At 64.9% G+C, this 113,301-nt stretch carries 111 protein-coding genes and 1 tRNA gene (2 of these 112 running past the window's edge); 42 read left to right on the forward strand and 70 right to left on the reverse strand.

Annotated features, from left to right (window positions below):
• Positions 1 to 267, reverse strand: the 5' end (the start) of a protein-coding gene (locus tag F562_RS0111410) for an XRE family transcriptional regulator (RefSeq protein ID WP_018157094.1). It extends 2,175 nt beyond the left edge of the window; only the first 267 of its 2,442 coding nucleotides appear in the window; its start codon is at positions 265 to 267; the stop codon falls past the left edge of the window.
• Between the two features lie 179 nt (positions 268 to 446).
• Here F562_RS0111410 and disA point away from each other — a divergent pair, with 179 nt between their 5' ends.
• Together disA and F562_RS0111420 are read left to right on the forward strand one after the other, a co-directional pair.
• Positions 447 to 1,502 carry a DNA integrity scanning diadenylate cyclase DisA gene (disA, locus tag F562_RS0111415; protein ID WP_018157095.1) on the forward strand — a complete coding sequence of 352 codons (1,056 nt, stop codon included), beginning with the start codon at positions 447 to 449 and terminating at the stop codon, positions 1,500 to 1,502.
• Entirely contained in the window at positions 1,499 to 2,386 is an 888-nt protein-coding gene (locus F562_RS0111420; protein ID WP_018157096.1) for an HhH-GPD family protein, read from the forward strand. The genes disA and F562_RS0111420 overlap by 4 nt, the downstream gene beginning before the upstream one ends.
• Here F562_RS0111420 and F562_RS0111425 read toward each other — a convergent pair.
• A complete protein-coding gene (locus tag F562_RS0111425; RefSeq protein ID WP_018157097.1) occupies positions 2,383 to 2,919 on the reverse strand; it encodes a gluconokinase in 537 nt (178 codons plus the stop codon). The two genes, F562_RS0111420 and F562_RS0111425, sit on opposite strands and share 4 nt — an antisense overlap.
• 63 nt (positions 2,920 to 2,982) lie before the next feature.
• On the opposite strand from F562_RS0111425, the gene F562_RS0111430 reads away from it, so the two are divergent.
• From F562_RS0111430 to F562_RS0111440, 3 genes are read left to right on the forward strand one after another with little or no spacing between them, the layout of a single operon-like run.
• On the forward strand, positions 2,983 to 3,789 hold the full coding sequence (locus F562_RS0111430; RefSeq protein ID WP_018157098.1) for an ABC transporter permease: 807 nt from the start codon (positions 2,983 to 2,985) through the stop codon (positions 3,787 to 3,789).
• Positions 3,782 to 4,582: an ABC transporter permease gene (locus tag F562_RS0111435; protein ID WP_018157099.1), complete on the forward strand. Its 801-nt coding sequence runs from the start codon at positions 3,782 to 3,784 to the stop codon at positions 4,580 to 4,582. The genes F562_RS0111430 and F562_RS0111435 overlap by 8 nt, the downstream gene beginning before the upstream one ends.
• Positions 4,579 to 5,526 carry an ABC transporter ATP-binding protein gene (locus tag F562_RS0111440; RefSeq protein ID WP_018157100.1) on the forward strand — a complete coding sequence of 316 codons (948 nt, stop codon included), beginning with the start codon at positions 4,579 to 4,581 and terminating at the stop codon, positions 5,524 to 5,526. Before F562_RS0111435 ends, F562_RS0111440 begins: the two co-directional genes overlap by 4 nt.
• A gap of 69 nt (positions 5,527 to 5,595) precedes the next feature.
• On the opposite strand, the gene F562_RS0111445 is transcribed toward F562_RS0111440, so the two are convergent.
• The 5 genes from F562_RS0111445 to F562_RS18910 all read right to left on the reverse strand — a co-directional run bounded on the left by F562_RS0111445 (position 5,596) and on the right by F562_RS18910 (position 11,631).
• On the reverse strand, positions 5,596 to 6,801 hold the full coding sequence (locus F562_RS0111445; RefSeq protein ID WP_018157101.1) for a glycerate kinase: 1,206 nt from the start codon (positions 6,799 to 6,801) through the stop codon (positions 5,596 to 5,598).
• Between the two features lie 46 nt (positions 6,802 to 6,847).
• Positions 6,848 to 8,242: an SLC13 family permease gene (locus tag F562_RS0111450; protein WP_018157102.1), complete on the reverse strand. Its 1,395-nt coding sequence runs from the start codon at positions 8,240 to 8,242 to the stop codon at positions 6,848 to 6,850.
• A gap of 95 nt (positions 8,243 to 8,337) precedes the next feature.
• A complete protein-coding gene (locus F562_RS0111455) occupies positions 8,338 to 9,003 on the reverse strand; it encodes a response regulator transcription factor (RefSeq protein ID WP_018157103.1) in 666 nt (221 codons plus the stop codon).
• Entirely contained in the window at positions 9,000 to 10,640 is a 1,641-nt protein-coding gene (locus F562_RS18905; RefSeq protein ID WP_211206450.1) for a sensor histidine kinase, read from the reverse strand. Before F562_RS18905 ends, F562_RS0111455 begins: the two co-directional genes overlap by 4 nt.
• Before the next feature lie 460 nt (positions 10,641 to 11,100).
• On the reverse strand, positions 11,101 to 11,631 hold the full coding sequence (locus tag F562_RS18910) for a flavoprotein (protein ID WP_018157105.1): 531 nt from the start codon (positions 11,629 to 11,631) through the stop codon (positions 11,101 to 11,103).
• Positions 11,632 to 11,928: 297 nt separating this feature from the next.
• Here F562_RS18910 and F562_RS20935 point away from each other — a divergent pair, with 297 nt between their 5' ends.
• Entirely contained in the window at positions 11,929 to 12,102 is a 174-nt protein-coding gene (locus tag F562_RS20935; protein ID WP_018157106.1) for a hypothetical protein, read from the forward strand.
• 106 nt (positions 12,103 to 12,208) lie between these two features.
• On the opposite strand, the gene F562_RS0111475 is transcribed toward F562_RS20935, so the two are convergent.
• Genes F562_RS0111475 through F562_RS0111505 form a run of 7 tightly spaced genes read right to left on the reverse strand, consistent with a single transcriptional unit; the run spans position 12,209 to position 22,941 of the window.
• Complete coding sequence (locus F562_RS0111475; RefSeq protein WP_018157107.1) at positions 12,209 to 15,160, reverse strand: ATP-binding cassette domain-containing protein; 2,952 nt, start codon at positions 15,158 to 15,160, stop codon at positions 12,209 to 12,211.
• Complete coding sequence (locus F562_RS0111480) at positions 15,160 to 17,403, reverse strand: NHLP family bacteriocin export ABC transporter peptidase/permease/ATPase subunit (RefSeq protein ID WP_083915531.1); 2,244 nt, start codon at positions 17,401 to 17,403, stop codon at positions 15,160 to 15,162. Before F562_RS0111480 ends, F562_RS0111475 begins: the two co-directional genes overlap by 1 nt.
• A gap of 3 nt (positions 17,404 to 17,406) precedes the next feature.
• On the reverse strand, positions 17,407 to 18,204 hold the full coding sequence (locus F562_RS0111485; RefSeq protein WP_018157109.1) for a biotin/lipoyl-containing protein: 798 nt from the start codon (positions 18,202 to 18,204) through the stop codon (positions 17,407 to 17,409).
• Entirely contained in the window at positions 18,201 to 19,595 is a 1,395-nt protein-coding gene (locus F562_RS20225) for a SagB family peptide dehydrogenase (RefSeq protein WP_018157110.1), read from the reverse strand. The genes F562_RS0111485 and F562_RS20225 overlap by 4 nt, the downstream gene beginning before the upstream one ends.
• A 28-nt stretch (positions 19,596 to 19,623) precedes the next feature.
• The gene (locus F562_RS18920; RefSeq protein ID WP_018157111.1) at positions 19,624 to 21,882 is read right to left on the reverse strand and encodes a TOMM precursor leader peptide-binding protein; all 2,259 of its coding nucleotides are present in this window, start codon (positions 21,880 to 21,882) and stop codon (positions 19,624 to 19,626) included.
• 31 nt (positions 21,883 to 21,913) lie between these two features.
• Positions 21,914 to 22,099, reverse strand: a complete 186-nt coding sequence (locus F562_RS0111500; RefSeq protein ID WP_018157112.1) for a hypothetical protein — start codon at positions 22,097 to 22,099, stop codon at positions 21,914 to 21,916.
• Complete coding sequence (locus F562_RS0111505; protein WP_083915532.1) at positions 22,096 to 22,941, reverse strand: class I SAM-dependent methyltransferase; 846 nt, start codon at positions 22,939 to 22,941, stop codon at positions 22,096 to 22,098. Before F562_RS0111505 ends, F562_RS0111500 begins: the two co-directional genes overlap by 4 nt.
• A gap of 209 nt (positions 22,942 to 23,150) precedes the next feature.
• Here F562_RS0111505 and F562_RS20800 point away from each other — a divergent pair, with 209 nt between their 5' ends.
• From F562_RS20800 to F562_RS0111550, 9 genes are all read left to right on the forward strand, one after another.
• The gene (locus F562_RS20800) at positions 23,151 to 23,549 is read left to right on the forward strand and encodes a hypothetical protein (protein WP_156822630.1); all 399 of its coding nucleotides are present in this window, start codon (positions 23,151 to 23,153) and stop codon (positions 23,547 to 23,549) included.
• Positions 23,550 to 23,951: 402 nt separating this feature from the next.
• Positions 23,952 to 24,332, forward strand: a complete 381-nt coding sequence (locus tag F562_RS0111515) for a hypothetical protein (protein WP_018157115.1) — start codon at positions 23,952 to 23,954, stop codon at positions 24,330 to 24,332.
• Positions 24,333 to 24,367: 35 nt separating this feature from the next.
• Positions 24,368 to 24,715, forward strand: a complete 348-nt coding sequence (locus tag F562_RS18925) for a hypothetical protein (protein ID WP_018157116.1) — start codon at positions 24,368 to 24,370, stop codon at positions 24,713 to 24,715.
• Positions 24,716 to 24,918: 203 nt separating this feature from the next.
• A complete protein-coding gene (locus F562_RS0111525) occupies positions 24,919 to 25,857 on the forward strand; it encodes an ABC transporter ATP-binding protein (protein WP_018157117.1) in 939 nt (312 codons plus the stop codon).
• A complete protein-coding gene (locus tag F562_RS0111530; RefSeq protein WP_018157118.1) occupies positions 25,854 to 26,729 on the forward strand; it encodes an ABC transporter permease in 876 nt (291 codons plus the stop codon). Before F562_RS0111525 ends, F562_RS0111530 begins: the two co-directional genes overlap by 4 nt.
• A 9-nt stretch (positions 26,730 to 26,738) precedes the next feature.
• Positions 26,739 to 27,890, forward strand: a complete 1,152-nt coding sequence (locus F562_RS0111535) for a cytochrome P450 (RefSeq protein ID WP_018157119.1) — start codon at positions 26,739 to 26,741, stop codon at positions 27,888 to 27,890.
• On the forward strand, positions 27,887 to 29,113 hold the full coding sequence (locus F562_RS0111540) for a flavin monoamine oxidase family protein (protein WP_018157120.1): 1,227 nt from the start codon (positions 27,887 to 27,889) through the stop codon (positions 29,111 to 29,113). The genes F562_RS0111535 and F562_RS0111540 overlap by 4 nt, the downstream gene beginning before the upstream one ends.
• A complete protein-coding gene (locus F562_RS0111545; protein ID WP_018157121.1) occupies positions 29,110 to 30,072 on the forward strand; it encodes a Rieske 2Fe-2S domain-containing protein in 963 nt (320 codons plus the stop codon). Before F562_RS0111540 ends, F562_RS0111545 begins: the two co-directional genes overlap by 4 nt.
• On the forward strand, positions 30,069 to 30,821 hold the full coding sequence (locus tag F562_RS0111550) for an alpha/beta fold hydrolase (RefSeq protein WP_083915533.1): 753 nt from the start codon (positions 30,069 to 30,071) through the stop codon (positions 30,819 to 30,821). The genes F562_RS0111545 and F562_RS0111550 overlap by 4 nt, the downstream gene beginning before the upstream one ends.
• 58 nt (positions 30,822 to 30,879) lie before the next feature.
• On the opposite strand, the gene F562_RS0111555 is transcribed toward F562_RS0111550, so the two are convergent.
• The 5 genes from F562_RS0111555 to F562_RS0111580 form a co-directional block, all read right to left on the reverse strand.
• The gene (locus F562_RS0111555; RefSeq protein ID WP_026181215.1) at positions 30,880 to 33,393 is read right to left on the reverse strand and encodes a helix-turn-helix transcriptional regulator; all 2,514 of its coding nucleotides are present in this window, start codon (positions 33,391 to 33,393) and stop codon (positions 30,880 to 30,882) included.
• Between the two features lie 123 nt (positions 33,394 to 33,516).
• The gene (locus F562_RS0111560) at positions 33,517 to 34,131 is read right to left on the reverse strand and encodes a response regulator (protein ID WP_018157124.1); all 615 of its coding nucleotides are present in this window, start codon (positions 34,129 to 34,131) and stop codon (positions 33,517 to 33,519) included.
• Positions 34,124 to 35,251: a sensor histidine kinase gene (locus F562_RS0111565; protein WP_018157125.1), complete on the reverse strand. Its 1,128-nt coding sequence runs from the start codon at positions 35,249 to 35,251 to the stop codon at positions 34,124 to 34,126. Before F562_RS0111565 ends, F562_RS0111560 begins: the two co-directional genes overlap by 8 nt.
• Positions 35,248 to 36,366 (reverse strand): sensor histidine kinase, encoded by a 1,119-nt coding sequence (locus F562_RS0111570; RefSeq protein WP_156822631.1) that lies wholly within the window; start codon positions 36,364 to 36,366, stop codon positions 35,248 to 35,250. Before F562_RS0111570 ends, F562_RS0111565 begins: the two co-directional genes overlap by 4 nt.
• A 198-nt stretch (positions 36,367 to 36,564) precedes the next feature.
• Positions 36,565 to 39,033: a class III lanthionine synthetase LanKC N-terminal domain-containing protein gene (locus F562_RS0111580; protein ID WP_156822632.1), complete on the reverse strand. Its 2,469-nt coding sequence runs from the start codon at positions 39,031 to 39,033 to the stop codon at positions 36,565 to 36,567.
• Between the two features lie 269 nt (positions 39,034 to 39,302).
• On the opposite strand from F562_RS0111580, the gene F562_RS0111585 reads away from it, so the two are divergent.
• Entirely contained in the window at positions 39,303 to 40,022 is a 720-nt protein-coding gene (locus F562_RS0111585) for a CHRD domain-containing protein (RefSeq protein ID WP_018157129.1), read from the forward strand.
• Positions 40,023 to 40,158: 136 nt separating this feature from the next.
• Here F562_RS0111585 and F562_RS21190 read toward each other — a convergent pair whose 3' ends face one another.
• Complete coding sequence (locus F562_RS21190) at positions 40,159 to 40,341, reverse strand: hypothetical protein (RefSeq protein WP_018157130.1); 183 nt, start codon at positions 40,339 to 40,341, stop codon at positions 40,159 to 40,161.
• A gap of 100 nt (positions 40,342 to 40,441) precedes the next feature.
• On the opposite strand from F562_RS21190, the gene F562_RS21195 reads away from it, so the two are divergent.
• From F562_RS21195 to F562_RS18940, 3 genes are read left to right on the forward strand one after another with little or no spacing between them, the layout of a single operon-like run.
• The gene (locus tag F562_RS21195; RefSeq protein WP_018157131.1) at positions 40,442 to 40,849 is read left to right on the forward strand and encodes a class F sortase; all 408 of its coding nucleotides are present in this window, start codon (positions 40,442 to 40,444) and stop codon (positions 40,847 to 40,849) included.
• A gap of 57 nt (positions 40,850 to 40,906) precedes the next feature.
• Positions 40,907 to 41,437 (forward strand): sigma-70 family RNA polymerase sigma factor, encoded by a 531-nt coding sequence (locus F562_RS0111595; protein WP_018157132.1) that lies wholly within the window; start codon positions 40,907 to 40,909, stop codon positions 41,435 to 41,437.
• Entirely contained in the window at positions 41,434 to 42,135 is a 702-nt protein-coding gene (locus F562_RS18940; RefSeq protein ID WP_018157133.1) for an anti-sigma factor family protein, read from the forward strand. The genes F562_RS0111595 and F562_RS18940 overlap by 4 nt, the downstream gene beginning before the upstream one ends.
• Positions 42,136 to 42,145: 10 nt before the next feature.
• Here F562_RS18940 and F562_RS18945 read toward each other — a convergent pair whose 3' ends face one another.
• From F562_RS18945 to F562_RS0111630, 5 genes are all read right to left on the reverse strand, one after another.
• Positions 42,146 to 43,060, reverse strand: a complete 915-nt coding sequence (locus tag F562_RS18945; protein WP_156822633.1) for a DUF559 domain-containing protein — start codon at positions 43,058 to 43,060, stop codon at positions 42,146 to 42,148.
• 133 nt (positions 43,061 to 43,193) lie between these two features.
• On the reverse strand, positions 43,194 to 43,700 hold the full coding sequence (locus tag F562_RS0111610; RefSeq protein WP_018157135.1) for an amino-acid N-acetyltransferase: 507 nt from the start codon (positions 43,698 to 43,700) through the stop codon (positions 43,194 to 43,196).
• Complete coding sequence (locus F562_RS20605; RefSeq protein ID WP_169333383.1) at positions 43,687 to 44,883, reverse strand: LCP family protein; 1,197 nt, start codon at positions 44,881 to 44,883, stop codon at positions 43,687 to 43,689. The genes F562_RS0111610 and F562_RS20605 overlap by 14 nt, the downstream gene beginning before the upstream one ends.
• 106 nt (positions 44,884 to 44,989) lie before the next feature.
• Positions 44,990 to 47,539 carry an ATP-dependent Clp protease ATP-binding subunit gene (locus tag F562_RS0111625; RefSeq protein WP_018157138.1) on the reverse strand — a complete coding sequence of 850 codons (2,550 nt, stop codon included), beginning with the start codon at positions 47,537 to 47,539 and terminating at the stop codon, positions 44,990 to 44,992.
• Between the two features lie 199 nt (positions 47,540 to 47,738).
• Positions 47,739 to 48,188: a MarR family winged helix-turn-helix transcriptional regulator gene (locus F562_RS0111630; RefSeq protein WP_018157139.1), complete on the reverse strand. Its 450-nt coding sequence runs from the start codon at positions 48,186 to 48,188 to the stop codon at positions 47,739 to 47,741.
• Between the two features lie 107 nt (positions 48,189 to 48,295).
• Here F562_RS0111630 and F562_RS0111635 point away from each other — a divergent pair, with 107 nt between their 5' ends.
• Positions 48,296 to 49,480, forward strand: a complete 1,185-nt coding sequence (locus F562_RS0111635) for an MFS transporter (protein WP_018157140.1) — start codon at positions 48,296 to 48,298, stop codon at positions 49,478 to 49,480.
• Positions 49,481 to 49,518: 38 nt separating this feature from the next.
• On the opposite strand, the gene ku is transcribed toward F562_RS0111635, so the two are convergent.
• A complete protein-coding gene (gene ku, locus F562_RS0111640) occupies positions 49,519 to 50,316 on the reverse strand; it encodes a non-homologous end joining protein Ku (RefSeq protein WP_018157141.1) in 798 nt (265 codons plus the stop codon).
• 17 nt (positions 50,317 to 50,333) lie between these two features.
• On the opposite strand from ku, the gene ligD (F562_RS0111645) reads away from it, so the two are divergent.
• Positions 50,334 to 51,284: a non-homologous end-joining DNA ligase gene (gene ligD / locus F562_RS0111645; RefSeq protein WP_026181218.1), complete on the forward strand. Its 951-nt coding sequence runs from the start codon at positions 50,334 to 50,336 to the stop codon at positions 51,282 to 51,284.
• Positions 51,277 to 52,185, forward strand: a complete 909-nt coding sequence (ligD, locus tag F562_RS0111650; protein ID WP_018157143.1) for a non-homologous end-joining DNA ligase — start codon at positions 51,277 to 51,279, stop codon at positions 52,183 to 52,185. The genes ligD (F562_RS0111645) and ligD (F562_RS0111650) overlap by 8 nt, the downstream gene beginning before the upstream one ends.
• Here the strand turns inward: ligD (F562_RS0111650) and F562_RS0111655 are convergent.
• The 6 genes from F562_RS0111655 to F562_RS0111675 form a co-directional block, all read right to left on the reverse strand.
• Entirely contained in the window at positions 52,167 to 52,730 is a 564-nt protein-coding gene (locus tag F562_RS0111655) for a (2Fe-2S)-binding protein (protein ID WP_018157144.1), read from the reverse strand. The two genes, ligD (F562_RS0111650) and F562_RS0111655, sit on opposite strands and share 19 nt — an antisense overlap.
• Positions 52,731 to 52,825: 95 nt before the next feature.
• Positions 52,826 to 53,155, reverse strand: coding sequence for a histone-like nucleoid-structuring protein Lsr2 (locus F562_RS0111660; RefSeq protein ID WP_018157145.1), 330 nt, complete (start codon positions 53,153 to 53,155; stop codon positions 52,826 to 52,828).
• Positions 53,156 to 53,254: 99 nt separating this feature from the next.
• Positions 53,255 to 53,434 carry a hypothetical protein gene (locus tag F562_RS18950; protein ID WP_018157146.1) on the reverse strand — a complete coding sequence of 60 codons (180 nt, stop codon included), beginning with the start codon at positions 53,432 to 53,434 and terminating at the stop codon, positions 53,255 to 53,257.
• A 71-nt stretch (positions 53,435 to 53,505) separates the two neighbouring features.
• Entirely contained in the window at positions 53,506 to 54,018 is a 513-nt protein-coding gene (locus F562_RS21300; protein WP_018157147.1) for a methylated-DNA--[protein]-cysteine S-methyltransferase, read from the reverse strand.
• Positions 54,015 to 55,502, reverse strand: a complete 1,488-nt coding sequence (locus F562_RS0111670) for an AlkA N-terminal domain-containing protein (protein WP_018157148.1) — start codon at positions 55,500 to 55,502, stop codon at positions 54,015 to 54,017. Before F562_RS0111670 ends, F562_RS21300 begins: the two co-directional genes overlap by 4 nt.
• Before the next feature lie 61 nt (positions 55,503 to 55,563).
• On the reverse strand, positions 55,564 to 56,451 hold the full coding sequence (locus tag F562_RS0111675; RefSeq protein ID WP_018157149.1) for a Rossmann-like and DUF2520 domain-containing protein: 888 nt from the start codon (positions 56,449 to 56,451) through the stop codon (positions 55,564 to 55,566).
• A gap of 57 nt (positions 56,452 to 56,508) precedes the next feature.
• On the opposite strand from F562_RS0111675, the gene F562_RS0111680 reads away from it, so the two are divergent.
• Entirely contained in the window at positions 56,509 to 57,444 is a 936-nt protein-coding gene (locus F562_RS0111680) for an SAM-dependent methyltransferase (protein WP_040385836.1), read from the forward strand.
• Between the two features lies 1 nt (position 57,445).
• Here the strand turns inward: F562_RS0111680 and F562_RS0111685 are convergent, their stop codons facing one another.
• The 3 genes from F562_RS0111685 to F562_RS0111695 all read right to left on the reverse strand — a co-directional run bounded on the left by F562_RS0111685 (position 57,446) and on the right by F562_RS0111695 (position 60,029).
• Positions 57,446 to 58,435, reverse strand: a complete 990-nt coding sequence (locus F562_RS0111685) for a DUF8017 domain-containing protein (protein ID WP_156822634.1) — start codon at positions 58,433 to 58,435, stop codon at positions 57,446 to 57,448.
• A gap of 43 nt (positions 58,436 to 58,478) precedes the next feature.
• Positions 58,479 to 59,414, reverse strand: a complete 936-nt coding sequence (locus F562_RS0111690) for a DUF8017 domain-containing protein (protein WP_018157152.1) — start codon at positions 59,412 to 59,414, stop codon at positions 58,479 to 58,481.
• 66 nt (positions 59,415 to 59,480) lie between these two features.
• The gene (locus F562_RS0111695) at positions 59,481 to 60,029 is read right to left on the reverse strand and encodes a CGNR zinc finger domain-containing protein (protein WP_026181222.1); all 549 of its coding nucleotides are present in this window, start codon (positions 60,027 to 60,029) and stop codon (positions 59,481 to 59,483) included.
• Between the two features lie 41 nt (positions 60,030 to 60,070).
• On the opposite strand from F562_RS0111695, the gene F562_RS0111700 reads away from it, so the two are divergent.
• Genes F562_RS0111700 through F562_RS0111710 form a run of 3 tightly spaced genes read left to right on the forward strand, consistent with a single transcriptional unit; the run spans position 60,071 to position 63,036 of the window.
• Positions 60,071 to 61,048, forward strand: coding sequence for an EamA family transporter (locus F562_RS0111700; protein WP_018157154.1), 978 nt, complete (start codon positions 60,071 to 60,073; stop codon positions 61,046 to 61,048).
• 17 nt (positions 61,049 to 61,065) lie between these two features.
• Complete coding sequence (locus F562_RS0111705) at positions 61,066 to 62,232, forward strand: NADH-quinone oxidoreductase subunit D (RefSeq protein ID WP_018157155.1); 1,167 nt, start codon at positions 61,066 to 61,068, stop codon at positions 62,230 to 62,232.
• Between the two features lie 45 nt (positions 62,233 to 62,277).
• Positions 62,278 to 63,036 carry a hypothetical protein gene (locus F562_RS0111710; RefSeq protein ID WP_018157156.1) on the forward strand — a complete coding sequence of 253 codons (759 nt, stop codon included), beginning with the start codon at positions 62,278 to 62,280 and terminating at the stop codon, positions 63,034 to 63,036.
• Here F562_RS0111710 and F562_RS20230 read toward each other — a convergent pair.
• From F562_RS20230 to dacB, 9 genes are all read right to left on the reverse strand, one after another.
• Positions 63,033 to 63,503 carry a DUF3180 domain-containing protein gene (locus tag F562_RS20230; protein ID WP_018157157.1) on the reverse strand — a complete coding sequence of 157 codons (471 nt, stop codon included), beginning with the start codon at positions 63,501 to 63,503 and terminating at the stop codon, positions 63,033 to 63,035. The two genes, F562_RS0111710 and F562_RS20230, sit on opposite strands and share 4 nt — an antisense overlap.
• Complete coding sequence (folK, locus tag F562_RS0111720; RefSeq protein WP_018157158.1) at positions 63,500 to 64,390, reverse strand: 2-amino-4-hydroxy-6-hydroxymethyldihydropteridine diphosphokinase; 891 nt, start codon at positions 64,388 to 64,390, stop codon at positions 63,500 to 63,502. The genes F562_RS20230 and folK overlap by 4 nt, the downstream gene beginning before the upstream one ends.
• Positions 64,387 to 65,223: a dihydropteroate synthase gene (gene folP, locus F562_RS0111725; protein ID WP_018157159.1), complete on the reverse strand. Its 837-nt coding sequence runs from the start codon at positions 65,221 to 65,223 to the stop codon at positions 64,387 to 64,389. Before folP ends, folK begins: the two co-directional genes overlap by 4 nt.
• Before the next feature lie 30 nt (positions 65,224 to 65,253).
• Positions 65,254 to 65,829, reverse strand: a complete 576-nt coding sequence (folE, locus tag F562_RS0111735) for a GTP cyclohydrolase I FolE (RefSeq protein ID WP_018157160.1) — start codon at positions 65,827 to 65,829, stop codon at positions 65,254 to 65,256.
• Entirely contained in the window at positions 65,810 to 67,837 is a 2,028-nt protein-coding gene (gene ftsH / locus F562_RS0111740) for an ATP-dependent zinc metalloprotease FtsH (RefSeq protein WP_018157161.1), read from the reverse strand. Before ftsH ends, folE begins: the two co-directional genes overlap by 20 nt.
• A 194-nt stretch (positions 67,838 to 68,031) precedes the next feature.
• Positions 68,032 to 68,589: a hypoxanthine phosphoribosyltransferase gene (gene hpt / locus F562_RS0111745; protein ID WP_018157162.1), complete on the reverse strand. Its 558-nt coding sequence runs from the start codon at positions 68,587 to 68,589 to the stop codon at positions 68,032 to 68,034.
• 32 nt (positions 68,590 to 68,621) lie between these two features.
• Positions 68,622 to 69,617, reverse strand: coding sequence for a tRNA lysidine(34) synthetase TilS (tilS, locus tag F562_RS0111750; protein ID WP_018157163.1), 996 nt, complete (start codon positions 69,615 to 69,617; stop codon positions 68,622 to 68,624).
• A 4-nt stretch (positions 69,618 to 69,621) separates the two neighbouring features.
• Positions 69,622 to 70,662, reverse strand: coding sequence for a zinc-dependent metalloprotease (locus F562_RS0111755; RefSeq protein ID WP_018157164.1), 1,041 nt, complete (start codon positions 70,660 to 70,662; stop codon positions 69,622 to 69,624).
• Between the two features lie 67 nt (positions 70,663 to 70,729).
• The gene (gene dacB, locus F562_RS18960) at positions 70,730 to 72,145 is read right to left on the reverse strand and encodes a D-alanyl-D-alanine carboxypeptidase/D-alanyl-D-alanine endopeptidase (RefSeq protein WP_018157165.1); all 1,416 of its coding nucleotides are present in this window, start codon (positions 72,143 to 72,145) and stop codon (positions 70,730 to 70,732) included.
• Between the two features lie 110 nt (positions 72,146 to 72,255).
• Here dacB and F562_RS18965 point away from each other — a divergent pair, with 110 nt between their 5' ends.
• The gene (locus F562_RS18965; protein ID WP_018157166.1) at positions 72,256 to 72,849 is read left to right on the forward strand and encodes an inorganic diphosphatase; all 594 of its coding nucleotides are present in this window, start codon (positions 72,256 to 72,258) and stop codon (positions 72,847 to 72,849) included.
• Between the two features lies 1 nt (position 72,850).
• Positions 72,851 to 73,537 carry a GOLPH3/VPS74 family protein gene (locus tag F562_RS0111770; RefSeq protein WP_018157167.1) on the forward strand — a complete coding sequence of 229 codons (687 nt, stop codon included), beginning with the start codon at positions 72,851 to 72,853 and terminating at the stop codon, positions 73,535 to 73,537.
• Positions 73,538 to 73,543: 6 nt separating this feature from the next.
• Here F562_RS0111770 and F562_RS0111775 read toward each other — a convergent pair whose 3' ends face one another.
• Positions 73,544 to 74,854: an MFS transporter gene (locus F562_RS0111775; protein WP_040385324.1), complete on the reverse strand. Its 1,311-nt coding sequence runs from the start codon at positions 74,852 to 74,854 to the stop codon at positions 73,544 to 73,546.
• A 44-nt stretch (positions 74,855 to 74,898) separates the two neighbouring features.
• Between F562_RS0111775 and F562_RS0111780 the strand changes: the two genes are divergently transcribed.
• A complete protein-coding gene (locus tag F562_RS0111780; protein WP_018157169.1) occupies positions 74,899 to 75,774 on the forward strand; it encodes an alpha/beta fold hydrolase in 876 nt (291 codons plus the stop codon).
• On the opposite strand, the gene F562_RS18970 is transcribed toward F562_RS0111780, so the two are convergent.
• Positions 75,764 to 76,792 (reverse strand): serine hydrolase domain-containing protein, encoded by a 1,029-nt coding sequence (locus F562_RS18970; RefSeq protein ID WP_083915536.1) that lies wholly within the window; start codon positions 76,790 to 76,792, stop codon positions 75,764 to 75,766. The two genes, F562_RS0111780 and F562_RS18970, sit on opposite strands and share 11 nt — an antisense overlap.
• 71 nt (positions 76,793 to 76,863) lie before the next feature.
• On the opposite strand from F562_RS18970, the gene F562_RS0111790 reads away from it, so the two are divergent.
• The 4 genes from F562_RS0111790 to F562_RS0111810 all read left to right on the forward strand — a co-directional run bounded on the left by F562_RS0111790 (position 76,864) and on the right by F562_RS0111810 (position 81,109).
• Entirely contained in the window at positions 76,864 to 78,246 is a 1,383-nt protein-coding gene (locus tag F562_RS0111790; RefSeq protein WP_018157171.1) for a hypothetical protein, read from the forward strand.
• A gap of 92 nt (positions 78,247 to 78,338) precedes the next feature.
• Positions 78,339 to 78,415 (forward strand) — tRNA-Thr (locus F562_RS0111795).
• A gap of 378 nt (positions 78,416 to 78,793) precedes the next feature.
• Positions 78,794 to 79,954 (forward strand): hypothetical protein, encoded by a 1,161-nt coding sequence (locus F562_RS0111805; RefSeq protein WP_156822636.1) that lies wholly within the window; start codon positions 78,794 to 78,796, stop codon positions 79,952 to 79,954.
• Between the two features lie 231 nt (positions 79,955 to 80,185).
• Complete coding sequence (locus F562_RS0111810) at positions 80,186 to 81,109, forward strand: endonuclease/exonuclease/phosphatase family protein (RefSeq protein ID WP_018157174.1); 924 nt, start codon at positions 80,186 to 80,188, stop codon at positions 81,107 to 81,109.
• Between the two features lie 28 nt (positions 81,110 to 81,137).
• Here the strand turns inward: F562_RS0111810 and F562_RS0111815 are convergent, their stop codons facing one another.
• The 4 genes from F562_RS0111815 to F562_RS0111830 form a co-directional block, all read right to left on the reverse strand.
• Positions 81,138 to 82,682: an alpha/beta hydrolase gene (locus tag F562_RS0111815; RefSeq protein WP_018157175.1), complete on the reverse strand. Its 1,545-nt coding sequence runs from the start codon at positions 82,680 to 82,682 to the stop codon at positions 81,138 to 81,140.
• Positions 82,683 to 82,753: 71 nt separating this feature from the next.
• Complete coding sequence (locus tag F562_RS0111820; protein ID WP_018157176.1) at positions 82,754 to 83,908, reverse strand: DNA polymerase III subunit delta'; 1,155 nt, start codon at positions 83,906 to 83,908, stop codon at positions 82,754 to 82,756.
• Positions 83,905 to 84,558, reverse strand: a complete 654-nt coding sequence (gene tmk, locus F562_RS0111825) for a dTMP kinase (RefSeq protein ID WP_018157177.1) — start codon at positions 84,556 to 84,558, stop codon at positions 83,905 to 83,907. Before tmk ends, F562_RS0111820 begins: the two co-directional genes overlap by 4 nt.
• 42 nt (positions 84,559 to 84,600) lie before the next feature.
• Complete coding sequence (locus F562_RS0111830) at positions 84,601 to 85,629, reverse strand: LCP family protein (RefSeq protein ID WP_051080167.1); 1,029 nt, start codon at positions 85,627 to 85,629, stop codon at positions 84,601 to 84,603.
• A 123-nt stretch (positions 85,630 to 85,752) separates the two neighbouring features.
• Here F562_RS0111830 and F562_RS20235 point away from each other — a divergent pair, with 123 nt between their 5' ends.
• Positions 85,753 to 86,823, forward strand: a complete 1,071-nt coding sequence (locus F562_RS20235; RefSeq protein WP_018157179.1) for an ATP-binding protein — start codon at positions 85,753 to 85,755, stop codon at positions 86,821 to 86,823.
• A 5-nt stretch (positions 86,824 to 86,828) separates the two neighbouring features.
• On the opposite strand, the gene F562_RS0111840 is transcribed toward F562_RS20235, so the two are convergent.
• The 3 genes from F562_RS0111840 to F562_RS0111850 form a co-directional block, all read right to left on the reverse strand.
• Positions 86,829 to 87,986, reverse strand: a complete 1,158-nt coding sequence (locus F562_RS0111840) for a glycine-rich domain-containing protein (RefSeq protein WP_018157180.1) — start codon at positions 87,984 to 87,986, stop codon at positions 86,829 to 86,831.
• 213 nt (positions 87,987 to 88,199) lie between these two features.
• A complete protein-coding gene (locus F562_RS18985) occupies positions 88,200 to 89,021 on the reverse strand; it encodes a MerR family transcriptional regulator (protein ID WP_051080236.1) in 822 nt (273 codons plus the stop codon).
• A gap of 66 nt (positions 89,022 to 89,087) precedes the next feature.
• Positions 89,088 to 89,960, reverse strand: coding sequence for a fibronectin type III domain-containing protein (locus tag F562_RS0111850; RefSeq protein ID WP_018157182.1), 873 nt, complete (start codon positions 89,958 to 89,960; stop codon positions 89,088 to 89,090).
• 111 nt (positions 89,961 to 90,071) lie between these two features.
• Between F562_RS0111850 and F562_RS0111855 the strand changes: the two genes are divergently transcribed.
• On the forward strand, positions 90,072 to 91,433 hold the full coding sequence (locus F562_RS0111855) for a serine hydrolase domain-containing protein (RefSeq protein ID WP_018157183.1): 1,362 nt from the start codon (positions 90,072 to 90,074) through the stop codon (positions 91,431 to 91,433).
• A gap of 54 nt (positions 91,434 to 91,487) precedes the next feature.
• Here F562_RS0111855 and F562_RS0111860 read toward each other — a convergent pair whose 3' ends face one another.
• Complete coding sequence (locus tag F562_RS0111860; RefSeq protein WP_026181223.1) at positions 91,488 to 91,880, reverse strand: hypothetical protein; 393 nt, start codon at positions 91,878 to 91,880, stop codon at positions 91,488 to 91,490.
• On the opposite strand from F562_RS0111860, the gene F562_RS0111865 reads away from it, so the two are divergent.
• Positions 91,864 to 92,364, forward strand: a complete 501-nt coding sequence (locus tag F562_RS0111865) for a hypothetical protein (protein WP_156822638.1) — start codon at positions 91,864 to 91,866, stop codon at positions 92,362 to 92,364. The two genes, F562_RS0111860 and F562_RS0111865, sit on opposite strands and share 17 nt — an antisense overlap.
• A 28-nt stretch (positions 92,365 to 92,392) precedes the next feature.
• Here F562_RS0111865 and topA read toward each other — a convergent pair whose 3' ends face one another.
• From topA to F562_RS0111890, 5 genes are all read right to left on the reverse strand, one after another.
• Positions 92,393 to 95,239, reverse strand: a complete 2,847-nt coding sequence (gene topA / locus F562_RS0111870) for a type I DNA topoisomerase (RefSeq protein WP_018157186.1) — start codon at positions 95,237 to 95,239, stop codon at positions 92,393 to 92,395.
• Positions 95,240 to 95,393: 154 nt separating this feature from the next.
• Positions 95,394 to 95,903, reverse strand: a complete 510-nt coding sequence (locus tag F562_RS0111875) for a hypothetical protein (protein WP_018157187.1) — start codon at positions 95,901 to 95,903, stop codon at positions 95,394 to 95,396.
• A 17-nt stretch (positions 95,904 to 95,920) separates the two neighbouring features.
• Positions 95,921 to 97,426, reverse strand: coding sequence for a DUF7059 domain-containing protein (locus tag F562_RS0111880; RefSeq protein WP_018157188.1), 1,506 nt, complete (start codon positions 97,424 to 97,426; stop codon positions 95,921 to 95,923).
• 22 nt (positions 97,427 to 97,448) lie between these two features.
• Positions 97,449 to 98,156, reverse strand: a complete 708-nt coding sequence (locus F562_RS0111885; RefSeq protein WP_018157189.1) for an AIM24 family protein — start codon at positions 98,154 to 98,156, stop codon at positions 97,449 to 97,451.
• Positions 98,157 to 98,178: 22 nt separating this feature from the next.
• Positions 98,179 to 98,538 (reverse strand): STAS domain-containing protein, encoded by a 360-nt coding sequence (locus F562_RS0111890; RefSeq protein ID WP_281164108.1) that lies wholly within the window; start codon positions 98,536 to 98,538, stop codon positions 98,179 to 98,181.
• 69 nt (positions 98,539 to 98,607) lie between these two features.
• On the opposite strand from F562_RS0111890, the gene F562_RS0111895 reads away from it, so the two are divergent.
• Entirely contained in the window at positions 98,608 to 100,938 is a 2,331-nt protein-coding gene (locus tag F562_RS0111895) for a DEAD/DEAH box helicase (RefSeq protein WP_026181224.1), read from the forward strand.
• Here the strand turns inward: F562_RS0111895 and F562_RS0111900 are convergent.
• Genes F562_RS0111900 through F562_RS0111910 form a run of 3 tightly spaced genes read right to left on the reverse strand, consistent with a single transcriptional unit; the run spans position 100,935 to position 101,840 of the window.
• Positions 100,935 to 101,288: an Rv3654c family TadE-like protein gene (locus F562_RS0111900; protein WP_018157192.1), complete on the reverse strand. Its 354-nt coding sequence runs from the start codon at positions 101,286 to 101,288 to the stop codon at positions 100,935 to 100,937. The genes F562_RS0111895 and F562_RS0111900 overlap by 4 nt on opposite strands.
• Positions 101,275 to 101,607: a TadE family type IV pilus minor pilin gene (locus F562_RS0111905; RefSeq protein ID WP_156822639.1), complete on the reverse strand. Its 333-nt coding sequence runs from the start codon at positions 101,605 to 101,607 to the stop codon at positions 101,275 to 101,277. The genes F562_RS0111900 and F562_RS0111905 overlap by 14 nt, the downstream gene beginning before the upstream one ends.
• 38 nt (positions 101,608 to 101,645) lie before the next feature.
• On the reverse strand, positions 101,646 to 101,840 hold the full coding sequence (locus tag F562_RS0111910; protein WP_018157194.1) for a DUF4244 domain-containing protein: 195 nt from the start codon (positions 101,838 to 101,840) through the stop codon (positions 101,646 to 101,648).
• 175 nt (positions 101,841 to 102,015) lie between these two features.
• Between F562_RS0111910 and F562_RS0111915 the strand changes: the two genes are divergently transcribed.
• Together F562_RS0111915 and F562_RS0111920 are read left to right on the forward strand one after the other, a co-directional pair.
• Complete coding sequence (locus F562_RS0111915; protein ID WP_018157195.1) at positions 102,016 to 103,197, forward strand: thiolase family protein; 1,182 nt, start codon at positions 102,016 to 102,018, stop codon at positions 103,195 to 103,197.
• The gene (locus F562_RS0111920; RefSeq protein WP_018157196.1) at positions 103,194 to 103,865 is read left to right on the forward strand and encodes a 3-oxoacid CoA-transferase subunit B; all 672 of its coding nucleotides are present in this window, start codon (positions 103,194 to 103,196) and stop codon (positions 103,863 to 103,865) included. Before F562_RS0111915 ends, F562_RS0111920 begins: the two co-directional genes overlap by 4 nt.
• Here F562_RS0111920 and F562_RS18990 read toward each other — a convergent pair.
• The 5 genes from F562_RS18990 to F562_RS0111945 form a co-directional block, all read right to left on the reverse strand.
• Positions 103,854 to 104,429: a type II secretion system F family protein gene (locus F562_RS18990; RefSeq protein WP_083915537.1), complete on the reverse strand. Its 576-nt coding sequence runs from the start codon at positions 104,427 to 104,429 to the stop codon at positions 103,854 to 103,856. The genes F562_RS0111920 and F562_RS18990 overlap by 12 nt on opposite strands.
• Positions 104,426 to 105,166, reverse strand: coding sequence for a type II secretion system F family protein (locus F562_RS0111930; RefSeq protein ID WP_018157198.1), 741 nt, complete (start codon positions 105,164 to 105,166; stop codon positions 104,426 to 104,428). The genes F562_RS18990 and F562_RS0111930 overlap by 4 nt, the downstream gene beginning before the upstream one ends.
• Positions 105,160 to 106,275, reverse strand: coding sequence for a TadA family conjugal transfer-associated ATPase (locus tag F562_RS0111935; RefSeq protein ID WP_018157199.1), 1,116 nt, complete (start codon positions 106,273 to 106,275; stop codon positions 105,160 to 105,162). Before F562_RS0111935 ends, F562_RS0111930 begins: the two co-directional genes overlap by 7 nt.
• Positions 106,276 to 106,301: 26 nt before the next feature.
• A complete protein-coding gene (locus F562_RS0111940) occupies positions 106,302 to 107,027 on the reverse strand; it encodes a CpaE/TadZ family protein (RefSeq protein WP_018157200.1) in 726 nt (241 codons plus the stop codon).
• Between the two features lie 590 nt (positions 107,028 to 107,617).
• The gene (locus F562_RS0111945; RefSeq protein WP_245553643.1) at positions 107,618 to 108,484 is read right to left on the reverse strand and encodes a Fic family protein; all 867 of its coding nucleotides are present in this window, start codon (positions 108,482 to 108,484) and stop codon (positions 107,618 to 107,620) included.
• A 116-nt stretch (positions 108,485 to 108,600) separates the two neighbouring features.
• Here F562_RS0111945 and F562_RS0111950 point away from each other — a divergent pair, with 116 nt between their 5' ends.
• From F562_RS0111950 to F562_RS0111960, 3 genes are all read left to right on the forward strand, one after another.
• Positions 108,601 to 108,942 (forward strand): DUF485 domain-containing protein, encoded by a 342-nt coding sequence (locus tag F562_RS0111950; RefSeq protein WP_018157202.1) that lies wholly within the window; start codon positions 108,601 to 108,603, stop codon positions 108,940 to 108,942.
• On the forward strand, positions 108,942 to 110,591 hold the full coding sequence (locus tag F562_RS0111955) for a solute symporter family protein (RefSeq protein WP_018157203.1): 1,650 nt from the start codon (positions 108,942 to 108,944) through the stop codon (positions 110,589 to 110,591). The genes F562_RS0111950 and F562_RS0111955 overlap by 1 nt, the downstream gene beginning before the upstream one ends.
• A gap of 173 nt (positions 110,592 to 110,764) precedes the next feature.
• Positions 110,765 to 111,118, forward strand: coding sequence for a DNA cytosine methyltransferase (locus F562_RS0111960; RefSeq protein ID WP_018157204.1), 354 nt, complete (start codon positions 110,765 to 110,767; stop codon positions 111,116 to 111,118).
• 61 nt (positions 111,119 to 111,179) lie between these two features.
• On the opposite strand, the gene F562_RS0111965 is transcribed toward F562_RS0111960, so the two are convergent.
• The 3 genes in view from F562_RS0111965 to F562_RS0111975 are tightly spaced (at most 3 nt apart) and all read right to left on the reverse strand, a layout consistent with a single transcriptional unit that may run on beyond the window.
• Positions 111,180 to 111,461, reverse strand: coding sequence for a hypothetical protein (locus F562_RS0111965; RefSeq protein WP_018157205.1), 282 nt, complete (start codon positions 111,459 to 111,461; stop codon positions 111,180 to 111,182).
• A complete protein-coding gene (locus tag F562_RS0111970; RefSeq protein ID WP_018157206.1) occupies positions 111,458 to 112,333 on the reverse strand; it encodes a hypothetical protein in 876 nt (291 codons plus the stop codon). The genes F562_RS0111965 and F562_RS0111970 overlap by 4 nt, the downstream gene beginning before the upstream one ends.
• Before the next feature lie 3 nt (positions 112,334 to 112,336).
• On the reverse strand, positions 112,337 to 113,301 hold the 3' portion of the coding sequence (locus F562_RS0111975) for a hypothetical protein (protein WP_018157207.1). The gene runs 142 nt beyond the window's last position; 965 of the gene's 1,107 nt are visible here — the last part of the coding sequence; the start codon falls outside the window, past its right edge; it ends in the stop codon at positions 112,337 to 112,339.

Consider the following 113,301-nt stretch of genomic DNA (forward strand, 5'->3'; position numbering starts at 1 on the left):
TTCCCGCGTGATCTCCTCCGTGGCCGAATCCGTACTCAGTGGCTTGGTGTCGCGCGCCGCGGCGCGAAATGCGGATGCCGTTTCGCGGTCCAATTCAAGACCTTCGACGAGCAGATCAACCGTACGCGGATGCGGCCGGCGCCGCTGCCCCCGCTCCAGGGCACTAATGCCCTCCGGGCTCAGCCCAGAGGCCTCCGCCAGCGCTTCTTGGGTCATTTCCCCCTGCCGTCGCAGGCTGCGCAGCAGCGACGCGAAATCCTGACTCATGGTCGGCCCTCCTCGGTGTGGTCGTCCGTTTTTCACCCCCCGCCTTATCGTCGCTGCTTGAGCGACTTCGCGCTGCCGTTCTGACATGTGGTGGCGGGTGAAAATGTCGCGGCTAGACTCACGGCACATGCTTGCCACGACTCGGGAGGAGGCATCAGGTGGAGCCGTCACCGGACCAAATGCTCAGCGACACTCTTGCCGTGGTCGCGCCCGGCACCGAGTTGCGGGACGCCCTCGAGCGCATCCTTCGCGGACGCACGGGAGCCCTGATCGTTCTCGGACATAACAGCGTCGTGGAGCAGATGAGTACCGGCGGGTTTCCGCTCGATATCGAATTCTCGGCGACTCGGGTCCGCGAGCTGGCCAAGATGGACGGCGCCATCGTTCTAGACCGGGACGCGACTCGCATCATGCGGGCCGCCACTCAATTGCTGCCGGACTCTCAGATCGAGACGCGGGAGTCGGGCACTCGACACCGCACCGCCGAGCGAGTCGCCAAACAGACAGACTTCCCGGTCATCTCAGTGAGCCAATCGATGCGCACTATCGCGCTCTATGTGGGGGGTCTGAGGCACGTACTCGAAGGCTCGAATGCCGTACTCTCCCGGGCGAATCAGGCCCTTCAGACCTTGGAGCGCTACAACGCTCGCCTCCGCGAAGTGACCAGCACGCTGTCTGCTCTGGAAATCGAAGACCTGGTGACGGTGCGCGATGTCGCCAATGTCGTACAGCGGTTGGAGATGGTGTCGCGAATCAGCACGGAGATTGAGCAGTACCTTCTCGAACTCGGCACCGACGGGCGCCTGATGGCACTGCAGTTAGAGGAACTCGTCGGCGGCCTGGGCAACAATCGCGAACTGATCCTGCGGGACTACCTCCACTCGACCCGCGAAGGATTGTCCGTCACCGAGGCTTTGCAACGCATCAGCGCGCTGTCCTCAACTGACCTTCTCGATCAATCCGCCGGGGCTCGAGCCATGGGGTTCGCTGCCCAGGGGGATGCCATGGAGGCGCACGTCAGTCCGCTGGGCTACCGACTGCTGTCGCGGATACCTCGACTTCCTGGCGCCATCATCGACCGTTTGGTGGACCAATTCGGTTCTCTCCAAGAGCTTCTCGGGGCCGGCTATGAAGATCTCATCGGCGTGGACGGGGTCGGTGAGGCTCGCGCCAGGTCGGTGAGAGAAGGCCTATCCCGCATCGCCGAATCCAGCATTCTCGAGCGGTACGTGTGACCTCACCGCACGACCTGCACGAGCCGATCCTGCAGTGGTACTCCACGGAAGCCCGAGACCTCCCGTGGCGGCAGCCCGACTGTTCACCCTGGGGCGTCCTGGTGTCGGAGATCATGCTGCAACAAACCCCGGTCGCGCGCGTGCAGCCGGTCTGGCAGGCATGGATGGACCGCTGGCCGACACCAGAGGACCTGGCTGCGGAGCCTCCCGGCGAGGCAGTCCGATCATGGGGGCGGCTTGGATACCCGCGACGCGCATTGCGCCTGCACGCCGCTGCTCTGGCGATCTCCACACACCATGGGGGTGAGGTGCCCAGAACCGTCGAGGCCCTCCGCGCACTCCCGGGCATCGGCGAGTACACCGCCGCCGCGGTCGCCGCGTTTGCCTTCGGGGCTGAGGTCGCGGTGGTCGACACCAACGTCCGACGGGTCCAGGCCCGCTTGGTCACTGGCACACAGCACGCAGCACCCAGCCTGACGGCGGCAGAACGCAAACTTGCGGACGACCTACTCCCCGACGACGGGTCGGCTCCCGTCTGGGGCGTCGCGGTCATGGAGTTGGGTGCACTGGTGTGCACCGCACGCGGTCCCCGCTGTGAGGAGTGCCCGGTGGCCTCCCGATGCTCGTGGGTTGCCGCAGGTCGACCTGCCTACGAAGGGCCACCGCGGCGAGGCCAGGCATGGGCAGGCACGGACAGACAGGTCCGAGGACGACTCCTGCAGATGGTGCGCGAGGCCTCATCGCCGGTAGCCCACGACCGTCTCCGCGCGGGGTGGCCGGATGACATCCAGCGCGAGCGCTGCCTCGATGGGCTCGTGGCCGACGGACTCCTCGAGCCTGTGTCGCACGACGCCTTCCGGTTGCCTGGGACAGAACCGACTTAAGCCTGGTCGGTCGCTGTCCAGGAGGCCCGCAACTCCTCAACGACTTGCTCAAACACTCGATCGGGCGGACCTTCCGCCACCACGGTGATGCCAGGCTCGTCGTCTCCGAGCGGTTCCAAAGTGTCGAGCTGGCTCTGAAGGAGGGACGCTGGCATGTAGTGGCCTTCGCGTTCTTGCATGCGGGACGCCAACTCGATGGGCGACACCGCCACATGGCAGAACTGGACATGCGGGTTGCCTGCTTCGAGCACCTCACGGTAGGCCCGGCGCAGCGCCGAACAGGTCACGACGGCGGATTCGCCGGACTCGCCTTTGGCGCTGATCCAATCGGCGATGGTGCGCAGCCATGGCCATCGGTCCTCGTCGGTCAGCGGCGTACCGCTGGCCATCTTGTCCCGGTTGGCTTGCGGGTGAAAGTCATCGCCCTCGGCATAGGTCCACCCCAGCAGTTCCGCGAGGTCCTCGGCGATCGTGGTTTTGCCCGAACCCGAGACACCCATCACGATCACGCATCGCGCCGATTCCTCAATCATCTGGTCACCCTAGAGGGTCGGGGTCTTGTGCCGAGGACGTTCCAACGGTAAGTTCTCGGATTCGTGTCCCTTCGCCTGAGCCCCTACTACCGGTTGCTCATGGCGGGCATCCGGCAGCAGTCGACCTATCGACTTGCGGCACTCGGCGGGCTTGTCGCGAATGTGACGTTCGGTTTTCTCAAAGTCGCGGTGCTCTTCGCGACCGTTGATGCTGCCGGCGGCGAGTTGAATGGCTATGACATCGGCGCGATGAGCGCTTACATCTGGTTGAGCCAGGGGCTTCTTGGGTCGATCAACCTGTCCGGACGAAGCGACCTTGCCAACCGCATCAAAGAGGGCGACGTCGCGGTCGACTTCTTGCGGCCGCTCAGTGTCCAGGGCGCAGCAATCGCACAGGAGGTTGGCGGCTCGATCTGGTCTCTGGTACCGCGCGGCATTCCTAGCGTCGCCATGGGCGCGCTCACCGTGGGCATGACGATGCCCACCACAGTGTTGCCGTACGTCTTGGGTTTGCTGAGCCTCCTCCTGGGCATCACCCTCGGCGCCACGGCTGTCTACGTGGTGGCGACTTTCGGCTTCTGGCTGATCGAAACCCGCGGCGTGCAGATTCTGTACATGGTCATTTCGGGCTTCTTTGCCGGGCTCTTCGTGCCGATCGACTTGTTCCCGGACTGGCTGCGAATCCTCGCTGAGGCCACGCCTTTTCCCGCAATGATGATGTATCCCGTCGACATTCTGTCGGGGCGGGCAGACGGACCGGAGTCGTTCGTCCTGATTGCCGCGCAGGTCGGTTGGCTCGCCCTGACATGGTTTATTGGCCACCTGCTCACCCGCGCCGGACGCCACAAGTTGGAGGTGCAGGGTGGCTGACCTCGCGCCATACCGTGCCGTTCTGGCCTCGCGCATCCGCTCCCAACGGTCCTACCGGACAAACTTCCGACTCGACCTGTTGAGTTCGTTTCTCGTCGGCTTGATCGAGTTGGCTGAAGTGTGGATCCTCTTCTTCAACGTCGACAAACTTGGCGGCTTCACGTTTGCGCAGATCTTGCTGGTCTTCGGTATGGCCGACCTGTCATTCAGTATCGCGGACATGGTGTTTGGTCATTGCGACGGGATCACGACCTACATTCGAATGGGCACTCTGGATGTCTTCTACCTGCGCCCCCAGCCGCTCCTCCTTCAACTCATCAGCAGCGATATCTCGTTGCGCCGACTGACCCGGGCGGCTGTCGGCCTCGTGACCCTGGGAATTGGCCTGTCAATCAACGATATTGACTGGTCGCTCAGTTCGATCACGCTTCTGGTCATGTCGCAGATCAGTGGCATCGCCATCTTCTCGGCCTTGTTCGTGTGCGCTGCGGGGGTACAGTTCTTCCTCATCAACGGTGCCGAAATGACCAACGCCTTCGTCTATGGCGGGCGCTATGCGGCGAGCCAACCTGCGGCCGTGTGGAATCGGCCACTCAAGGTGATCTTCGGCTTCTTCTTCCCCATGGCGTTCACCGCCTACTTGCCCGCGCTGCACCTTTTGGGGCTGACCGGGCCCGAGTGGTTACCCGCCTGGCTCGCGTGGTGCACACCACTCGCGGCGCTGTGGATGTGGGTATGTGCCGGGCTGTCCTGGCGCGTAGGCGTACGGCACTATCAAGGAGGCGGCGGATGATCATCGAGACCGAAGGACTCACGAGGGACTTCCACGTCCGAGATGGGTTGAAGCGCAAGCGGGTTCGTGCCGTCGATGAGATGACATTCTCGGTCGAGGCGGGGTCCGCGGTGGGCTACATCGGCGCCAATGGCGCGGGAAAGTCGACCACGATCAAGATGTTGACCGGCATCCTGGTGCCGACCTCCGGGCAGATACGCACGTGCGGGCTCCGGCCGGTCCAGGACCGGCGCGCACTTGCTCGTGAGATTGGCGTGGTGTTCGGCCAGCGTTCCCAACTCTGGTGGGACCTACCAGTGCGCGAGTCCTTCCAGATTCTGGCGGCGATCCACGCACTGTCCACGGATCAGGAGCGCCGCCGCACCGACGAACTGATCGAGCAGCTCGAGATGGGCGACTTCCTGGCGACGCCAGTGCGTCAGCTCTCCCTCGGACAGCGGATGCGGGCGGAAGTCGCTGCGGCGCTTCTGCATTCACCCCAACTCGTGATCTTGGACGAACCGACCATCGGTCTGGACGTGCTGAGCAAGCAGCGGCTACGCGAGTTCTTAGTCGAGGAACGACGCGAGCACGGCACCACCTTGCTGCTCACCACCCACGACATGGGCGACATCGAGCGATTGTGTGAGCGGGTCCTGGTTGTCGACCATGGGCGGCTGGCCTACGACGGCACGTTGCCCGGTCTGTCAGCCACCGTTGGCGCACAGCGAGTGCTGGTGCTTGACCTGGTTGAGCCAACTGCCGACCTGACCGAGATTCCCGGAACTTCTCATGTGGCTAGTGAGGCGCACGGGCTACAGCAGCGGTTGACGTACGACCCGGAGCAGACCAACGTCGCGCAGGTCCTCACGAAAGTGTCCGAGCAGGTCGAAGTACGCGATCTGTCGATCGAGGACCCCGATATCGAAGACGTCGTACGCCGCATCTACTCCGCCACCCGCTGACCCTTACTGCGTTAGGTGCCCTTGACTGGGAAATTTCCCGGTCAAGGGCACCTAACTCGGTTAGTTCCCTTAGGCGGCGGCGATCACTGAGCCGAGCAGGACCAGGCGCATCGAGCGCTCGGTCGCCGCCGCGACCAGCTCACCCGCGCGCTCCACCGCCTGAGCGAGTTCCATCGGAATCGGGATGATGCCGACCACCGCATCGATCCCCACATCGTGTACGTCCGTCGCCCCCTCACCGATCGATCCAGCCAACGCCATCACCGGTTTGCCGTGGAGCTTGGCACGCCGCGCGATCTCGGCCGGCACCTTTCCTTTGGGTGTCTGGTAGTCGACAGCACCCTCAGCGGTGATCACCAGGTCGGCCGCGGCGATGGCCGCGTCCAATCGCGGCGTGCCGAGATCGTCCCCGAGAAACACCTCGAATCGGGAGCGCAACCGCGCGCCACACCCAGCGGCCAAAGCCGCGCCCAAGCCGCCTGAGGCTCCACTTCCCGCACCCCGAACGCCAGCAATCCGGTCAGTCCCCGAGGCCGCGCAGGCAGCCTCCAGCACGTCGGCCCACCGTTCTAGACCAGCGGACAACTGGTCCACCTGCTCAGGCGTGGCGCCCTTCTGTGGTCCAAAAACCCTTGCGACGCCTCGCGGTCCAGTCAGCACATTCGTCATATTGCAACCAACCTCCAGATGCGTCCTCGCTAGTCGCGAGTCCATCCCTGACAGATCAACCTGATCGATCGTGGCAAGGGCCGCGCCACCGGTTGGGCTGACGTCGTGACCGTCGCGGTCGAGGAGCCGAGCACCGAGCGCAACTAACATGCCGGCGCCACCGTCGCTGGTCCCGGAATCGCCGCATCCCACCAGAATCCTCTCGACCCCGTGGTCGAGTGCGGCCCGTATGAGCTCCCCAACGCCGTACGTCGTCGTCCGAGTCGGATCGCGCCGATCAGCTGGTACGAGACGAAGACCGGCCGCTGCGGCCATCTCGACCACCGCCGTGGACGTGCCGTCTCCACCGAGCAGAGCGAAGTGTGCATCGACAGCTTCCCCTACTGGTCCGGTCACCCGGACCGGAACGATCTGCCCACCCGTCGCCTTCGCGAGTGTTCGGGCCGAGCCCTCCCCACCGTCGACCATGGGCACGGCAACCACGACCGCCCCAGGTAGCGCGCGACGTACACCGGACGAGATCGCCAGAGCGACCTGTTCAGCATCAAGGCTCTCCTTGAAGCCACTCGGAGCCACAACAATGCGGTGCGGGACACGGATCGACATTTCGATCTCCTTGGTAGGGACGGTTGGTGACGAAGCCAGTCGGAGCTCAACTCACCGGCAGGCCAAGCAAGGGCCAGACGAAGAACGAGAAGATCAACACCAGCGCAGCGCTCATCGGCGCCAGCCAGAACGACAACCGGCGCAGGTCTGCGGGGGTGTATGTCGGGAGGCCCTTGACTTCGGAGAAGAGTGCGACGGGCTTGGCCGAAGACGGCAGGGTGTGGCAGAAGCCAGCAGCAGCGGTCGAGGCGAAGGCTGCCGCAGCAATGCTGACTCCAGCCCCAGGGGCCAGCGCGATGACGATGGGGATCAGGACGGCCGATCGCGCGGAGCGAGACTGCACCAGCAGATGCGCCGCGGTCGAGATCACGACCACCATGACCATGAATGGCACCGGAGAGTCGAACCATCCACTCTTGAAAGCGTTCTCAGCGATGTAGTAGGCCGCCCCGGAGTTCAGCAACGCATTGCCCAAGGCGAGGGTCGCAGCCATGAACAGCAGCAATGACCACGGGACCTCGGGGAGGGCCTTCTTTAACTTGACCACGCCATACCGCGGCGAGGTCGCCACCAGTGCACCGCCGAGGGCCACGATCGCCGGATGAATTCCGTGCAGGTCCTCGGTGCACCAGAGGGTCACGGTGACCGCCAGCAGCAGCGCTGCTCGAGACTCGCCGACCGTCAGACTCCCCGTGAGCTGGCCCGGGCGATCTTCAAGGTCGGTGATCGACAGGCGCAACCGCACCTTGCGGTCCGCGCGCGCACTGAAGAGGCGCAAGACCAACTCAGCCGCAAGGTGAGCACTGACCAAGGCCAGTGGAAGCCCGAGAAGCAGCCACCGAGTAAAACTGAAGCCGGTGCCGGTCGCGGTCTGGACCAACATCGAAGTCACCAGGTGCGCGCCCGCACCGATCAGTGATCCAACCGCCGATAGCAGGATGACCGTGGGAAAGACCAACGCCAATACCTTGACGAGCGAACGGTGTTCGGCCAGGGCTCGCGCAAGTGCCACGAAGATGGGAAGCGCCAACGCTGCCCGTCCGGACGTGCTCGGAATGGCAAAGGCAGTGACCACCAGTGTGGCCGTGACCAGGTGAACGAGCTGCCTGGGTGTGCTTGCGCCACATACCAGCCACCCGGCTACCCGTTGCGCTAAGCCGGATGCGGTGATGGCGACCGCCATGACGCATGCCGCGACCAGCAACCAGACGACGTCATCGCCCAGGGTGGCGAAGAAATCCTCGGTCTGCATCACTCCGAGGAGAACCAGGCTGGTTCCAGCGCCCAGCGCGATATAGGTGTCGTCGACCGAGGTGAAGGCCCAGGCGCATACGGCCAAAGCGAAGATGGTGAGCGTCATGCGGCCGTCCGACGTAAGGTCGCCGCGCTCACTACCCAGCGGTCTGGTCCAGAGCCAGGCGAGCAGGAGAAGCAGAGCCATAGCGCCAACCCACCAACGCGGCCTCCTCCAACTCACGCGCTGTGGCTCCGGCGGAGTAGGAGCCTTTGGCCGGAACGTGCGGTAGCCCGTGGTCGTCACTGGCGCACCAGTCGATAACCGACCCCGCGGACTGTCTCAATCCGCTCCGCTCCGATCTTGCGGCGCAGCGAACGAACAAAGACATCAACGACATTCGAGCCGGGGTCAACGTACGCCTGCCACACCTCGCCGAGAAGTTGCTCCCGGGTGAGGACCTGGTCGGGGTGCCTGAGAAGCACCTCCATCAGAGCGAACTCGCGCGCGGTCAGGTCCACTGAGCGACCATCGACTCGCAATCGGCGACTGCGCAGGTCAAGCGCCAGGCCACAGTCCTCCACCACGGAAATGGGTCGCGCGACCTCAACCTCTTGCAGCCGCAACCGAATTCGCGCTAGTAGCTCCGCAAACTGGAACGGTTTGGCCATATAATCACTAGCCCCACCCTCCAAACTAGCGACCGTGTCTTGCACACTGTCCCGCGCCGTGAGCACGATGACCGGCAAGGTGGAGCCCTCATCACGCAGGCGCTGGAGCACCTGCGATCCGTCGAGATCTGGCAGGCCAAGGTCGAGCACCAGCAGGTCAAACGAGTCCGACCGGGCGAGCAGCAACGCAGTTCGGCCGCTGTCGGTCGTCGTCGTCAGATAGCCGGCACCTCGAAGTCCCTTCTCCAGGAAGGAGCCGATCCGCTCTTCGTCTTCGGCGATCAGGATGTGCGTCATGACTGCCTCCCTGAACCCAGGAGCCGACCGATTTGGTCCACACCGCTGTTGCCGAGTTCTTCCTGTCTCTCGTCGGGAAGGGCAGGGGGCAACTCTGCGACGGGCAGGGTAATGCCGAAGGTCGCCCCCTGCCCTGGCTCACTGAACACGGTGGCCACGCCGCCGTGACCTTCGGCGATGGCGCGCACGATCGGCAGGCCGAGGCCGGCTCCGCCGCTTCGGAACTCGCCGAGATTGCGCGCCCGCGCGAAACGCTCGAAGATCAGCTGCGCGTCCTCGGGGCGCACGCCGGGTCCTTCGTCGCGTACCTCGAAATGCACTATTGGCCCCAGCTCGGCGTCTCGGGCAAAGCGCGAGGTGAGCTCGATCAGGTCACCGGGCCGGGTGTGCTCGACCGCATTCTGGGCTAGCTGGAGCACCGCTTGGGTCACTCGCTGCCGGTCGACGACCGCAGTACCGTCGGCGATGTTCGACACACTCCAGCGTCGGTCGCCGAGGGCCTGCATCTTGGAGTCGATGTCCAGGGTCAGCTCCGCCAGGTCAACAGGCTCCTGGAGACGGAGAAAGTCGGGACGGTCTGCTTTGGCCAACGCGAGCAGGTCGGTGACGATCCTGCTCATTCGTCCGAGCTCGTCAATGACGAGAGCAATGCTCGCGGCACGTTCCTGCGGGTCGTCGCCCAACGTTTCCAGGTGGCCTCGGATCACGGTGATGGGCGTCCGCAGCTCGTGGGCGGCGTCGTCGACGAACCTCTGCTCGGCGGTAAAGGCATCCTCCAGCCGGTCCAACATGCCGTTGAAGGTGACCGCAAGTTCAGCGATGTCATCGTTGCCCCGCACCGGAATTCGTCGCGTGAGGTCGCGCTCGGTGATCTCGGCCGCCGCGCGCCGCACCTGTCGCACGGGGCGCAGAATCTGCCCGGCCGCCAACCAGGCAATGATGGCCGCGAGCAGCAGAGCGCCAGCGCCGACGCCCACCATGAGCCGGGTGGTCTGCCCGACTTCAGCGACGCGCTCCTGCTCGTATGCCAGCACCACGAAGGTCCCGCGCTGGTCGCCCAGACGCATCTCGTCGCGGGCATACCGCATGGTCCCGGCATCGGTCTCGACGATGCCGCTTGTCGGACCGCGAAGTACCTCGGCGAACGCCTGCGTGTCGGTTGGCGCCCGTTGGCCCTCGACGAATCCGGCCTCCTGCAGGGTTGGGGTTCCCGGTCCCTGGACCAGGAGGGCTGGGCCGCGCTCGGGGACGCCGATGATCATCTCGCCACGGTTGGCCTGTTGTCGCCCGAGCAACACCTGGAAGAACGTGTGCACCTCGGTGAACGGCTCAGCCGTCTCTGGATTGCGCCCCTCCTCGGCGAACGAGCGGAACTCACCGATCTCTTGCTCGATGTCGGCGTTAAGGTCACGTCCGACGTCGGCGAGCAGGGCGCTGCGCACCGTCACCACCAGCGAGATCAGCGCGATGACGAGGGCGAGCATCAACCACGCCACGATGCGCCAGCGCGCACTGACCCCGGAGCCACGTCGGTCATCGTCGACAGCCGGGCGCTCAGTCATCGTCTCCGCCGTCGTCTCCATCGTCATCGTCTGTGTCGGTGTCGCCACCATCCCCGTCATCTCCACCGTCGTCATCCTGAGGCGACGCAGGGTTATTCGGTTGCGGCCGTTCCGGCGGGGCTGGCCTCTCGGCCGGAACCGGTGGCCGCTCGGTACGCACGGGTGCGGGCTGCCGTTCGGGCGCTCGAGTTGGCCTTGGGTCGAGTGAAGGCCTCGGGTCAGGTGAAGGCTTCGAGGTAGTGGTGCTCGGAGATGGTCTGGGGGCACTCTTGGGGGAATCGCTCGGCGAGCGCGAACCATCTGGTGTGGTCGTCGATGGCCCGGGGGTGACCCGCAGTGGCCCACCGGACGGAACCTGAGGCGGGCCCGGCCTGCTGGCCAAAGCCTGACTAGCCAGCGCGAGCAGCACCGGGACCAGCAGGCATACCGCCAGCACACCGAGTCGTCGCATCATCACCATGGTGGCGAGTCTGCCGGACCAACGTGAGGGCTCGGTGAGGCGTGCATGAAGGTTTCTTCATGCACGCCTCGGGGTTTAGGCAGGCAGCGATTCGATGGTGCGCAGCACGGCCTCCAGGTCTGCGCACATTGCTTGGGTGCCGTCTGCCGTCGATGCTCGCGGTGTCACGACACCAACACCCTGGTGGGCCTGAAGTGCTCGGAGAACGTGCTGCAGTTGTCGTTTCTGCGCACCGCCCGAAGGCTGCGTGGGTGCGACGACGACGGGTACGCCTGCGCAGGCGATCGTGAGCAACGACGGGGCGTCACGCTCGCCGCGCTCCATGCATGCCAGGTAGTCCAACGTCGCCGGATAGACCAGCACGGCGTCCGCCCAGTTCTGGAGATCGACGTGGTGCAGCAGCCCCGGGGAATCACATTCCCATTCGTCGTCGTCGACTAATCGGCTCGACAACTGTTGGAGCGCCGGTCGAGTGACGAAAGCCCGGGCGCTACGGGTACGGACGACGCGAACGTCAAGGTCCTGACGGCTCTGCCGTAGCCAACTGATCAGAAAAGGGGCATGGGCAGCATGGAGCGAACCGGTCACGACCAAGACGAGGTTCACCGAGGCTCTCCCTGGATGAGTTCCCGCCAGGTCGGCGAAAGGAGGCCAACCAAAGCCCACAACATCATGATCCTCCTACCGGCGCCTTTTCTATGAGAGAGCATTCCGTAATGATCGCCATATCGCCGGAGGCAGGTGTCATGTACTCACCTGACATACATCACCTGACGACACACACCGTGTCCAGATGACACGTGTCATCTCGCGAATAGTCAGCCATCACCACATCGCGATAATTGCGATGTCAGGGTGCTCGACCCATTCCCTCCACCTCGCTGTCATGCCACACTCCAGGACATGGACCGCAAGATTCTTCAGTTTATCGCGCTCGTGGTGACACTCATCTTCGGCGCGGTCGTCGCCCTCGTTGACGAAAATCGTCAAACCATCGCAATTGCCGGCGGCATGGTCGTTGCGCTCGCCTGGGTTGTTGTCGGAACCTTCGGCAAGGACACTGCCAGTCGAGATTGACAGCTCTGCTGTCTGAATTCATCTCCGAGCCACACTCACACATCGGCTGCGCCAGACTCACTCTGCTGGCGCAGCCGATTCGTGCGTTCCTGACTCTTCTGCCCCCTCAGGCGTTGCCTTGCTGGCGAGCCAGCTGAGCGAAGAGGCCGGCGTCATCCAGGATGAGTTCGTCGTAGGTGCCCACCTGAACGATCGCCCCCTGATCGACCACCACGATGCGATCGGCATTCCGGATCGTCGACAGCCGGTGGGCGACCACAATGCGGGTGGCGTTTAGCTGCCGGGTTGCCTCCGCGACGATCTGCTGGGTGGGATTATCAAGGGCAGAAGTGGCCTCGTCGAATATGACGAATCGCGGCCGATTGACCAGGGCCCGCGCAATCATCAGGCGCTGCGCCTGACCACCGGACACCGTCCCCCCAGACTCGCTCAACACGGTACCGAGACCCATCGGCATCGCCTTGATGACGGGGGTGAGCCCCGCCATGTCCGCGGCCTCCCAGATCTCATCCTCGGTGTAGCGCCCCCCGCCAGCGATGTTCTCGCGAATGTCGCCAGGCATGAGATTGCCGGACTGGAGAACCACCCCGCACTGACGGCGCACACCCGGCAGGTCGAGCTCGCGCAGGTCTTGGCCGTCATAAAGCACGGCGCCCTGCTCTGGGCGGGAGAACCCCAGGAGTAGCCGGACGATCGAGGACTTGCCGCCACCAGATGGGCCAACAATGGCCACAAACTCACCCTGCTCGATATCCATCGATATGTCGTCCAAGACCCAGGGCGAATCCGGGCTATACCGAAACGAAACTCCTCGAAGACTCACGGCTCCCGAAAGTTCACCAGGATGGGCGCGACCAACGCCAGATTCCGCCTCAGAGGAAAGCAACGGCTTCAAGGACTCAATCATGGGAACAACGGCACCCGCCGTCAGCACTGAGCCAGTAAAGAGCAGGAGCGAATTAATCAGCAGAGTAAAAGCGGTGAGAAACGACAGCAACGCGGGCAACGGCATCGGCTGGCTCGGCAGGTTGGCCAACGTGAACAATAGGGCAAGCGAGAGAATCGGATACACGGCATTAAACGCCGTCACGCGGTCCTGCACTTTGCGGCTCTGCAGGGCGTACGCCTGCACGATGCGTTGCTGCTGGGACCATCGCTGGAATGCCCGCTCCTCCGCTGCTGCCGCGCGGATCTTGCTCATGGCCGTGAAGATCTCAAAGCCCATGCCGTTGAGGCGCTGCTCGGCTCCGTAGCGTTTGCGTTCGTAGCCAAGGACGGTGCGGCCGGCGACCCCGCACACCGCGATGGCGATCGCGACCAGCGCGAGCGCTGCGAGCGCAAGAGCAGGTGAGTAGAAGAACACCAACGCAAGGTTCGCGACCACCACGACGAGCCCGAGCGTCGCGGTCACCACGACGCCAGAGAGCAATTCTTGGCCGGACTTCAGACTCAAGACCACCGTGCCGAGACGGCCGGTGGAGTACTGCTGGAAGAAGGAGACTGGGAGGTCGAGGAGTCGACTGAATACACCCGTTTGGGAGCGCGCCGTCGCGGCGCCTTGAATCCGCAGGACAGCGAGATTCTGGACGACGGAGAAGGCTGCGGCGACGACTGCGGCGAGCATGACAGCGATGCCCGCCTGCACGATCATCGACCGATTGGCCGAGGCCACATAGCTGCCGAGGACCGTACCGTTGAGGATGGGGGTCAGCAGGCTGAGCACTCCAACCAAGACAGCCATAGCTCCAAAGAGCGCGAGGTCACCGCGCAAACCTTCGATCGCGTACCGCAGCAGGGTGCGCACCGAAGTCACGCTCGCGGGGAGGCGCGCGTGGATCTCCCACACATATCGCCCACCTGAGAAGTGGTTGTCCTTGGTCACTCGGACGGGAGTCTCGAGCCAGGTCGCGTGCGCGACATACCCGCCGCTATTGAAGAGATATGCGACAGGCAAGTGGTCAGGGCCCCAGTAGCCCACCACCGGGCCCATGTCGGTAAGCCACCACTCGCCTTCAAGCCGGATGCCCCTGGTTCGAACCCAGCCCCCCGCACCGAGCGAGTCGAAGTCGGCGATGTCTCGGCGCTGGGCAAGGGACTCCGGAACCGTGGGGTCTTCGCGCTTTTGCTCCAGCACCCGCACGACCGCTTCGGTGTGACTCAGCAGTGTTCCGCTGAGGCCATGGATTGGTCGCGCGACTGACTCGCGAATCAGCAAGTCATCATTGGCTTCTCGGATGGCGCTAGCCGTCTTTTCGTCGCGCCGCTGGGAGGTACGCACCTGTTCTTCGGCCGCGTGCGCGGCCCGCTCCACGGACCGGTCGATCTGGTAAAGGTATTGCGACCAGTGCTGAACGATGAGCGGCCAGATCTCACCCGAGGCGACCAACGTGTGGGTGTCGTGGGTCCGCAACAGGGCTTCTTTGCTGGTGAGCCGAAGCCAGTCTTGACGACTCACGCAGAAGAAGCTCCCGGCCGTGTGGTCTGTCGAGGATTGACCCTGGGTGAGCTCTCCGGACGCGACCTGTACCCAGGCAAGATCATCGACGGGGCGCAACACATCGCCCGCCGAGAACTGACATACGGCCCCAACAGGCAGCACCGAGAAGTCTCGGGGTGGAAGCGTGCGACGGACAGGCTGCTCGAGTTTGCGTAGCGCCGAATCCATTCCAGAGGCGACTGCAGCCTGGAGCCGACGAATGGCCCCCATACCGGTCGTCTCATCCGACGCCCGAAGGCGACGACGCAGTGTTCGCAGGCCAATTGAGCGAACCTGCGCATTCTCGACTCGACGCATGAGCACCCGATGCCGGGGTCCTGCGATCGGTCCGGTGATGATGTCCCCTGGCGCAAGACGTGCCAAGGAGTGCCACGGCCCGGTCGGCTGACCATCGGAGTCGGTGGTGACCGCGAAGAGGTCGACCATGCCCTCCTCGACGTAGAGGATGGCTTCGGCCACGGCGACCAGGTGCATGTCCCGCTCCGACCACCGGATCGGGACCGATTCGTCAATGAGTTGCCCTAAGCAATCCGCGCGGCTGGTCTCGTCAATAGTGGTCATCAGTCCTCCTCGTCATCTGTCCGGTCAGACATGACCAGGCCGTGGTAGGTGCCACCGAGCGCAACCAACTCGTCGTGCCGACCCGACTCGACGACCGCCCCGTCTTCCACCACGAGTATGAGATCCGCATCTCGCACCGTCGACATCCGGTGAGCGATGATCAGCAACGCACACCCACGTCGCCGAAGGTTGTCCATCACGATGCGCTCGGTTGCCGTATCTAATGCACTGGTTGCCTCATCCAGCACGAGCAAGGTGGGGTCGGTGACAAGCGCGCGCGCCAACTCCAGTCGCTGACGCTGGCCCCCGGAAAAGTTGCTTCCGCCCTCCGCGACGGCCGAGGTGATCCCCCCGGGGCGGCGAGCAATGACCTCGAACATCTCCGAGTCCCGCAACGCCCGCAACACATTCTCGTCGCGGATCTCTTCATCCCAGAAGCAGATGTTGTCCCGCACCGTTCCCTCGAACAAGGTCGTGGTCTGGTCGACGTACGACACTGAGGCCGACATGGTCTGTCGGCTCCATTCGCTGCGCGGTCGTCCGTCAAACAGGATCCGCCCCGAGGTCGGCTCCAACAACCCTGCCGCCAGTTTGGCGATGGTGCTCTTTCCGGATCCCGATGCGCCGACGAGCGCAACTCTCATACCTGGCTCAGCACTCAAGCTCAGGCCCGAGACAAGTGGCGCTTGCAACGAACCGAAGGTGAAGTCAACGGAATCGAAGTCGACCCGCCCAGACAACACCCGGCCGTCGTCAGTCGCGCCCGCCGTTTCGTGGAATGCCGGGTCGGTCTCGTAGTTCTCCGCGTCGCGAAGCCGGTAGAGCTGGGCTTGCATTTCCTGCATCGCAGCGGCTTGATTCGTGAGCTGCGTCAGAGGGCGGGTGAAGGTGGTCAACAAGGCTTGGAAGGCGAACAGCACGCCCACCGTCAGGGCGCCGTCGGTCACCCGAAGTCCTCCGACCAGCATCACGAGACCTGAGTTGACGGTGGCCAGCATGGGCGGAACGACGTTCAGCAGTGCGGTGGGTACTCCAAGGCGCTGGGACTCCGTCATGGCCTTCGCCATGGATCCAGACCACCGCCCAAACGACGCTGGCTCCGTTCCGGAGGATTTGACCGTCTCGATGGAGGCGATGGTGTGCAAGGTGGCGACCGCCAGCCGCCCCTCCTCGGCCTCCAAAGCCGCGGCGTTGTCGACTCGGCGTCGCATGACCACTCGAAGGACCACAAGGTTGATCAGCGCCACGCTGATCGCGAGCACGCCGAGCAGCACATCAAGATAGATCAGTGCTGCGCCATAGACCACGATGAGCACCAGATTGACCAGCGTGACGACAAGGTCCCGCGTCATCGTCTGGGCGACTTGCCGATTGCTGGCAACGCGCCGGCCCAGTTCGGCAGGTCGTCGCTGCAGGAAGAAGTTCATCGGAAGGCGCAGGAGCAGATAGATGAACCGGCCTGCTGACGTGAGGGCTGACCGGGCTTCGACCAGGCGCAGATAATGGGTCTGAACTGTCGTCAGGATCAGCGTCCCGGTCGCCGTGACGGCCAACCCGATGAGCAACGGCACCACCGATAGGAAGCCGGGAGTGCCGTACACCGAGTCGACGTAATACTGCGTGAACAGCGGAAAGATGATGCCCGGTATGACGAGCACAACGCTCGCAAGGAGCGCGAGCGCCAGGCCACGACCGTTCCGAGACGCCCGCTCCCGCAGCATCTCGACCGTACGAGGCGGTTGACCGCCAGTGACGAAGTTCCCGTCAGGGACAAGGTCGAGGACGATCCCGGTGAAACCCTGGTCGAACTCAGTGAGCGCCATCCGTCGAGGCCCGGTTGCCGGGTCATTCAGCAGCACCATCGTGCGACCCCGGCGTCGCTCAAACCCGTTGACCACCATGAAATGTTGGAACGCCCAGAACACGATGACGGGGTGCTCGATCTGCATGAGAGCCGGGATCTCCATCCGCCGGCCCTTGCCCGTCAGCCCGTACTCTCGCGCGGCCTCCACCAGGTGCTTTGCGTTAGACCCATCCCGCGATACCCCGCAGGCCACCCGCAGCTCCTCCAACGGCACATGGCGGCCGTAGTGGGCGAGCATGATGCCGAGCGAGGCAGCTCCACATTCCACAGCCTCCATCTGGATGACCGTGGGAGTGGCTCGGCGCGCAGATCGGCGGGGCGCGAGTCCGGCACACTCCTCCTCCACTCTGGGCGGTGCGGTTCTCGTCGGCTTACGCATGGCCTAGTCCCCCAACAGAATTGAGATGGGTTTCCAGGTCCCCAGTGACAACTCGGCAGCGACAGGCGTCCTCGACTCCAAGGTGATCGGCGGGCCCGCTGCACTCGTCCACTCAAATCCGGACGGCGTGGACGGGTCCTTTCGCAAGGCCACCCGCACAAGGTGTTGCGGCTTTGTCGGGATGTTGCTCGCGGGCTGCCCTGTCACCGTGGCGATTTCGCCCGCGGTTGCAGGAAATGCCGACACCGACCGAACGTTGCCCTTGAGGCGCCCGAACGTCCGCGGATTCACACCGGGCACCGCCATCGTGACGGTCTGCCGAATATGGATGTAGGGGACCATCTCGGCGCTGACCAGCAAGGTCACTTCCAAGGACGCGGCGCGCTCCTGCTCGATCTGCAGTACGGGCTTTCCGGGCGTGACGTACCGGCCCTCGGCCGTCATGACTGCGACGACTCGCCCGTCCGACGCTGCCTTGATCGGCACCTTGTCGCCCTTGGACGTGCGCACGGTGACGACCGTCTGCCCGCCACGAACTCGGCTTCCTTGGTTTACAGCGACAGATTCAACGTTCCCCGGGAGCCCCGATTCGAGCGTGGTGATGCCGCCCGGATAGGCCAGGAGGCCATCAGCTGCCTCGGCGCGCGGTACGGCCCCCAGAAGACCCCAGATTCCGATCATGATCGTGGTGATGAGCACAGTGAAGACCGCGATCCATCCGCGCGGGGAAGCGAGGAGAAGCGGCGAATCAAGTTGGTCTGGTTGGCGTTTTCGCTCTAGCGCCTTGAATCGGAACTTCATGATTGGCGCCCCTTAGCCAACCCGGGGTCCGGCGCTCCCATGATCAGGTGACCCACGACGTCTTCGGCCATCGGATTGACACCCGTCGCTGCCGCGAAGGTCATCGACGAGCACCCGCCCAGTCCGCACAACCCGAGTCCTTCAGCCTGAGCCGCCAAGTACATGGACTGATAGACCACCCCGACATGCTTGGTGAGGAGTGCGTACGCCATGCCCTCGTATTTCCACATCAGCCGACCGAATCGGGCGGACAGCAGCACCACGACCGGAGCCGGGCCGTCGGCTGCAGCATTCATCTGCGCTTCGGCTGAAATCGCGGCCACGCGGCGCTCGTGGTCGGTCACCAACACGAGCTGGTGATTGCGCGAGTCGTATCGATACAGGCCGCGCTGCAATCCGTTGACGTCCGCCGCGAGGACATAGGCATCGAGCTCGTGGATCGCACCGCCGCTGGGGTATGGACGATCCACTACTTCCAGGCCCCGCTCAGACTCTGTCGTGCCACGAGTCCGCATCGTGCGGTAGAGCACTCCGGCCACCTGCTCAAGCGTCGTGGCCCCTGGGGCGAAGGCCCGCGTGCTGCGTCGGCGCTCCATCGCCTGAGCCAGAGTCGGTTCGTCCTCCCGATTCAGATCGGCGACAGGGAGATCGATCACCGTCGCGTCCGGTGGAATGGGCCGATCAAACGGAATCGGCTCGAATTCCCCTGCCAGCCTGAAGGTTCCGCCATATCCCGGGCCGCGGCGGAAGTCCGAGACCTTGCGATGGAACCAGAGATCACACGCATCCCATTGGCGATACTCACGGGAGGTGATCTGTTCCTCAGTCAGCCACAGTCCGGCAGAGTGCAGGAGGTCGAGAACGGCTCGTGGCAACAGTTCGCCTCGGCCCGCCACCAACTCGCCGAAAATGTCAGCGGTCAGTCGGACCTGGAGATGAGAAGCACCCGACTCCACCAGGACCTGCCCGGCCGCCGGGGTTGCCACCAGGTGCGGGCTCATTGACCGCTGAAGTCGATCATCCGGAACCGGACGAACGCTCGCGGCGAGGGCGCCCGCGCTCCGGAGTGCGGCGATCGCCTGGCCGTCGGGGTCCACGACGCGGTATTCGAGAAGCCCGATGGCCTCCAGTCGAGCCTGCGCCATCTTCAGTTCCATGGCAATCGCCATGTCGCCGCCCGCGGCGAGCGCCCGTTGCATCAACTGCGGGCTGGTGACCGGCTCGACAGCCAACTGGGCGAACGCGTCTCTGACGGCTGCGTTGGCCACAGGGATAGTTTGCTGCCAGGAGCCGACATCGACACGGAGTCCGTTCTCGACCGGTGCCATGTTGCCGTCCGGTCGTACGGCCAGATGGATTGCGTACGTGGACGTTGCCTCAACGATTGTCATGTGCTTCTCCCGCGATCGATCAGTGGATTTAGAAGAAGACGCCGATGGGATTGACGTCCTCTTCCCGCATGGGCTCCGAGCGCCACCCGAGCTTCACTGGCACGTCGAAGATTCGCCCGGGGCCCGTCCTGCGCCAGAAGTGCCGCATCCCCGGCACGAAGACCTTCGCGACGGCAAGTTCAATGTCCGGTCGCGTCTGATTCACCACGAGGGTCTCCATGCCTGCGGCGGCCAGGTCGTCGACCAGGTACCGCACGAGATCTCCCATCGTGCTGGGCAACTGCCGCTCGATGCTGTCCAACTGAGTCAGGGGTAGGTCCGTCGCGGGCGCGACCCACGAGTCCTTAGCCATCGTGCGGGTCTTGCACCAGTCGAGCGTCGCCTCGTCTTCGGTGCCGTACACCGTGTTGCCGTCCTCGTCGCGGGCTCGCACGAAGGGAAGGAACTGGTTGAGCTCGGTGAGCGATCGATAGAACGCGATGTTCGGGTCAGGGTGGGCACCGAAGCCGACCATGATGTCCTCCACCTCGTGCTTGCGCCGAGAGAAGGCGGCAAAGGTCGAGACGCCAAGGTCGTTGCTCAAATCGAGCACCCAGATCTCGCGATCCATCGTGGCGTAAAAATCGATCATCTGTTGGAGATAGGGCGATTCGATCGCGTCCAGATCGACGCCTGGCCGAGGGCTGCGGTTAAACCACCACAGTGCGACGGCATCCCGCTCGTAGACTTCGCACATGGCCTGCAAGACGGCCTCATCGAGAGTGTTGCCCGCAGCTCCGCCATTTGAGTCGGTGATCGCGTAACGCTGACCAGGGACTTCCAGGTCGGGGTGCCCGAACCAGACCAGGCCAGACGGCACCATCACTTCCTCGCCGGTCGTCAGCGAGCGAGCCGGGGTCCAGTCGACTTGCCGGTCACGGTCGAAGACCTCGGGAATGACCTGCAGGCGGTTTTTGGGGTCCGCGTTCCACACTTTGCGCATTGCGTACTGGGCCGGCGAATAGCACAGGTAGCCGGCCGGATCCAGGGCCCGCGTCGTCAGCGCGTTGTAGCTCGACCGGACCTCGGGCAGTCCCTCGGACCACACCCCCGAGTACCGCTCGATGGCCTCGCACATTCCCGAGACCTTGGCCTGAATCTCAGTCCGCCCCTTGCCGCCTGACTGCCCTCGCATGTTGTTGCGCAGTAGACCCATGTTGTGGCCGGCGACACCGAAGTTGTGGCCAGCGACGAAGGAGTAGGTGATGCCTTCCTCATCGGTGTTGAGGGTCTCCAGGTGAGAGATCGCGCCGAGAATCGGACTGATGTGGTGCTCGAGTCGGTCGTACGTCTCCTTCGGCGTGCACACCCGATAGCCGTTGTCCTCGATGTACTGCGCTTTCTCGGAGCCGAGTTCGACCTGGCTGGTCGGACGCAGCGCAGCCGGGTCATCCGTCGAGTGTTGGAGGTTGTTCACCAAGACGTGCGTACGCGTCTCGAACCGCTTCATGTCGACCGAGCGCATCGCGCCGGCCAACTCGCCTGGAGCGCCCAGGGCGAGCGCTGTGATCTCGTTGGCAACCAAACCAGCCGAAGCTGCCACGGCACCAGGGGCGCGACCTGCTGGCTTCACCCGGGCTCGCCCGCCCTTGTAGCGGGACAGGTAGCGCGCTGCGTGCCGGTTCGCCGAGATGCGCTCGGCTGCCGACTCCCAACACCCCGTTTCGCCAGGAATGAACCGCGGCCCGACCCACATTTCGCGACCATCGGGCTTCACCAGTAGCCACGGCTGGCTGCGGGAGAGCATCTGCTTGTTGACCGACTGCAAGTCGTCGTCGAGGTAATCCCGGACGACCACGACCACGAGATCTGTGGTGTCCAGAGCATCCACCGACATCACGGAGTGAACGCTGATTCCTGAGTACGGCGAAAGACAGTCGACGAGGGCGCCCGCAAAAGGAGACTCGGTCCGGTCCAGCACCGTGACGTGGTAGGCGGCCTCGCCTAGGAGGCGATCGGTTGCCCCATAGGTCTCGGCGTACGCACTTTCTGGCGTGCCTGCGTCCGGGGTCTCCACGACGTGCCCCGACTTGCGCAGTCGGGCGAGCTGAACGAAGACCTGATCGAAGGCCATCTCGCCGCTGAGTTCTTTCACGATGTCCGGCATTGACCGCGTGCCATCGATCAGCTCGGCCACCCGTGCGGTGTTCTTGTCCTCGATGATGAAGGTCTGTTCGTCGTTCGTCATGAACAACGTTCCGTGCACAACATCGATTTGGGCGCTGGAGCGAAAACGCAAGGTGCTCATAGGATTTCCTGTCCGAAGGCGGGTGTGTAGGTCAGTACCTGGGGCGGCGGGTCAGTAGCCATCCGATGACGAAGCCGAGGCATCCGACGACGGCAAACATCAGCGCCACGGGGTTATTGGCGGGCTCCGTGCGCAGATTGACCACGGCAAGCACGGCTCCGACCACCCCCCAGATGAAGCAGAAGATCGCCAGAAAGGTCTTGAGGTTGGAGTTCATGTGATGTCCTCGAGGTGCTCGGTTGATTCAGCCACCTGGCGTGGTTTGTATCCGTGGGCGCTGTGGACGTTCAGGGCGATGTAGGTGTCCGGATCGCGTTGCAAGTTCTCCCAAGACCAGGCGACGACGGCAAGTTGTTCTGCCTTGAGGACGCCGTCAACGACCAACGGGATATAGCGCTCCGGGCCCATGTGGACCGAGAACGCGGAGAGCGGGTGATCGTCGGTGCTCACGACCTTCTTGACTCGTTCGACACCAGAGAATCCGCACTCGGAGAGTTCGCCCGGGATCGATTGCATGACAAAGCGATCGCCGCCAGCGTCCTCCTGGCTACGTCGCATGGCGTTGAAGACTTCAACAAGGCCGCGGACCACCCGGCCGGTACTGTGCCCGGCGTCCCCGTCGTCCACATCAATGACGTGAATCCGCCCGCCTGGCACCAGAACTCGGTATGCCTCGCGAAGGAGATCACACCTGGAACCGGGCCGCAGGTGCTGGAGGACGAATCTCAACTCGACGTCGTCGACTGACTCGTCCTCCAAGGGCAACCGGCCCTCGGGTGAGATCAGAATGGTCGGTGCCGCAATCTGACCGAAGAAGTCATCGACAACATCGGCCGCCATGACCCGAGCATGCGGAAGGCTCTCCCGCAGCCGACGCACGACCGCCCCGCTCCCGGAGCCGACCTCCAGAACCACGCCCTTCTCGTCTAAACCGTGTTCCACCATTGCTTCCAACTCCCGGGGAAAAGTGAGTTGCGCCTGACGTTCCAGACGGTTTAGCTCAGCTCCCCTCAGGGCAGGCAGAACGGTGTAACTGCCTTGTCGTGCCTGCGTCGTCATATCGCCATCAGAGCCCCCGGCCCGGTCCTTCTCAAGGCGGGTGCCGGTCTTTACGCAACGTCCAGAGAGGACTACGTACGTCACGCGCGCACTGCTGCATCGCTTCCTGCATCAACTACGTCGGCAACCGCCACGTTCAGGTCTTTTCGTCGCGGGTTCGGCTGCCCACGATGAGCGGGAACCCACACAACCCGTCGAATGGAAGTGCCATGGCATTCACAGATGACCGCAAGGACGAGTTCGTCGCGGCATACACCCAGGTTCTCCTCGCGTCCTGGAGCGACGATGCCTACGCGAACCGCCTCGATGAAAACCCCAGGTCCGCCCTTGCAGAGGCCGGCCTCTTTCTCCCCGAAGGAGTCGCTGTCCAGATCACCCGAGCCGATACCGCGAGCGACGATCCAGCGGATTTCGAAAGCCAAAGCACCGCCGTTCGGCTCGAGCGGCAGGTACAGCGGTACGTCGAAGGGTTGCGAACCGGGCTCGTGGTCCTGCACATCCCGGAGACGCCCCAGATCGATACCTCCGAGCTCGATCTCGATGAGTTGGATGAAGTCGCCGCGGGCGTCGTGTCCTGTTGCTGCTGCCCCTGTTGTTGCTGCGGCTGACCGACCTACCCGACTGACGGCCAGACCGCACCCGGTCTGGCCGTCAGTCATGTCATGTCCTGGGGCGGCCGCGAGAGGCGCCGTGCGAGGCTCGCCCCACCGTTTTCTGGAGTTCGGTCAGACCATGCGTGCGCTCAGCCTCACGGATGGTCTGACCGAACCGCGCGCCGGCGCGCGGGAGCTTCCACCGCCCGGTATGCGCTACGTCGGGATCAGCATCCTCTGCGCAAGCCTGCGACGGCCCCCGTGAGCCCTACGTCGGCTGATCGGTTGGTTCAGGGGTTCCACACCGTAGGAGCGCACTCACAGGATGAAGTCATCGCTCGGTAGACCCACTGCCGACGAGTCGAAATCTGTTAAAGATCAACGGATTTCGCTCGATCAAACAATGAAGGAGGAGCCATGGCTCTCACTGAGGACAACAAGAACCAGTTCGTCGACGCCTACACCAAGGTGCTGCTGACCAGCTGGTCGAGCGACGAGTACAGCCAGCGTCTGGACAGCGACCCGCGCGCCGCCCTCGCCGAGGCCGGTCTCGTCCTTCCGGCAGACGCCAAGGTCACCATCACCCGCGGTAGCGCCGAACCAGCAACAACCGAAGACGCCAAGCAGTCCCGCCTCGACAACCAGGTCGCCCTGTACGAAACGGGTCTGGAGACCGGCGTCTTCGAGTTCCACCTTCCCTCGACCCCGCAGATCGACACCTCCGAGCTAGAGGATGCCGAACTGGAAGGTGCCGCCGGAGGCACCTGCTGCTGCTGCTGCCCCTGCTGCTGCTGCTGATCCCCTCACCACCAATCTGACCTAAGGAGCACACCATGACCACGCGTGATGCCTATACACAAGTTCTGCTGAAGAGTTGGAGCGATGACGAGTTCAACGCTCGTCTCGACGCCGACCCCAAGGGCGCGGCCGCTGAAGCTGGGCTCGCCATCCCTGACAACGTGTCCGTCACCGTTGTCCGGCATGAGGCCCCCAGTGATTCCAGCGACGAGGCGCAGGACGCCATCGTCGACCAGCAGGCCGCCCTCATCGACCAGGGCATCGCCAAGGGCGCGGTGGAGCTACACGTCCCGGAATCCCCGGCGATCGATGGCGCCGACCTCACGTCCGGCGAACTTCAGGCCACCGCCGCTGGAGTGTGCTGCAGCTGTTGCTGCGGCTGATCTCAGCTGTCGTTCCGCGAGGGCCCCGGGCCACCTGGCCCGGGGCCCTCGCGTGTCGTGCATCAGACGGTGGAAGCAGAGTTCCCGACGCACTCATGCGTACCGGCTACGTGCGTTTCGGCGGTATTGCGCACTATCTGGGTCTCGGAAGCGCCCGAGCGCCCTCCAAGACTGTGACTAGGACCCGACCAAAGGAGAGGCAGATGGCTGCGACAGCACCGATCAATGTCCGTGACCTGCACAAGAATTACGGCTCCTTTGTGGCCGTCGACTCGCTCGATCTCGAGGTGCATGCCGGTGAGGTATTCGCCTTGCTCGGCCCTAACGGCGCGGGAAAGACCACAACGGTAGACATTCTGGTCGGCCAGCAGCGCCGATCGAGTGGACACGTCGAAGTGCTCGGCATCGACCCAGGGAAGGGCCCTGGCGCGTGGCGCAACCGCATTGGCTCCGTGCCACAACGCACCGCCGAATACACCGACCTCACCGTGCGCGAGATCATCGACCATTACAGCGCGTTCTATTCCAACCCCATCCCGCGGGATGAGCTCATTGCCATGGTTGGCCTGGAAAGCAAAGCCAAGACCAAGAGCGCCAAACTCTCCGGCGGCCAACAGCGCCGACTCGACGTTGCCGTGGGGGTCGTCGGCGACCCCGAGGTCGTATTCCTCGACGAGCCGACGACAGGCCTGGACCCGGAGGCCCGTCGCGAGGCATGGGATCTCGTCGAGTTTTTTCGCGAGCGCGGCACCACGACTCTCCTGACGACTCACTACTTGGATGAGGCCGAAGCGCTGGCCGACCGCGCGGGGATCATCGCAGGTGGGCGGATGCTCACCGTGGGAACCGTCCAGGAACTTGAGAACGCGGCCGGCGCGGGCGTGACCATCACCTTCTCTGGCCTCCCGCAGGCCTGGAACCACCTTCCGGCTGCGCTGGTAAGCCAAGTGCCTGATCAGGTCAGTTCCCGTGGCGGAGAACCGTTGTCAGTGCTGCATACCTCGCAGCCCACCGTCATCCTGACCCGCCTCATCGAGCACGCCCGTGCCGTTGGCCTGGATGAGATTCCCGGCCTCACGGTGACCCGCCCCACGTTGGAAGACACCTACCTACGTCTCATCAGTCAGGAGGACGCGGCATGAGCACCACCGCGAAAACCCAGTCAAGGACAGTCCCCGCCCAACCGGAGCCAGACGTTCGTGGTGAACGCCGCGCCGTACCCGGCCTCGCCGCGGCAAGCCGCGCACGCGCCGGGGTAGAGCTTCGCTCCTATTTCCGGAACGCGCAGTACGTCGTCTTCACTCTGATGTTGCCGATCATGCTGCTGGTGATCTTCGCGTCGATTTTCGACGGCAACGTCGAAGGTTCCAACGTTCCGTTCCGGCAGTACTTCATTGCCGGCATCATCGCAGCAGGCGTGATGAGCACCGCGTTTACCGGTTTGGCCATCAGCGTCGCAATGGACCGAGAGAACGGCATCATCCGCCGCCTGGCGATCTCACCGATGCCCAAGGGGGCTTACTTCATCGGCAAGGTCGTGTTGGTGATCATCACGTCCGCGCTCGAAGCCGCGATCTTGCTGGCGATTGGGACCGCGGTCTACGGCCTGGAACTTCCCACTGAGCTCAGCCGCTGGCTGACCTTCGCCTGGGTGCTGGCGCTCGGCACTGCTGCCTGTGCGCTCTTGGCCCTGGCCTTCACTTACCTGATTCCCAGCGCGAACGCTGCGGCCGCGGTGGTGACGCCACCGTTCTTGATCCTGCAGTTCATCTCGGGCGTGTTCTTCCCCTTCACCAACCTGCCCGGCTGGATGCAGTCCGTGGCCAGTGTGTTCCCGTTGAAGTGGATGACTCAAGGATTCCGATCCGTCTTCCTGCCCGACTCTTTCGCCGCGAACGAGGCAAGCGGAGCATGGGACCTGCAGATGGTCGCTATCGTCCTGACCGCGTGGATTGTCGTTGGCGGTCTGGCCGCGCTTCTGACCTTCCGCTGGCGCGGCGCCCGGGTGAAGTGACGGGTCACCGTGCCCGCCACGACGACCGCAGGCCCGACGCCACTCTTCTCGCCGGGCTTCGCGATCAATCCCGAGCCCACACTGGCGCACTTGCGGAACACCGACCCACTGCACCTGCTCGCCCCTGGGGTGATCGTCGTGACGCGGTACGCGGATTGCCGGGCCGCTCTCGTGGCTCCCGGTCTGTCCGCCGCAGGTGGGCAAGCTGATCGAAAGCAACGATCTGGGGCTGCCACATCCATGCTCAACACCGACGATGACGCCCACCGTCGGCTACGGCGCCCGGGCCACCAGTTGCTCGGCCCGGGCGCGATCGACGGCATCCTTCCGACTCTGCGGAGTCAGTTCTCGGACTTCTTTGCCCAGGTCGCCGACCGGGACACCGTGGATCTGGCAACCGAGGTCAGCGAGCCCCTAGCCACCCTCGCGCTAACTTGTGCTCTTGGCGTTCAAGATGGCCCGGAACCTGACGGTCTTGGGCACCTGTTCGCAGAGTCCGCTGCTGCCCTTGACCCCATGCCGTCCGCGGACGGAGCGGCGCAGGCACGCCGCGCGGTCGCCAAACTCGACACGTGGGTAGAGCGGCACCTCGGTACGTATCCGAACGGCCGCCTCGGACGCTTAATCACCCCCGATGTTGCCCGGGACGATGTTGTCGGGATCGCAAACCTCGCCGTCGTAGGCGGCTGGGCACCGTTAGCCGAACTTCTCACAACGGCAATTGAATTAGCGCTGTACAACCCCGATCACCGACAAGCTGCACTGGGTGGCCAGGCAAGCACCTGGTGCGAGGATGTCATTCGCTGGCACACCCCCATTCCCTTCGTCGCCCGGAAAGCTACGACCGACGTTGACTTGCCGGGTGGAGTCGTCCCCAAGGGGACTCAGGTGATCATCCACATCGGGTCATCGGGACGCGATACCGAGCAGTTCTCCGAAGCCGGCGTGGCGATCGATCGCCCGCAAGTTCGCCAGCATCTCGCACTGGGCGCCGGCGCTCACTTCTGCTTGGGCGCACCCCTGGTCCGTGCCGTCCTACCGGTTGCACTCGATGCCTTCTTCCGGGGCCTTCCCGGCGCCCGCACGCGTGGCACGCTGTTTGCCTGGCGACCGGGAGTGTTTCCGCGGCGCCCCCTGTCGACAGCGGTGTTGCTGTCATGAGTTGGGACGTCATTGTTATTGGTGCCGGTATCGCCGGAATGACTGCCGCGCGCATCCTGGCCGATCGTGGTGTGAGCGTTCTGGTCCTTGAGGCCAGGGACCGCCTCGGCGGTCGGATCCACACGGTCAAGGGCCCGACAGGTCTCCCGATTGAACTCGGCGCCCAGGTCATCCATGGGGACAACCCCGTTCTTGACCTCTTTGCCCAGACCGACCTCATCACGGTGCCCGATCCGGATCGCGCGCTCCTGTGGCGGGACGGTCCTCGGTCATTCGAACCTGGTGATCGCGATCATCCGATGGCCGTCCAGGCAAAGCTCCAGGAATTGGATCGAGTGATGGGGTCCTTCTCCGACGCCATGTCCGTGCCACGCGCCCTGGAGATGGCCAAGGTTGGAGCATCAGCGTCCGCCGAGTTCCTCGCGTGGATCGAGCAACTCACCGGCACGACACCGACCACCGCGACTTTGCACCACGTTGTCCACGAAGCCCAATGGGCACCCGCCCCCGCCGGTAAGAACGTTCCCCGCAGGGGCATGTCAGAGGCAGCTGAGCGGCTCGCGGGTAGCGGTATAACCGTACGGCTCAGTACGCCCGTGCGCAGCGTCGAGGTCGGACACCACGCAGCCGAGGTCGAGGTCGATGAGGAAACCTTCATCGCCCGCGCCGTGCTGTTGACGGTGCCGCCCCCGGTGGTCGCCACCGGAACGCTCAAACTCGGCGGACTCGCCGAAGCAAAGAACTCCCTCGCCGAATCACTCCCGTTAGGGCCCGGTCGAGTGACCGCGTACGCCGCCAAGGCGCCCGCGCCTGACACCGGATTCGCCTTCCTCCCGGACGTGGGACTCCTGACTTGGCAACAGGATTCGCCGATTGCCACCCTGGTTTCCAAAGGGCCCGCTGCAGGAGGACTCGACCTCGCCATCCGGGACGGAAGCCTCTCATCAGCGTTGGTAGAGCTGAGCGGAATGGCATTGACTCCAACGCCCTACGCCGCGCACGACTGGACCTCTGACCCGTGGGCTGGCGGCACGTTCACAGCGGCCACCGCGACCGCCTCTGACGGTGCACGTTGGGCCGAGGCCGTCGGCGCTCTGGTGATGGCTGGCGAAGCGTGCGGCGCCGGGCCATCACATCCCTACCTCGATCGCGCGGTGGGGACAGCCCGCCGCGCGATCGACCACTTGTTCCACCTGACGTCGAAGGAGTTGGCTCACCCATGACCGCCACGCATGCCGGGTGGTATCTCGCAGCATTCACAGACGAGATCACCTCAGACCTCACTCCGCTACGCATCGGCGATCGCCGCATCATGGTGATTCGCACCGAGGTCGATGGCGGACCCGTCTATCGAGTGACAGACTCCACGTGCCCGCATCGTGGCGCGAACCTTGCCCAGGGCGGAGAGGTACGCGGTGACTGCGTGGTGTGCCCCTTCCATGGGCGTCTCATCGCGACCAGCAATCACCCCAAGCGGGCGAGTGTGAATGCCTACGAGACGCTTCACATCGGCCCGTTGCTGTTCGTTCGGTTTGCCGACGGCGAGCCAGGGGATTGCGGGTTCCCCGCCGCGCTCCGCACGATGACCGAGGGGAGCGTGATCCTTCCGGCTGTGAACGAACTGGTCGACGTTCCTTGTGAATTCGTCGTGGAGAACGCCTTCGATGTCGAACACTTTTCGCCAGTTCACTCGGTGCCGAACCTCGACGGTATGGTCACCTCGGCACAGCCCGACGGCACCCTGGTCATTGGTGGAGACTTCGTCACCATGACCGACCCCTGGTACGACCAACGCTTCGCTGAGGCCGCTCGTGCCTATCTCGCCGGGGGCGACTGGAAGCCCTCGCGCCGATCTGCTTTCAGGGCAGTCGCATTCAGCCCAACAGTCGTTGCGACCTCCTTCGGCAGTGAAGACAACCCGCCGGTCATTCTGACGGCGGCCACCCCGGAGCCCGGTGGCACGCGCGTGCGGGTGTCTGTCATCGGCAAGGACAGCCCTGCCCTCCCCCACATCGTGAATGGCTCGAAGGTCGCGATTGCCCAGGACACGGAGGTGTGGGCCCACCTCGATCACGACGCACCGTGGGCGCTTGATGACGCCGACGTCAACGTCGTGGCATACCGCGCCTGGATCGATCGGTTCCCGTCACTAGTCGCGCCGCGTTCGGCACCAGTGCCATGAGCGACCGGCCGCTCGCATGGGTCCCGGGCTACACGATGACGACCGCGATCTGGGGCGAACTCTGGGAGAATCTGCCCGGCATCCGCCACGTAGGAATCGATCTTCCGGGCCATGGCCAGGAATCCGCCACGGCGATGCCGAGTTCACTCACTGGGTGGGCCGAGCACGTCGCACACCGCATGGCCGAGGCCGGGTCTCGCGACCTCGTGGGCCTGTCCTTTGGTTCGAGCATCGCGCTCCAGGTGGCGCTGGAGTTCCCCGACCAGGTCGATCGCCTGATTCTCGCGGCGCCGACCCTGTCCGGGCGTACCGACGACAACGCCGCACGGAACAAGTACATCGAATTAGCGAAGGCGCTCTTTCGCGGAGTGTCTGGGCGGCCGTTGGCCGACATCTGGATGGCTGCACCCCCGGATATCTTCACGGGTCTGCGCCAACACCCTGCGCGATTCGAGCGGCTGGCGCAGATGGTGGCCACCCATTCCTTCGCCGAGCTTCGCACCGGTTCCATGGCAACTCTGGCGCAAACATCGCAAACCACAGACCAACTCGCCGGCTTGCGGGCCGAGGTACTCGTGCTCAGCGGATCGCACGACATGCCTCTGTTTCGCGAGAATGCCGAACTGATTGCCGCACATGCACCACAAGCATTCATGACCGAGCTGCCCGCTGTCGGCCACCTTCCGCTCCTCGAAGAGCCCGAGGCGTGCGCGGCGCACCTCGAGGGGTTTCTGTCCGTTCACGTGTGAAGGGGCCTCGCCGACGGCGAAGCCCCTCCACCCCCTCCGTGGTCGAGGAGCCGTCACCTCACCCGAAGGCGACCAGTTCGGTCGTACTCCCCGAGCAATCCGCAGCGACGAGGGCGCTGAGCTGATCACGCGATTCGATCTGAAGCTTGCGATACACGTTGCCCAGGTGGGTGTCGACAGTCCGCTTGCTGAGGAATAGGAACTTGGCGACCTCACGGTTACTCATGCCCTGCGCCACCACATCCACCACTCGCCGTTCGGCAGGCGAGAGCGCCTCCAGCCCAACGCGGTCACCGGAGTTCGTCAGCACCTCCTCGGCCAGGCGTCCGAGGACGACCGACCGACGGCCCACCGCCTCGGGCTCTTCCTGTGCCCACTGACGCCACGATCGGACAATGTCCTGCTCGATGTGCTCCAGGAACTCTCGCTGCCCCGTTGCCCGGAACACCGCCGACAGGTGCAATCGCCAGTTCGTCAGCGATGGGTTGTTCGGGCACACCTTTTGCAATGAACGCCCCGTCTCAAACAGCTGCCGGACTGCCTCCTGATGCGCTCCTAGGAGCAGCGAGTGGCGGGCTTGGACATACCGGCGGTAGGCGGAAAACAGCGGGTGGACGTCATCTCCGACGAAGTCCGCAAGGACGCCAGGGTCTTCGCGTTCCTCCAGCGTCGCATGCGCCAGCGTCAACGCCGCGACCGCGGAAAGGTTGCCGGCTCTGATTTCCTCAAACTCCGACCGGGCGGCTCTGGCTTCTTCACGAGCTCGTGCCAGTTCGCCCTGACGCAGCAAACTCTGTGCCCGTACGAGATGGCCCAGGCCGCGTTCGGGATGTTCATCGGGTGCCGCATTGAAGGTGGCAAGAGCGGCCCACTGTTGGGCTCGCTCATAGTCGGCGAGCGCGAGCCAGGCCAACGCGAGACGGTTCGCCAGGCACGCGTCGGTGTCCAGCCATGCGCCGCCCGCCGAGCAGGAGGCATCCAGTTCAGCCAACTGAGTCGACGTTGACTTCCCCGCAAACGCACTCAGCGCCAAAAAGGTCGCATACGCGGCCGAGTCCCTGGCATCGGGAGCACTGACGCCGGGGCTGTCCTGCCCCGCCCACACCCTCGCCTCGCTCTGGACTCGTGGATCAATATCAACGCACGTATTCAGCAATACCGTTGCAGCAAGTCCGGATTCGAGCCCAAACAGCGGCGAAATGCCGGTCAGGTCGAGGTCCGATTCGATTGATGAGGAGTCAATCTTGGTGAGCTGCGCCGCCGCACGACTCCAGTCGTGTCGGAGCCACACTCGCAATTGAGCTCGGCTAGCCCAGGATCTCTCCTGCTCGTCGGTCGATCTGGCGAAAACGCGGGTCGCGATCTCCGCGGCACGGTCAGCACGTCCGCTGGCCAATGCCTCCTCGTAGGCCTCTTCGGCCAGACAGCCCGACCCGGTGAGATCCTCCGCGGCCTCGGCCACCATCTCAAAATGGGCACACCGGGTGGCGTCCTGATCTGTCAGCATCGCGCGTGCAGCCTGGGCACACCGGCGGCGCATCGCCGTCGACGTGTGGTCGTGCAGTGCACTGCGAATCTCGGACATCACGGCGGGATGGTCTGATACCAAGGCAAGTTCACGCAGGAGTCGCTCCACGCGAACCGCAACGTGTGAATCCAGCCCAAGGTTCTGGGCTACATCGGAGACCGACAACTCCGGGTATACCCAGGCCACGACCCGGGCGAGCACCTGAGCATCCTGGTCCTGCTGGGACAGAACGTACAGCCCGAAAGCCTCGAGCGCCTGGCGATGGAATCGCGGCCATTGGTCGGCGTGGACGACAGGTTCCTGACCAATGGCGCGTTTGACGCATCGAAGCATTTCGGGGTTTCCCCCCGAGGCCGCCACTGCCACCTCGAGAAGGTCGTCATGCGACCACTCCGACGCATCGCGTAGGAAGGCGCGGGCTTCGGCGTCAGACTTCCACCGCAGGTCGATCCAGCGGACATCCGTTGCCATCGTCAGAAGAGCGCCGACGCCAGCAGCGTCCAACGAGGCGTGATAGCCCATCAGCAGGGTCGCACCATGAACCCGCGCTACCTGGCTCCAGACCAGCAGAGCGTTGGCGGACGCCGGTGTGAGCAGGTGGAAATTGTCGACGACCACCACGGTGTCGTGGCCGAGGTGACCATCGACGCTTTGGAGGAATTCGGCCATGGTCGCGCCGCTCTCAGGCGTTGGCGTGGTCGCTACCTCGGCTCCCTCGTCACCGACGCTGACCCATTGCCCCATGCATCCTTGCTCGCCGTCATCGGCCCCTGGCATGGCATGAACCCACAGCGAGGGTCGACCACGCGCAGAGACGGTGCGGCGCAGGACGCCCGTACAACTCGCACCAGGTGCCCCGTTCACGATCACCAGCGCGCCTTCGGCCCTCGTGGAGTCCGTCACCGCATCCAACACGGCCTGCACTGTTTGTGGTTCAGCCAGATCCTCACCAGAACCAAGAACTCCTGAGGACGGGCTCAGCGCCAGCACGCGGTCCTCCTCGGCTCGCACGCGCTCAGGCCGCGACTTCGCACTCACTGTCATTACTAGGCCTCCCTCGGGCTAGTCCCTTCCGAGGTCCAGCCTGTGCGAGGGGGTGGTCATGACGCAGGACGCAACCGTCACGACCTCGATTGACAACTGTCAGGTCACGGAATGACCGTCCGACTACAGCAGGCCGCGTTGTTTAGCGGTCTTGACCGCTTCGACGCGCGACACCGCGTCCAATTTCGTCATGGCGTTAGAGAGATAGTTACGCACCGTTCCGGTGGAGAGAAACAGTTCTTCGGAGATCTGGCTCGTCGGAACGCCCTGATCCACCAGTCGCAGAATGTCGCACTCACGGCTAGTCAGCGGGCTTGGACCGGAGCGCAGTGCCTCGGCGGCGAGAGTCGGGTCGATGACCGTCCCCCCGGTGGCCACCGAATTGATTCCGTCGATCAGTTGCTTCGCCGACATCGACTTCACGAGGTAGCCCGACGCGCCCGCATCCAGGGCGCGCGGAAGGTGTCCGCTGCCAGGTAGCGCGGTGAGCAAGATGACCTTGCACTCCGGCATGGCAGCGGTGAGTTCTGCGCACGCCTCAATTCCGGTCATGCCAGGCATGTCGATGTCCAGAAGCGCAACATCCGGTCGGTACGCCAACGCGGCCTTGAGCACCGCGTCGCCCCGCACCACGCGCTTGACGATCTGAAAACCGGCCTCGGTGGCCAGCAATGCTTCGAACGCCTCGCCCACCAAGTCGATGTCCTCGGCGATCAGCAGTCGCAGTGGCTCATCCATGACTGTTCCTCTCCAGAGCGATCGGACTCGAGCCCTGATCTACTCGCACGGGTGTGGGCACTCGCACCACCACACGGTATCGGCCATCCGTAAGCGGTCCCGCCTCGAACTCGCCCTCGACTGCGGCAATTTGGGTGCGCATCCGGTCCTGCCCACTTCCGTGCAGTTCTGCCGCTGGCTTCCCCTCTGGCGTGCCGTCGTTGGTGAACATGAACACGGCGCCGCGGTCGACTTGGCGCACGACCACCGTGCAGCGCGTGGGTTGGGCATGTTTGAACATGTTGGTGACTGCTTCGCGGAGCAGCAGGGCAAAGGTTGGGGTGACCGAGACGTCGACATCATCGACGGACTCGGTGAACTGCACGCCGAGTCGGCGGCACAACGTCTGGGCGGTATGCAGCTCGGCATCCAGTGTGTCGATCACTGGCTCTTGGGAAAGTTGCGCCAATTGGGTGAGACCGTGCTCGACCAAATCCTCGACCTCAGCCAGGTGCGCGGAGATTCGGTCGTCGCGAGCAAAATGGATTCGCGCCTGGGCCGTCTGCGCGGACACATCGACGAGTGTCGCCCCCACCATGGTGTTGATCTCACCCGCCAACCGCTCACGTTCGGTATCGACCTCAGATCGCGCCAGTTGGTCCTGCGTGCGACGAAGCTCTCGTGCGGTCTGCGCCAGCCTCTGCAGGAGGTAGACCACGAGGAACTGATTCACCATGTTGACCAACAGGGCAGCGCTGTCCGACACCAGGATCGCCGCGATGAGCGGAGCGGCAATCGCCGCGACCACCAACGCTGGGCGGGCACGGCTCGCACTCAGGAGTAGGACCACCACACCCCACCCGAGCAGGTATCCACTGTCCCGTGGGCTATCCGTACCTGCGAGCACCAGCCCGCACAGCAGCAAGCCCAACCCTGGTACGACTGACCAGGCGTGCAACCGGTCGTGGAGCGCTTCCCAGACCAACATCACCACGCCGCCGACAGCGACCACGACCTGAACGAGCAAATCGTCTCGAGTCGTGATTGCGTGCTGTGCCCAGGTGAGCACCCACACCCAGGTGAGGATCCGAGCGCCGCCCCCCACGGACACGAGATCTCGCGCCTTCTCGGTCCACGTCATGACACCTCGCCAACCCCGGGTATCCGAAACCGCGTGCGGTAGATCCCAGTTGCTGGCTGGTCGACGTGGGTACTGCCGCCGACAGCAGCGACGGCACTGCTGAGTCGGCTCTCCACACCGTCGTTGTCGCTATCGGCACGGTGCTTGCCACCATCATTGGTGACCGTAATGTCGGTGTGTCCTTCGACGTCAAAGTCGATTCGACACCAACTCGCCCGGCTGTGTTTGAGCACGTTGCTCACCGCTTCTCGCACCACCAGGGCAGCTAACCCGTCCTGTGCCGCAGGCAGACTGACTGGCACATTGATCACGAGGGCGACTGAGACCCGGTGACACATCTCGCGAGCAGCAGTGAGTTCGTCTTCTAGTCGGCCGATGGCCGGGCCGCTGGTCAGGGCACGCAATTGTGCTTGCCCCTTGGCGATGGTGTCATGCAAGTGGTTCAGCTGGGCAACGCCAACTGTGTCTTGGTGGTCAACCTCGCGAACTGCCGCTTGGTTTCGCAAGGACGCGGCGACAAAGGTCCGGCCCATGATGTCGTGCAAGTCCCGTGCAATTCGGTCTCGCTCAACATCGATCTGCCTGCGCGCCAGCACTTCTCGGGTGAACTGCAGCGAGTCCAAGAGGACCACGAGACGGGTCGCAATCACCAGGACCGCGGAATAGAGACCGACCTCGAACAGGAACTCTGCAAAGTTCCCAATGGCCGGAAACTCGGTCCGGGGATACACCCAAGCCAAAAATGCTAGCAAGGCCACCGATCCGGCGACGACCGCGCGGATATCTCGTTGGAGGAGCACTGCCGCCCACCCGGTCACTGATGCGAGCATCAACTCGCCCCACAGCAGTGGCATAAAGACCAACACTACGATCAGCGGCGTCAACCACGCCGTCCCCAGATGTTCCCCACCCCGGCAGGTCGCGAGTTGTATTCGGGCGAATAGCAACACCGCGACCGTGCCGAGGCCAGCGACGGCTGTCGATCTGATGATCGATCCCCCCGGCTCCGCAAAAGCCACAATCCAGGAGCCGATCAGTACAACCGCCAGTACGACCCAGCACAGCACCAACGCACGCCGCGACGCCGCGGCTTGCATTCGGAAGACTGTGCGCACGTGCAGGCTCCAATCCGCATAGGCGGTCCTAGCAGTTGAAGACGAAGAACGACAGCCCAGTGATCACCTCGTCCCCGACTGCTGCCAATTCTGCACACTCCGCGTCGAGGTCGTGCAGCTTTTCAAGTGTCATGTCGGACTCCTTCGTTGTCTATCTTTGAGGTGTCAGATCCGACGGGAGGGATCTGACATTCGTCATCAAACGCCGGTCTGAGCCCTTGCGAGAGTGGGCACTGCCAACGAACCCGCATGACAGGTGTCATTAGCTGTCGTGGGCGGGCTCGCTTCGGGGAGGCGCAACACCTCGGCAATGCGCTTCGCGCCACTGTCGCCGAGCGTGGCGATGAGGCCGGCAGCACCCGTCATGAGGTCATCAGAGCAACGCAGTCGAGCGGCCCCTAAAGTGCTCCAACCTCGTGCCGTCGGAGTGCAGTAGCGGCCAGCCCGAGCATCGAGAAGATCCGCCGTTCCACGCTCGCCTCGCAGCCGCAGCGTGGCAGCGATCCCGGCCGCGCCATCCATCAACCCGGCAAGCGGAGTTGGTGTCGTCCGCAGCCCAGCAGCGACCGAATCACCAAGTGACGCCATTGCGTCTCGGTCTCGGTGGTGAGCGAGCGCGAGTGCGAGTGCGAACGCGGCGCTGCCGTGTCCGAGTCCGGTGCGGACCCGTGAACCAGGCGCGGCCACGAGGTGCCCGTCCACGGTGCGCAGGAGCCGCTCCTCCCGACGCAACGCATGCCCAGCTCCGTTCTCATAGGATGCCGTGCGCGACGGAACGGCTTCGCCTATACGCATTAGCGCCAACGCCATCCCGGCCCACCCCTCCAGAAGGCCAGGACCCGCGACCGTCGTCGCCTCATCCCGTATCGCCCGTAGCACGCCGTCCCCGGCTTCGACTCCTCGTTCCAGAAGGTCTGCGCGATCGAGGGCGATTCCCAGTTCTACCAACGCCACGGCACACCCGGACCGTCCGCGGGTCCACGACAGGCTCCTGGGCAGCGAGGGTGAAAGTCTGTCGATCAGCACCTCGGCCTGCTCCGGGCGGCCCAGGAGCGCGAGCGCCAGGGCGACGCCTTCAACCCCCTCTGCGAGACCGTGAACTTGAGTGTCGGGACCTTCGGGGAGGTCAGCGAGCCAGTCCAGATGCCGTGGATCGGGCTCGTAGCCCATCGAATGGAGCGCCAACAGAACCCCGGCGGCACCAGAAAGCAGGTTATGTGCCCCGAGCGGTGTCGTGAACTGCTCGATGCCGCCAGAGAACAGCCGATCAGATCGCTCGGGCGTGGCACGACCCAGCAGTCCTTCGACCAGTCTCTCGAGCAGGTCCGCAGTCGTCGCCGGAACGTCGACGGGCTCAGCAGCCACCGTCGGGCACCCCAGGATTGGCGCAAGGTCAGGGCGCCGATCCAGCAGCGGCACATCGACGTTTTTCAATGTGGCAAGGGTGCGCTGGAGCGCAAAGTCGTCGCGAGCGACTGGGTCGGCATGCTCGTACACATAGCCCGGTGTGCCAATCGTCCGGGTCGCCACCGTTCCATCGAGGCTGGCCGCCTCGAAGTCCACCAGCGTCGGACCGCACGGCCCGAGGACGACATTGCCCGGATGAAGATCCCCATGCGCCACGCCCAGTGCGCGCATCCTTCGGACCACTTCACTGAGTTCGACCGAAATCTGCGCGACCCACTCGGCGAAGTCGGCCGACACGTCCGCGCCGAGGTCCGCGCGGGCGCCAGGGTGGTGGCGAGATATGTGCTGACCCATGGGTTCGCCGTCGACCCACTCCATCACGAGGAACTCGCTGGCCTCGACCTCCCAGTAGTCGATCGGTTCCGGTGCGACCCCTGACCCGCTCAACCGCTGGAGGACGGCGTACTCATGGCGCAGCCGCACGACCGCATCGATGCCATCGCCGTCAAGTCCCGCGTGACGACGCGCCTCTTTCAGTGCCACGCGGCGCCCGTCGGTCAACTGAGCGTCATACACCGATCCTGCATTGCACCGGTGAACGAGCCGAGCGGCTTGCACCGGGAGCGGTTGTGGTTCTCGCTCCGCCCGCATGAGATCGGCAACGACCGCTGGCACGTTCGGCGCTGGTCTCCGCCGGTCGTCTGGGACGCCGCCATCGGGACCCTGCGCGCCGGGCACTACTCGCCCATCAGCGGCCTCTAGCCAGTGCTCCTTGTAGGCGCCCCACCGCACACCGAGGGGGGCCGTGGGGTGGGAGTGGTCACCCGTGATCCGCGGCCCGACAACACCTGTCAGGTCGGCTGCTAGGCGCTCGATCAAGAGCGCAGTCTGATCGTCGCTTCGCGGATAAAGTACGCACACTTTGCCGCTCAGGGACTGGGGCGCGTACTTGTGCTGTGATGCCTGCACCAGTCGCTCCGTGCGCATCATCTTCCACGGCACGTGTTCGGCCGCACATACCCGAGCCACCACCTCGACCGCATGACGGGCGTGCTCGGGAACCGCGCTCACGTGGATCTTCCATCCAGCGTCGGCAAGCACCTGATGCGGGGGCAGAAATGCGACCCACGGGCCGTGGGCCGCCCGGGTGAAGGCAGCCACCAGATGTGCGGGGACCGGCAACTCGGGATGGTCTCCGGTGCCGGGCAAGTCAAAGAAGTCCGGGTCGGCCAGCGCGAAATAGAAGTAGCGGTCATCCATGACCATTCCCCTTGAGTCGGTGTGCTCCTACCCAACCGACGACGCGGCACGCAAGGCAGCCTCGCGAGTCACCTCGTCATGTGACAGATATCACTCTGTAGCGTTCGGCGACCCGAACTCCGGTGATCTTGACGGGAAGCCGCCGCGCTCCGTCCATGACACTCGTCATGTCATGAATTCGATTGAACTCGGGTGAACACCAGCGCCTCGGGCTGCGTATATCCCTGCACACGGGCGCCACACGGTGCCCCGCTGACAGGAGCACGCCGATGTCCGTTCGCCAGCACTGCCAACGCGCCGGGGTCATCACCGGCCTTGCCGCCCTCGGTGGTTTCGCCTTTGCCGGACCGGCCGCGGCCGAGACCGAAGTTGATCGCCCATCCACCTTTACCAGCGCCTTCACGGTGATGGCGACACCTGACGCCGTCATCGACCCGGACGGCAACTCAGCCCCCGGCGAGCCTGGCACCAGCGGGACCTTCACCTTCATGATCAACTCCGACGAGGAGATTATCTGTTACGACATCACCACCAAGGGCGTCACGCCGCCGTACCAAAGCAAGGCCAAGACTGCGACGCACCTGCACGAAGCGGTTGCCGGTAAGGGTGGCCCGCCGCGCATCTCCTTCCCGAACCCGGAAGGCAGTGGCGACACCCGCACCAGCAAGGGCTGCCTGAAGGGACCATTCACCACCGGGCTCCCGGGTCCGGACGGTGCTGACACCGGAACTGGCTTCTCCCTCAAGCAGATTGAGGCCAACGCGGCTGGCTTCTCCGCTGACACCCACACGTCGGCGTTTGTCCCTGGCGCGGTCCGCGGCCAACTGAAGGCCATTCCGGTCGGCGGCGTTGACACCGGCTTCGGTGGCACCGCCAACCAGGGTCAGGAGACCAGCGCGCCCGTGCTTGGACTGGGCGCTGGTGCTGTTCTCCTCGCCGGCGGCGCCGTGGTCGTCATGGCTCGCCGCAACGCGAGCGGCCGCGCATGACCCAGGGCAGCGCGCGTACGTTTCGGCCCCACCTTCGGGTGGCGGCCGGGGCGTGCGCGGCGCTGCTCGCGGGAGTCCTGACGGGGTGTGGCGGAGAGGACTCGGCCAACGCTCCCGATTCCCCTGCGGCGAGCAGTCAACCCAGCAGTCCACGAGCGGTCGCGGTTCCGACCAGCTCAGCCCCAGCGACGACTGCACCACCACCGACGACTGCCACCTCGACGGCCGCCCCATCAAAGACGGCCGCACCGACGGCGACCTCCCGACCGTCGTCCCCTACCTCGGCACCCACCACCTCGGCGTCGGCCCAGCCGACCACTGTCGCTCCCTCTCGACCCGCCCCCTCGCGACGCACTCAAGCGTCCCCGCGGAACGGGGCGCCGAGCGCACCCGCATCATTCACAGTCGACAAGTTGGGCTTGCGCAATGAGCCACTGATCGGGCTCGGCTTGGCCAAGGACGGTGCCATGGAAGTGCCTTCGGACCCCGATCGGGTCGGATGGTTCACCGGTGGCGGGCGCCCAGGCGGCCCCGGCCCCACCGTGCTCGCCGGCCATGTGGACTCTCGTACCGGTCCAGCAGTGTTCTACAAGTTGACCAGTCTCAAGCCGGGTGACCGCGTCACGGTCACCCGCGGCGACGGCCAAAAGGTCATCTATCGCGTGACCCGTACCCAGGACGTCCCTAAGGACACCTTCCCCACCGAGGCCGTCTTCGGCGCCAGCGCTGGCGACGAATTGCGATTGATTACCTGCACCGGCCAGTGGGACCGGGTCAACCAGACTCACCTCGACAACCGGGTGGTCTGGGCACAGGCAGTCTCATGAATGAGCGGGCGGTCGCACCGCTGTCGGGTGGGGTCCGCACTCGGGAGAGGATGAGGCATGGACCGCCCCACCGCGCTGGACGCGGACGCCCTGCGCGAGGCGTACCGCGACCATGCTGGCGAGCTGCTCGGCTACTGCCTGCAGCGGGTTGGCGATCGACACGCGGCGCAAGACGCCGTGCAGGAAACCTACTTGCGCATGTGGCGCGCATCGGAGTCGTACGATCCGCAGCTCGCGGGGATTCGGACCTGGCTGTACGCCATTGCTCGCAACGTCCTGGTTGACCAACACCGGCGGAGGTCCTCGGGCATTGGGCCCGCTGCCTCCCTTGAAGGCCTGGAGGAGATCGTGGATACGCTCGCTTCCGACGCAGCCGAGTCCCGCCTCGACGTCCTGGTGGTCGAAGAAGCGCTCCGCCGGCTCAGTCCAGAGCACCGTCACGTGATCGCCGAGGTCTATTTGCGCGACCGACCCACCGTCGAGGTCGCGACGGACCTCGACATCCCGGCGGGCACCGTACGCAGCCGGCTGTTTCACGGCTTACGCGCCTTGCGGGCAGAGATCGACCAGATGGGAGGCCTGCGATGAAGGAGTCAGCACCACTCGGGGATGCCGACCACGAGGCCATGCGCGACCTGCTCGGTGAGCATGCCCTGGGCCGGCTAAACGCTGATGAGCAAGCAGTTGTCGAGGAGCACCTCGCGACCTGCGCCGCCTGTCGATCCGAGCTCGCGGAGTTCGCCGACCTGGGTCCGCTCCTACGTCAGGTCGACCCCGACCGTCTCACCGCTGCGCAGGTCGACCCTGTCCCTGAACTGCCCCCTGAACTCGAGGCGGAAATCGGCGCCCGGCTCGCTGGCACCGCCGCCGTCCCACGTCGTCCGCGCCGTCGACGAGCCATGGCGTTGACCGCCGCAGCCGCTCTTGTCGTCGTCGGCGGAATTGGTGGCTGGCTGCTCGCCCCGCGTCCGCCAGATGTGCCGTTTGAGCAAGTGGCGGTCACGGTCCCCACGGGCAGCGCTGGCGACCTCGACGTGACTGCGGGAGTCATCCCGCACACCTGGGGAATGGAAGTGCGCATGACCGCGTCCGGGTTCACCGCTGGTGCGCCCTACGTCGTCCAAGTCATCGACGACGACGGAAAACGCCGCGATGCTGGGGAGTTCGTCGGAACCGGTGATCGGCGCATGGTGTGCAACCTGAACTCATCGGTTTTGCGTGACGACGCGGCCGGCTTTGTCGTCCTCGACCAGCGATCGCGCACCGTGGTGTCCTCGTCGTTCTGAACAGAGCCCGCTACCTTCCCGTCGCTGGCGCGCAGGCGTACCCCCTCCCGGCCCGCTGAGTGCACAGCAGGCGCGCCAGTCGGGTACGGATCGCCGGCCTGCGCAGAGCCAGGTCGTCGTTGGTGACCGTCACCACGGCATATCCCGCGTCGGTAAACGCCGCGGCGCGCGCCAGGTCTTCCTTCCAGGTCGGCCCGTGCACCGCGCCGTAGTACTCCACGATCGTGCGTCGTTCCCGCCACAAGAAGTCGGCGCATCCGATCCACCCGGAGTGGTCATGAATATCGGCGTTGAGCTCTGGCGCGGGCAGCCCCCAGTCATGAAAGAGCAGGCGGCAGTACGTCTCTCGCGGCGACCGGCTACCCGCCCGAATCAAAGGCAGTGCCTCGTGGATCGTCACTCGCCCGCGCCTGCCGTCGTAACGATCGGCTGCCACACCAAGCTCCAGGACATCCCACCCGTCTCTGACCACGATCGAGTCCCCGACCTGGACCAGCTCCCAGACCGACAGCTCGGCGGCGAGATCACACCACGTCGCACCCAGCGAGGTCACGCGTAGGCCATTCGCCAGCCGCGCGAGCTCCCGATCGGCGGTATGACATCGGACGCCCGGGCGACGTACCCGATGCAGCCGCGCAGGGAGGGTCACGTCGCACGGCCAGGTCGGCTCAAGGCGACGCGGAAGCGGAAGATTCCACAGGCGAGCACTCGTCCGATGGCTGTATGCCGCCGACGGCGGAAGGAGCTTCATCAGCGACGTGAGTTGCGCGACCTCCTCGTCCGCGAGCTCCCGGGATAGACGTACGCCCCGAAACGGTGTCGCGAGATCCAGGCCACGCAACCGCGAACGTGACACTCCGGCCGCGTCAGCCTCTGGGAGGGTGAAGGTCACGGGTAGATCGATGGGAAGCTCTCGTCGGGACATGGGAGGACGGTGCCAGGATCGGCGAACGGGTGCGTTTGGTTATCCACAGCCCCCTGTTGAGTCGGCGTGTCGTGCTAGTTGGACACGGGTCGAACTAGCACGACACGCCGACTCAGCGGGGCAGGGCCGCGGGTCAGAGGTCGAGGAGCATCCGAGTGTTGCCAAGTGTGTTGGGCTTGATGCGCTCCAGGTCGAGGAATTCGGCGACACCTTCGTCGTACGACTGCAACAGTTCGGCGTAGACCGCAGGCGCGACAACCTGACCTTCGATCTCTCGAAACCCATGGTGCGCAAAGAAATCCGTCTCGAACGTCAGGCAGAAGAGTCGAGACACACCGAGGTCACGGGCTTCCTGGATCAGAGTGCGCAACAGCAGCGAGCCCACCCCACGCCCCTTGACCGCCGGGTCGACGGCGACCGTACGAATCTCGGCGACGTTGTCCCACATCGCGTGCACCGCGCCGCATCCGACAATGCGCCCGTCGAGCTCAACGACCCGAAACTCCTGCACCGATTCGTAGTACGCGACAACGGGCTTCGGCACGATGGCTCGGCTCTCGACGTACGGCTCCACCAGGGCACGGATCGACCGCACGTCCCGAACAGTGGCTAGGCGGATCGAGGGATCAGAGGTTGCCATCAGCAAATCTGGCGAACGTGGCGCGTGCCTGCGCGGTCAGCGCGAGGTCGTTGCCGGCCGGCCGCGTGTCAGCAACAGCACGACCGACTCGAGACGGATTGATGACGTATGCCGTCGTGAACAGGGTGAGCACCTCAGCCACGGACAGATTGGTTTGGTAGTGACGGCTGGTCTTGGTCAGCAAGGGAGGCAACTTCGCGAGGCCCTGCGAACGCATGGTGGTCAGGGCTGCCATCATCACCAGGCCCTGGTTCGATGAGCGGTCAATGTCCCCGCGTGGCATGGTCTTTCGCTCGCGAGCCACCATCAGCATGTCCGGGCCGTTGAGCTTTTGAGTTCCGGGCTTGAGGTGTCGGATCTGGCGGTTCAGTGTGATTTCTACCCCGCCCATGGCCGTCACCGTCGCCGAGAATCCGTCCATGCTGGCCAGGAGGTAGCCCGAAATCGGCAACCCCGTCATCCGCGCCACTGTGGCCGTCTGTGCGCCAGGCCCACCGCGAGCCATCGCGGCGTTGACTTTGCCGACACCGCCAGTCGTCCGAGCGGTACGAGTGTCACGCGGAATGCCCAGAATGCCTCCACCACCAGTGCCATCAAGCCCAGCAATCTGTATGGCATCCGCCCGGGCACGCGCTACGGACTGCTGCGGTCGGGCGTCCGAGCCAAGCATCAGGACGTGCCGTTTGCCCCCGAGATACGGACCGGGAAGGCTCTTGCTCGGCCACCACCCGCCGACGATCTGCCAGCCCTTACTGGACTTGACGGCCAGGGTGGTGTCCTCGCCCTGGGCCAGGATGCCGACCTTGGTCCCCTTCCAATCGCCCGTGCTGGCTTTGCGCATCTCCGCAGCGGGCACCGTGCTGCGACCAAGTTTCTTGGCGACCGCTGGGGTGAACGCACCCGCCTTCGACGCCGGTGTCGCGGATCCAGAATCGGACTGTGAGCCCGACCCGGAGGCTGACCCGCTGGAGCTTGCGGTCGCGGACCCTTTGGAACCCGAGGATGACCGCCCACTCGATGTTGGGGAAGACTCGACACCGCTCGTCGCCCCGGATTCTGGCGCTGCAGTCGGCGCCGGAGCGGTCCTCTCGACGGACTCCCGCGACTCCTCGGCGTCGCTGCACGCCGCAAGGACCATCGCTCCGCTGATGAGGCCTGCCACGAGTCGGACGCGGTGAGTCATACCCCCACGGTAGTCCCAGAACGCGCATGAGAGCAGGCACCCAGACACAAGAATTCCCCTCAGCCGCACCAGGTGCAGCTGAGGGGAATCCTTAACGTGCAGTGACCTACTCGGTGCCGGTCGCGGCCTCGCCGTTCCCGGAGCCAGTGCTCGCGGCCTCATCGGCCAGGGAGTCTGGCGCCTCGGCGCGCGGCTCACCCTTGAAGCTGAAGGTCGAGGACTTGGAGTCACCGTCGGCATCGACGACGACGATCTCACCCGCGCCCAGTTCGCCGTAGAGGATCTTCTCGGACAGCATGTCCTCGATCTCCCGCTGGATGGTGCGGCGCAACGGCCGCGCACCCAGAGCCGGGTCATAGCCACGCTTGGCCAACAGATCCTTGGCGGTCTGCGTGAGCTCGATCGCCATGTCCTTGTCCTTAAGACGCTTGTCGAGCTTGGCGATCTCAAGGTCAACGATTTCGACGATCTCCTCCTTGCTCAACTGCGGGAAGACGATGGTGTCGTCGACACGGTTGAGGAACTCCGGCCGGAAGTGCTGCTTGAGCTCGTCCTGGACCTTGGCCTTCATCCGGTCATAGTCGGTCAGCGACTCACCGCCGCCGGCGAAGCCCAGCGAAATGCCCTTGGCAATGTCGCGCGTTCCGAGGTTGGTGGTCATGATGATGATGGTGTTCTTGAAGTCGACCACTCGGCCCTGGCTGTCGGTCAGGCGACCGTCTTCCAGAATCTGCAACAGCGAGTTGAAGATGTCGATGTGCGCCTTCTCGACCTCATCGAACAGCACCACTGAGAACGGCTTGCGCCGCACCTTTTCGGTGAGCTGACCGCCCTCGTCGTAGCCGACGTATCCGGGAGGCGAGCCGAACAACCGCGACACCGTGTGCTTCTCGGAGAACTCACTCATGTCGAGCGTGATGAGGCTGTCCTCGTCACCGAACATGAACTCCGCCAGCGTCTTGGCCAGCTCGGTCTTTCCGACTCCGGTCGGACCGGCGAAGATGAACGAACCGCCGGGCCGGCGTGGGTCTTTCAGGCCAGCACGAGTACGCCGGATCGCCTGCGAGAGCGCCTTGATGGCGTCCTCGTTGCCGACCACGCGCTTGTGCAGTTCCTCTTCCATGTGCAGGAGGCGGCTGGACTCTTCCTCGGTCAACTTGAAGACGGGGATGCCCGTCGAGGCGGCCAGCACCTCGGCAACCAACTCTTCATCGACCTCGGCCACGACATCCTGGTCGCCCGACTTCCATTCCTTCTCACGGGCCGTCTTGGCGTCGATGAGCTTCTTCTCGTCATCGCGCAAGGACGCAGCCTTCTCGAAGTCCTGGCCATCGATGGCCGACTCCTTCTCGCGGCGTACGTGCGCGATCTTCTCGTCGAACTCCCGAAGGTCCGGCGGAGCGGTCAATCGACGGATGCGCAGTCGCGCGCCCGCTTCGTCGATGAGGTCAATCGCCTTGTCCGGCAGGTGCCGGTCGTTGATGTAGCGGTCGGCCATGTTGACCGCGCCCACCAACGCGCCATCGGTGATGGTCACCCGGTGGTGCGCCTCGTAGCGATCGCGCAGGCCCTTGAGGATCTCAATGGCGTGCGGGATGGTCGGCTCGGCCACCTGAATCGGCTGGAAGCGGCGCTCCAGCGCGGCGTCCTTCTCGATGTGCTTGCGGTATTCCTCCAGCGTGGTCGCACCAATGGTCTGCAACTCACCACGGGCCAGCATCGGCTTCAGAATCGAGGCCGCGTCGATGGCGCCCTCGGCCGCACCAGCACCGACCAACGTGTGGATCTCGTCGATGAACAGGATGATGTCGCCGCGCGTGCGGATCTCTTTGAGGACCTTCTTGAGGCGCTCTTCGAAGTCACCGCGGTAGCGGCTGCCAGCAACCAGCGACCCGAGGTCGAGGGTGTAGAGCTGCTTGTCCTTGAGCATCTCGGGAACCTCACCGCGCACGATGTCCGCAGCAAGCCCCTCGACGACGGCGGTCTTACCGACACCCGGTTCACCGATGAGTACGGGGTTGTTCTTGGTACGACGCGACAGCACCTGCATCACGCGCTCGATTTCCTTCTCGCGCATGATGACCGGGTCGAGCTTGCCTTCGCGGGCGGCCTGCGTGAGGTTGCGGCCGAACTGGTCAAGGACGAGCGATCCCGCTGGCGTACCTTCGGGCTGGCTGCTCTGTCCGCCCACTCCGGCTCCGGCCGTTTCCTTGCCCTGGTAGCCAGCGAGCAACTGGATGACCTGCTGACGAACGCTGGCCAGGTCGGCCCCCAACTTGACGAGCACCTGGGCGGCGACGCCTTCGCCTTCGCGAATCAACCCCAGCAAAATGTGCTCGGTGCCGATGTAGGAGTGGCCGAGTTGCAGACCCTCACGCAGCGAAAGTTCCAGGACCTTCTTGGCGCGCGGGGTGAAGGGGATGTGCTGACCGGGCTGGGTCTGCTGGCTCTCCCCGATGATCTCCTGCACCTGTTCGCGGACAGACTCCAACGAGATGCCGAGGCTCTCCAGGGCCTTCGCCGCGACGCCCTCGCCCTCGTGAATGAGGCCGAGCAGGATGTGCTCAGTGCCGATGTAGTTGTGGTTGAGCATGCGTGCCTCTTCTTGGGCGAGCACCACCACTCGCCGGGCGCGGTCGGTAAACCGTTCGAACATGTTCTCTCCTCGTATGCCGAGTTCCGCGGTCCGGACACCTTGATGCTATGCCGTCACCATGGGGCTTGGCCCATCGTCCCCGGTTGTCGCTCTCGGGTTTCGTGGGGCACAACGCCGCGGGCGGGGCTCGTTGTTCCATCCGGGCGCCGACGTGGGGTGATTTCGCTGAGGGCGGAACGCGTACGCACCGGGGTTGAAGTCATGTACGCGCCGGGAGCCGGTGCAGCGCCTCCACCAACGGCGCGAGCTCAGGCTGCGCGCACGCAGCGTCGAGTGCTTCTTCGAGTGCCTGCCCGTGCGTCGGGCGAGCTTCCTCCAATGCGACCCGGCCGGCACCGGTCAGCTCGGTATAAATCCCCCGCCGGTCGTCGGCGCACAGAATGCGGGTGAGGATCCCGCGATCCTCCAACCGCGTCACCAGACGCGTCGTGGCGCTGCTGGACAGCGCTGCGGCCCTGGCCAGCTGCTGCATTCTCATGTGCCAGCCGTCTTGTCGGTTGAGCGCGTCCATCACGGTGAACTCGACGACGGACAGCCCGTGCTCGCGCTGTAGCGCGCGTTCCAGACTCGTCTCGATCAGCCCATGCAGCGCGGCCAGCGTGCGCCAGCCCTGGGCACGGATCTCCACAGCGTCATCAGCGATTCCCACCCCGTCACCATAGCAGCGATTTGCAACAACACGCGTCTGCAACTAGTTTGCTGCATGCGCTGTTATTTGCACACGCGCTTAATCTCGCTTTGGAGGTACCACCGCTCATGCCCATCGGACTGCTCGCCCTCGCCGCAGGTGGCTTCGGTATCGGACTCACCGAGTTCGTCATCGCCGGCCTGCTCCCCGAGGTCGCCGCCGACTTCGGAATCGACGAAGCCACCGCCGGATGGCTCATCTCCGGCTACGCCATCGCTGTCGCGGTTGGTGCCATCGTCATCACCGCTTCGGTGAGCCGCCTGCCCCGCAAGCAGGTGCTGCTCGCGCTCATGGCGTTGTTCATCGCTGGCAACCTGCTGTCCGCCCTGGCCCCGACGTACGCCGTCCTCATGGGCGGGCGCATCCTTGCCGCCCTCTGTCACGGTGCGTTCTTCGGCATCGGGTCAGTCGTCGCCGCCTCGATGGTCGCGAAGGAGAAGCAAGCTGGAGCCATTGCGTTGATGTTCGGCGGACTCACCGCCTCCAACGTGCTCGGCGTGCCCTTCGGCACCTTCATCGGACAGGCCTACGGCTGGCGCGCCACCTTCTGGGTGATCACCGGCATCGGCATCGTTGCCACCCTCGCGATCGCCGCCTTCGTCCCCGCGCCGCGTACCGACGAGCCTGCACCGCGCCTGCGCGCCGAACTCGGCGCTTTCCGCGCACCGCAGGTCTGGCTGTCGCTGGCCGTCACCGTCCTGGGATTCGGTGGCATGTTCGGTGCATTCACCTACATCGCGTTCACACTCACCGAGGTATCCGGCTTCGCGAGTTCGACAGTGCCATGGCTGCTGGTGGCCTTCGGCGTCGGGCTGTTCGCCGGAAATGCGCTGGGCGGCAAGGCTGCTGATCGATCCGTCCCGGTCGCCCTGACCGTGGCTCTGGCCGCACTCACGGTTGTCATGGCGTTCTTCGCCCTCACGGCGCAGGCGCAGGTCACCACGGTGATCTCGCTGGTGCTCATGGGCGGGTTCGGGTTCGCCGTCGTGCCCGGCCTACAGATGCGGATCATGACCTACGCCGGTGGCGCGCCGACGCTCGCTTCAGGCGCCAACATTGCAGCGTTCAACCTCGGCAACGCAGCGGGCGCCTGGCTGGGCGGCCTCACGATCTCTGCCGGGCTCGGATACACCTCGCCGCTGTGGGTCGGAGCCGGTGCGGCGCTCGCCGCGCTCCTGGTGCTGGTCGCCGCCGAGCGCCTCGCGAAGCGGGACGTCTCGACGCCTGCCGTGCAGGCAGAACTCGTCGCCTGACCTGCCTCACCGCATCCGTGGTGTGGTCAGACCGAACCTCAGCCGGCCTCTTCGCCGCGCCCCTTCTTGGCGCGTGCCACGCTCTGCTGGAGCGCCGCGAGCAGGTCGACCACTTCACCTCCGGAGTCCTCGGGCTCCGGAGCAGCCTTGACTTCCCCGCCTTCGAGCTTTGCCTCGACCACGGCGCGCACCGCCGCGGCGTAATCGTCTTCGTACTCGTCGGGAGCGTAGTCACCCGCGAGCGAGTCCACGAGCATCTGTGCCATCGCCTGTTCAGCCGGTTTGATCTCGCTCTCCGAGTCGGCGAGAACACCAAAGTCGGCAGCCCTGATCTCGTCTGGCCACAACAGGGTCTGCAAGGCGATGACGTCGTCCTTGACCCGCAAGACCGCGGGTGTCATCCGCGTCCGGAGCGACACCGTGACCAACGCGACTCGCTCGGACTGGGTGAGCGCCTCGCGCAGTAGGACGTACGGCTTCACTGCCGCAGCATCGGGTTCGAGGTAATAGCACTTGTCGAGCAGCAGCGGGTCAATCTGATCCGCAGGCACAAACTTGTCGACGGCAATCTCGCGGCTACTGGAGATCGGTAGGTCCGCAAGGTCCTCATTCGTGAGGACGACCATGTCGCCGTCCTCGGTCTCATAGCCCTTCGCGATCTGGTCGTACGGCACTTCCTCGCCGTCGACCGAGCAGACCCGCTTGTACTTGATCCGGCCGCCATCCTCTCGATGGACTTGCCGGAACTGCACGTCGTGATTTTCGGTTGCGGAGTACAGGCGGACAGGGACATTGACCAGGCCGAAGGACACCGCGCCTTTCCAGATGGCTCGCATGCCTCAAGAATGAACCCATGCGCCCCATGCTCGCCACCCCAGGCCCGATCGTGCCGCTCGGCACGGGTTGGTGCCATGAGGTCAAGTGGGACGGTATGCGCGCCCTTGTCGACGTACGCGCGGGACGTGTACGTCTCTCCTCCCGCACCGAGCGAGATGTCACGGTCGCCTTCCCCGAACTCGTGGCCGACGCCTCCGGCCTGAGCGCCTTCGACGACCTACTCCTTGACGGCGAGATCGTCGTCATGCGCGGCGGACGCCCTTCGTTTGCCGCCTTGGCCGAGCGCTTCAACGTCACCAGCGCCCGGGTCGCCGACCAGCTCGCCGCCCAGGCGCCGGTCACCTTGATGGCCTTCGACGTGCTGCGCGCGGCGGGCACCGACGTCACCTCCCGCCCGCTGCGACAACGCCGTCAGTTGCTTGAGGGCGCGGGGCTGGGCAGCGCCTGGGTCCAGGTGCCGCCGGCATTCGACAATGGCGCCGACCTTGTCACTGCCACGGCGGAGCAAGGGATCGAAGGCATCGTCTCCAAGAGGTGGGACTCGACGTACCTTCCTGGCCGACGCAGCGACGATTGGCGCAAGGTCGTGCACCGCAATACCGAGTCCTATGTCATCGGCGGTTGGCGCTACGAGGTTGATACGCGGGATCGGTTGGGCGCCATACTGATTGGAACGCCTGGTCCTGGAGGGCTCGCATTCCGGGGCCGGATCGGAAGCGGGCTCGCGGGGCGAGCTGGCGCGAACCTACTCCCCCGACTCCGCGAACTGAGGACCGAGAAGGTTCCCTTCGCCGATGACATTCCGACCGCGGATCGCCAGGGCACACAATGGGTTTCGCCTGAGATCGTCATCGATGTGGAGTTCCATGCCGTGACAGACGATGGGCGTCTGCGCCAGCCAAGCTGGAAGGGTATCCGCCCTGACCTCACTCCCGAAGACCTCCTTCCTCGGAGAGCCGATGCCTGAAACACCCGAGCAACTCCTTGTCGAGGTCGGTGGCCATCGCCTCAAGGTCGGAAACCTCGACAAAGTGATGTTTCCCAAGACCGACACCACTAAGGGCGAAGTCCTCAACTACTACGCCCAGGTCGCCTCAGTCCTGCTCCCCGTTCTGGCCGGACGGCCTGTCACCCGGGTGCGGTGGCCGCACGGCACCGGCGACATGTCGTTCTTCGAGAAGAACCTCCCCGGCGGGGTTCCACGCTGGATCGATCGGGTCACGATCGAGGGACATGGTTCGCGGAGCACTCGCGGTTCGGTGACCTATCCGCTGATTTCCGGCGTCGCTGATCTGACCTACTTTGCCAACCTTGCCTCCCTGGAACTCCATGTGCCGCAATGGAAAGTCGGGGAGAGCGGCATACCAACAGCCCCCGACCGCCTGGTGATTGACCTGGACCCAGGAGCCCCGGCCGGCCTGCATGAGTGTGCTCAGGTCGCCCTCCTGGTCCGGGACGAACTCACCGCAGCGGGTCTGCCCACGGTGCCGGTCACCTCGGGCAGCAAGGGCATGCAGGTCTACGCACCCTTGGACAGCACCTTGACCAGCCAGCAGGCAAGCGACCTGGCCAAGGCGCTCGCCGAGAAGCTTCAACAGTCCGAGCCAACACTGGTGGTTTCCCGCATGACCAAGTCTCTTCGCGCAGGCAAGGTCTTCTTGGATTGGTCACAGAACGTGGCAGCAAAGACCACCATCGCGCCATATAGCCTGCGCGGCCGCGATCGGCCGACCGTGGCGACGCCGCGTACATGGGACGAGGTCGAGCACGGCGCACACGACGCAGATGCGTTGCAGCACTTGGAGATCGACGAGGTCCTCGAACGTCTCACCGACCACGGCGACCTGTTTCAGAAGGGCCTGGGCTGACCTGACAGGGTCCGACGCGGGCAGCGTGCGCATTCGATGACACCAGGGAGCGGGTAGATGAAACAGCACGACGTACGTCGGGTCGACAGTGGCCAATCGGGATCGGCGGACGCGCGGGCTGAGTCCCAGGAGTCCCGGATCGATCCGGCCCGCAGCGCGCTTCCAAGTTTGACCTCGGGTCGATAGCCCGCGACGAAATGCTGTGCGTGCGCGTGGAATTCAGACGTGGCGCGCAGCCACCTGTCCTCGCTAGATGGCGCAGACTCCCATGCGGTCTCCGCAGACAGTTCGACCGCCACCGGGTAGCCGCCCACTGCCGATCGTCGGATTGCCATGTTCTCGGGCGCCAGGTCCAACTGGAGACCGACTGAAGCGACAGTGAGATGGGCACTCGCCCTCGCGACCGCCCCGAGGTACCACTGCAACACAAAGACCGCAGCCACCTGCTGCGGCGGCGGTATGGCGTATTGCCGTGCCAAATCTCTGGCACACTCCTGACGCCACTCCCGCGTGGGGTCGCCTCCAGCGTCCTGGCTGTTCAGCACCTCAGCACATCTCAGGTCAGGAGATTCGCGCCCCACAACGCACGAAAGCCAGCCGCTGGTGCGGCTGGCTTTCGTACAAAGGTCCTGAAGGGTGTTCAGCCGTTGGCCTTGTCGTAGGCGTCCTGGAGCTCTTGCGACACCCGGCCGCGGTCGCTGACCTGATAGCCGTTGGAGCGGCCCCACTCGCGAATGGCGCCAAGATCCGAACGCGATGCCCGGACGGGGGTTCGCCCACCGGTAGCGCGACGACCACCCACGCGACGGCCGTGGCCGACCCAGGTGGCCAGTTCATCGCGCAGCTTTGCCGCATTTGCGGCGCTCAAATCAATCTCGTAGGTCACACCGTCCAGCCCAAAGGTCACGGTCTCATCAGCGGTCTGGCCATCCACGTCGTCCAAAAGCTGAACGATGACTTTCTGAGCCATAATTACTCTCCTCAGAGTGTTCTAGTTGCTAGGCACGGTACGTAGATCTGGGCTAAGTACGTGTTAACAACAAACCGTACGCCTTCGGGCGGAACGTCGCTAGTCGGTGGTGTTATCTGGCGGGCGTGTTGTGGAAGATTCCTGCGCGCTTTCCCACTCCCGGACCGCCGAACGTTCCCGACGATCGGCTTCAAGGATGTGCTTCATCACGACGTAGAAGAGGTAGAGCAGGCCGACTGTGGGCAACAGGGCTGCGATGTACTTCCACAACTCTGACAACGTTGCGCCTCTCGCACGATTCGGGCTGACAACCGAGGATATCCCGGGCCCCCTCGAGCCTGCTGCTCGCCCTAGAACAGCGTGCTGCCTAGCCGTGAGCGTTCCAACTCCAGGAGGACCTTCTTATTCTCAATACCCCCGCCATAGCCGGTCAGATTTCCGCTGGCGCCGATGACGCGATGGCAGGGAACGATGATCGAGATCGGATTCTTGCCGTTCGCTAGGCCGACCGCCCGGCTCGCGCTGGGCCGACCGATAGCGGCGGCGAGGTCCCCGTAACTCCAGGTGTCTCCGTACGGAATATCACGCAAAGCATTCCATACGATCTGCTGGAACTCTGTGCCCTGCGCCTTCGTTGGAACACCAAATTCAGAACGCTCACCCACAAAATACTCGGCAAGTTCTCTGCCTGCCGCGACGAGCAGGTCATCGAATGGCGCATTCGGCCCGACCTCTGACATGTCGGGATAGTGCTTGCCAGCTCGCAGGTAGACACCCGAAACGGCATTTCCGTTGGCGACAACCAGTACCTGACCTACCGGAGTGTCCTCCAGGAGCAGGTGTCGAATCGTCGAGGGTTTCATGCGGTGGCCTCCTGAGGAATGTGGTTTATTTCATGGTCGCTGGTAGCCCAGAGGTGTTGTGTGGCATAGGCCCGCCACGGACTCCACGCTCGAGATATTCGGTCCAGAACGTCGCCTCGCAACGGCGCATTGATGGCGACAAGGCCAGCGCGAACTCCCAGATCGGTGGACGGAAAGGCGTCGGGGTCGCCCCACCCTCGCATCGCGATTGACTCGACTGTCCAGGGACCGATTCCGGGCATCGCATTCAGGCTGGCCCGGGTCTGTTCCGGATCGCACGCTGGCGACACGTCCACGCCATCGGCCAACTCGGCCGCGAGGTGAAGGACGGCCTGCCGTCGCTGTTTGGGCATCGCCAAATCTCTCGGGTCGATCTGGGCGACGATGTCCGGAGCCGGGAAAGTATGCGTGATGCCGCCCACCGGCTCGACAAGAGAGGTGCCATGTGACGCCACGACGCGGGCGGCCAGAGTTTGTGCGGCGCGCGTCGACACTTGCTGGCCCAGGACAATGCGTAGCGCCATCTCTGCCGCGTCGGCCGAACGCGGCACCCGACGTCCCGGGGCGGCGCGAACGAGCGGTCGCAAGGACGGGTCCCTCGCGAGCGTTTCGTCGATGGCTTCGGGGTCCGCGTCCAGGTCCAGCAACCAGCGGCATCGGCTGACGGCGCCACTCAAATCGCGTAGGTCCGCGAGCCAGAACCGAGCAGCCACGTGATCATCGTGCGGCGTCAGTGCCACCACGGCGGGCCCGTGGGCCAACCGCAGGGCTCGTCGGTATGCACCGCCTCGCCATTCCTCCACACCAGGAACGGCGGTCGCTGCCAGGTGGCCAAACAGGTTGTCCGGAAAGAAGGGCGGCCGGAACGCGAGTCGCACCGACACGTGGTGCCAGGCACCATCGGATTGCACCCCGGCACCACGCCGGCGCCGCGCGCGAAGTTCTCGAGGCGAGCACGCGTACACGTCCTGAAGCGTCTGATTGAACGCCCGGATGCTGCCGAAGCCGGCAGCAAACGCCACCTCGGCCATCGTCAAGTCGGTGGTGTCGATCAGCACCCGCGCGGCCTGCGCGCGTTGGCTGCGCGCCAACGCCAACGGACCCGCGCCTAGTTCGCCACGGACCTGGCGCTCGATCTGGCGCACGCTGTATCCCAACCGCTGGGCCAATCCTTCGACTCCGTCGCGGTCCACCACACCGTCGGCGATCAGGCGCATCGCACGCGCCACAACATCGGCACGGACGTTCCATTCCGGCGAGCCCGGTGTGGTGTCGGGGCGGCATCGACGGCAGGCGCGATACCCACCGGCTTGCGCGGCCGCAGCGCTGGGATAGAACACCATGTTGGTCTCGCGGGGAGTCATCGCCGGGCAGCTCGGCCGACAGTAAATTCCGGTCGACTTCACTCCCGTGAAAAACCATCCGTCAAAACGTTGGTCACGGGATCGCACGGCCCGAACCTGGGCCTCGGTGGTGAAGTGCATGACTTCAGTGTCCCGGCCCAACGGCAAAAGAACTAGCCGAAATCCGACATGGACCAGGCAGTCACGGCGTCCGGTCTCGCAGGGCCTCTCGCAGGGCACCGACATGTTCGTGCGGCACCCGTCGTCCGGCGATCGCGCGCTCAGCTGTCGCGCGCGCCATCGTGCGGTACGCCTCCGCCACCTGCGGAGCATCGCGCTCCAATGCCTCAAGATGGCCCACCACGGTGCCCACGTCACCCCGCGAGACGGGGCCGGTCAAGGCTCGATCACCACGCTGAAGCACGTTATCGAGGCTCGCCTCCATCAGGGGCCGCAAGACCCGCTCCGGGTCGTCGACTCCCACGGTGCGGAGAATCTGCATCGCCTGTGTTACCAGGGTGATCGTGTGATTGGCGGCATGAGTCAGCGCCGCGTGATAGGTCACCCGGTCCCCCGGTGGGAGGGCGAACGGTTCTCCTCCCAGATCCATCACGATCGACTGTCCAACAGCTAGACCTTCTGCCAATCCAGTGACAGCACAAGGAGTTCCGACCAATCGATCAATGTCTTTGGCCTCACCACTGAAGGTCATGGCCGGGTGCAAGGCGAAGACCAACCCGCCGCGCTCCGTGACCGGGGCAAGCGGCTCAAGGCCCAACGCACCGGCGACATGGGCCACGATCTTGGGCTCGTCGAACAGTCCGAGAGTGGCGAATCCCCTGATGACAGAGGCGATCTGGTCATCCGGAATGGTGACCAGAATGAGATCCGCGCGCCGGACCACCTCATCGGGCGAAACGATCGGAACTCCTGGAAGGAGTCCTTCTGCGCGCTGCACGGACGCATCGCTGACCGCGGAAACCGCGACCACCAGGTGCCCCGCGTCACGCAGCCCTGCGCCGAGGACGGCGCCAACCCGTCCGCACCCCACCACCCCAACGCGCAACGTGGGGCGAGCTCCTTCGTCCATGTGGGACTCCTTCACACCATCCGACTGCGAGGCACGCTAGCGCCCTACCCTGATCGGATGACATGGCGTCCATGGGAATCTGCCTGGCACGACGCGTTGTATGGACCCAATGGCTTCTACCGCCGCCACGAGGGACCTGCCGGACACTTCGCGACGTCGGCTCAAGGCATCCCCGGGGTCGGCAGGGTTCTGGCACAGGCGGTCTTGGCGCTCATGGCCAGGCACGAGCTTGGCTCATTCGTCGAGATCGGGTCTGGCCGCGGAGAACTCCTGACGACTCTGCGGACACTCGATCCCGACATCCGCCTGCAAGGGTGCGATGTGGTTCCCCGACCGGTCTATCTGCCCGACTCCATCGAGTGGCTGGAGTCACCGGGCGGTTCAGGACTGCCTGACGGACCGTTCACTGACTCGTTGGTCTTCGCCCACGAATGGCTGGATGTGATTCCGGTACCCGTTGTGGAATTGGGCACGGACGGTCCTCGTCTCGTGGAGGTCGATTCGGACGGAGATGAACGTCTGGGCGGCTCCCCGTCTCAGGAGGACCTCGGATGGTGCGAAGACCATTGGCCCCTCACGGAGTTCGGCGCTCGGGCCGAAATCGGTAGGCCTCGAGAGATCGCCTGGGAAGCCCTCTGCGAGCGCTCACCGGGCTCACTCGTCGTCGCGGTCGACTACGGGCACGAAATATCCGCCCGACCGCTCTATGGCAGCCTCACCGCATTCGTCAGCGGGCGCGAGGCCATGCCCCTACCTGACGGTTCGCGCGACATCACCGCGCACGTGGCTGTCGACACCCTGGTGGCTGCTCGACGGGTTTCCCAGCACGATGTGCTGCACGAGCTCGGCGTCATTCCTCCGCGGCCAGACCACGACTTGGCGCGCACCGACCCGCCGTCCTATCTCGCCGCGCTCGCCCACCGCCAGGCGGCACAACATGCCAGCGCCAGCCCCGGGCTCGGCGACTTCTGGTGGGTACTGCGAAAAACCTGACTTAGGACGATGGCTTCAGGCGAATGCTGTCGAGGATCTTCTCGAAGGTCTTCTCGTCCAGACCGCCCTTCGCCGACTTCAACCGTGACGCGACGACAGTGGCTGACCCACTGGACGTCGGCACCGTGGTGACGACAAGGTCGCGCTCTCGCTTCTCACAGAAATCTTCATCGAGCGACCACGGCACGGACGTGCGGATCTGGACCGCATTGGTCTTGCCGTTGTTGACCTTCACATCTTTCGCGACACCCTCCTTGTACTTCACCCGGGACTTGCCATCGCTCTTCAGCGACATGGTCTCGAGGAATTGGCTCGAGACGGAGCTCGCCGCCGACAGCGGGTCGGAGCCGGAGGTCGACTTGATGAACCCGATGAACCCCAGTGAGGTGTTTGGCTTCGCCTCGCAGTGTTTGATGCGAAAGACGGCGGGACCATCCACGAACGCACCGGCGAGCGGGTTCCTCGGGTCTGGATATCCGTACCGGCCATCCTCGAAACTCCAGGTTGGCGCGCTCTGACCGTGCATGTTCTGAAACGTTTCGGACTCTGGCGGCACGTCGAACATCAACGGTGAGTCTTCTATCGCCCCGACCCGCCATCCTTGGGTGATCGGCGTGTAGGCCGATGTTGTGGTGGACGCTCCCGGGCCCGCTGACGTCGAACTCGTACTGGCCGCCGTCGGGGTCGCCGTCGTCACTGTCTGTGTCTCCGACTCGTCGCTTCCCGCCTGACTCACCCAGTACGCCCCGCCTCCAGCGATCGCCAAGGCCGCCACGACCGCCACACCGATGGCCACACCTTTGCCCCCGCCACCCCCACTATCCGGCTCGCGGTGTGTCGGGGGCGAGGCAGGCGAGGGATCAGGCTGCGGCTGGGGAGTGCCGTAGTAGCGCTCCTGGCCATGGCCAGGAGTGCCGTAGTAGCGCTCCTGGCCATGGCCGAACTCGTTGTCTCGCCACTCTTCTGGGGGACCCCAGTTGCCCGAACTCACATCATGACCCTTCTGCTCCACCGATCCACCCGTGCACTGGCCATTAGGACGCCGGCCGGAGGGAGTTGAGGATGGCGTTCCACTGACGATCCGGAATGGAGTCCGGGTGACCAGTCCGTCGGTAGGCCACCATCGTCGCGGTGCCCTTGCCCGTCTCGAAGGCTGTCACCACGAGTTCCGTGCCAGTCGCATTGCAGCTCTTCGCATCGGAGTCTGTGTGAGCGACGGTCCCCGTGACCTGAACAGCAGGAACCTTGTGACCCGTCAGGACCACGCTCTTGGGTGGGTTTTCCTTGATCTTTTCCTTCTTACCGTCATTCGTCGTCCCCAGCGCGTCGATCCATCTGCGGAACTCGCCGCTTGCTGCGCCGAGCGGCTCCTCTGCGTGTCGGTTCGCCCACACCATCGTGCCCAGATCCCCCTGCTTGAGCGCGGCGCAGTAGTCCGGGCGATATTCCGTCGGACCGTGACCCAACACCGGCGATCCACCTTTGGGAAGGATCCCGGCTAGATCGCGAGGATCTGACGGCATGTCCCAGATCGGCATCACCTTGTCGTGTGCCGCCTTGTAACTCCCCGCGGGCGGAACGTCGAACATCGCGTTGTCCTGATCAGTGCCACGATTGGTCTGCGGCGCCGCGGGGTCCTCGGTCGGCGGGCTCGAGCTTGATGACGAGGACGGTCCACTCGAGGGTGACTGGCTCGTCGCCACGGTCTGCGTCTCCTCGTCCCCGCCGAGCATCTGCACGGCGACAACCACTCCGACGACGAGGCCGACGGCCACGAGGCAACCGACACCGATCAACGCCACCTGTCGACCGTTGCCCCCACCGGATTTCGTCGGTCCCGGCGCCCGGTCGGGCTGCTGCATCGGCGGTGGGGACTGCGGCTGCGGTTGGCGGCCGTAGTAGCGCTCTTGCCCATGACCGAACTCGTTGTCTCGCCACTCATCTGGGGGACCCCAGTTACCCGAACTCACATCTCTACCCGTCTACTCGCTCATGGCCTCATGCGTTCTGACGCAACGCCCCTGCATGTGGCTCCGTCATTGTGCCGACTGTCGAGCCCGGTACGCCGCCACATTGGCTCGATTGCCACATCCGCCGTCGCAATATCGCCGGGATCGGTTCTTGGACAGGTCAACTAGCGCGGCCTCGCAATCTTCAGCCGCACAACGACTCAGCCGCTGAAGCTCACCGGCGCGGACGACATCAACAAGCGCCATCGCGACCTCCACCGCCATGCGCGTGGCCAGTGGCGCATCGTGGGTCGTGGCGTGCAGATGCCAATCCCACTCGTCATGGCGTACCAACTGCGGGACGGCCTGGGCCTCCGAGAGCATCGCATTGGTCTCGCTCACCAGTTCAACCTCATCCAACTCCCAGAGCCGAACGAGGCGGGTACGCAACTCGTGCACACCACGCAACTCGGCCTCATCCCGATCGTGTCGCCCGGTCCAGCCCCACTCGGCGTAGAACGCATCCAGCGCCGCGACATCGGGCAGCGACTCGCCATCACCGGACCAGTCGGGGTGGGTGTTGAGCAGTCCGACAGCGCTCGCCAACGCCACTTCGGTGTCATGAGTAAAAAGCAATTTGACTCCTTAGCCGTCGGACTCATACTGTCAGGATCGTGATGCAGTTTAACTCCTTACACGATCGAGCTCGGCTGGGTTTGCCGTTGGCGATCGTGTCCGCCGCGGCGTTCGGAACCTCAGGAGCCTTCGCCAAGGCCCTCTTCACCGGCGGCTGGTCGCCCCTCGCGGCGGTCACCGCACGCATTGGCATCGCCGCGATCGTCCTCGCGATCCCCGCGATGATTGCCATGAATGGCCGCTGGCATCTGCTCCGTCGAAACACCGGCACCGTGGCGCTCTACGGACTCGCCGGCGTCGCCGGGATCCAACTGCTCTATTTCCTGGCGATTGAACGCCTTTCAGTCGGCGTGGCGCTCATGCTCGAGTACCTCTCCCCGGTGCTGCTGGTGTTGTTGGCGTGGGCCACCTCCAAACGGGCCCCGTCGGCGATGACAGCCGCCGGCACCGTGACCGCCATGATCGGCCTGGCCCTCGTGCTGGAGATTTTCGGTGGCGTTCAACTCGACCTACTTGGTGTGATCTTCGCACTCGGCGCCTCGGTGTGCTCGGCAACGTACTTCCTCGTCGCGGCCAGCACCCGAGAAGACGGGCTACCTCCCATGGCGCTCACCGGATTCGGACTCCTCGCGGGGCTAGCGTCGCTCGTGGTCGTCGCGCTGACCGGCGTCATCCCGTTTGAAGTTTCCGCTGACGATGTCGTGCTGATGGATTCGAGCGTCAGCATCGTGGTGCCGCTGATCGGACTCGGGCTGGTCGCCGCGGCGCTCGCCTACAGCACCGGTCTGATCTCGGCCCGAATCCTCGGATCGCGGGTTGCGTCCTTCGTGGCGCTGGCCGAGGTGCTCTTCGCGGTGCTCTTTGCCTGGATCGCCCTCGGTGAGATCCCGCGCGCCGTTCAACTCCTCGGTGGAGTGCTCATCGTCTCTGGGGTCATCCTGGTTCGGTTGGCCGAGCGCGACGAGGATGAGCCGAACACGCCCGCTATGACGCTGGGTCGGGAGCACGAGGCGGTCTGACCGGCATACTTGCGGTCATGACCCAGGCACCGCAGGAACTGACCGTTGGCGTGGGCGCGGGCGGCCTCGCGACGGCCGACATGGTGCTGAACATTGGGCCACAGCATCCGGCGACGCACGGCGTACTCCGATTGCGCATTGTGCTCGACGGAGAACGCATCCTTAGCGCTGAGCCCATCGTCGGCTACATGCACCGCGGCGCGGAAAAACTCTTCGAGGTACGCGACTATCGCCAGATTCTGGTGCTGGCCAATCGGCATGACTGGTTGTCGGCCTTCAGCAACGAGATCGGACTCGTGCTGACCATCGAGCGCATGCTCGGCATGGACGTTCCCGAACGCGCTACCTGGACCCGCACCCTCCTCGCCGAACTCAACCGCGTCCTCAACCACTTGATGTTCCTCGGCTCCTACCCGCTCGAACTCGGCGCCATCACCCCCATGTTCTATGCCTTCCGCGAGCGCGAAGACCTGCAAGCGGTAATGGAAGAAATCTCCGGCGGGCGAATGCACTACATGTTCAACCGGGTTGGCGGTTTGCGTGACGACCTCCCGGCGGGCTGGCTGGATCGGACATCCGCGGCCATTGACCTCGTACGCGGCCGACTGCCTGACCTGGAAAGCATGTTGATCGGCAATGAGATCCTGCATGGGCGGACGCGCGGGGTGGGCGTTCTTGCCCCAGAATTGGCCCTCGAGTACGGCGTCTCCGGGCCGATCGCGCGGGCCAGTGGCATCGATGTTGATCTACGTCGCGACCAGCCCTACCTGGCCTACGAGGAGTTGTTCGCCAAGGGCGGGCCGGGACGGGTCGTGACTCGCACCGAGGGCGACTGCCTGGCGCGGCTCGAAGTGCTGTTGGAGCAGGTCCACGTCAGCCTCGATCTGGCTGAGGCCTGCGTGGACACGCTGCGCGGCCTCTCAGCCGGTCCGATCAATGTGCGTCTGCCGAAGGTCCTCAAGGTGCCCGAAGGGGATGGCTACACGGCCACGGAAAACCCGTTGGGCTTCAACGGCTATTACTTGGTGTCCCGGGGTGAGAAGACGCCGTGGCGGCTCAAACTGCGGTCCGCGTCATTCAACAATGTGGCGGTGCTGCGCGAATTGCTCCCCGGCACCCTGCTCGCCGATATGGTCGCCATTCTCGGTTCGACGTTCTTTGTCGTCGGCGACGTCGATAAATAGTGTTAACTGGCTCACACCATTTGGTCGCAACCTGGGGGACACATCATGCGCACAGCAGTGGCAACAGTCGGACTGGCAACGCTCGCAGCAGGAGTCGGCGGCGGGAGTTACCCGGCATCCGCAGCAGCCGACGATCTCGTCAACTACACCTGCACCTCTTCTGAGGCCGCATTCTCCGGTCCCTGGACGGTCGAGGCGGACCTCGGGATCTACCCTCTGCCTGTCGCGGGCGGCGACCTGAGCATCGACTCCTCCGCAATGTACCTGAAGTCGAGCCCCGCTCTGGCCGACGAGTTGCGAAAGCGATATGACCCGACCGAGTTCGAGATATCGAACGACTTGACCTACCAAATCGGCGACAAGACTGGACACACCAAAATCGTTGTCGACGGGTCCAACCCATTCCCTGAGGAAGGCAAGGGGCTTAGTTACTCGGCCGAGTTGACGTTCTCAGACACACCTCAGGCCCCTGAGGTGCCCGGGGCCTATGACCTCACGATCGAAAACATGACCATGAACGTCAAGCTGTCGCACGACGGCACCACGACTGATCTGGCGTTTGACTGCGCCCCCGCCGCGGGCGCCAACAATGTGCTGTACCCGATCGAGGTGCAGCCGGCTGCGACCTCGGCTTCACCAGGGTCCGACTCCCCGACAACATCCACCTCAACCGTGAGCGGCCCGCCCGTCGAGACCGGAGTCAGCCGAGACGACACCAATAGCGGTGCGGTCGCGCTAGGGATTCTCGGCGTTGGTGGCGTCGCGGCGCTAACGGCTGCCGCTCGCCGTCGGCTCAGGGACTAAGCACGCTGCTCGTCATCATCCTGCGGAGGGATGCGGCACCAGGACTGGGCGACCAAGCCCGCCGAGGCCAGACCGAGGCTGACCGCGGTGAGCACCAACGCTAGCCACATCGCCGAGGCCTGGCTGGGAATGGCAGCGTTTGGCATCCGGATCAGCGCTTCGCCCGCATAAAAACCAGCGACCACACCCCCGGTGAGGGCGCAGGCGCGGGCTGCCACCAGCACGCCTCGACCAAACTGCGGGGTGGGTGGCTCCGGATTCTTGCCTTCGACGTAGGACCGAATGGACCACGCACAACTCAGCAAGCCGACCGCAACCAACACGATGATCGCCACGGTGAACCACGAGTTGCGCGGCAATGCCACACCGCGGTCGGACAGCACCCGCAGCAGGAAGTAGGACAGCGCCAACGCGATACCGCCACTGAAAACCACTGTGCGGGCTTTGAGTCCGCTGTCCTCAGTCATCGTAACCACTCCGGCCCCGGGCGTACGCCATCTGTGCCCAACTCTTGCAGAACGTCCGCGACGGGCGTGATGCGATCACCGACTCGAACGTGTGCCTGCGGGTCGGCATCGAGCCACGGCGTCAGCACGAATGCGCGCTCGTGTGCCCGCGGGTGTGGAACGGTGAGTTCGCTTGTTTCAGAAGCGAATTCGCTCGGATCACCGGGCGTGCCGTACTGGATCAGGTCGAGGTCGAGTGTTCGAGCGCCCCAGCGCACGTCGCGGGTTCGGCCGTACCAGTTCTCGATGAGGTGCAGTTTTTCCAGCATGGTCCACGGCGCCAATCGCGTGCGCCCGACCACCACGGCATTGAGGTAGTCAGGCTGGTCGGGTCCGCCCACCGGGTCGGTCATATACAGGTCCGACACTGCGAGCACCCGCATCGCCGGATCGGACCGGATCGCCTCAAGCGCACTCACCAGGGTTCGCTCACGCCGCCCCAGATTGGCCCCAAGCGCCACCACGAACGCCGCATCACGCTCACGACGAATCGTCACCGATGGGCCGCCCGATTCCGGGTCCTGAAAGGTGACACCGGCCGGTGCGTGCGGCTTGTGCAGGGTGACCTCTACCGCTTCGACAGCCAGGTATGCCAACGCGGCGGTGGCGATGCGGTCGACCAGCGTCTCGATTAAATCGACTGGCGGTCCGGCGAGAATGGCCTCGGCTGCCTGAGCGATATCGGCATAGGAGACGGTCCGGCTGAGGTCGTCAGAGAGGCCCGCAGCGGTGAGGTCAACTTCTAGGGTGATGTCGGCGATGAAAGGCTGCGGGTCGACCTTTTCGTGCTCCAGCACCCCGTGGCAGGACACCACGCGGAGGCCTTCAAGGTGGATGCGATCAGTCATGGCCGCGCTGCCTGCACCGCCGCCACCACTTCAATCGCGGCGCGCGTCGAGGGCACATCGTGAACGCGGATTCCCCAGACCCCGGCCTGCGCCAGCAGCACGCTCGTGGCCGCCGTCGCGAGGTCGCGCTCTGGCGCGGGCACCGGCTCGCCATCGCCTGCGCCGATCTGCCCGAGAAAGCCCTTGCGTGAGGTGCCCACCAATACGGGCAGCGCCAGACCGTCGAATGCCGCGAGGTCCGCCAGTAGCGTCCAGTTGTGTTCGTGGCTCTTGGCAAACCCCAAACCAGGGTCGACCACGAGGCGATCGCGCGAAATGCCCTGCCCAACAAGAACTTCGACGCGCTCGGCCAGCTCGGAGTAAACCTCGCTCACCACGTCCGAATAGACCGCACGGGTCTGCATATCGTGACTGTGCCCGCGCCAGTGCATCACCAGGAACGGCACCCCAAGACTGGCCACCACCGGCGCCATGGCCGAATCTGCAAGCCCGCCACTTACGTCGTTCACCAGCGCAGCACCATGGTCAACAGCGCGCGCGGCGACCGAGGAACGCATGGTGTCCACGCTCACCGTCGCCCCGGCCGCGGCCAGTTCGGTCACGACCGGAAGCACCCGGCGCAACTCTTCGTCTTCATCGACTCGACGCGCACCAGGACGCGTCGACTCCCCACCGATGTCGAGGAGGTCGGCGCCTTGCTCGATCAGTGCCACCCCGTGGCGTACGGCCGCGCTCCCATCGAGATGGCGACCACCGTCCGAGAATGAATCTGGGGTCACATTGACGACCCCCATCACGAGCGGACGGTCGACGGGGCGCTGGGGAAGGCTCATGGGCTAGGCCGCGGTCACGGGGCTCATGGGCTACGCCGAGGTCACGAGGCTCATGGCCTCGGCACGCGTCGTCGGGTCACGCAACGATCCGCGTACGGCGGACGTGATGGTCCGGGCCCCGGGCTTGCGTACCCCGCGCATCGACATGCACAGGTGCTCGCATTCCAACACCACCAGCGCACCGCTCGCGCTGAGATGTTGCATCATCGCGTCGGCGATCTGGCCGGTGAGGCGCTCCTGAACTTGGGGACGCTTGGCAAACACATCGACCAGCCGCGCCAGTTTGGACAGACCGGTCACCCGGCCCTCCTGGTTGGGGATGTAGGCCACATGCGCCTTGCCGTGAAACGGCACCAAGTGATGCTCACAGGTCGAGTAGACCTCGATGTCTTTGACCAAAACCAACTCGTCGTGATCCACATCAAAGGTGCGCTGCAGGACATCCTCGGGCCGCTGCCGCAGGCCCGCGAAGGCCTCCACATAGGCGCGCGCCACCCGGTCCGGCGTGTCCTTCAAACCCTCGCGGTCGGGGTCCTCCCCCACCGCGATGAGCAACTCCCTGACAGCCGCGCTCGCGCGGGGGAGATCAATGTGCTCCTGGCTCATATCCGCGGTCCGGGGACTCGATCGTGGCTTCCGGCGCGTGCGGCTGCACGTGCTGCTTCTCTTCGGCAGGCGGCTGCTCACCGCGAGCCATGGCCTCCCGCTCTTGCGGAGTCATGACCGGTGGCCGATCGCTGACGGTCCGGACGTCGCTAGACAGCCACACCGGCCGGGTCGGACGCTTGCGCACCTCGCGGAAAACTTCGGCGATTTGGTGCTCGTTCAGCGTTTCCTTCTCCAGGAGCTCCAGCACCAGGGCGTCCAGGACGTCGCGGTTGTCGTTGAGGGCATACCACGCCTCATCATGGGCGGCATCGATCAACCGACGAACTTCCTCGTCGACCACAGCAGCCATGCCTTCGGAGTAGTCGCGCTCGTGACCCATGTCGCGGCCTAGGAACACCTCAGAGTTAGCCTGTCCGAGCTTGATCGCACCGATCCGCTCGCTCATGCCGAACTGGGTGACCATCTTGCGGGCCATCCCGGTCGCTTTCTCGATGTCGTTCGACGCACCCGTGCTCGGGTCGTGGAAGACGATCTCTTCGGCGACCCGGCCGCCAAGGGCGTAGGCCAACTGGTCGAGTAGCTCGTTGCGGGTCGTGGAGTATTTGTCATCCGCCGGAAGCACCATCGTGTAGCCGAGGGCACGCCCGCGCGGCAGGATCGTCACCTTGCTCACCGGGTCGGTGTAGTTGAGCGCCGCAGCAACCAGGGCATGCCCACCCTCGTGGTAGGCGGTGATCTTGCGCTCCTTGGCGCTCATCACGCGGGTGCGCTTCTGCGGACCAGCCATCACTCGGTCAATGGCCTCATCCAGGGCCGCGTTGTCCACCACTCGCCCGTTGGTACGCGCGGTCAGCAGTGCGGCTTCGTTGAGGACGTTGGCCAGATCGGCTCCCGAGAAGCCCGGGGTACGCCGAGCGACCATAAGCAGGTCGACGTCATCACTCATGGGCTTGCCCTTGGCGTGCACCTGCAGAATGTGGTGCCGTCCGGCCATATCGGGCGCTTCGACCGCGATCTGCCGGTCGAATCGGCCCGGGCGCAGCAACGCCGGGTCCAGGATGTCTGGCCGGTTGGTCGCGGCAATGAGGATGACGTTGGTCGTGACGTCGAAGCCGTCCATCTCGACCAGCAGCTGGTTGAGGGTCTGTTCCCGCTCGTCGTGGCCACCGCCGAGGCCAGCGCCACGGTGCCGTCCGACAGCGTCGATCTCGTCGACGAAAATGATGGCGGGGGCATTGGTCTTGGCCTGCTCGAACAGGTCGCGTACTCGCGAGGCGCCGACGCCGACAAACATCTCGACAAAGTCAGAACCGGAGATGGTGTAGAACGGCACCCCGGCCTCACCCGCGACCGCGCGAGCCAGCAGGGTTTTACCGGTGCCGGGCGGGCCATACAGCAGCACGCCCTTGGGGATCTTGGCGCCCACCTCGAGGAACTTGCGGGGCTCGGCGAGGAATTCTTTGATCTCGTGGAGTTCTTCGACGGCTTCGTCTGATCCAGCCACGTCCGCGAACGTGACTTTGGGCATGTCCTTGGATGCGAGCTTGGCCTTGGACTTGCCGAATTGCATGACCCGGCCGCCACCACCCTGCATTCGCGACATGAGGAACCAGAACAAACCCACCAGCAGGAGCAGCGGCAGCATGGTCATCAACAAGCTGACGAAGACGTTTTGCTGCTCGGGGTCGTCGGTGAAGCCGTCGGCTGGCGCGTTCTCGTTGAGTGCGCGGACGATCTGCTCGCCGCGCGCGTCGACATAGAACGCCTGCACGGTGTCGGTGTTTTTGACGTCACCGACGTCTTGAGCCGACTTCAGGGTGAGATCGACTCGGTCTGGGGTGACCTTGGCCGACTTGACCTGGCCCTTCTCGATGAGCGTGATGGCTTGGGAAGTATCGACCTTCTCGAACCCGCCCGACGTGCCGACGGAGTACCACAGGAACCCGATCGCCACGACGAGGACGATCCAAAAACCCGGTGCCCGGGCGAGACGCTTAGCGTTCATGTAGCTGCGAGGCCGTCACGGCCCCGATCCTTCCTGCTCAAGTAGTCGACGGCAGCCCCCGGATGGATGCCACTGGCTCCGCATGCCGCCAGGGGTCTAAGCCCCGACGACCGTACACGTCCGGCAATCTCGCCCGCAGATGCGGGGCGACACCGGTTCAGGTTGGCAAACGTCCGAGGTGCGCGTGATGTTCCTTAGCTGTAGACGTGCGGCGCCAAGGTGCCGATGTCGCGCAGGTTTCGATAGCGCTCGTCGTAGTCCAGGCCGTATCCCACGACAAACTCATCGGGAATGTCGAATCCGACGTACTTGCAGTCAATGTGCACCTTGGCAGCGTCCGGTTTGCGCAGCAGCGTGCAGATTTCTACCGATGCTGGCGCGCGCGACTCCAAGTTCGAGCGGATCCACGACAGCGTCAGACCGGAGTCGATGATGTCCTCCACGATCAGGACATGGCGGTCGGTGATATCGGTATCGAGGTCTTTGAGGATGCGCACCACTCCCGAACTCTTGGTGCCAGAACCATAGGAGGACACGGCCATCCAGTCCATCGGCACGCTGCCGGGCAGGGCTCGCATGAGGTCGGCCATCACCAGGACGGCGCCTTTGAGAACACCCACCAGCAAGAGCTGATCGCGCTGTGGGCCGTAGTCCTGCCAGATTTCCTGGCCTAGCTCGGCGAGCCGCTGCTGAATCTGCGGCTCCGTATAGAGCACCTTCTCCAGGTCGCTGCCCATATGGTCGGCGTCCACGCTCGCTCCTCCGCTGGTTGGTCAGTCCGCACTCATTCAACCGGACGGCGCGGGCCGAAGGCGAGCGCACCCCGTACCCGCTGCGCCTGGAGCCCTCCTGGCAGATCGATCGGCCCCTGCCCACGCCAATCCGTGATGAGCCGGTCTAGCTCGGTCAGCTGCCCGAAATTGAGCGCCGACGCATCGGCTCCCGCCTCCAACGCGAGCCGTCGCAGGGCACGGGTACGCACCGCTCTCGGCAGGTCGACGAGGTCGGCCACCGCGATGCCCTCCGAAGCCGTGCCCGCACATCCGGCGAGCGTCGATTCGGCCCAGTGGGCGAGGGCCTCCTCATCGTCGCGCGCTCGGCGGGATGTCCGCGCCAGGTTGGCGCGAAGGTCCCCGCCGAGACGGCCGGTCAGGTCGGCGAGGAGCCGGCGAGCGCGGACCCTGGCAAAAGTCTCATCCTCGTTGTGTGGGTCCTGCCAGGGCTGCACGCCCAACGCCTCGCATGCGGCCTCGGTGTGTTCGCGGGTGATATCGAGAAACGGCCGAACGAGGGTCGCTGATACCGGGGACATACCGCTCAAGGACCGCGCACCGGAGCCCCGCAAGAGGCCGAGCAGCACCTGTTCGGCCTGATCGTCGCGAGTATGCGCCGTCGCGACGTGTACGGCGCGCTGGGCCACCCTCGATGTTTCGAGGGCGGCATAACGTGCCCGTCTCGCGGCGGCCTCTGGACCCTCGCCTTCGAGGTTCACCTGGACGGTACGCACCTCGACAGGCGCGAGTCCGAGTTCACGGCACTGCGCTGCGGCTCGGTCCGCGACCTCGTGGGAGTGGGCCTGCAGCCCGTGGTCCACGATCACTGCGCCAGCGCGCAGGGTCATCCGGGGCGCCTCAAAGGACAGTGCCGCGGCGAGCGCCAACGAGTCGGCGCCACCGCTCACGGCGGCGAGAATGAGTGAATCGGGCGGCAGGGACAGCGCTGTGAGTGCTTCTCGTACCGCCACCCGAGTGTGGGCGACGGCCGGCGACGGACCGGCCATGCGCTCAGCCGTGCACCCGCGCAACCCACGCGGGCGGGTCAGCGATCTCGGTGGGGAGCGGGAGGGTTTCTGGCGAGGTCCAGACGGTGTTGAACCCGTCCAGTCCGACCTGGTCGATCACCGTCCGGACGAAAATGGCGCCGTCGCGATACTGGCGCATCTTGGCCTCGAGCCCGAGCAATCGGCGCAGCAGCCGATCCGGCCCGAAACCGCCCGCACGACGCGCGTCGAATTTCTTGCGAATGTCGGCCACCGACGGCACGATCTGCGGCCCGACCTCATCCATCACGACATCGGCGTGGCCTTCCAGCAGCGACATCACCGCGGTGACCTTGGCGACCTCAGCCCGCTGCTCTGGGGTCGTGAACAGGTCGGTGAGTCCACCGCCGCCGCCGCGCACGACCTCTGGCAGCCGCGCCACCACCTGCTGCATGCGCTCAGGGAGCTGTTCCGGGTCGGGAACCAGGTCGATCATCAGTTCGCGCGCACTGGTGATCACATGCTCACGCAACCACGGCACGGCCGTGAACTGCACGCGATGGGTCTCTTCGTGCAGGCATACCCAGAGCCGGAAATCGTGCGGGTCGACACCGAGTTCACGTTCCACCTTGACGATGTTGGGCGCCACCAGCATCAGGCTCGGCTGACCCTCAGGCGCCAAGTCGAACTGTCCAAGCACTTTGGAGGACACGTAGCCCAGCAGCGCACCAACCTCGGCGCCAGCGATCTTGGCGCCAACAGCGCGTACGCGCGGCCCCGCCAAACGCTGCGCGGTAATGCGCTCAACAGCCGGTTGAACCAGGGCACCCATCGAACCGGCGTTGACGTCAATCCAGGTCGTGCGATCCACGACATGCACGGGCGTCTGGGTCGAGCCCGGGTTAAGGCGCGCGGTGTCGGCCACGGGCTGATGAGCTCGCTCGGCGGCCGACCGCAATTCCTCGACGACCACCCGCGCGTTTGCGACGCTGGTCTTGGGTCCGTCGGAGGCGATGCGATGGCCCGTCTTGCGGGCAACATCCCAGTCGATGTACGTCTGGCTCATGGTGGCGACTCTAACGAGGCTCCAGCGCGGTGCCCTCAGCCGTCGGTTCGGTCGTCCGCTTGCAGGTTTAACAGCCACATTTCGCGAGAGCGCTAATCACTCGATCGAGGTCGGCCCGGGTCTGCACCGGACCGGCAGCGGCCTTGCCGTTGCTCACGATGGTGAAGACAAGCTCCCGACCGTCCTGGGTCACCAGGGTGCCCGCGAGGCTGCTGACACCGGGAAGGCTGCCGGTTTTAGCCCGGACGATTCCGCGCCCAGCCTCGGCACCCTTGATGAAGAACCGATCATCGAGCGTCCCGTTGAGCGAGGCTACGGGAAACTGCGCAACGACCTCTTGGAAGGCGGGCGCCTTCCCTGTGACCCCACGCATCAGCACATCGGTGATGACTCGGGCCGGGATCGTGGTGCCGTCGGCGAGCCCGGCGGCGTCCCGCAGTCGCACGCCGCGCACGTCGATGCCGTCCGCGCGCAGCACTCCGACTACCCACGCAGTGACCGACGTCGTGTCGCCCGGCACGCCCTGGGCTGCCGCGCCCTGGCGAACCAGGGACTCGATCATGGCGTTGTCACTGCTTCGCATGGCCAGCCCGAGTACGGCGCTGAGGGGAGCAGAGCGCACGACGCCCAACTGCTTGGCGTCGGTGGGAGCTGTGGTCTTTTGTCCCACGGTCGCCGTGATGCCCTGTCGCTGCAGCGCCTTCACGAACGCCTCGGACGCACTCTTGGCTGGGTCTTGCGGTGGGGCGTTGCCTGGGTCGGAGCGGTCCTCGTCCAGGCCGAGCATGGAGATCCGGGTAGTGAAGCCCTGATCGACGACGTCCTGGCTCCAGGTCGATGCCTGCAGTGGGCCGGGGGCATAGCTCAGATCCCAGCTGATCTGAACCTCGGTGCGCCCTTCGGCCTTGAGCTTGATCGCGACCTGCTGGGCCAAGTCTCCCAACCCAGCGTGGCCCCTCACGGCGTCGGGATCACCTGCGCCAGTGCCGAGCGCGGTGTCGCCCCCTGCGACGAGAACAACCTTGCCATCTCCGCCTGATACGGCGGTCGTCGCCAGGGTCCGGTCGGCGCCGAGTGTCTTGGCCACGGCGTACGCCGACAGCACCTTGGTGATAGAGGCTGGTGTGAGCGCTGCGTCGGGTGCTTTTTGGTAGAGCCGAGTTCCGGTCTTGGCGTCGCGCACGTCAAGGGCGGTGGTGCCCAAACTCTTGGCGCCGACCAGCGGGGCGATCGCGGCGCGTAAGGCTGCGCGATCTGGCATCGGCCCCTTGAGCGTCCCGGTCTGCTGGGGCAGCTGCGGTGCGGAAGGGACTCGGACGTTCTGTGGCGGCGCCGACTCGCCGGGCAGGGGGACCGGTTCGCGCGGCGCATCTGCGGTGGTGAGGACGCCAGGGACGATGTCGACGGCGTCGAGGGTGGCATACGCAGCGACGAGCACGACCACGGCCGACGAACCGGCCAAGATCTTGCGACTTCTGCGCACGAGGCCCCCCTTCGCTCGCGTGAATGCGCCTCGTGGGAGAGACTAACCCGCAAAGAGTGCTCGCCGTTTCTCGCGAGTGACACCGACAGAAGGCAAGGAACACAGGACTTATGGAGTTCGACGTCAGCATCGAGATCCCGCGCGGGACTCGCAACAAGTACGAGATCGACCACGAGACCGGCCGTATCCGACTGGATCGCCTGCTGTTCACCGCCATGTCGTATCCGGCCGACTACGGCTACATCGAGGACACCCTCGGTGAGGACGGCGACCCGCTGGATGCCCTGGTGATCCTGGACGAGCCGACCTTCCCCGGATGCGTTGTGCGCGCGCGGGCGATCGGCGTCTTCAAGATGGTCGACGAGGCTGGCGGCGACGACAAGATTCTGTGCGTTCCGGCCGGCGACCCCCGTCAAGAGAACATCACCGACATCAAGGACATCAGCGACTTCACGCTGAAGGAGGTGCAGCACTTCTTCGAGACCTACAAGGCGCTCGAACCGGGCAAGTCGGTAGAAGAGGGCTCCCACTGGGTCGGCGCCTCCGATGCCGACCAGGTCGTCGGCGATGCCCTCCAGCGCGCCAAGGACAACAACATGACCACCGCCCGGTGGGCCATGCCCGGCCACGCGGCCGACGACACCGAGCGTTCAATCGACCGCGACCAGAGCAGCGACAGCCAGGCCGACCAGCCTGAGGCCTGACATGGACACGCTGCTCGCCGAGGATCTGATCCTGCTCTTGCTGGACGATGAGACGGGGAAGCAGCGGGCGAAGACGTTCTCTGACGCCTTGCTCGGCGGCGCGCTTCTTGCCGAACTCGCCGCCACCGGGCAACTCGAACTCCATAAGTCGACCTCCCGCTGGCAGTCTGGGGACACTGTCGCACCGGCCCCCAACGCACGGCCAGCCGATCCGATCCTCCAGGGTGCCCTGGCGATCATCGCCAACAAGCCCCAGCCAGCCGGCTCACTTGTTGGGCCGATCGGTAAAGGAGTCAGCGATTCCCTCCTGGCACGCCTAGCCGAACGCGGCATCCTCCATCGTCAGGACGACAAGGTTCTTGGACTTTTCTCTCGGACGCGTTGGCCTGCAAACGATTCCAGGCATGAGGTCCAGGTACGCCAGGACATTAGCCGCGCTCTGGTCGGCGGCGAAGTGCCACAACCCCGCACCGCGGCACTCATCGCCTTGTTGCACAGCGCCAACGAACTGAGCGTCCTCGATAACGGGGGGATGTCGGCCAAGGAAGTCAAGGCACGCGCCGGTCAAATAGCCGAAGGCGACTGGGCCGGTGGCGCCGTCGGCAAGGCCGTCCAGGACGTGACGAACGCCATCATGGTCGGCATCGTGACGAGCACGATCATCACGACGACCACGACCTCGACCTGAGCGCCGTCACCACCCAGGGTCAATGCGGCGCGGCGGGATCATGTGCGCGTAGGCATTGTCGGTCTGGATGAGTCTCCTGGTGCGTCGGCGGTATCTCACGATCATCACCAAGCCAGGGATCCAGACGAGGTACTGCACGGCCATGGCCCACCGGAACGAGTCAACGGTGTAGGTCGCGGGACCGCCGGGCGCCACCACGTCGAGCACGATGCCGATCAGCGCCACGGTGCTCAACGCCGCGACAAAGCCGCCGACATTGACGATCCCGGTCGCGCTCCCCAGCCGGGTCGAGGGGTTGAAGGTCCGCGCCAGGTCGAATCCGACCATCGAACCTGGACCCCCAGCAGCCGTCACGACGACCAACACGACCAAGAGCCAGACCGGCGCGCGACCGGGCCACAACAACACGACAGCCCAGGCGACCATCATGACTCCAACGAGCCAGAGCACCAGTGTCGATCGCGAGTAGGGGTAGCGCGCAACGAAAACCCCGAACGCGGGGCTGGCAATCACACCCGCCAGAACCATCAGCGCGAGCAGCACCGACGCCTCACTGGCGCTGAGTCCTTGCCCCACGGTCAGGAATGGGTATCCCCACATCACGGCAAAAACGTTGGACGAGAACTGCGCGGTGAAGTGACACCACAGGCCAAGCCGTGTGCCAGGTTCTTTCCAGGCGAGGTGTACGGCGCGGCCGACGGCGCGCATCTTGAGGTCAGTTCGCTCTTGGTCGTCATAAGGGCTGTCGATGACCACCAAGACCAGAGCCACGGAGAGTGCCACACCGGCACCCGCCGCGATGAGGAAACTTGTGGTCCAACCAAATTCGCGCAGCGCGAAAGCGAGCGGATAGGCCGCAAGGAGCGACCCGACCTGGCCGATGATCCCCGTGACTTGGGTGACGATCGGGGTCCTGGCTGGAGGAAACCAGAGCGCGACCAGGCGCAAGACGGACACGAACACCATGGCGTCGCCAACCCCGATGAAGACCCGCGCGACGACACCCGCGGTATAGGTCCCAGCGAAGGCGAAGCCGATCTGCGCCATCGTCATGGTGATGAGCCCAACACCAAGGAGTGCCTTGGAGCCGAACCGGTCAAGTAGCGCCCCAACCGGAATCTGCATCGCGGCGTAGACGCCGAGCTGGACTATCGCGAAGGTGGCAAGCTCGGCAGAGGAGATGTCGAAGCGGTCGGCAGCGACCAGTCCGGCAACACCCAGGGAGGTTCGGTGGAAGATCGCCAGGATGTAGATCGCGACCGCCGTCGCCCACACCATCCATGCTCGCCGCCCGCCGAGCGGGTAAGTCTGGGTCATGATGCCTTCAGAATAAGACCACCGGGCGCCGTATCGTCGGCCGCATGGACTCCTTCTCACGCGATGGTCTGACCTTTGATGTCACGGACGCCGGTCCCGTTGAGGGCGAGGTGGTGATCCTGCTGCATGGCTTTCCCCAGGACCGCACCGCGTGGTCTCAGGTGACCGAGCAGCTCAATGCCACCGGATTGCGCACGCTCGCCCCCGATCAGCGCGGGTACTCCCCCGGAGCGAGCCCGACGGCCAGGTCTGCGTACGCAATGCGCGAGCTCGTGGCGGACGTGGTGGCGCTCGCTGATGCGGCGAACGCCCAGACCTTCCATGTCGTCGGTCACGACTGGGGTGGCGCCGTGGCGTGGGCCGTCGCCGCGGCGCACCCCGATCGGGTCGCCTCAGCAACAGTGCTCTCTACGCCACACCCCACGGCCATGGCATGGGCGTTCACCCATGGCGATCAAGCGCGACGCAGCTGGTACATGGTGACCTTCCAGATTCCTCGGCTGCCAGAGAAGCGCCTGCATCGCGGTCTGCGGTCGCTGTATCTCAGGACCGGTATGGACGCCGACCAGGCGCAGCGCTACGTCGACCGGTTCCCGACGCCGGAGTCGTTGACGCCTCCAATGAACTGGTACCGCGGTATGCCTGCCTCCGCGGCAATCGGTCGCTCCGTGAAGAAGATGGTGAGCCGACGCCGCGGCGGAGGCCACTCGGGTCCGCGCAAGATCACGGTGCCCACCACGTACGTCTGGGGTCGTCGCGACTTCGCGCTCGGCCGCGCTGCTGCCGAGAAGACCGCCGAATTCGTCTCTGCTGACTACCGTTTCGTTGAAGTCGACGCTGGACATTGGCTGCCCGAAGTCGAGGCCGAGGTTGTCGCGCACGAGATTATCCAGCGGGTACGGCCACACCTCACCGCGTGAACGCGACGACCTCATCGGCAAATTTCGCCTGGAGCGGATAAATCGGTGGGGTTTCGCGAGTTGGGTGCACCCGATTGGTGAGCAAGACTGCGACAGCCTCGCGGCGTCTGTCGATCACGAGGGAGGTTCCCGTGAAGCCTGTGTGGCCTAGCGATTCAGGACTTGAGAGCCGACCCATCCAACGTGGGCGGTCAATCTCGAAGACCAGGCTGTGCTGCTCGCCTGGCTGACCGCTACTGAGATCGGATGTGACGAGGTCGCCGCCGACGTGACCATCGAGCACCGCCTGACCGAGCAGTCCGAGGTCGTGTGCTGTCGAGAAGATCCCGGCGTGGCCGCTCACCCCACCCAGCGACCACGCGTTCTCGTCGTGCACCTCACCCCGAACGATCCCCCGACCTGTGTCGACCTCATCCTCCGTAGCGGCGCAGTTCGCAGGGTCGACAGGGCCAAAACCGGTGTCAACCATGCCGATTGGCTCGGTGATGTATTGCCTGACCAGATCTTGCAGGGGACGTCCGGCTATCCGCTCCAACAGCAGGTGCAGCGCGATGAGGTTGAGGTCGCTGTACGTGTACCGCGTGCCAGCCGGCGCCTCCAGGTCGCACTCCAGGACCGCGCGCCGTCGGGCTGCCACGTCGGGCCAGTCGCTCCACAGCGGCAACCACCAGCTCATTCCACTGGTGTGAAGCGCTAGGTGGCGCACGAGCACGTCAGGCTTGTCGATGAAGTCTGGAAGGTACTCGGCCACGGGTGAGTCCAGGTCGACTTCACCGCGCTCAACTGCGCTCACCAGTAGCAGACTGGTGAAGACCTTGGTGATCGATGCGACATCGAACTTCGTGTCTGGCGCCATCAGCACCCGGTCCGCCTCGGGCAGGAGCGTCCTGGCTCGGTCGGCATACAACAATGCGTGGCCGGACGCCTCGTGCAACACCACCTGGCCGCGTGCTCTCCCTAGGCGTACGTGACCTGGAACCCAGTCGAACGGGTGCTGATGGCTCGGCATAGTGGCCATGCCACCACACTCGGAAGAATCCGACCACGCCAACCCTAGTATTCGAACATATGTTCGACTAAAATGTGGTCATGGGGTCACCACCGATTGGGCAGCGTCGCGAGATCCTTGCGCGTGCCGAGCGCGGTGCTATTGCCCGGCGACAGGCGGACGTTGACGATCTCGAACTGCTGCTGATCTGGGCCGATTCCCACGACCAAGACCCACAGGCTGAGCCTGGGGCGGTGCCTGCGAGGAGGGGCGGCCCACGCCTGGTGACTGTTGGCGGGGCCGGCACGCCCCAGGTGATGGACTTGTGCTTCGCCGAGATGGCTATCGCCCGGCAGACCGGTGAGGCCGCCACCAGGAATTCGACGGCTGACGCACTCGATCTTCGACACCGGCTGCCGAAGGTGTGGTCCCAGGTGCACAGCCTGCGCTGCGAGGTGTGGGTCGCGCGCAAGATCGCCCGCATGACCAGACCGTTGAGCAGAGATGCCGTGGCCATCGTGGACCGCGCGGTCGCTGAAGCAATCGACCAATCACCATCCCGGCTGCTCAGCCTGGCTGAAGCGAAGATAATTGAATCTGACCAGGCGGCCCATCACGAGCGGATCCGGGAAAACCAGTCGAAGGTCGGTGTCTGGTTTCCCAAGCCGCTACCTGGGTCCGAAGTGGACCAGTTCGACAACACGGCAGGAATCCGCACCGTGTTCGCGCGGCTGGACCCAGGTGAGGCCGCTGATCTCGAGCAGGCCGTAGATGATCTGGCCGGTCTCCTCGCTGAGCGGGGCGACTTTGCTGCCGAGGAGCAACTCACCTGGGACCAGCTCCGCGCCCGCGGGTTGAGCTTGCTTGCACGCCCGGCCGATGCGCTCGCGCTGATGAGCGGCGACAACGGGAAGTCACAAACCACGCGGCGCTCCGCGACCGTAGTCGTCCACCTCACCGATACCACCGTGACCGGAGACCAGCCCGGCATCGCGCGCGTCGAAGCCCTGGGCCCCATGTTGATTGACCACCTGGCCGGCCTAGTGGGGCACCGCAACATCGAGATGCTTCCGGTTGTGGATCTGCGGGAATCACGCGCGGTCAATGGGTACGAGCACCCCGCCGATGTGCGTACCCGGGGCGAACTACGCACCTGCGGAGACGTTTTCCCACACTCGGGTTCCCGACCCGATGCGCGAGTCGATCACGACCACGCGGTGCCGTACGACCACACCGGCCCACCAGGGCAAACGGGCGACCACAACGACGCGCCACTCACCCGAAGACACCATCGCGCCAAAACCCACCTCAACTACCAGGTCGATCAACCGCGACCCGGTGTCTATCGGTGGACGACGCCGCATGGCCTGGAACGCGTCGTGACCCCACGCGGCACCGTGCGAGCCAGCTTTCTACGCACTGAGGACGGCGCCATCAAGGGCGAGCGCTATCCCGACCTACCCCCACTCGACAAGCCCTACTGAACTCCATTTGATGAGGTGGCCCGCCGACGATTTCGGCGGTGCGCCGGGCGGTGCGTATACTCGGGCCTCGCGTCCAGCATCACCGGTCGCACGCCGCCTTAGCTCAGTCGGCCAGAGCGATTCACTCGTAATGAATAGGTCATCGGTTCGATTCCGATAGGCGGCTCCACCAACGCTCCCAGCCCCGCGCTGGGAGCGTTTTTGCTGCGCGCATGTGCTGGTGCCGACTTCAACGACATCCAAAAGCCTCACTAGAGGCCGCCTGATTGCCTCTTACATCGTCGATGTGATTGATCCCACGTGCCCGAGAGCTCCCTGAAGGCACTCTGGGCTAGACAGGTTTCAGTACATCGTCCACACTCATGAGGACGCGTCACGACATTGGTGCCGCGTCGTCGTCGAGTTGCTGATTCTCTGGGGGCAGAGAAGTAGTTCGGCCCTCCTTCGCATGGTGAGCGCAGCGCTCGCTCCGACAGGGCTGCACAACATGTTGCGACGCCTACCCGGCGGCTTCTTTGACCAGATTTCTTCACGATGGAGTCCGAGAGTGAATTCTCAGAACACCCAGACAACCGGCGTCTCACGTCGCTCGATCGCCAGGGGGGCGGCATGGTCGGTCCCCACCATTGCATTGGCGTCAGTTGCCCCCGCAACCGCAGCCTCGGTGTGTGAACCGACCAAGGTGACCGAGTCGGCCAAGCCGGCCTCGACGACCAGCGCGGCGGCTGGTGAGTCGACGTTTGTGCTCCCATCAAACGTCACGTCGATCAACTTCGACATCGCCGGTGGGGGTGGCGGCGCATACAGCCCGGCGGCTAACTATCACGGTGGCTCGGGCGTCCGCTTGATTGGCACGCTGGACGTGCCCGCTGGGGCGACGATCCGCATCGTTGCAGGTCAGGGCGGGACTGGTCCTGCGGGGTGGGGAGCCGACACCGCAACGGGCGGACAGGGATTCGGCAATGGCGCCAACTCCGGCACGGTGCCTTCCAACAGCAACGACACGCTCACTGGGGGTAGCGGCGGTGGTGGCTCTGCCATCCTCGTCAATGGCACGGCCATGGTGATCGCCGGTGGCGGTGGAGGGGCCGCTGGCCAGGGCTCGTACACAATCACCGGCAGTGGCTCGCACGCGACCTTTAGCGGCTCAAATGGCGGCGACGCCACGTTCCCCGGCGCGAGCACTGCAACCGCGACGTCTCGGCACAACGTGACAGTCACGGGCGCTTCGCCGATGCGTAGCCAGTGGATCAACGGTTCGGGCAACGCCTACGGCGCGACACCAGGTGAGTCTGGCGTCGCGTCCGTCGCGGCCTCGACCAACCCGATCACCAACGAGAACAACTGGTACGGCTACTACAAGGCCGCGGCCGGCAGCGCTGGCAACCTCACCACGGGTGGTAATGGTGGGGTCGGTGCGCTCAATCGTCGCATCGCCGGATCAACCGGCAAGTCCATGCTCCTGGGCGGCTCTGGTGGCGGCGGCGGATACGCCGGTGGTGCCGGTGGCACCGTGTGGTGCCAGATCTACTGGCAGGCCGGTGGGTCACGCTTGGCCTACATGTTCTCTGGTTCGGCTGGAGGCGGGTCGAGTTACCTCAACGACGCGGCCCAAGCCACCCCGTCGCTCGCTGGCAACGGCAGCGCGACCCAGGGCAGGCGCAACCCGGGCTTCGCGACGGTGACCTACGACACGGTGTGCCCGTAGTCAGCACCAGTCATACAGCACGGCAACGGCCGGGGTGCTCAGACTTTTGTCTGGGCACCCCGGCCGTGCCGTTTGCTCCCCGAGGTGTTCCACAGTGCGTCCTCATCAAGGTTCGCTAACCACCACAAATGTCACCGCCAGGTCGCACAGGGGACAAGGCGCGGCTACGTCGAAGTCAGGAGGCCCAAGGATCCTCAGCGGTGTTCTTCGAGAGCACCCACGAGGAGTTGCATGCCACGCCCCGTACGTCTATCTCGTCGCTCGATCCTCACTGGCCTCGCCATCGCTGTGTCGGCTCCACCGCTGACCGCAGTAGCGACGAGCGGGGCCAACCACCCGCAACAGCCCCCGGCCCTCATCGGAGCCCAGCCAGCACCGCGCATCCACGTGATGTCGTTCAACATCCGACTCGACACCTACGCACCAGCCCATGACCCGGATTCCTGGCCCCGGCGCCGGCCTGCGCTCACGGCGCTCATCACGCAAGAGCAGCCTGATCTCCTCGGCGTGCAAGAGGCGACATTCCTCCAGCTCCCCACGATTCGCGCTGCGCTGCCCCACCACGAGATGGTCGGCTACGGGCGAAGTGGCGGCTCGACCGATGAACACAACGCCATCTTCTTCGACACCCGCCGATTCGAGCTGATCGGGTGGGAACAGTTCTGGCTCTCGGACACTCCAGACGTTGTGGGCTCCGCGAACTGGGGCAACGTCGTCACCCGGACCGTGGTGTGGGCGCGCCTGCGCGATCGCACAAGCCACCGCGAATTCGTTTACGTCAACACGCATTTCGACCACGAGTCTCGAAAGTCCCGAGCACGTTCGGCGCGCGTCGTCGCTGACCTGCGCGGTCAGTTTGGGTCCATGCCGATGGTCGTCACCGGCGACTTCAACGCGGCGACAACCGACAAGGCCGTGTACGCGCCTCTGACCAAGCCATACGTCGACACCTGGGTCAGCGCACGACGTCACGTAACCCCGGCATACGGCACCTTCGCCGGATACGACACACCGCGGGTCGGCGCGGAGCGCATCGACTGGATCCTCACTACGCCCGGAACTCGTGTTCACTCAGCAGCGGTGAATTCCACCAAACCCCAGGGCGTGTGGCCGTCCGATCACATGCCGGTGCAGGCAGTCGTCGAACTGGCCTAAGCGTCCCGGCTGGTGTCGCCTTCGACGCTCAGCACTTGGTGTCCTTTTTGTCGGGGACCTTCCCCTCAAGCAGGTACTTGTCGGTCGCGCCGTCCACGCACTTGTTGCTCCGCATGTAGGCGGTGTGTCCGTCGCCGTCCCACGAGATCAACCGACTGTTGTCGAGCATGTTGTTGAGCCGAACCGACCACTCGTACGGCGTTGCAGGATCACGGGTCGTGCCGATCACCAGTATTGGGCTCGACCCCTGCGCGGTGATCTTCTTCGGCTTGCCCGTCGCCTTCACTGGCCATTCGCCACACACGGCCCCGCCCCAGGCCAGCAACGGACCCCAAGTCGGCGCGGTCTTCGTGAAGTTTGCCTGGTCCTTGCGATAGTCAGCCACGTCCGGGGAGCCTTGCCGATCAAGGCAATTCACCGCACTGATGACCTGCATGATGTTGCTTGAATAGTTGCCCTCGCTGTCCCGCTCGGAGTAGGAGTTCGCGAGCGCCATCAAGTCATTGCCATTGCCCGCGAAGGCGCTCTTGAAGGCCTTCGTCAACGACCCCCACATGCCCTGGTCATACATGGCAGCCGCGATCCCCGACGACGCCCAACCCTCGGTGAGTTTCTTGACCCGTTCATCGTTGGTCACCGGAATAGGTTTGGCATCAACCTCTTTGAGGAAGTCGCGGATGCGTTTCATCCCTTCCTTCTCGGACCCACCGAGCGGGCAGTCACCGGAGTCGACGCAATCCTTGACGTAGGCCTTCGTCGCTCGCTCGAAGCCATCCGCCTGCCCCTGGTTGACCTGGCTGTTGGTGATGTCTGGGGGCACCACGCCGTCGAGGACGAACCGACCCACCTTCTTGGGGAAGAGGTCGGCGTAGGTCGCGCCAAGGAAGGTGCCGTACGACTTGCCGAGGTAGTCGAGTTTGCTGCTGCCGAGCGCGGCCCGCAGCACGTCCATGTCCTTGGCCGCCTCGACCGTCGAGACATGTCCGATGAGTTCGGGCGCCTTCTTTTTGCACGCTGAACCGAAGTCACGCCCGCTCTTCATCATGGCGTTCTGCTCGGTTGAGTCGTCGGGAGTGGGGTCCCCGCCAAGCTGGCCGTCCATCTTGGGTGCGTCATAACAGACAATCGGCGCCGACCGCTGCACACCGCGAGGGTCGAAGCCCACGACGTCATAGGCCTTGCGCACGTCCCGGCTCACGATGAAGTCTGCTGCCGCGGCGTAGTCAACTCCTGAACCACCCGGCCCACCCGGGTTCACCACGAGGGAGCCACGGCGCTGACCAGTAGCCTTGCGCTTCAGCACCGCGACCTTGAGCGTGCCGCCGGAAGGTTGGCTGTAGTCGATCGGCACCTCAAGCTGAGCGCACTGCGCGCCCTCTTCACAGTCCGTCCACGACAACTTCTGGTCGTAAAACTTGGCCAACGATTTCGACGGCGCTTTGGTCGCCTTGGGATCGACTGACTGGTCGGCTTCATCGCCAGATCCATTGCATCCCGAGAGCACCAATGCCGTCGCCGCCACCGCAGCGAGCACGCTCTTGGGCGTAGCCGTCGTCGCTCGACTCGTCTTCACTGACCTGTCCTCACGTGGTAATCGCTTAGGCGTCGACCCTGACACTGCACGCTAACCGACAGTCCTGAACGTCAACCGGTGTGCCTGGTCGGAACTCGCAGCCCGATCGCCATGGCTTCCAACGCGAGCAACGGTGGCACGTTGGCCTCGATGCGCTCGCGTGCCGTGCCGATCTGGTCCATGCACCCCAACAGTTGCTCCGGCCCAAATAGCTGCGCGAGCGTGGCGAGCAATTCAGACTCGTCGGCGTTGACCAACTCCACCGGGGTACCGACCTGGACCATGAGCGCATCGCGATAGACCGACATGAGGTCGACCAGCGAACGGTCGATGACATCGCGGCCAAACCGGGTCGCGCGCGTCTTCTGTTCCTTCTCCAAGGTGTTCAGTTGGCCGCGAATATGCGGCGGCTGGGTCCGCGCTTGCGGGTCGGCGCCCAACTGCTCCAACAGTCGCTTCCGCTCAGCCGCGTCACGCTCTGCACTGCTCGCGCCGGATTCCTCGCTCGCGATGGATGCGAGGTTGGCTGCAGCGCTCATCGCCTCCCCCAGCGACCGAATGCCCACGGCCAGGTGCAGGGTGTTGCGGCGGCGGGTACGCGCCCCCTCGTCTCGCGCTAATCGCCGCGCCAACCCGACATGAGACTGCGTGGCGCGAGCGGCATACAACGCCTGCTCTGGATCGATGCCATCGCGGCGCACCAGGAGGTCGGCGACGGCCTCCGGGGCTGGCGTGCGCAGGCGTACGTGTCGCGAGCGGCTGCGGATCGTGATGATCACGTCCTCCAAGGAGGGCGCGCACAACAACCACACCGTGCGCGGTGTGGGCTCCTCCAGTGCCTTCAACAGTGAGTCGGCGGCTCTCTCGGTCAGCCTGTCAGCGTCCTCGACAATGATCACCCGCCACGCACCCACTGAGGGACGCCGCCCCGCCAGTTGCACCAACTCGCGAGCATCCTTCACCTGGATCGACAGGCCCTGAGTTGCCACCACCTCAACGTCAGCATGGCTGCCGTCGCGGGCCGTACGGCACTCATGGCAGTCCCCACACCCGCGCTGCGGGCACAGCAGCGCACCAGCGAAAGCCCTTGCCGCAGTGGACCGTCCGGACCCCGGCGGCCCAGTAAGCAACCACGCGTGAGTCATGTATTGAGAGTCGTGGGCCGCTGCGGACAAGGCCGAGACAGCGTGCTCCTGACCGACGACGTCATCCCACACGCTGGTCATGACGTGCCGCTCTTCACTCGGCCGTCCAGAAGGTCGGTCACCGCGCGCTGCACATCCGCGGCGATCTCATCGGGCTCTCGCTCCGCGCTGAGCACGACGTAGCGCTGCGGTTCGGCCTCGGCCAATTGCAGGAAATGCGCGCGTACTTTGGCGTGAAACTCGTCGGCTTCCCGCTCCAACCGATCGTGCGTTCCGGATCGTCTGGTGTGGCCGAGTTCGGGTGTCACGTCGAGCAACACCGTCAGGTCAGGGCGAAGGTCGTGGGTAGCCCACGCGGAAAGCTGAGCGATCTCGCCCGGATCAAGGTCTCGCCCGGCACCTTGATAGGCAACCGACGAGTCAATGTAGCGGTCCTGGACGACGGTCACGCCGCGCTCAAGAGCGGGCCGGACGACCGTGGCCACGTGGTGCGCGCGATCAGCGGCAAACAACAACGCCTCGGCACGCGGGGCAACATCCTCGCCGTGCAGGACAAGCTCACGAATCTTATGGCCCAATGTCGTGCCGCCCGGTTCCCTGGTCACGACGACGTCCTCGTCGCGGCTTCGTAGGAAATACACGAGCCGGTCGAGTTGGGTGGTCTTGCCCGCCCCGTCACCACCCTCAAAAACGATGAAGACTCCACGCGTCGTGGGCGACTGTTCGGGCATGAGCGTCAGCCTAGGCGACGGCACCGACGGTCGGAGCGAGCCTCACTCCTGATAACTGTCCATAGTGTCAGTCCGGATGGCTGTGCCGAGCTGAGTCATTTTCTTCCCATCCACGAGTTCAATGGACGCGCCGCTAGGGCTGCGGCCAAAGCCAGAGAACGGCGCGGTGACAAACCTGATGTCGCCTCCGCGAGTTCCTCTCATCGCGAAGCCTTCGGACCGCATCTTTCCAACAGTCAAGTCGTTATCGACCGTGAGATTGGTGGTGGCCGCATTAAGAAATCCGCGCAACTTCACGGGGTTGGCAATCGTGCTGGGGGTGAGCGACTTCAGCATGAGTGCCTTGATGAAGGCCTGCTGGCGACGGCCCCGCGAGATATCTCCCTCGCTGAGTTGCTTGCGCTCCCGGACAAAGGTGAGGGCAGTCTTGCCGTCCATGTGCATCGTGCCCTTGCGGAACTCGACGCCCTCGGACGTCGAGGCCTCTTCCACCTGGACATCAACGCCACCCACGGCGTCGGTCATGCGTTGGAATCCGTCAAATCCCGTCATCGCCACGTGGTCGATCTTGACGCCCAACATGTTCTGCATCGTCGACACCAGCAGCGGCGCTCCGCCAAAGGCGTAGGCGGCGTTCAGCTTGTTTTTGCCCTTGCCAGGGATCGGCACATACAGGTCGCGTGGAAAGTGCACCAGGGTGACGTTGTGTCGGTCCTCGGGAACGTGGACGAGAACCATGACATCGGAGCGCTTGCCGGCCACACCATCGCGACCGTCATTGCCGATCAGCAGATAGTTGGTGCCGTTTTTATCGGGTTGGGTGATCTCCTTGCCGCTGAGATCTGTTGGGCCCGAGTCGGGTAGCAACTTGGCGTGCTTGACATTGCCCGAAACCAGGACGTTGAGATAGAGCAGATAGCCACCCACAGCCAGGACCGGCACCAAGACCATGACGAGGGCAATCACCCAGCCCTTGCGACGGCGTTTTCTTGGTGACGCAGCACGCCGCGCGGCACGGGTATCACCCGGCGTTTGGCCCGCATCAGCGTCCGTTTCATCCCCTTGGTTCACGTTCAGGATGGTACGCCGAGCGCCTGGGTTCCGCCTGGATGACGCCAACCCGTGGAAGTCTCGTAAGATCGCCACCGGGGAAAGACGATCCGAGCGCCGCCGCACGGCCGGGAGGAAATGAAGATGGCCTCCGAGGCTGACGAGTTCGACCTGGTCGTCCGAGTCATGGGTGTGACGATCGCCGTGCCACTCAACCATGACTGGCTCCAGGCAGACGATCGCGCGCGATTGATCGAAAAATGGTCCTACGCGGCGCTCCCCGAGCCGTCCGCCGAGCCACATGACCTCGTCCTCGACTCCCCGGGGGTCAGCAACGCCACCGCGCTGGACCGCCTTGAGTCCTCCCTGTCGACCGCCGTGACGGTCGCGGCCCTGACCCACCAAGCGGGCCGACTTCTCATGCTCCATGCCGCCGGCCTGTCCGACCCTGCGACCGGCAAAACCATCGCACTTGTCGCCCCCTCTGGGACCGGAAAAACTACTGCTGCAAGGACATTGGGCGCCGACTGGGGCTACGTCAGCGACGAGACCGTCGCCATCGACCCAGCCGACTTGACGGTCCTCCCGCATCAGAAACCGCTGTCAATCGGCGCGAAAGGCTCCATCAAAGAGCAGGCAGGACCGGCTGAACTCGGGCTCGAGAAACTCACTCAGACACCAACGCTTGCGCGCATCGTGATGCTCGTACGTGACCCGGACCATGAGGGGCCACCGCGGATCGACCCTCTCCCGCTGGCGCAAGCCCTTGGCCGGTTGGTATCCGAGGTGAGTTACCTCTCTCGGTGGGAGAGCCCGATTGTGATGATGTCGTCAGTCATCGACAAGACCGGAGGGGTGCTCCTGCTGACCTACTCCGACGCCAAGGACCTTCGAGACCTCCCCGAGGTCCTTCTCGAGACGCCTGGCCACGTGAACGAGTGGCGAAGCGTTGACGACCCCGGAACCCACGACGCCATTGCGACCGACACCGAACTCGTGATCTTTCTCGACGGCCAGCCGTCTCGCGTCATGGTCCTCGACGGGATCGGCCCGACCATCTGGCGAGCCGCCCGAACCGGTGACGACCTCGCGCTCGATGACTTCGTAGCGGCCGTCGTTGCCGAGCACGGAGAGCCACCGAACGGTTCGGCACGCAGTCTCGTGGAAGCGAGCCTCAACGAGATGCGCGACCAGGGCGTCCTCGAAACGCCGTAAGCCGATCAGTCGCAGGGCGCCTTGTAAGAAATTTTCACGTAACCGGGGTGCCGTGCCGCACTCCCGGCCGCCGCAGCATTTCCCCCATCGGCAAACGCTGACGCGGTGACGACTGCGTCATCCACGAAGCTACTGCCGCCACCGCCAGAACCGCCCGCCTGGTAGACGTAACTATTGGCCTGAAGTCGACCACTCGTGGCGCCACCGGCGCCACCGGCGTAGCCGCCGCCACCACCACCGCCGCCGATCTGGATCCAACCCCAGCTGTTACCGGAGTAGAACGCTGGCGATGTGGCGCCTTGGCCACCCGCGCCGCCGCTGCCGCTCGGCGGCAGCCCCGGGTTGCTCGCGACACGCGAGTAGCGGGTGTTGTTGCCATTGCTGGCCTGATAGAGGGCCGACGTCCGAGTGGCCCCCGGTGTTGATCCCGAGGCGCCGCCACCGCCGAACAACTGGTCGTTGAAACCAGTGCGGGTGATCGTGATGTCGTGGCCAGTGTCGCCGTTGGGTAGACCGCCGTCGCCGGTCGCGCCGGCCGTGGTGTAGGCGTACCCGTTCGTCGGGAAATACTCGATGGAGCCGATGCCGCCGCCCCCTCCAGCGACGACTGCCGGCTGTCCACCGACCAGGATGGCCGATCCACCGCCACCACTACCTCCGGTCAGCGTGTGACCGTTGATTGCGGTCGGGTTTCCCGTATGACCGCCTGCGCCGTAGCCATCACCGCCAGTGACGATGCGCTGATCTTCGCGCGCGGGTCCGGCTCCTCCGTTGCCCGCGACGAGCGTGAGTACGCTCCCGGGCGCCACCGTCATCGTTCCGGTGACCAACGCGCCAGAACCGGCCGTGATGCCCGAGGACCCCGACGCGTTGCCATAACTGCCGTATCCACCTCCGCCACCAAGCACCTCGAAGGTGATCTCCGTGACGTCTGCGGGAACGGTGAATTCTACGGTCGTCTTCGGCCCGAAGGTCGGGTTAGTGGTCGCCGACGCCGCGACGACGGCCTCGGCTGACTTGGTCTCCGTGCACGAGGCGGCCATGACGGGCACTGCCGACGACGCGGCCAGCACCGGAACCGACCACGCTGCGCCCTTGGCGATGGTGCGACGTGACACCCGCTGACTGACCTCTGCGTTTGAGGCGTGCGTGAAATTGGGCACAGTGGATCTCCATCATGTTGCGAGTCGAAGGCGGCACCTGGTGTCGATGCCCCTGAAGAGGAGCCCCCGCTCCTCACACGGTTGCCCCCAACCGCGCACGTCGCCCTCAGAGAGAACAACGTTCTCGGCAAGAGTACATCAATCACACTGCGTCTCGGAATCGCCTCCACAGAGCACCCGTATGAGATCGTGGACTGCCAAAACCTATAGTTTTCAAGGTTGTTCGGCGGTTTCTTCAACCCCTACGTCGTGCACTCCCTGACGTTCGGCATTCGCATAGATCGCGGCACGAACCCACTCGGCTAAGCCCTCGGCCCCCATCGCCTCGTCGTAGGACGCGGTGAACCGCGGGTCCGAGACATACAGGTCGCCGAGACAACAATGCATCGCGGGCGAGCAGTCGTACCACCACCGGTCGATGTGGGCACGATGAGTTTCCACCGCATCCATCGCGGGCACCTCGTCCGCGGCTACTCCCGCGGCAAACAACTCGGCCATGGCGGTCTGCATCTGGTCCGTCTCGGCCTTGATCTGCTCCCACTCGGCCCGGCCGTAACTCTTCACCCGCCGTTGGCCCTGCTTCCAGGCGTCGGTGTTGCCCCAGCGCTGTTCGGCTTCGTCCTGGTGGTCGTAGAACTCACCGCCGAACAGTTCTTTCATGTCTTCATATGTCATGGCCTGCTGATCCATGGTCTTCTCCAATGCATCGTCGATTGCCGCGACAAGCTCACTGAGCTCATCGAGCCTGGACATGACCACGGACCGCTGCCGACGGAGATGCTCGGCGGCATCTCCGCTTTCCAACATCGTGCGGATGTCATCGAGCGGCATCTCAAGCCGTCGGTACACCACAACGTGCTGCAACCGCTCAAGATCGGCCGCCGTATACAACCGGTAGCCGGCTTGCGACCGTCCGCTGGGGACCACCAGACCGATCTGGTCGTAGTGGTGCAGGGTGCGCACGGTCACGCCGACCTCGCGGGCGACCTCGCCCACTGTCAATGCCGCACCGGTCACCGTCGCGCTCCTGGTCATGCCGACCATCAGACCGCCTCACGTTGCGTGAGGGTCAAGTCAGATTGTCGTCGCGTCGTCCACTCATCAGCTGCGAGCAAAGATACCGACGGCGTCGTAGGCGATCCAGGAACCTTGGTCCTTCACGATCTCCAGACAGTTCTCGCCAGCGCGCAAGAGCGAGTGGGGCAAGGGGCGCTCAAAATATGCAGGCCCGCTCCCCCGACCGGGAAGGTCACTCTGGAGCTCCGGCCCTGAGAGGTCGGCGTCGAAGGGTCCAGCGAAGATGACCGGATCGCAGAGGATGTCATTGATCCATACGGACGCAGCACCGGCCCGCGACGGATGGCGGTCGGTCAACCACACCGCGAAATCGAAGTCTGAGCGCGGTGGCCCGGCGAGATCGAAATGGAGTCGGAAGCTGTGCGTACGCCGCCCCGCCCAGGCGTCCTCCGGGCCGGGGTGCAACCAACTCCACTGGGTGGCTGCCTCGTCCCGCCCGTGATGGAAGTCCACATCGCGCGGAAAGGTCGACTGGTAGCGGACGTACGCGCGTCCGGCGAGCGCCAACTCGCTACTCACTCCATCAAACGATCCAACCGTCGCGACCGCGCGGCCGGTCACCGTCACGGACGGTTTCGACGTCACCGACATCGGACTCGACTGAGCGCAGGGCACTCCATCACGGTCGAGTCCGCGCACGACGTACTCCCATGTTTCGCCATGCACGCTCAGCCCGCCGTGCAGGTAGTCCGCCCGGGACACTTCCGCCAAGACCTGCGGCCCGCTTAACGGTCGAGCACCTCTCGGCGCTACCTGCATGGGACGCCCATGGATAACAAACGTCTCGGCCTCACTCGGGGCCGTCCAGGCGAGGTGAATCTGTCGAAGGTCGCCGGTCAGCCGCACCGCAAGATCAGACATGCTGCGGCGCCCACGCTGATGCGGAACAAGCGCCATCAGATCACCCCTCCTCGCACGTCAGGTCCCGTCACCACCGTGCGCCGCCGACGTGGCCAGGGAGAAACCTCTCGATGAAGATGGCGTGACGTTCCTCGGTATGTTCGAGGCATGAGCCAACCCACCCTCTTCGCCGAGACTGCGCACGAACTCGCCCTCATCGCCGCGAACCACCAGCGCGACCATCGTGTACCTGGCCTGCTGGCAGCAGTGGCCCAGTCGGGGAAACTCCTGTGGCACAGCGGTATTGGGACTGCTGACCTCGAGCATCCTGGCGTTCCGCACGACCCGAATACGCACGTCACCGTCGCATCCAATACCAAGACCTTCACTGCCGCGATGGTGATGCAACTCCGGGACGAGGGCAAGCTGCGGCTCAGCGACCCGATTGATCAGCACCTGCCCGACTCACACCACGATCGGGTCACCATCCGTCACCTGTTGTCCCACCTGACGGGCGTGCAACGCGAGCCAGTCGGCGATGTCTGGGACACCCTGGAGTTTCCTGACCGCGCCGGATTGATCCAGGGCTGGAATGCAGCCGAACGAATCCTGCCCGAGGGCGCCTACTGGCACTACAGCAACCTTGGCTATGCCATGTTGGGCGAACTCGTGGCCCGGCTCGATCACCGTGAATGGGCCGAGAGTTTGCAGGAACGACTGCTGAATCCGTTGGGGCTGAAGCAAACTGGTCTGACTGGTCAGGGTGTGCAAGCTGGCAGGTATTACGTCAAGCCCTACACCGACGTCCCCGTGAAAGAGCCGCTCCTGAGTAAAGCGGCCATCGCGCCAGCAGGCGGTCTGTGGAGCACCGCCACCGACATGGCGACGTGGCACGGCTTCCTTGCCGACCCCGACTCATCCGTCTTGTCCCCAGACACGGTTGACGAAATGTGCCAGCCGCATGGATTCGCCGACACCGAGGACTGGCGGATCGCCTACGGGCTCGGTCTTCAACTCACCAACAGTGACGGCCGGATCTGGGTCGGCCACACCGGCGGACTCCCCGGCTCGATCACGGGCTTCTTCACTCATCGTGAAAGCGCCACGACCGGTCTGGTCTGCATGAATTCATCGGTTGCCGGACGGCCGAGCGCCTTCGCCACCACCCTCGGAGCGGCCGTCCTCGACCGTCAACCCCCCATTCCGGAGCCCTGGGTCCCCGGAACCGAAGTCCCCACTGACCTCGCACCACTGGTCGGCACCTGGTTCTCCGAAGGGGCGTCCTTCACCTTTGGGGTACGCCAGGGGGCACTGGAAGCGCGCATCGCCGGGGATCAAGGACCACCATCGGTCTTTGAGTCCGTCGGTGCCGATGAGTTCGTGACGGCCTCGGGCCGCGAGCGTGGGGAACGTCTTGTGATCCGGCGTCATCCTGACGGGTCCGTGCGCCAACTGAACTGGGCGACTTACCGATTCACCCGCGAACCCCTGGCGTTCGGTGAGGACCTGCCCAACCGCAGCACTCGCTGACACGTGTCTGCGCCCCGAGACCGACGTTGGTCTCGGGGCGCAGACACGAACTGATCAGGGGGTCCAGGACACCTGGATACGAGAACCCGGAGCGAAGACAACGTCTTTGATCTCCGCGCCCTTGGCGATATATGCGTCGCAGCCCTTGCCACTCTCTCCAACGGCGAGGTCGGTGTCGTCTGAATCACAACCCGGAGCGCTCACGAATTTCTTACCCTCTTGGTCGGGGCCCAACTTAGGCTTGAGCATGAACCCGTTGACATCACCCGCGTCGAAGGTGCTGGACTGGCTCCCACCGTTATTGGTGACGGTGTAACGCAAGAAATAGACAATGCCGTCAGCCTTGGTCACGTTGCCGGTGTAGACCGAGTCGGGCGCCTTCTCCAGCGCGTCGACCTGCAGGCGGTAAGCCGCAGCAGACGAACTAGCGGTGGAGGACTCCACCACGTTGGCCGCCTGGCCATACTTCAGCGTGGTGCCAGGCGCTACCGGCGTGGTGTCGCCAGCGTCGCCGCCGGAGGACGATGGGGACTCGCTACTCGAGGACGACTCGCTGCTGGAGCTGGACGAAGACTCGCTGGTCTCCGGTGCTGCGCTCGACTCGCTGGTCTCCGGTGCGCTGGAGCTCTCCGCCGCGGAGGTCGGAGCAGCGGACGTGGGCGGTGCAGCATCCGGGCTGGAGTCCTGGCAGGCGCTCAAGCCGAGTGCGCCAGCCAGCGCGAAGGTCACTGCGACGGTCCGGCTGGTGCGCGATCGGGTGCTAAACATGGTGGGGATCCTCTCCCTGCTGGTGTGTGAAATTCGAACCTCTGACGGCACCGAATTGGATGTGGTTCCATCCGGATTCGCAGATTCGAAGAAACTTCGTGCGCTCGTGCACGCCAGCCCCCCGGGCCCGCCACCTCGCGCCACGGAGGAGCGTACCCGATAGTTGAGGCGCGCACCCAATCACCAGCGAGCTATGACGTGGGCGCTTTCTTTGTGGCCGACTTCTTCGCCGTCGACTTCTTCGCCGTCGACTTCTTCGCGGTCGACTTCTTAGCGGTGGTTTTCTTGGCCGCCTTCTTCGTCGTCTTCTTAGCCGCGCGCTTACGCGTGGTCGGGCCCTTTGCTCGCTTCTCGGCTAGCAGCTCAAACCCGCGTTCCGGCGTGATGGTCTCCGGGTCATCGTCCTTGCGCAAGGTGGCGTTGACTTCGCCGTCGGTGACGTACGGACCAAAGCGGCCGTCTTTCACCACCGTGGGTTTACCGCTCACCGGGTCATCGCCAAGTTCCTTCAACGGCGGCTGCGCCGCGCGTCCACGCCGCTTGGGTTCGGCGTAGATCTTGAGCGCTTCCTCCAGGGTGATGTCGAACAGTTGCGCCTCAGTCTCAAGGGATCGCGAGTCAGTGCCCTTTTTGAGGTACGGCCCATAGCGCCCGTTCTGGGCCGTAATCGGGACGAGCTTCTCGGACTCGGTGCCGTCCTCGGCCGTGACCTTCTCAGGCGCTTCACCGACCACGCGCGGTAGCGACAACAACTTGAGCGCGGTCGCCAAGTCAATGCTCGCAAGATCCATGTCTTTAAACAGGCTCGCGGTCCGTGGCTTGGCCTTGGCCGCCTTCTTTTTCGGCTTCGTGCCCTCGGCCGGGCCCGGCGGCTCGGGGAGGATTTCGGTGACGTAAGGACCAAACCGGCCCGACTTTGCCACGATGTCGTGGCCAGACTCGGGGTCCTGGCCCAGCACCCGTCCATCGTCCTCGGCCTGCGCGAGAAGTTCTCGCCCCTTCTCGGCGGTCATCTCATCCGGAGCGATGTCGTCGGTGATCGTCGCGCGCTTGGGCTTGGCATCCTCAGCAGCCGCCGCCTTCTCCGCGTCGATCACCTCACCCGTAGCAGGGTCGACGCCCTCGGGCACGGTCGATTCGACGTACGGCCCATAACGACCGACGCGCACCACAATGCCGTCAGCGATCGGGATGGTCGAGATGGCCTTGGCGTCAATATCACCCAGGCTGTCGACCATTCGGCGCAAACCCTCACCGGTGGTCGCCTCGTCGCCGAAGTAAAAACGGCGCAGCCAATCAACGCGCTCGTCCTCGCCGGCCGCGATGCCGTCGAGTCCCTGTTCCATCGACGCGGTGAAGTCGTAGTCGACCAACCGCGGGAAGTGCTGCTCCAGCAACTGGGTGACCGCGAAGGCCAGCCAGGTCGGCACCAACGCGCTCCCCCGGTTATTGACATAGCCGCGGTCCTGAATCGTTCCCACCGTCGAGGCATAGGTAGACGGCCGACCAATTCCCTTGGCCTCCATGGTTTTCACGAGCGTCGCCTCGGTATAGCGCGGCGGTGCGCTGGTGACGTGGCCGTCTGGCTCGGCCCGCAACACGTCGAGGTTGACGCCGATCGACAACTTGGGCAATCGCCGCTCGGTCTGGTCCTCGCCCGGGTCGCGGCCCACGTCGCGGCCCTCTTCGTAGGCCGCGAGGAAGCCGCGGAAGGTGATGACCGTGCCGCTGGCGCTGAATTCGGCAACCTGAGCGAAGCCTGTCTCGGCAATCGGCACGGTGTGCTTCACCGTCGCCGTGGAGCCCACGGCATCGGCCATCTGGGAGGCGATGGTCCGCTTCCAAATCAACTCGTAGAGGCGGAACTCGTCGCCGCGAAGTTCTCCAGAGACTTGGGCGGGCGTGCGGAATCGATCGCCCGCAGGGCGAACGGCCTCGTGCGCCTCTTGCGCGTTCTTCGCCTTGCCCGAGTAGCGGCGAGGCGCCTCGGGAACATAATCGGCGCCATACAAGTCACGCGCCTGCTGCCGGGCTGCGGTGAGCGCCGATTCGGACAACGTCACCGAGTCGGTACGCATATAGGTGATGTAGCCGTTCTCATAGAGCCGCTGCGCCGTGCGCATCGTGCTCTGCGAAGAGAGACGCAGCTTGCGCCCGGCTTCCTGTTGCAACGTGCTGGTGGTGAAGGGAGCCGACGGCCGACGCTTGTAGGGCTTCTCCTGGACATCGCTCACCGTGCCCTGCCCGGCGCGTACGGCCTCGGCAATCGCGCTCGCGCGCTGCTCGTCGAGGTGGTGAAGGCCCTCGCCCTTCAGCGTTCCGAGGTCGGTGAAGTCACGGCCCTGGGCCACCCGCCGACCATCAACAGCGACCAGCCGAGCGGTATAAGACTGTCCGGCTGACTCAGGCTGAAAATCGCCCTCGACGTCCCAGTAGTTCGCGGCGCGGAAGGCCATTCGCTCCCGCTCTCGCTCGACCACCATGCGCGTCGCGACCGACTGCACCCGACCGGCGGAGAGTTTGCTGCGCACCTTGCGCCAGAGCACGGGGGAGACCTCGTAGCCGTACAACCGGTCGAGGATTCGACGAGATTCCTGCGCATCAACCAGACGATCGTCAAGCTCGCGGGTGGTGTGCACCGCGCGCTGAATGGCTTCCTTGGTGATCTCGTGAAACACCATGCGCTTGACCGGAACCTTGGGCTTGAGGACCTCGCGCAGGTGCCAGGCAATGGCCTCACCCTCGCGGTCCTCATCGGTAGCGAGGAAGAGTTCGTCGGCGTCCTTGAGCAGGCGCTTGAGCTCGGAAACCTTCTTCTTCTTGTCCGGGTAGACGACGTAGTAGGCGTCGAACCCGTTGTCGACGTCGACACCAAAACGACCGTAGGGGCCCTTCTTCATGTCGGCCGGAAGCTCCGAAGGAGAGGGCAAGTCGCGGATATGACCAACACTGGCGTCGACGACGTAGTCGGGCCCGAGATAGTCACTGATTTTCTTGGCCTTCGCCGGTGACTCGACGATGACTAGTTTGCGCGGCACGTACGCACTCCTTCTCTGCGGTTCTCGCGTTGCAGCGGATTCGTCGCTGCTTAGCGGACGCGGGGACCGCCTCGACCATAAGCCCTCCGCGGCTGTGCCGTTGCACGACCCGCACAGTCACGGCTTCTTGAGCCGTGGCGCAATACGTCGCGCGTTAGCGTTCGGTCCAATCGCGGACCGGCCTGGGGTCGTAGTGCGAATGCGGTTTGGCGTCCTTCGGTTCCGGTCGCGTGGTGGGCGGCAGCGCCATGGGGGTGAAGGCCGTGAACGCCCCCACGTCGGCATCGCCGCGACTGGTGTGCAGCGTCGCTGACTGTGCCTCCAGCGCGCCACGGGCCGCCCGCTCGAACCATATGTACGCCACCACCAGACCAACCCATACCGCGCCCGCAATGGCCGAGTGCACGATCAGGAGCAATGGCCCGGTGAGGCCGAGCACGAAGTAGACGACCGACGGCGCCGCTATGCCGAGGCCAGCCAATGACGTCGTGCCCTGGAGGCGCCCGATCCGGAGGGTGGGCAGCGCCAGAATGACCATGGCGATCATGAGCAGGGTGGTGAAGCGTCGACCATTGGGCCCGACGAACGTGTCGTACGCGAACGCGCCCGCTGCCGACGCCAACCAGATGGTGAACAGGGTCTGGCGCAACTGACCTACTGACATCGTTGTCCCCTTCCCCTTCAGGTCGCCACCAGCAAACCGTCGGCGATCAACGACCGAATGTCGGGCAGTGCCTCGGCGTGTACGGCCTCGGGGCTGGCCCCGACCAACTCGGCGATGGCCCCGAGTGTCTGTGCTGCGGTGAGATCGCCATCACATACTGACACGAATGCCGCCAGCACCGTGCTCGCGCGAACCGACCGACCCAGACCGCCACCCTGGCGGATCATGATCACGCTCGGGTCCTCGGCGCCTGGGCGGCCGTACCGTTCCTCGGTGACGTCATCGGCACTCCGCCAAGCGGTCTGCAGCACCCCGGAGTCCCCGTGCTCCGCCAACCACGTGCGGGCCGCGATCCCCGCCTCGGTGGTCGGCCCCATCGGCTCAACCAGGGGACCGGTCGACTCGACGAGATCACGCCACGGCTCCCGATCGCCTTCTGGCCGTTGGAAATTCAGCACCCCGAAGCCGACGCTGTCAACGCCGCGGGCCTCGAAGTCAGCGAGCCAAGCGGCATACATCTGCTCGTAGCCGGGCGTTCCCTTCCGGTGCCCACCATCCCCGGCCCACAGCTCGGCGTATTCACATGGGTCCTGCACCTCACGCTGGATTACCCAGGCGTCCAGACCGGTGCCTTCCAGCCACTCACCCACCACCTCGCGCCAATCGCCACCTGCCGCGACCTCCCAATTACCCAGCATTTGCGCAACGCCACCAAGCCGCAACTGATCGGCGAGCCCCCTGACCAAAGACCGGACAATCTCGTGGCCGACGCGGCCCCCGTCACGATATTCATAGGTCGGCAATTGCCCCACCCGTGGCGTGATGACAAACGGAGGGTTGCTGACGATCTGGTCGAACGTCTCACCCTCGACCGGCTCGAACAGGTCGCCCTGGCGCAGGTCCCAGGTCAGGCCGTTCATGCTGGCGTTGGCGCGCGCCAACGCCAGGGCTCGGCCTGAAGTGTCAGTCGCCACGACCTCACCGGCATGTGTCGACAGATGAAGGGACTGGACACCACAGCCGGTACCGAGGTCCAGAACACGCTGTCCGGGGCGACGCACCGTCCAGGACGCCAACGTCGTGGAGGCGCCACCGATGCCCAGGACGTGATCTTCAGGCAGTGGGCCCCCGGTCATCACCTCCGACAGGTCAGAAAGCACCCACCACTGGTCATCACCAGCCATATACGGACGCAGGTCAAACGCGGCGCGTACGCCATCCGGACCGAGTCGAACCAAGCCCCGGTCAGCGAGCCAGCCAGGGTCCAAACCGGGAAGGGCAGCATCGAGCCGGTCAGCCGGAACGGGATAACCCAGCGCAAACAGACGCACGAGGGTGCCGATCGGTGAATCCAGCGGACGGGTCAATCGCTCCGCTGGCGTGGGCTGCTCCCGGTGCAAGGCCCTGGCCGCGCGGTCCCCGAGGCACGCCAAGATGCCGTCCAGGGTGTAGTCGGCTGCGGCCAACGCGTCCCGAAGCGCGGGCAAGGACGCCAGGTCCGTGGGAGGAGCGGGGCTTGCCATGGGGCTCACCACCAAACCCCGATCAGCTCATGAGGTTGCCGATGAGGCCGCCGCCGGACCCGCCCTGCTGGCTCGTGGTGTTCATCCATTCGTCCGGCTGGACTACGACAAAGCCCGGGCCGTGGAAGGCGTACTGCATCGCCTCGCCGCTGCCGCCGCGCAGCATCGATTTCATGTTCATCGAGTTGACCATCTTGGGCACCAGGTTTGCCGACCAACCGACGGCGGCCTGGATATCGACGTACGTCGGCTGCTGCGAGCAATCGAGCACCACCGGGTGACCCTTGGCCTGCAGCGCGACGGTTCCCTGTCCCTGAAGCTCCAAATTGAACAACCCACCGGTCATCATTCCGGCGCCTTGCACCCGCTTGATGTCCCAACTAACCCCCGAGTCGAAGGCGAGGAGGTTGCGCGCATTGACCGACAGCGCATCGCCGGTGAGGTCGATCAGGAAGACGTAGCCAGCCTCCTGAGCGAAGAACACCTCGCCCTGACCGGCGACCCGCATCAGCGGGACGTCCTCGCTGGTCATCACCTTCTTGAGGAGTTTGCCCATAGAGCCGGCGCCCTCATGGTTGAAGGTGATCTGTCCCTGAAAGGCGACCATCGACCCCTTGACCGCGAGCACATCCGGGCCCAAGGCGACTCGCAGCATCTGAGAGTTCTGCAAGCTGAAACGGTTCTGGCTCTGGACCTCGAGATTGCTCTGGTCGAAAAGATTGCTCTGCATGGGGCAACCATGCCACGGCAGGTCACAAACCGTGCGCGGTTGCTTCCTTGGCCGTCGGGAAAATTTTGAAGACCGTGTCGAGTCCGGTGATCTTGAAGTTTCGAAGCAAACGCTCACTCGTCAGGACCAAGCGCAAGTCACCACCCGCCTGACGGGCCACCTTGAGTCGTCCAACCAACACGCCCAAGCCGGTGGAGTCCAGGAAGGGCACTGCGGTGAGGTCGACGACAAGTCGCGGGCCGCCATCGTCGATCGCTTGGTTGAGTAGCTGACGCAAGGTCGGCGCGGTCACGATGTCGACCTCGCCGCTCACGGCCACCACAGTGAAATCGCCCACAGCGCTGGTCTGCACGGTGAGTTCCAACTTAGGCCTCCAGGTCACGGGTCTTGATGCTGGGGAAACCCTAGCGATCCCCGCGCGGTCGGTTCGAGCGCCTACCGTGTCAGCACCATGACTCCAGCGTCGTCGTCCGCCCCGCACCGCCTGGTGGCGTCCCTTGATGGAGCGGCCACCGGCCGCGTAGTGCACGTCGCCGATTTCCCTGAGCGCCCCGCGAGCACGGCCGATTGGCCGGACTGGCTCGCGCCGCCCGTCGAAGCCGCCGTGCGCGGAATCGGCATTGAGCGCCCGTGGTCTCACCAGCGCCAGGCCGCGGATCTGGCACATCGCGGAACAGATGTCGTGATCGCCACCGGCACGGCGAGCGGCAAGAGCCTCGGCTACCTGCTGCCGGTGCTCTCCGACATCGCCGCCTCGAAAGATCGATTAGGACGCAACTCAACTGCGCTCTACCTGTCCCCCACCAAGGCACTCGCCGCCGATCAACTGGCCGCCATCAACTCGTTGGCCGTCCCGTCGGTACGCGCCGCGACCTACGACGGGGATACCGCATCCGACGAACGTCGCTGGATCCGTGAGCACGCCGATATCGTCCTCACCAATCCCGACCTGCTCCATCACACCTTGCTGCCCCAGCACGAACGGTGGGCGCCATTCCTTCGCGCGTTGAGATACATCGTCATCGACGAGTGCCATACCTACCGCGGCGTGTTCGGCGCTCACGTTGGATCGGTCTTGCGTCGCCTCCGGCGGGTCGCTGCCCGATACCGGACCGAGCCAACCTTCGTCCTTGCGTCTGCGACGGTGGCCGAGCCGGCCGCGCACGCGAGCACGTTGACGGGGGTCCCGGTCACCGCAATAACGGATGACGGATCTCCCAGAGCCCCCATGACTTTCGCCGTTTGGGAGCCGGGATCCACCCACGATGACGGGGTTGACGAGACCGAAAGTGCACCCCCTGACGCGCGCCGTGGCGCGGTCGCCGAGTGCGCTGACCTGATGGCCAGATTGGTGGGCGACGGAGTCCAGACCCTCACCTTTGCGCGCTCACGGGTCGGGGTCGAGGTCGTGGCCGACATGGTGCGGGCCAGGCTCCGTCGCGAGGCACCGCACCTGGTCGATCACGTCGCCGCCTACCGCGGTGGTTATCTCCCCGAGGAGCGCCGTGATCTCGAACGACGCTTGCGGTCGGGCGCCTTGCGCGGGCTTGCAGCCACCAATGCGCTTGAACTCGGCATCGATGTCGCCGGGCTGGACGCCGTACTCCTCGCGGGCTGGCCCGGGACCACGGCCTCACTATGGCAACAAGCGGGTCGCGCCGGACGACGCGGCCATCCTGCGCTGGTCGTCTTCGTCGCGGACAATGATCCGCTCGATACCTACCTCGTGCAGCACCCCGACGTGCTGCTCGGCCGGCCGACCGAAGCCCCGATTCTCGACGTGCGCAATCCATACGTTCTCGCACCCCATCTCGCCGCAGCCGCAGCCGAGTTGCCGCTCACCGAGGCGGACGAACGGTGGTTCGGCGAGAGCCTTCCGGCGCTCGCCGAGACACTCGTCGCCCGTGGAATCTTGCGGCGTCGGCCGCGCGGGTGGTTCTGGGCTCGCGCCGACCGACCCGCCGATCATCTATCCCTTCGAGGGAGCGGCGCTGCTGCCATCAGCATCGTCGAGAACCGCACCGCTCGAGTGCTCGGCACCGTGGACCGCGGGCGCTCGCATTCCGCCGCTCACACCGGCGCGGTCTATGTTCATCAGGGGCGTCCGTACGTCGTCTCCGAGCTCGACCTCGACGGCGATGCCGCGCACGTGACCGAGGGCGATCCCGGATGGTCGACCGTGGCCCAGTCGGTATCGGCCTTCGACATCGTGCAGACCGAGCGAGAAGACACCTGGGGCCAAGTCCATTGGAGCCACGGAGTGATCGATGTTCGTGAGCAGGTGACCTCCTTTCTGCGGAGGCTCCCCTCGGGTGAAGTTCTGGGCCAGCACGCCCTTGACCTTCCGGAGCAGTCCCTGCGTACGCGTGGAGTGTGGTGGACGGTCCCGCCCGCGCTGCTCGATGATCGGGTCGACCCAGCCAACCAGCCAGGGGCGCTGCACGCCGCGGAGCACGCAGCGATCGGACTGCTCCCCCTGGTGGCCCAATCCGACCGCTGGGACATCGGCGGGGTGTCGACCGTCCTGCACCCAGACACCGGCCTCCCGACTGTGTTGGTCTACGACGGCTACCCCGGTGGTGCCGGATTCGCCGAACGCGCCTTCGCCCATGCGCAGACCTGGGTCCGGGCCACCCGCGACGCGATTCGCGGATGTGCGTGCGCGACGGGCTGCCCGTCGTGCGTGCAGTCACCTAAGTGCGGCAACGGGAATCAGCCACTCGACAAGGCTGGCGCTGTCCAGGTCCTCACGCTTCTCCTGGAGTCCGCGCCGCCCAACTAACCACGATCTCGCGCCGGCCCAGCACGACTACGCGCCTGCGCATCGCCCAGGCCCGGCCACGAAGGGGCCACTGCCACCACGAGTTCGACCTCCTCTCCCGAAATCTCACACCGGCGCACCTGGGCGCTGTTGAGCTGGGCGACCTGCGCGGCCACCGAGCACGGGTGCTCGCTGGTAGCGGCGACCAATGCCTGCGCGCCGGCCAAAGCACCCAAGTCGGCGGCAGTACGTGCCTGCGAACTCGCGCGCGACGCGCTGACCAGGGTCAGAGCGCCCAGGAGAAGCGCGGCCACCGCACCGATCGCCGCCACGACATAGACGGTCGCTGAGCCCCGGTCAGGTCGGCGCATCGGCCTGCTCTCGCACAGCGACGGCACGACCCACCAGGTCAGTCGAGATCATTGCCGCAAATGGCCCGCGCACCGTAGCGCTTACGACGACCCGCACCTGGTCACCGCCGCTCACGTTCACGGTGGCCCCCGAAGGCGCCGATTCACGAGCGAGGGAGCGCACAGCCGCCGGGTCATCCCCTCGGGCCGCAGCGCGGGCTGCTACCCGCGCCGCGTCAGTCACCCTGATGAGGTCGACTCCCGCAACGACGGCGGTCAGCGCCACCCCAAGGACGAGCATCAATGCCGCGAGCGCAGCCGCCAGCTCAGCCGTCACCATTCCGGCGTCCCGCCGTGCTCGCAGCCGCGCCCGGACCATCAGCCGGCGACGCTCAGCGCCGAGGTGATGATGCCGCTCAGGGCAGACTTCACCGCACCGCTCTTGATGACGGCAATGAGCAATCCAGCGAACGCGACGGCGGCCAGAGTGCCGACGGCGTATTCAGCCGTCGTCATGCCTGCATCGCCTAGTGCGCGCAGACGTTGCCACCGTCCAGCCAACCTGGTTGTCATGGGGACCTCCTCCTATGGTGGTGCCTGATGCACCGCTCCCCCTCAGCCTCGGCCCGTTCGTGCTTGTCATCTAGGGCGCCGCAGTTCCTTGTGGATGGCCGCCTTGCGCCCGAAGGCACCTGTGGATGATGCGGCTCGCGCGCCAGGACCGGAATGATCGATGGATGGAGAACCCATGACGCACGCCTACGTATACGCCGCGGCCAGGACACCGTTCGGCAGGTTCAATGGTGCTCTTGCCGACTCTCGCCCCGACGATCTTGCCGCGACCGCGCTACGAGGCGCCCTGGGAAAGGTTCCCCACCTCGATCCACGCGAGGTGGGCGATGTGGTGTGGGGCCTGGCGAATGGTGCAGGCGAAGACAACCGGAATGTCGGACGTATGGCCGTGCTCCTCGCGGGTTTACCGACGTCGGTCCCGGCTACCACCGTCAATCGCCTGTGCGGGTCGAGCCTCGATGCGGCCATGATGGCTTCCCGCGCGATCGAGACGGGAGATGCCGACGTCGTCGTGGCAGGTGGCGTCGAATCTATGACCAGGGCGCCCTGGGTGTTGCCGAAGCCTTCTCGAGCCTTTCCCGCCGGGAACACCACAGCGGTATCCACCACGCTGGGATGGCGGTTCGTCAACTCGAAAATGCCTGCGGAATGGACACTTTCGCTGGGTGAGTGCAATGAGCAACTTCAGGAGAAGTTCGCTATTTCCCGCGAGCGCCAGGACGAGTTCGCCGCGCGCTCGCACGCTCTGGCCCATGCTGCGTGGGAGGACGGCTTCTACGACGACCTGGTGGTGTCGGTCGATGGTGTCGACCTGGCACGTGATGAAGGAATCCGCCCCGGCTCGACGGTGGAGAAGCTCGCCGGTCTCGCGCCCGCGTTTCGCACTGACGGCACCATCACCGCCGGTAACGCCTCCCCACTCAATGACGGCGCCTCGGCGCTCGTCCTCGGGTCGGAGGACGCGGCAGCGCGCATCGGTACCGCCCCCGTGGCCCGGATCGCAGGCCGTGCCGCCGCCGCGTTGGATCCCCAGATGTTCGGCTACGCACCGGTCGAGGCAGCCAACGCTGCACTGCGGCGGGCCGGGATCTCGTGGTCGGATGTCGGCGCCGTCGAACTCAACGAAGCCTTCGCCGTGCAGTCCCTGGCGTGCGTCGACGCCTGGGACATCGACCCGGATCTGGTGAACACCAGGGGCGGCGCCATCGCCATCGGGCATCCGCTGGGTGCATCCGGCGGCCGCATCCTCGGCACCCTTGCCCACGTCTTGCGAGAGCGAAAGCAGCGGTGGGGCGTTGCCGCGATCTGTATTGGTGTCGGCCAAGGACTGGCCGTCGTACTGGAGTCGACCGTATGACCGCTGAAACCCGGACGGTCGAGCACCTGGACCACGAACCGCTGACCCGGGACGAGGTCGCAGCGAAGATCGCACGGGACATCCCCGCAGGGTCATACGTCAATCTGGGAATTGGCCAACCGACTTTGGTGTCCAACTATCTCGACGTGGACAGCGACGTCGTTCTGCATACCGAGAACGGCATGTTGGGGATGGGCCCGGTCGCCACCGGCGAGGACATTGACCCTGACCTGACCAATGCTGGGAAGATTCCCGTCACCGAACTGCCTGGCGCTTCGTACTTCCACCACGCCGACTCATTCGCGATGATGCGCGGTGGACATCTCGACGTGTGTGTCCTCGGCGCATTTCAGGTCGGCATTCAGGGCGACCTTGCCAATTGGCATACCGGCAGCCCGGACGCTATTCCCGCCGTCGGCGGCGCGATGGATTTGGCGATTGGCGCCAAGGACGTCTTCGTCATGATGACGTTGTTCGACAAGGACGGCCGCGCCAAGCTCGTCTCCGAATGCACCTATCCGTTGACCGGAGTGGCGTGCGTCAGCCGGGTCTATTCCGACCTCGCCATCTTCGAGCTCGGACCAGCGGGTGTCACCGTGGCGGAGACTTGGAGCATCAGCGTCGACGAGCTCAGCGCTCGCCTGCACCTTCCGCTGCTACGCGCCTGACCGCAGGAGACTCGCAGCCATCGCGACCACGACCGGCACCACCGTCAGCAGCACGAAGGCGGGCAAAAAGCACAGGCCCAGCGGGAGCACGAGGCGGACGGCCACCTTGGCGCCCGCGATCTCCACGCGGTGGTGCTCCGCCTCACGGACTCGACGCGCAGCGTCGCGAAGGTAGTCGGCAGGTGGCACGCCAGCGCGTTCGGCAAGAGCCAACGCTGTTGTCGCGGCGCCCCAGGCGTCTGGAACTCCATCCCACGCGATACGTGGATCGACGCCCCACTGCAGCGCAGCGGCCACTTGCCGTAGGTGCGCGGCGATGGTTGGTCCGCACTCTTCGGCAACACGCTCGAGGCAGGCGGTCACCGCCACCCCGCTCTCGAGGCCGAGCGCGATCAGATCCATGGCATCGGCAACATCGAGGGTGGTGGCTGAGTCAGCGCTGCGCGCTTCGGTGGCGAATGCCGCGGAATGCTGAGCCCGGACCGCCGCTTTGGTCGGCCACCACCACACCCCGAGCATCGCGAACAGGCCAGCCAGGAGCACCCCACCCACACTGGCGCTCATGTCACCCTCGGGGTACGCAGCGCGCGGTCGACCATCTTCGTCGTCAGCATGCGGCCTAGCGCCAGCAAGACCAGGCCTGGGACCACCGCAAGGAGCAGCACTGCCGGTGGGTAGGCCGCGGCCACGTCGACCCCCAGCACCGGCATCAGCGCTAAATCGAGGACCGGGAGCAGAGTGAGCACCTGAACGGTGGCTCGCGGCCCTGCATTTTGTGCGGCAAACGCCCGGTCAAGCCGGGCCGTGGTCTCCCGTGCCGCGACCGTCGACCGCACGGCGTCGGTCAGCGGTGACCCGAGTTGTTCGCTGACTGACCACGCCCGGCCGACCTGAATCGCGACCGGGAGATGAAGGTCCTCACCGAGTTTCACCCAGAGCGCGCCCACGGATCGCCCCTCCCGCGCCGCATGGGCCAGGCGCTCCAACCACGTCCCGAGCTCGGGAACATCGCGCAGCCTGGGTTCCAGCGCTCGGTGGGATCCAGCCATCGCATCGGGTGGCGGAAGCCCTGCTTCGAGCCCGGCGGCAATACCACCCAACAACTCCAGCAGGATGGGCTCGCTCTCACGGACCCCGCGACGGCGACGCCGCAGCCAACGCACCGGACCACCGGCAACCGCGCTCGCATGGGAGCCGACATCGGTCTCAACGGCCAGGCTCAACGCGAGATCGCGTCGCCCTCGCCGGAGCGGCCAACACACCACCGCAGCCGCAGCCAACACCGCGCAAAGGGTCAGCACGATCCCTCCGCCAGCAACCGGTCGAGCTCGCCCGCCGCATCGCCGGCCTCGACCACCCCTCGGGCGAACGACCAGGCTGGCACGCACTGCAGGCCGGATGGCACTCGCCGCAAGACACCGATCTGCGCAAGATGTCGATGTCCCGCAGTGCGCTTGAGGTGAAGGACGACGCGCACGGCGCTGGCCAGTTGGGTACGCGTGGCTTCGGGGCTGAGCCCCGCCAGCGCGCCGAGTGCCTCGAAGCGCGCCACAACATCGTCGATGGCGTTGGCGTGCAGGGTGCCGCAGCCACCCTCGTGACCCGTGTTGAGGGCGCTCAGAAGTTCGCGGACTTCGGGGCCCCGAACCTCGCCGACGACAAGCCGGTCAGGACGCATGCGCAGGGACTGCCGCACCAAGGCGGCCATCGGCACCTCGCCTCGACCTTCGATATTGGGAGCGCGGGCCTCCAACCGCACTACATGCGGATGGGACACGGCCAGTTCGCGGACGTCCTCCACGACGACCAATCGTTCGGTCGGAAGAACTGTTGAGAGCAGCGCGGCGAGCAAGGTGGTCTTGCCCGTTCCGGTCCCGCCGCTCACAAGAAAAGCCTGGCGCGCCTGCACGAGGTGGCGTAGCACGCTGCTCAGCGCCTCCGGAACAAATCCATTGGCCACCAATTCAGGAAAGCCCAGCGATCGGGTCTGCGGCACGCGCAGGGAAAGGTGCGCGGCCTCCGCTACGAGCGGCGGCAACACCGCGTGCAATCGCACCCCGTCCGGGAGTAGTCCGTCGACATAGGGACAGCTGTCGTCTAGTCGCCGTCCGGCGAGACCCGCCAGCCGGACAGCGAGGCGTCGCACCTGATCGGCATCGCCGACCTCGACGGACGTACGCCGTAGCCCATCACCCGCATCGACGAACACTCCGGCCGTGCCATTGACCAGCACGTCAGTCACTCCGGGGCGGCGCAAGAGTTCTTCGAGTGGGCCTGCGCCGAGGACGTCGTTCGAGAGTCGCGAGTGCAGCTCGGCTCCGTGATCACCCAGGAGGGCGACATCGTCGCGCGCCAAGGCTTCGACCCCGGCGGTGCTCGGCGCGCGACCGGCCCGGATCTGATCCCACATGGACGTCCCGACTCGGGAGCCTGCCGTCACGAAGCACGCTCCCGCTCGATCAGCACCGACCGCAGAACTTCGTCACACATTCGGGTCAGCGGCGATCGGCTGCGCGAGCCCGGTGCCACGCCTACTTCGAGGTCCTCGATCATCCTGCGGTCATCGGGTATGCGCGCCAGGATCGGTAACTGCATCGCTTCGGAAACCGCCGCCTCCCAACGTTCTTCGAGCCCCCGGGTGACTAGCCACGGTGAGGCTCCCGCCTGCAGGAGCCGATCCGCGGCGACCTCTGCCGCGGCCAGTGCGGCCACCGTGCCTCCCACGACCACCATCACCGCATCGAGTTCAGCGATCCACGGTGGCACGTTGGTCCCGCAGTCGAGGATGCTGACCTCGACTGCCCCGAGGAGCGGCGCGCGGACAGCGCGCAGTGTCTGATCAGTCACCGGCTGCCAACGGCGCGCGTGGGTGAGGGTGGCAACCCCGTGCTCGGAGCGAGGTAGCCGATCCAACAGAGCAACCGGATCCACCAGACCGGAGGCGCCCGCAAGGTCACCCCATCGCGGACCGGGTTCACGTTCACAGCCCAGCAGCAGGTCGCTGCCGCCACTTCCTACATCAAGATCGACCAGCACCGTGTCGCGTCCAGCCATGGCCGCGCGGGTTGCTAGTCCTGCCGCGACCGTGCTGGTACCCAATCCACCCGAGGCTCCGACGAGCCCCAGTGAGACGCCGCGTGGGTCCGACTCCGTGTGTTCCATGTCCCTGATCGCACACCGTCGAGAGGTTCGACACCACTGCGCGCGGCGGGCCTGTGGACGACGGCCATGCACGCGACCTGGCTGTGGATATGGGACGGCCCCCGTTGGGGGGGCAACGGGGGCCGTCAAGGCGGAACCATGCCCCGGGGGGGAGGGGCCGGGTCCGCCGCGCTACAACCCGAAGGGAGCGCTAGACACCATCATGAACCTATCCGGACCCTAAACGCAACGTCAGCGGCAACTTTCTTGTCAAAATTTCCTTCTTGAACAAAAGAACTGCCGGTTGGCAGGGTTTCAGCGCCATCAGAAGGATGAGTGTGCCCGGAGCGGGGGTGTGGCATCCCACCCCTCCGGGATGGGATGCCACCAACCGCTTCCTAGCCAGGTGACCAAGCGTGCATTCTCGATTGTCGCCCGGGGACAAGCCCCGGAAACGAGCGGTCCATCAGTGGACTGGCCGCGCGTGGGTGCCTGGGTCAGAGGCGGTAATCGTCGGACTCACGTCCGTCGGTATGACTCGTTTCTACTCCTATTGGACAGCAACGACAAGACTTGTCTTCCGCCACGCAGAGGCGCATACTCACGCCCGCTCAGAACTGTTGGAGACGCCCTGCCAGCACCGCATCCGCGATGCGGACGCCCTCCTCGGCTCCCGCGACGACCGCCTCCGCACAATGCTCCAACCAGTACGCCACGCCGTCGGGCGTCCCACTGGCGTACGCGCTGAGCGCCGTGACATATCCGCTCGACCCACGGGCGTGATGACCGACCTCTGGAACCGCGACGCCCGTCGGGTCCACGCCGGATTTTTGCAGCCACGCGCGTTCAGCGGCACGTGCGACCAGAGCGTTCGCGGCAGCAAAGGGGCGGCACGTCGCCAGTTCGGCGTGGACGAGCCCCGCCACGACGATCGCGGGGGCGGACTCATCGAGCGAGAGCAACCTCGCGACTCCCCCGAGTCGCTCGGCCAGACCATCCGCGAGGGGTGCTGGACCAAGGTCAACCAGCTCACGGACCTGCTCGTCGCGCTGCCGCGGCCGACCGACGCGCTCAGGATCAAGCAAGGGGGAGCCAGCCGCGACATGGAGCCGCGCCAGGCCTTGCCGCGGAGCAGCGCCCAACACACCCCGAGCGTGCTCGGCCTCGGCGGTGACTTGAACGGCCGCGCGCAGCGTGCGCGTGACGCCGTCCGGCTCGTCTGGCCACGCCACCGCTCCCCGCACGAGGTCGCGCACCCGGTCAAGGCCGACGTCCGCCCCATCCAGGAGCGCACTCGCCCGGGCGCCGCGTACCCGAGACTCCGCCGCGGCAGCAGCGCCACGACGTCGCAGCGCTTCATGCCAACGCAGCGTGGTGCACGCATCGCGGGCTCGGTCGATTCCGGCACGCACATCCGGAACCGCGGCAAGGGCGGCGACTGCCTCGCGTTCACCATCGAGATCTGAATCGCGAATCACGGCACCAGCGTATGAGATTCGCGAACATCCCCCACGCGAGCGCTCCACAGGTGCAGGATGGGGTCCGCTGGTTTCCTACCCGCGCTAATGCCATCCCGACCCGCACGGAGGGTTGTATGAGTGCCTCGACGCACGACGACGAAACGCCATTGACGCCATACCAAGAGATGCAACGCAGCCCAGAGTTCGCTGAACTCAGGCGGCGCTTCCGGGCGTTCGTTTTCCCAGTCACAGGCTTCTTCCTGGCCTGGTACTTCCTCTACGTTCTGCTCTCCGTCTTTGCCCCCGAGTTCATGGGAAAGATCGTGTTCGGGAGTGTCAGCATCGGTCTCCTCATGGGCCTCGGCCAGTTTGTGACGACCTTCGCGATCACCTTCTGGTACGCGCGCTGGGCAGGCAAGGAATTCGACCCACGCGCCGACGAACTCGGCGCCCGACTCAGCGAGGGTGACGACTGATGACTCACACACCGTTGATGCTCCCGACGGCGGAAGCCTCGAATGTCGGCAGCCCGGCGCTCAACATCACTATCTTCGCCGTGTTCGTCCTGGTCACGCTGACCATCGTCATCAAGGTCGCCTCCGGCAAGAAGACGGCCAGCGAGATGTACACCGCGGGCGGCGCCTTCTCTGGTCGCCAGAACGGCATCGCCATCGCCGGTGACTATCTGTCGGCGGCCTCCTTCCTCGGGATCGCGGGTGCGATCGCCCTCCAGGGATATGACGGATTCCTTTATTCCATCGGCTTCCTCGTCGCATGGCTGGTCGCGCTGCTTCTCGTGGCCGAGCTCATGCGCAACACCGGGCGTCTCACGATGGCCGACGTGTTGTCCTACCGTCTGCGCCAGAGGCCGGTTCGACTCGCCGCAGCCTCATCCGCACTCGCGGTGTCGTTCTTCTACCTGCTGGCCCAGATGGCTGGCGCGGGTGGACTGGTGTCCCTGCTGCTTGGCCTCGACGGCGAAGCGGCCCAGAACCTGGTCATCGCGATCGTCGGAATCGTCATGGTGATGTACGTCCTCATCGGCGGGATGAAGGGCACCACCTGGGTGCAGATCATCAAGGCCGTCCTGCTCATCAGCGCGACCGCCGTGATGACGGTGTGGGTTTTGGCAAAGTACGGCTTCAACCCCAGCGGTCTCTTTGATGCCGCTGTCCAGGCCAACCCGGCCGCTGGCGAGAACCTCCTGAAGCCCGGCCTGAAGTACGGCATCAGCGACACCACCAAGATCGACTTCATCTCGTTGGCCCTGGCCCTGGTCCTCGGCACGGCGGGCCTGCCACACGTCCTACAGCGCTTCTACACGGTTCCTTCCAGCAAGCAGGCGCGAAAATCAGTCGAGTGGGCTATCTGGCTGATCGGCGGTTTCTACCTGTTGACCCTGGTGATCGGATTCGGCGCGGGTGCCCTGGTAGGGCCGGAAACCATCGGCAGCGCTCCCGGCGGGGCCAACGCCGCGGCGCCTCTCCTGGCCTTCGAGCTCGGCGGGTCGGTCCTCCTGGGAGTCGTCTCCGGTATCGCGTTTGCCACGATCCTTGCCGTGGTCGCCGGTTTGACGATCACGACAAGTGCCACATTTGCGCACGACATCTACAAGGAGGTGTTCAAGCGCGGCAACGTCGAGCCCGAGAAGGAAGTCAAGGTGGCGCGAATCGCTGCCCTCGTCGGCGGTGCCGTCGCGATCCTCGGCGGAATGCTGGCCAAGGACCAGAACATCGCCTTCCTGGTGGCGCTTGCCTTCGCCGTTGCAGCGAGCGCCAACCTGCCCACGATTCTCTACTCGTTGTTCTGGAAGGGCTTCAACACCCGTGGCGCGTTGTGGAGCATCTACGGCGGCCTCGCGACCGCGATTGGGCTGATCATCTTTAGCCCAGTGGTGAGCGGCAAGGGCGTGGACGCCACGGGTAAGAACCTGTCGATGCTGCCCGAATCCATTGACATCCACTGGTTCCCGCTGGACAACCCCGGTTTGGTCTCCATCCCGGTCGGCTTCTTCCTGGGCTGGCTCGGGTCCAAGACCAGCAAGGAACACAACTCGGCGAAGTACGCCGAGATGGAAGTCCGCAGTCTGACCGGCCACGGAGTCGGGAAGGCCGTGGACCACTGACCCATTCTGCGCGCGGGGCACCGCGACGCGTACGGCTCGCGGCCCCTGACAAGGGACCGCGAGCCGTTCGTGCGTCTAGACGGATCTCTACTGCGGCACTTGCGCGGCGCCGGTGATGAACGACACCACGTCGCTCATCGTGATAGGACGCAGGGTCGCTCCTCGATACAGTGATGCACCTGCGACCTTCTGGCCTTCGCGTCAAGCAGGCCACCTACGTCCCGGCGTTGGTCGCAATCACTCAGACGAGCATTCTTGGTGACCGGCAGCGACGGATCTCCCCTCGCGAGGCTGCCAGGCTTCAGGGTCTTCCAGAATGGTTCGACTTCGACGACCAGCCGGATGCGGCTGCTTACAAGCAGATGGGCAACGGCGTGAACGTCGGCGCAGCCGACCACGTGTTTCGTGAGCACGTGCTTCGGACGTTGGAAACCGTTCGTGGTCGAGCTCCCGGCCTGGCTAAGGCTGTCGAGCAGTCCGACATCAGTCCCGACGCGGCAATCGAGCGCTACTGGGATTCGAGTTGAGAGGTGATTGTCCGCCGCCGGACGGCCGCCACGGGCACTCAGCGCGTCACCGGCTAGGAGCTCACGCAACGAAGTGGGCGACGGCCTCGAGCACCGCCTCGAGTCCTACCTTCGTAACTGTGCCGCCGCTGGACTCATAGTGAGCATTCCAGGTCATACCTGCAGCCTCGACGATCTGACGAGCCATGTCCGGCTTCGTGAGCCTGGCGTCGATGCCCAGTCCGAGCCGGTCGTTGACGATCTCGAAGATCTCCCGCGGCTCGGTTGAGCCCGTCGACATCTTCGGCGCCTCGGCCCCGAGTTTGACTGCAATGTTCCAGACGATGTCTGCCTTGGTGCTCACAGTTCGGCGGCCCTCAAGACGGATCTCAAAGCGGCGGTCGTCTCTGTCGCCCAGCCCAGGTCACCGTGGTCCTCGGAGCCTCGGCCTAACAAGTCCATCAGGCGGATCCTGTCGATCACCATGACGACGGTGGTCAACTGTCGCCAGTCAGGGCCAGCCGACCGAATCGTTCCGGGAATCACGAGCAGGCTGAGTGGGTCACTGTCCATCGCAAGCCAGCTTGCCCAAAGTCGAAGGTCGATGTCGGTGGTCTTGGTGAACGTCTCCGCCTGAATCGTGCATTGTGCAAGTGCCACGGGAAAGCCTGGACGACGGTCGGCGAACTGGCGCCACGCAACGACATCGACCCCGCCATCCTTTCGGCGAGGCGGCCGGTATCCTCGGCCCGCTTCCAGTCCGATTTCGCCAGCCAGCCAGACCACAGCCTGATCAAACGCCTCCGGTCGACCGTGCTTCGAGGGGTATCCGAAGGACAGCGCAGTTCCGCCCTCACCCCAGAAGTTGGCGAGCGCCCCCTCAGCGATCTCCTCCAGCAACTCGCCCATCTCTGCTGTCTCCGACGCTCGCACCGTCTGGCGTGCCACGGAACCAGGTGTCAGAAATAGTAGGGCCGCATAGTGGCCAACGTGGCGACTCTTCCTACGAAGGACGGCAATGTCGCTCACGACAAAGGGGTAGGACGCCCCAAGCACGTTCGCCCGTTTGGCCATCGTGTCGATGGCCATCGCGACCTTCGTAGGAGGGACGCCTATCTCGGTGCTGGCGAGGTCGTCCAACTTGTCTCGCCCGAAGTGACCCGAGGAGCTGACAAGCACGCTCGTCTCGACCCAGTCAGCAATGGCCTCGGTGCTGGAGACCTCCAAGTCGGTCATCGACTACAGTCCGGTCTCCGCCTCGACGTCGTCCAACGTCGAACGAATGCTTCCGACGAGCGACTCGATGTCGTCGACGAGGTTCCGGATCTCCGAATCGACTGCAAACTCTGCGACGTCACTACTGGCGGCGTTGAGGGAGTTCTTCGCGGCGGTGAGTTTCAGGGTTAGCGCCTTCAAGGGGTCGAGTCCCTTCTCCTGAATGCGCTGCTTCGCCTCCTCCAGGGTCTTGCCGTCGCGCAGTGCGTTCAGGCCTACCTCGGAGGCGACCACATTGCCGAGTTGCGAGATCTGGCGCGAGTCAGAGATGAGCGACTCGTGCTCCTCATCTCCGAACACCCATTGGATAACTTCCTTGAGCTCATTGGCCTTCTCTGCCGGGACGGGGTCCTGGCCGATGACCGTTTGTGATCCAAGTGGAGCGCCGACGTGGTTGCGGATCTTGGTGCTTCCCATGGCAACCGTCAGTAGAGAGAAGGCACTCTCAACCTGAGAGGTCTCGAGCCCGAGAGTCGAGGCCTGTGTCAGCACCGCCTGGTCGCGGTAGAGGTCGGCCGCCTTGCTCTTTGGAATGCCGATGAGATCAGCAACTTCTTGGAGAGTTCGTCCCTCGGCCACTCGAGCGGCGATGTACTTCGCCTGCATGAAGGGTCGCCATGGGAGCTTGCCCACCACGTGAACGCGGGCTACCTCTGCGTGGGTTGTCTCTCGAGACTCGTGGATGACGACGGGGATGGACACCTCGGGACTGATCGAGCGCTTTGCCGCGAGCTGCTCCCAACGGTCGGGCGTCGCGAACCCAGCGCGAATCTCGGGGTAGGCCAAGCCGACGAGGGCGGTCAGTCGTCGGTTCCCCTCGACGACGATCCACACGTCAATCTCGTCGGGGCTCGGGATGACGATGAGCGGCTCAGCATTGAAGAAGCCGAGCTCAGCGATCGACTGAGCCACCGGGTACGCCTCAAAGC

Origin of the sequence: Demetria terragena DSM 11295, from assembly GCF_000376825.1 — a bacterium.
GTDB classification, from domain to species: domain Bacteria; phylum Actinomycetota; class Actinomycetes; order Actinomycetales; family Dermatophilaceae; genus Demetria; species Demetria terragena.

Coding starts and splice junctions, on each gene's coding strand:
- F562_RS0111560 (WP_018157124.1), bottom strand. CDS start 34,131: ATGGATGAGCCACTGCGACTGCTGATCGCCGAGGACATCGACTTGGTG.
- F562_RS0111445 (WP_018157101.1), bottom strand. CDS start 6,801: ATGTCGATCCGTGTCCCGCACCGCATTGTTGTGGCTCCGAGTGGCTTC.
- F562_RS20935 (WP_018157106.1), top strand. CDS start 11,929: ATGGACCGCAAGATTCTTCAGTTTATCGCGCTCGTGGTGACACTCATC.
- tilS (WP_018157163.1), bottom strand. CDS start 69,617: ATGGCCGGTCCGTCGCCGGCCGTCGCCCACACTCGGGTGGCGGTACGA.
- F562_RS0111905 (WP_156822639.1), bottom strand. CDS start 101,607: ATGGTGACGGCTGAGCTGGCGGCTGCGCTCGCGGCATTGATGCTCGTC.
- F562_RS0111530 (WP_018157118.1), top strand. CDS start 25,854: ATGAGCACCACCGCGAAAACCCAGTCAAGGACAGTCCCCGCCCAACCG.
- F562_RS0111585 (WP_018157129.1), top strand. CDS start 39,303: ATGTCCGTTCGCCAGCACTGCCAACGCGCCGGGGTCATCACCGGCCTT.
- F562_RS0111700 (WP_018157154.1), top strand. CDS start 60,071: ATGCAGTTTAACTCCTTACACGATCGAGCTCGGCTGGGTTTGCCGTTG.
- F562_RS0111680 (WP_040385836.1), top strand. CDS start 56,509: ATGACATGGCGTCCATGGGAATCTGCCTGGCACGACGCGTTGTATGGA.
- F562_RS20235 (WP_018157179.1), top strand. CDS start 85,753: ATGGCCTCCGAGGCTGACGAGTTCGACCTGGTCGTCCGAGTCATGGGT.
- F562_RS18940 (WP_018157133.1), top strand. CDS start 41,434: ATGAAGGAGTCAGCACCACTCGGGGATGCCGACCACGAGGCCATGCGC.
- F562_RS0111955 (WP_018157203.1), top strand. CDS start 108,942: ATGACTCACACACCGTTGATGCTCCCGACGGCGGAAGCCTCGAATGTC.
- F562_RS0111880 (WP_018157188.1), bottom strand. CDS start 97,426: ATGGCAAGCCCCGCTCCTCCCACGGACCTGGCGTCCTTGCCCGCGCTT.
- F562_RS18945 (WP_156822633.1), bottom strand. CDS start 43,060: ATGTCCCGACGAGAGCTTCCCATCGATCTACCCGTGACCTTCACCCTC.
- F562_RS0111475 (WP_018157107.1), bottom strand. CDS start 15,160: ATGACCACTATTGACGAGACCAGCCGCGCGGATTGCTTAGGGCAACTC.
- F562_RS0111565 (WP_018157125.1), bottom strand. CDS start 35,251: ATGACGTGGACCGAGAAGGCGCGAGATCTCGTGTCCGTGGGGGGCGGC.
- F562_RS0111755 (WP_018157164.1), bottom strand. CDS start 70,662: ATGAGCCAGACGTACATCGACTGGGATGTTGCCCGCAAGACGGGCCAT.
- folP (WP_018157159.1), bottom strand. CDS start 65,223: ATGAGCCTTCCCCAGCGCCCCGTCGACCGTCCGCTCGTGATGGGGGTC.
- F562_RS0111540 (WP_018157120.1), top strand. CDS start 27,887: ATGAGTTGGGACGTCATTGTTATTGGTGCCGGTATCGCCGGAATGACT.
- F562_RS20800 (WP_156822630.1), top strand. CDS start 23,151: ATGGCATTCACAGATGACCGCAAGGACGAGTTCGTCGCGGCATACACC.
- F562_RS0111595 (WP_018157132.1), top strand. CDS start 40,907: ATGGACCGCCCCACCGCGCTGGACGCGGACGCCCTGCGCGAGGCGTAC.
- F562_RS20605 (WP_169333383.1), bottom strand. CDS start 44,883: ATGACTCACCGCGTCCGACTCGTGGCAGGCCTCATCAGCGGAGCGATG.
- tmk (WP_018157177.1), bottom strand. CDS start 84,558: ATGCCCGAACAGTCGCCCACGACGCGTGGAGTCTTCATCGTTTTTGAG.
- folK (WP_018157158.1), bottom strand. CDS start 64,390: ATGACTGATCGCATCCACCTTGAAGGCCTCCGCGTGGTGTCCTGCCAC.
- F562_RS0111875 (WP_018157187.1), bottom strand. CDS start 95,903: ATGTCAGTAGGTCAGTTGCGCCAGACCCTGTTCACCATCTGGTTGGCG.
- F562_RS0111555 (WP_026181215.1), bottom strand. CDS start 33,393: ATGACAGTGAGTGCGAAGTCGCGGCCTGAGCGCGTGCGAGCCGAGGAG.
- F562_RS0111920 (WP_018157196.1), top strand. CDS start 103,194: ATGACCGCTGAAACCCGGACGGTCGAGCACCTGGACCACGAACCGCTG.
- ligD (WP_018157143.1), top strand. CDS start 51,277: ATGCCTGAAACACCCGAGCAACTCCTTGTCGAGGTCGGTGGCCATCGC.
- F562_RS0111705 (WP_018157155.1), top strand. CDS start 61,066: ATGACCCAGGCACCGCAGGAACTGACCGTTGGCGTGGGCGCGGGCGGC.
- F562_RS18920 (WP_018157111.1), bottom strand. CDS start 21,882: ATGAGCACCTTGCGTTTTCGCTCCAGCGCCCAAATCGATGTTGTGCAC.
- F562_RS0111885 (WP_018157189.1), bottom strand. CDS start 98,156: ATGCAGAGCAATCTTTTCGACCAGAGCAATCTCGAGGTCCAGAGCCAG.
- F562_RS0111950 (WP_018157202.1), top strand. CDS start 108,601: ATGAGTGCCTCGACGCACGACGACGAAACGCCATTGACGCCATACCAA.
- folE (WP_018157160.1), bottom strand. CDS start 65,829: ATGAGCCAGGAGCACATTGATCTCCCCCGCGCGAGCGCGGCTGTCAGG.
- F562_RS0111675 (WP_018157149.1), bottom strand. CDS start 56,451: ATGGACGAAGGAGCTCGCCCCACGTTGCGCGTTGGGGTGGTGGGGTGC.
- F562_RS18985 (WP_051080236.1), bottom strand. CDS start 89,021: ATGACCAGGAGCGCGACGGTGACCGGTGCGGCATTGACAGTGGGCGAG.
- F562_RS0111480 (WP_083915531.1), bottom strand. CDS start 17,403: ATGCGTAAGCCGACGAGAACCGCACCGCCCAGAGTGGAGGAGGAGTGT.
- F562_RS0111525 (WP_018157117.1), top strand. CDS start 24,919: ATGGCTGCGACAGCACCGATCAATGTCCGTGACCTGCACAAGAATTAC.
- F562_RS18965 (WP_018157166.1), top strand. CDS start 72,256: ATGGAGTTCGACGTCAGCATCGAGATCCCGCGCGGGACTCGCAACAAG.
- F562_RS20230 (WP_018157157.1), bottom strand. CDS start 63,503: ATGACTGAGGACAGCGGACTCAAAGCCCGCACAGTGGTTTTCAGTGGC.
- F562_RS0111820 (WP_018157176.1), bottom strand. CDS start 83,908: ATGACCAGCGTGTGGGATGACGTCGTCGGTCAGGAGCACGCTGTCTCG.
- F562_RS18925 (WP_018157116.1), top strand. CDS start 24,368: ATGACCACGCGTGATGCCTATACACAAGTTCTGCTGAAGAGTTGGAGC.
- F562_RS0111635 (WP_018157140.1), top strand. CDS start 48,296: ATGCCCATCGGACTGCTCGCCCTCGCCGCAGGTGGCTTCGGTATCGGA.
- ligD (WP_026181218.1), top strand. CDS start 50,334: ATGCGCCCCATGCTCGCCACCCCAGGCCCGATCGTGCCGCTCGGCACG.
- F562_RS0111970 (WP_018157206.1), bottom strand. CDS start 112,333: ATGACCGACTTGGAGGTCTCCAGCACCGAGGCCATTGCTGACTGGGTC.
- F562_RS0111910 (WP_018157194.1), bottom strand. CDS start 101,840: ATGACAACCAGGTTGGCTGGACGGTGGCAACGTCTGCGCGCACTAGGC.
- F562_RS21300 (WP_018157147.1), bottom strand. CDS start 54,018: ATGAAACCCTCGACGATTCGACACCTGCTCCTGGAGGACACTCCGGTA.
- F562_RS0111580 (WP_156822632.1), bottom strand. CDS start 39,033: ATGGATGACCGCTACTTCTATTTCGCGCTGGCCGACCCGGACTTCTTT.
- F562_RS18990 (WP_083915537.1), bottom strand. CDS start 104,429: ATGAGCGCCAGTGTGGGTGGGGTGCTCCTGGCTGGCCTGTTCGCGATG.
- F562_RS0111660 (WP_018157145.1), bottom strand. CDS start 53,155: ATGGCTCAGAAAGTCATCGTTCAGCTTTTGGACGACGTGGATGGCCAG.
- disA (WP_018157095.1), top strand. CDS start 447: ATGCTCAGCGACACTCTTGCCGTGGTCGCGCCCGGCACCGAGTTGCGG.
- F562_RS0111935 (WP_018157199.1), bottom strand. CDS start 106,275: ATGTGGGATCAGATCCGGGCCGGTCGCGCGCCGAGCACCGCCGGGGTC.
- F562_RS0111545 (WP_018157121.1), top strand. CDS start 29,110: ATGACCGCCACGCATGCCGGGTGGTATCTCGCAGCATTCACAGACGAG.
- F562_RS0111455 (WP_018157103.1), bottom strand. CDS start 9,003: ATGACGCACATCCTGATCGCCGAAGACGAAGAGCGGATCGGCTCCTTC.
- F562_RS20225 (WP_018157110.1), bottom strand. CDS start 19,595: ATGACAATCGTTGAGGCAACGTCCACGTACGCAATCCATCTGGCCGTA.
- F562_RS0111915 (WP_018157195.1), top strand. CDS start 102,016: ATGACGCACGCCTACGTATACGCCGCGGCCAGGACACCGTTCGGCAGG.
- F562_RS0111780 (WP_018157169.1), top strand. CDS start 74,899: ATGGACTCCTTCTCACGCGATGGTCTGACCTTTGATGTCACGGACGCC.
- F562_RS0111450 (WP_018157102.1), bottom strand. CDS start 8,242: ATGGCTCTGCTTCTCCTGCTCGCCTGGCTCTGGACCAGACCGCTGGGT.
- F562_RS0111440 (WP_018157100.1), top strand. CDS start 4,579: ATGATCATCGAGACCGAAGGACTCACGAGGGACTTCCACGTCCGAGAT.
- F562_RS0111810 (WP_018157174.1), top strand. CDS start 80,186: ATGCCACGCCCCGTACGTCTATCTCGTCGCTCGATCCTCACTGGCCTC.
- F562_RS0111485 (WP_018157109.1), bottom strand. CDS start 18,204: ATGAAGTTCCGATTCAAGGCGCTAGAGCGAAAACGCCAACCAGACCAA.
- F562_RS0111960 (WP_018157204.1), top strand. CDS start 110,765: ATGCACCTGCGACCTTCTGGCCTTCGCGTCAAGCAGGCCACCTACGTC.
- F562_RS0111515 (WP_018157115.1), top strand. CDS start 23,952: ATGGCTCTCACTGAGGACAACAAGAACCAGTTCGTCGACGCCTACACC.
- ku (WP_018157141.1), bottom strand. CDS start 50,316: ATGCGAGCCATCTGGAAAGGCGCGGTGTCCTTCGGCCTGGTCAATGTC.
- F562_RS0111610 (WP_018157135.1), bottom strand. CDS start 43,700: ATGGCAACCTCTGATCCCTCGATCCGCCTAGCCACTGTTCGGGACGTG.
- F562_RS0111670 (WP_018157148.1), bottom strand. CDS start 55,502: ATGCACTTCACCACCGAGGCCCAGGTTCGGGCCGTGCGATCCCGTGAC.
- F562_RS0111900 (WP_018157192.1), bottom strand. CDS start 101,288: ATGCGCCGACCTGACCGGGGCTCAGCGACCGTCTATGTCGTGGCGGCG.
- F562_RS0111790 (WP_018157171.1), top strand. CDS start 76,864: ATGGGGTCACCACCGATTGGGCAGCGTCGCGAGATCCTTGCGCGTGCC.
- F562_RS0111850 (WP_018157182.1), bottom strand. CDS start 89,960: ATGGCGCTTGTTCCGCATCAGCGTGGGCGCCGCAGCATGTCTGATCTT.
- F562_RS0111770 (WP_018157167.1), top strand. CDS start 72,851: ATGGACACGCTGCTCGCCGAGGATCTGATCCTGCTCTTGCTGGACGAT.
- F562_RS0111710 (WP_018157156.1), top strand. CDS start 62,278: ATGCGCACAGCAGTGGCAACAGTCGGACTGGCAACGCTCGCAGCAGGA.
- F562_RS0111425 (WP_018157097.1), bottom strand. CDS start 2,919: ATGATTGAGGAATCGGCGCGATGCGTGATCGTGATGGGTGTCTCGGGT.
- ftsH (WP_018157161.1), bottom strand. CDS start 67,837: ATGAACGCTAAGCGTCTCGCCCGGGCACCGGGTTTTTGGATCGTCCTC.
- F562_RS18970 (WP_083915536.1), bottom strand. CDS start 76,792: ATGGCCACTATGCCGAGCCATCAGCACCCGTTCGACTGGGTTCCAGGT.
- F562_RS0111505 (WP_083915532.1), bottom strand. CDS start 22,941: ATGACGACGCAGGCACGACAAGGCAGTTACACCGTTCTGCCTGCCCTG.
- F562_RS0111940 (WP_018157200.1), bottom strand. CDS start 107,027: ATGGAACACACGGAGTCGGACCCACGCGGCGTCTCACTGGGGCTCGTC.
- F562_RS0111550 (WP_083915533.1), top strand. CDS start 30,069: ATGAGCGACCGGCCGCTCGCATGGGTCCCGGGCTACACGATGACGACC.
- F562_RS0111895 (WP_026181224.1), top strand. CDS start 98,608: ATGACTCCAGCGTCGTCGTCCGCCCCGCACCGCCTGGTGGCGTCCCTT.
- F562_RS0111775 (WP_040385324.1), bottom strand. CDS start 74,854: ATGACCCAGACTTACCCGCTCGGCGGGCGGCGAGCATGGATGGTGTGG.
- F562_RS18905 (WP_211206450.1), bottom strand. CDS start 10,640: ATGACGACGGTGGAGATGACGGGGATGGTGGCGACACCGACACAGACG.
- F562_RS0111855 (WP_018157183.1), top strand. CDS start 90,072: ATGAGCCAACCCACCCTCTTCGCCGAGACTGCGCACGAACTCGCCCTC.
- F562_RS0111500 (WP_018157112.1), bottom strand. CDS start 22,099: ATGAACTCCAACCTCAAGACCTTTCTGGCGATCTTCTGCTTCATCTGG.
- F562_RS0111625 (WP_018157138.1), bottom strand. CDS start 47,539: ATGTTCGAACGGTTTACCGACCGCGCCCGGCGAGTGGTGGTGCTCGCC.